Origin of the sequence: Actinoplanes sp. NPDC049118 (assembly GCF_040648555.1) — a bacterium.
Taxonomy (GTDB): Bacteria; Actinomycetota; Actinomycetes; order Mycobacteriales; family Micromonosporaceae; genus Actinoplanes.
The window spans coordinates 57,096-167,875 of sequence record NZ_JBEZDY010000008.1 but is presented as its reverse complement, the minus strand read 5'-3'; the positions used below and the strand labels follow the sequence as shown (position 1 = coordinate 167,875).

Below are 110,780 nucleotides of genomic sequence, written 5' to 3'. Positions count from 1 at the left end.
CCGGCGCCACCCGGTTCGCGTCCTCGGTGCCGTACGTCGGTGCGGCCCGCGGCTCCGACGTCAACGCCGCGCAGGACTCGACCCTGGCCGGCGCGAGCGTGGCCCCGGTGTTCACCGCCGCGGCCGGCCGGATCCGGGCGACGACGAGCCGAAGGCAGACCGGCACCGGCTTCGCCGCGCTGTTCCTCGCCAAGCTGGCCGGCACGCCCGGCTCCGATACGACCCTCGCCACGTACACCGCCGCCGGGCTGATCACTCGGTGGGAGTTGCGGCTGGAGTCGAGCGGGACGGTGATCCGGGTCCGAGGTTACGAGGCCGACGGCACGCTGACGGTCAACAGCACCACCGGCGTCGGCGGCGTGACCAGCTGGAATTCCTGGGTTGCGTGGCAGCTGGAGGCGGAACGCTCCGGCGGGACGGTCAGCTGGGCGATGAACTACCACGCCGTCGGCGATACGGCCACCTACACCGTGAACTCCACGTACGCCAGCTCGGTGACGCCGCGGGTGTACGGCGTCGACCTTGGCGGCAGCGACTGCAACGGCGCCGCCTGGTCGCACCTGTGGATCGGCGAGAACACTCTGCCGTTCGTCGACGCCACGTTCTACGCCGTGTCGGACGGCTACCGGGGTGAGCTGGCCGCCGACCGGATCGAGCGGCTGTGCCTCGAGGGCAACGTGCCGTGCGTCATCGACAGCGCCGCCATCCCGTCCGCCGCCGACGACTCCGCGGCCATGGGCCCGCAACGACCGGGGTCGCTGCTCAACGCGATCGAGGAAGCGGCTGCGGCCGACTACGGAATCCTGTACGAGTACGGCAACGGCCTGCGGTACCGGCCGCTGACGGCACGCTACGAACAGCCAGTCGACCTCGAGCTGTCCGTGCCGGCCGGTGAGATCGACCAGCCGCCGGACCCGGCCGACGACGACCAGAAGGTCCGCAACGACTGGACCGTGGCCCGCTACGACGGCAGCAGTGCCCGGGTCTTCGATCAGGAGCACATCGACGCCGAAGGCCTGTGGGACGACACGGCCACGATCAACGTCGAGACCGACGACGTCCTGCCGGATCAGGCCGGCTGGCGCACGTACCTGGGCACCCGGCCGGACCCGCGCTGGCCGCAGATCACGATCAACTTCGCCCGGAGCCCGCACCTGCTGCCAGCGTGGCGCATCGCCCCGTTCGCGCCCCGGATCCAGGTCACGACCGGCCTCGACCAGGTGGCCGGCTCCGACCCGGACGTGATCGCGGAGGGCTTCGAGGCCACGCTGTGGCCCGACGGCTGGACGATCGCGTTCAACTGCTCCCCGGCCGGGCCGTACGACATCCCGCTGATGGACGACTCGGGCTGGGTCCTCGACTCCGAAACCAGCGCCCTGGACGCCGGCATCGACGACAACGACACGGCGATCGTCGTCGACTACGGCGACGACCCGTACTCGGCCTGGCACGACGGTGACGAGCCGATGGCCATCGAGATCGGCGGCGAGGTGATGACCCTGACCGCGGTGTCCGCCCTGTTCAGCACCTCCAAGCAGACCTTGACCGTCACCCGCTCGGTGAACGGCATCGTCAAGTCCCACGCGGCCGGGGCCCTGGTCCGGCTGGCCGAACCCGTCTATCTGGCGCTGTAGAAGGGCGAGGCATGGCTGTCGACGACACCGCGATCTCCGGGCGCCGGATGACCGGCGCCAGGTTCCGCGACGCGGTCCCGAACGGGGTCATCGCTCGAGGCCGGCGCACCACGGCGACCGGCAACATAACGACCACCGAAACTGGCGTGTTGCGCCTCGACGGCATCCCGGTCCTGGCGGGCAGGCTGTACCGAATCTCCACCTCCAACATCAACATGGACACGACGGTGTCGAACGACATCGCCGTGTGCCGTATCCGCATCTCGACCTCCGGTACCGCGACCACATCCAGCACGCAGATCGCCAACATCCGGCAGACCATCGATGACGCCACAAACAGCAACATCGTCCCGCTGAACACGTTCTACGCACCGAGCTCCGACGCCACCCTGTCGGTCCTGCTCTCGGCGCTGCGGCAGGCGGGAACCGGCAACCTGGTCGTCTTCTGCTCCGGCACCGACATCCTCGACTTGGTCGTTTCCGACGAGGGTGTCGCGCCGGCCGACTCCGGCGTCGTCATCTAAGGCCGGGAGGTCACCTTGCCGTTCCCCGCAGGGCTCACGCTCGTCTCCGTGCACGGCCGGTTCGACGCCCTCCCGTCGGGCGGCGCGTCCGGCCGCCTGCGCTTCGAGTGCCCGTACACGCTGCTCGGCCCGACCGACAACAGCATCGTGGCCCCGTTCACCCGCTCCGCCAACCTCGACGAGGACGGCGAGTTCAGCGTCCAGCTGCCCGCGACGAACGATCCCGGCTGGACGCCGGTCGACTGGGCGTACGCGGTGCGGGCCACGATCGGCGGCGTCACGATCACGGGCACGCTGCAGCTCGACTACCAGACCGCCAGCGTCGAGCTCGCCGACCTGCTCCAGGTCGACGGCGCCGCGGTGGCCGGTACCACCTACGCCACCCTGGCCCAGCTGAATGCGCTCGGCATCGACGACATCGCCGACCTGCAGACCCAGCTCGACGGTAAGCAGCCCGCCGGCACCTACCTGACCCCGGACGACATCGACAACCTGGTCAGCTACGAGACCCTCACCGAGGAGCTCGCCGCCAAGCTCGACGCCGACGGCGGCGAGGTCGTCGACTCGACCCTGACCGTCCGCAAGGGCGACAACAGCTCCGGCCTGCGTTTCCGGTCCACCGGCGGCGCCGTCGACGTCGACAAGATGGCCGGCGACGTCGTCATCTCCAGCTTCGCCGGCCCGGTCTTCGGCGGCGCCCAGACCGCCCTGATCCGGCTCCGTAGCGCGGGCAGCACCCTCGCGGGCCTGACGGAGTTCGGCAGCACCGTCTACCTGGCCGAGCAGAGCATCAACGCGGCAACTGGGGTGGCCTACCTCGGCGCGAAGAACTCGGCGACGAACCTCGGGTGGTGCGGCTACCTCGCCATCGCCGGCGCGCCCACGTCGGGAACCTGGGCGGTCAACGACGTGGTCGTCACCCTCACGGGCATCTACCGGTGCACGGTTGCCGGCACGCCCGGCACCTGGCAGAACTACTCCACCGACGCGGGTGTCATCAAGGCCAGCGACCACGGCTTCGCCGGCTGGACCTTCGAGCCGACCGGCGTGCAGGCGGGCACGATCCTGCCCACGGCCGGGCTCTCGTACGTGGTCCGCTTCCGCGCTTTGGCCAGCCTGATCACCAACATCCACTTCCACTTCACCGTGGCCGGGTCCGGCCTGACCGCCGGGCAGTGCTTCGCGAGCCTGCACACCGACGCCGGTGTGCAGCTGGGCATCACGGCCGACCAGGCGTCGAACTGGGCCACGGGCGGGTTCAGGACGTGCGCGCTGACGGCGGCTCAGGCAGTCACTCCGGGCGACTGGTACAAGGTCCGCTGGTGGTACAACGGCACCACCGCGCCGACGCTGTCCCGGGGCGTGAACTCCTCTTCCGCGATCACCAATGCCGGGCTCAGCGCGCCCAACTTCCGGTTCGCGACCGCGGACTCCGGGCTGACCACGGCCGGGTCGGCGCCCAGCACGATCGGCACGATGACCGGCGGCGCGACCGCCTGGTGGGTGGGGGTTTCCTGATGGCACGACTGACCTGGCTCGCCGACGAGCTCCGCAAGGCCGGTCTCCGCGTCGTCGAGGTCGACGGCTGGAAGACCCGCGGCAGCACGGACTTCGACCCGATCGGCGTCACCTGGCACGCCACCGCCGGTTCGCGGACCTCGACCGCGCAGGGCGAGGTGAACGTCATCCTGCACGGCTCGGCGACGGCGCCGCCACCGATCGCGCAGATCATGGCCTACCGCGACGGCACCCTCTACCTCTGCGCCGCCGGCCGGTGCAACCACAACAAGGTCGGCTGGGCCGGCCCGAACAAAGGCCTCGGGAACACGCGCCTGCTCGGCATCGAGATGGCCAACGACAACCGCGGGGAGCCGTGGCCGGCCGCCCAGCTCGACGCCGTGCGCCGGGCCACCGCCGTCATCATGCGGCGGCTCGGCGCCGACCCGATGAAGCGCCTGGCCGCGCACTACGAGCACCAGCCGTACGAAGGGCGGCCGCCGGGGGAGGGGTCGACGAAGTCGGACCCGTACGGAGTCGTGATGACGAAGGAGCGGCCGAGGGTCGCGGCGATCATGGAAGGGGACGACGTGACGAAGAGCGAACTGCACGCCTGGCTGACGGAGTGGGCGAGGAGCGCGGCCGGCCGCGAGGCCCTGGCCGTGGCCGTACTCACCCACGACCCCGGCCTCGACGCCGACGGCGACGTGAAGCCGGGCGGCGTGGCCAACCCGGACCCGGTCGGCGCGAAGACCAACCCGACGTTCGGCCCGAACTACGCCCTGAACCGGGCGGTGGTCGGCACGGCCCTCGGCTACCAGGTCAGGGACCGGGTCGACGCGGTCACCGACATCGTCCGGGTCATCGCCGCGAACGTCGCCGCCGACGACGCGGACCTGCCCACGATCCTCGCCCGGCTCGACGAGTCCCGCGCAAGCATCGTCGGTGACGTCCTCGAGGGGATCACCGCGGCGGGGCGGTCGAACGACGACATCGCGGCCGCGCTCCGCGCCGCGCTCGGCGACCGAGCGGCGGCGGTCGGCCAGCTCCTCGCGGCATGACCTCGCCGGACGGCGGCGGGGTGGTCATCACCCTGGGCGACATCTACCGGCAGCTGATCGCGCTCACCACTCGGGTCGACTCGGCCCTGGCCAAGCAGGACCGCGACCAGCAGGTGCTGGCGGAACACGAGCTGGAGTTGAGACCACTGGCCGGGGCGGCGGAGAAGCTGGTCGATCACGAGACCCGGCTGCGGTCGCTGGAGCGGTCGCGTTGGCCGCTGGCGTCGTTGGCCGCTCTGATCCCCCTGGCGGCCCTGGTGGTGACGATCCTCGTCGCGATCTACGGCCCGGCGAAGTAGTCGGGTGCTTACTCGGATCGCCGAGGTGACCCGACAGGTATCGGCACCAGCACCGGCTCCTCCTGGCCGTCCCAGCACACCGGCAGTTCCCGGAGCTGCTGACCGGCCGCCCACCTGACCGTCACGCGGAAGCCGATAGACCCGTGACGCGGAACCTCGTCTGACCCATCGGTGACCCGCACGTCGATGTCCCCGCTGTCGGGCAGGGCAAAGCGAACCCCGGTTGCAGTTCCGATGCCGAAGTTCCGCAGGCGAAAGCCAGGAGCGTCGTTCTCGATGACCCAGTCAACCTCTGGGGGCGGCGCCGGGATCGACTTCTCGGCGGCGATGGCCTGGCGGCGGCCGTAGAGCACGGCGACGGTCGCGATGGCCACCGCCAAGCCGGACATCATCAAGGCAGACAGGGCGATGTGGTCGGTCGGCGTCACGGGTGCAAGGTAGCCGTGACCACCTAACGGGTGATTCGAGACTGCTCACCGTGAGGTGCCTCCGCCGCTGCGGTGCACATGCTCGTCGTCGATCGCCACGTCTCCGCAGCCGTCGGCCCGGCACCGCCAGTACCGCGTCGGTAGCCCGCACTCCGCGGTCGGGCAGCCCCCGTACGTCGGAACCAACTCGCCCCTGTGCCCGGCCGGACACGCCTCGGGTGCGACCTCGGCCCAGACGGTCTTGCCGCGCCGCTTCACCTCGATCAGCCGCACCATCCGTCATCACCTCCGACAGGAGCCATCATGCAGGTCTACGGGAAATCCATCGTCGCCGCGCTGTACGCGGTCGCCGTCGTCGCCGTGCCGCAGCTCTCCGGCGACGGCCGCGTCGACCCGTCCGAGGCTGTCGCCATCGGCATCGCCGTGTGCACCGCGCTACTGACTTACATCGTCCCGCTGGTGCCGTCGGCGCCGTGGGTCAAGACCGCGATCGGTGCTGTGCTGGCCGGGCTGCAGGTGGCCACCACGATCATCGTCGGCGGGGTCGACAGCAACGACGCGTTGCTGATCGCGTTCGCGGTGCTGTCGTTCCTCGGCATCGCCGTTGCCCCGGCCGAGTCGCCCAGGACGGCCGTGGCCGTCGGTTGGGGCTCCGACTCGCGGGTCTGATACGACGCAACTGCCGCGACCCTAGCGGCACCCTCTGACACAACGGCGCCCCCACCCATCGCGGGTGGGGGCGCTTCGTCGTGCCCAGGACCAGCAGCCGGTCCGGGTGGCTTACCGGATCCCTGCATCGGCGTGGTCGGGAACGAGTTCGCCCTCGATCATCGGCGCGGATTCCAGGCTGTGGCCCCACCCGCCGCCGGCCAGGTGGTAGGCCCACTGGTTCGACTGGCCGGGGTTCTTCCACAGCGGGCGGGCGATGCGCCTGCTGCACGGCCGGCACCACCACATCGTCTGCACTCTCACGGCCATGGTCAGTCCTCGCTTTCGTCGAGCAGGTCCAAGGCGTCGTCGAAGTCGTCACGCGGCGGCTCCGGCGGCGGGGACTCCCCCGTGCGGGCGATGTGCGCGGCGGCCCGAAACCGGCGGCCGCCGGCCTCGATGATGCGGCCGTACCACGGGTTGTCGTCCGCGGTCTCGCGTCCGGGGAACACGGTCTCGCGCAGTTTTGCGTCGGGGGCCGACTTGGGCTCGGGCCGTGCAGCGATCGGGCGCGGTCGGCGCTGACCTGCGGTGATGGGTTTGGGGGTGGGCTGTACCGGTGGGGGAGGGGAGGGGTTCTTGATCTTGCGGTGTACGACTACGAACAGCCAGAAGATCGCGCAGGCGGCGACGAGGGCGACGGGTCCGCCCCATCCGCGCTGCGCCTCTTCGGCGGCGGCGATCAGCATGGTCATGCTCCGAACAGCCATTCGGGGAGCGGGGCGAACAGCCCCGTGAGGAAGACGACGGAGCCCTCGGTCAGGCCGCCGATGAACCCGGCCGGCAGGTCGGCCAGCATGCCGAGCAGGATCGCCGCGGCCCAGAGCTTCCAGTTGATCCGCATCATCGGCGACTGCGGGAAGTTCAGCGTCGCGAACCGGCCCAGCTTTTTCGAGGCCTTCATGGGCAGCAGGCACCCGACCGTGTAGAGGAACAGCAGCCCGACGGCGGCGCCGACGACCGCGTTGATGGACGCGCCGGCCAGGTATGACCCGGACACCGGCGGGCTGCTCAGCAGCATCTCGATGCCGCGGGTGGCCATGCCGACCGTCCACCTGTCCAGTGGGGAGCCGTTGAAGCCCTCGCGGATCGCGGCGACACCCATCAGGAACGCCAGCCGGTCGCGCAGGCTGTTCGGCCCCACGGACATGTAGTCGATGACCAGGGCCAGCAGGAGCAGGACAGCCACTGCCGTCGCCGACATGACGTGGGGAAGGTCGGCGACGGTCTTCGCCGGATCCGTGTCGGGTTTCGCGAGGGCCGCGTAGGTGGTGGACAGCATCAGAAGACGTCCCGCACCTTCTCGCCGGTCCTGACGTCCCACACCTCGAGGCGCGGGCTGGCCATCGGGTCGTTCTCCAGAATGCGGGCGGCGCGCGTGAGGGTCGTCAGCTGTCGGTCCAGGATGCTCGCCGTGGCGGGCGAGTCCAGGTCCAGATCGAGGACGACGGGGCGCTTGGTGAGTACCTCGTAGGTGCCGTCGAAGACGCGCAGCCGGTACGGCCGCAGCGGGTCGCTGGGCATGTCGGAGCCTTCCGTCAGGGGGTCTTGGCGAGCTGGGGGACGTGTCCGTTGGCGGGTCGCGGCGGGCGGTACCGCTCGACGGTCTTGACGGACACGTCGAGCCGTTCGGCCAGCTGGGCGTTGGTGGCCTTGGGTGTCTGTCGGTGCGCCGCGGCAACCCGCTTTCGGTTCGACAGTGTCGGCTTGGCTGTCGGCGTGGTGTCGGTTTCCGTGGCGGGCGGCTCCGGTTGTGGGCCGATCGGCCGGGCGTACTGGAGCACCGGACTGACCGCGGGCCCGACGGTGTTGTCCGGTCCGGTGACCGTGGTGTCGGTGTCGGGTGTCTGTCCGGACAGCTCGACCAGACAGATCGACGCGACAACGATCAGGCCGTCGACCGACAGCGGCAGCAGGTACGGGCTGGCGCCGGTCTCGCCGTACCGCGACGCGACATCCGCCATGTGCCAGTACGACACCCACGCGGCGATGCCGGCGATCGTCGCTGTCGCCACGAGCCTGGCGGCCGCCAGCGCGCGGCTGTGGACCGGGATACGGGCGATGATCTCGACGGTGATCAGCAGCGCCAGCGGCGGCCACGCGGCGATGGTCTGGCTGATCGGGTTGTCGCGGGCGTGCAGGACGTTCGCCGCGATGGACGCGGCGACCCCCAGCACGAGCACGGCGCGGATCGCCGAGCGTTTGCGAGCGACGTTCACAGGAAGCCTTCCAGGGTCGAACTGGGGGAGCGGGAGTCCCCGCTCCCCGGGGCGCCGGTTAGTCCTCGACCGCGGACACGTGCTCCTCGCTGCCGTCGCTGCGGCCGAGCCAGACGCGGGTGACGTCCGGGGCCAAGCTGGCGGCGGTCTCGGCCAGCTCGTCGGCGTCGGGGTATTCGCTGAGTTCCGCGCAGGGGCGGTAGACCCAGCGGTGCCCGTTGATCTCGACGTCGACGTACCAGTCGGACCAGCGCGGTCCGGTGTCCGTGTCGTTGAAGTTGCCGAGGTCGCTGACGTTCTCGCCCCAGATGCGGAACTCGTGCTCGCCGTTGCCGAACGTCACGTACCTCGCGCGGCGTGACTCGAGGAGCGGGAACGCGAGGGCTTCCGCCTCCTCGATGTCCCACGTCTCCGCGCCGCCGGCTCGGAACCGACTGGTGCCGCGCGACTCCGTGTCGATCTGGATCCCATACCCGTCCATCTGTGCCGCCTCACGTTGGGCTTGTTAATGTCCTACGTCAGACACTAACCTGCAACCACGATAGTGTGTCAAGCGGGACAGGAGTGATAACGTGACCACCGTGCCGAGGCCGATCACCAAGCTGACCGATGACCAGCAGAAACTGCTGGCCGAGGCAGTCAAAGCGGCCAAGAAGTCGGACCAGTCACAGGCGCGCGCCGACGCCGACAAGGAAGCGGCGTGGGAAGCGATCCTGACTGCGCGTGCCGGCGGCGTCCCGGACGATCGGCTGTGCGACGAGACCGGCTTCAACCGGTCCACCCTGAACAGGCGATTCGGTACCCGCAGCAAGGAGTCGTAGGACCGGCGCCCGGTCACCCATGAGGTTTGGTAACCGTCATTCCCTCATCGCGCTCGCCGCGGGTACCGTCGATCGCGGCGGCCGGACTTGCGGCCGGCCGCCGCCCCTGACCGCAAGCAGGGACGTGACCCGTGGATGAGCCCGCCCCGACCTTCGGCGATCTGCTACGCCAGCTGCGCCTCGCGCGTGGACTATCGCTGCGCGCGTTCCAGCCGCTCGCCAACCACTCGAAGAGCCTCATCGGCGACTGGGAGACCGGCCGCAAGGTGCCGCCCGTCGAGACCGCCGAGCGCCTCGACCACCTGCTCGGCGCCAGCGGGCGGCTCACTGCCGCCGCGGCCACCACCCGACCGACGACCCCGTCGGATCGCATCGCGTCCGAAGTCGTGCGGCACTTCGCCCACCAAGGGCCCGTGGGCGAGGAGATCCGGCGGCGCAGCGCGGTCGCCGCCCAGCTCGACGTGCTCGCGATCCGCGGCCTCGGGATCATCGGACTGAACGACTCGCTGCTTCGGCCCGCCCTCGCCAGCCGACGTGACGCGCTGAAGGCGCGGGTGCTGCTGCTCGACCCGGACTGTGAGGCGGCCGCCGAGCGCGCCGGCGAGATCGGCGAGACCCCGGCCGCGTTCGCCGCGGGCATCAAGTTCACCCTGGCCCGCCTGGAAGAGCTGGCCGCGGCCGCCGACGGTCTCGACCTGTGCGTGTCGCTGTACCGCAGCCGGCCGATCTGGCGGACCATCCGCGTCGACGACCTCCTGTGGGTGTCGAGCTTCGCCCCAGGCTGGGAGGGACACGAGTCGACGATCTACGAGATCCCGAGAACCCCGCGCGGCAGCTTCTGGTCCGGCTACTGCCGCCAGTTCGACGACATGCACGCCCACGCCCGCCGCGTCATCTGAGGAGACCCCTGTGATCGAAGCCGAACTGAAGGCCCGGCTCGCCGACCCGGACGCGGTCCGCTCAGCCCTCGCAGGCCGCGCCGAGGTCGAGAAGGCGATCTACCGCGACACCTACTACGACACCCCCGACGGGGCCCTCGACCGCGCCGGGCGGGAGCTGCGCCTGCGCACCGTAGAGACGCCCGACCTCGTCCGGCATCTGCTGACCTTCAAGGACCCGGCCGTCGACGAGGCGTCCGGCTCGAAGCCGGAGCACGAGACCACCGTCGCAGCGCCTACCGCGGTCGCCCACATGCTCGACGCCCTCGGCTATGGGGCGAGCATCGCGTTCACGAAGGACTGCGAGAACTACCGGTTCAGCGACGGCGGCCGGGAGTTCCTGGCCACGGTGGTGCGGGTGCCGGAGATCGAGGGCACCTTCCTCGAGGTGGAGACGATGGCCGAGGAGCACGACGTCGACCAGGCGCTCGCCGCCGTCCGCGACCTGCTCGGCGAGCTGGGCGTCGCACCGGCCGAGTTGACCACCGAGCTGTACTCGGACGCCGTCCGCGCCGCGCGCGCCTGACCCTTCCGGGTTGTCCGCGGTTCTGTCCGCGTCCGCAATTCGTGGCGCGGACGGGCACCGGACGCCCGTCCGCCCACCTTCCGTGATCAGGCGGCGACGATCGTGGTTGGAGGCGGCGGGTTGCCGGCCGCGAGAAGTCGCAGCCCGTCGCCTTCCCGACTGGAGGAGGGGCGCGATGCGCAGTCAGCACCAGGCCGAGAGGGCTCTCGCGATCGGCGACCGCGTCAAGGTCCAGACCTCGGTCGACGATCCCATCGAGATCGACGTCCACCGCCACGCTGTGATCCTCGATGTCGAGGATGCACCCGGTGGTCCGCGGTACGTCGTCGGTCACCCGCCCGCTGGCCGCCGGTTCGGGCCGTACCCGGCGGCCCGCCTGACGCGGGGCTGGTGACCAGCCGGTGATGAAGCCTCCGGAGCGCGGCGCCACGGTCACGGTGATGCGCAACGACGCCCCCTACCTCGAGTTGCGCGTCACCAGCACGGAGCCGGGCAGCCACGAGGGCTGGCACACGATCCGCGGCAGCGTGCGGCGCGGTTCGTACTGGGAGCCCCGAGCCGTCTACGCCGAGCTGCAGGACGACGGCAGCGTGCGGATGCTGTCGACCGGCGAGCGGCTCGGCTCGTCGTCTGCCCCGGGCAGCGGTGCTACGGCAGCTCAGGGCCCGAGGACGGCGACTACCGCTACTCGCACGGCCGGTAAGGCGCCAGATCGGGCGTAGGCGCGGGTCAGTCGACCGTGGCCGAGTTGAGCTCCCACCGGCCGCCGTCGGGGTGCACGATGCAGGTGAACCGTGACCGGATCAACGCGCCGAATCCGTTCTCCGCGTCGACCGAGCCGGTCACGGTGTACGTCTCACCGACGGCAGAGGTGTCCACGCTGGCGATCGCCACGCCGGAGAACCTCGCCGTCGCCGGCGACTTCAGCCGCGCCGGGATGAACTCCTCGACACACGCGGCCTTGGCGCCAGCCGCCTGATCCTGCGGGCTCGACTGCGAGTCGTCGTCCGTGGCGGCGACGATGCCGAAGATTGCCAGGCCGGCCGTGATGACGACCAAGATGACGCCGGGCCCACGGGTCCACCAGTCGAGCCGTGACCTCGAGGGCTGCGGCGCGGCCGCCTGGGCTGCAGCCCAGGCGGCTGGCGGGGGCACGTACGGCGCCGCGGGCGGCTGCTGGGGGTGGTTGCCGGGGACGGTGGGTGGCTGCTGATCGGGATGGGTCATCGCCGGTCCTTCGCGTGTGGGGTGCCGCCCCGCAGTGTGGACTCTGAATGATGATCTAGCAACGGATTGTGATCGTCCTATCCGGACGGGTGATGCATGTCTGCCGCCTCACCCGTAACTCGGGCACCGGAGGTCCCGGAAGTCCTCCGGAACGTGGTCAGGAAGGTTAACGGGAGATTAACTCGTGTTTCTCGCGGCCGATCTTTCCCAGTGCAATGAAGGGGGATCGTCTTGACCATCGCTGTCGTCTACGTCCCGCCCGACCACCTCGACACCGTCACCGCCGAATGCCTAGACCGCTGCGCCGCGCGCGGCTACGTGGTCACCGATGTCGCCGCCGACTGGCCCTCCGCCCTCCCCGCCCAAGCCGCTGGCCTTGTCGTCGTTGCAGGCCCCGATCCCATTGACCCAGCGGCCCACGCGTCGCGCTATACGAATGACCAGGTGCGAGAGATCATCGAGGGCGACGGAGTGGCGCCGGCGGGGCTGGATCCCGCGACGATCGCGGCAATCCGTCGGATCCAAAGGCGATTGCGCGGCGATCGATTCTGATGGCCGTCACGCTGAGTGCAAGATCAAGGGTGTAGTAGGGGGTGTACTGCACCCCGCTGAAAGGGGTTGCATGGGATGCGAATCCGCAGGTCATGCAACCCCATGCACCAACGACCGACGGACTCGTAATGCGTAGGTCGACGGTTCGATTCCGTCAGGCGGCTCCATGCGAAGCCCCAGGTCACACGGCCTGGGGCTTCGACCCTTTGCAAGATCAAGAACCGGTGACGGTTCGTGTTGGGGGCACTTCGGGGCGGCGCCCTCACGAGAAAATCGAAGTCTGGCCTCTTGGTTGGCCGCAGCCTGACCGTTCGGGAGCGGGTGACCGTGCGGTCAACGTACTGAAATTTGCCGCCGTTGGATGCCCGCTGATTGCTCATTCGCGCGTAGAAAGTGCGCGGCCTTCGCTAGGGAATGGGGAGCCAAACCACGGCCGTTGTAGGGCACTGCTCACCGCCGGCGCGACCCGGCGACCCGGAACACCTCAAGGGACAAGGCGTTAGGCCGAACTGTCCCTCGGATCAATCGCGGCAGCCGTCGGCGGTGGTTCGAAAACGGACAGACTTCGGAGGTCTCATGCTGAGCAACGTTGTGCGCGGCCCAATCATCGCAGGACTCGTCACCGGAGCGCTAACCCGGACGTAAAGGCCCTACCCCACCGGGGTGGGGCCTTTGCTGTCTCAGAGGGCGTAGCGAGGACTGGGGTCCTGCCGCTCGGCCGGCTCAGCTACGACGAAAGCACCCGCGCATACGCCGCCCGGCGCACGGCCGAGGGCAAGACCACGCGAGAACTTCATTGCGATCAACGTCGACGGCCGACCTCCCTGGGTTCAATCGGAACGCCGGATCTTGCGCATGAGCATTGCCCAGACCCCGTATCCGGAACCGACATCGCTGGTGATCGCGCCTGCGGTAGAGCCCATGAGCAGGGCCTTCGCGCAGTCCGGACAGACCTCCCGGCCGGTGATCGTCTTCTCGAACGGCTCACGGACACGGCGTCGGCAGTCAGGGCAGTCGCGGCCTGACAATCCCATCCATGCCTCCTGTGATCGGGCGGCCGATAGCACGGCCATGACGCACGTGCGGAAAACAGAATCATCGGCACCGGAGACGCGGACTTGACTCATTGGGGCATCGGCTTAGGCGACCATATTCGCCCTCGACGACATGGATGGCGAGACCGGCCGTCGCTGTTCCGGGCGGGCGAAGTCACTTTCGATGCGCCCCACCATGATCATGAGGAGTGGATGCATGGGCGCTGCAGTAACGGACGACCAGTCTCGAAGAGAGATGCCAGCAGCGGTTGGTGCTCCGGGCGAGGGCCGCGCGTTCGTCTATGCGGCCCCGGAGAGCCCGTCGGCGATCAGGTTCGACAAGCCGCGCCGGGCGGCGTCGGCCGCTGGCTGAACCGCATTCGGGTGCTTGAAGGGGACTGGCCGCCCGGCGTTTCTGCTGCCTCGCGGGCGAAATGCGAGGTGATCGGGGAACCGCCGCATACGCTGCGAACGCGATATCTAACGGCTAGTGATGTCGCGTCGCGCTGTTCCGCCACTGGAGAGAGACACCGTCAATGCAGGATCTGTACGCGCGGCGCCTGATGGGCGCGCTGGCGGTGGCCGGCGTTCTCCTCGCCACCGTGGTCGGCCCGGCCCGGGCCGGCGGGGTCCACCAGGGCGACCCGATCTCGGGGGCCTTCCCGGACGTCGAGGTACCCGTCGGCGGCACCGCCATCGACCCGCTGGGACCGAACCTGTGGTCCACGACGGGCCCGACGAAGCTGACCGGGGCGAAGGTCACCTATGACCTGAGTGGGGTCTCCGGGGTTCGGCTCACCCCGAGCAAGGACGGCGGCGGCGAGTGCGTCAAACCGTCACCGACCCGGGTCGTCTGCACCGATCCGCGTGAACTCTCCTTCGAGGGAGAGACGATCGAGGGGTACCTGCCCGTGGTGGTGAAAGCCACCAAGGCCGCCAAGCCCGGGGACACCGGAACGGTGACCATCACGTTCTCCGCCAAGGGACTGACGCCGATCACCGGAACCAGCGAGGTCCGCGTCGTTCGCGGCTCCGAACTGGCGCTCACCGGCCCGACGGGCGGGTTGATCGGTGGGATCGGCCTGCTGTTGACCGGCGCCGGTGTGCTGGGCGTGCTCGTCGCGCGGCGTCGCCGCGCCCGCTTCATCGCCTAGCGGAGCCGACAGCGCGGAAGAGGATCGACGGTCTTTCCGCAAGCCCCACCGGGCGGCAGGAAGGTGCTTGTTCGCAATCTGCAAGGTAGCACCTTGAGGGGTAGCGATCAGCCTGGTGTACATGCTGAACTGTTTCTCGGCAGAACGGGCGAAGTGCGGAGGGGGAACGAACGGCACCCGGCGGCAACCGGGTGCCGTGCTGTCTCCGGGCTTCCCGTCCTGACGGGCGAGGCGGGGAATTCTCTCAGGGCCGACGCGACCCCTCTCCCCTCCTCATCACGGAGTTCCGGAAGGGGATACCGCCGTGCGCATCTACTACCGAGGCCCGGACGCTTTTCTCACCGACGAACACTTCATCTGGAACGGGTCCGAGCGGGCCGACTTCGTCATCCGCGACCTTCGTGAGGTCGGCCGGATCCGCAGCGTCGCCGCCGGGCTGAGCACCAACACCGTTCTCGTCGTCACCACCGCTCTGGCCTTCTTCGTCGCCGGCTGGCTGATGGTGGCGCCCGCGGCGGCCTATCCATTGAGTCTGGTCGTGGTCGCCGCGTCGGTGGCCACATTGGCCGTACGTCAGCGACGCAAGGTGTCGCTCTGGCAGGTGCAGGCCACCTATCGGGGTTCCCGGGTCACGATTTACGCGTCGTCCGATGAGCGAGTGTTCAACCAGGTCACGCGCGCCCTCAGTCGTGCCATCGAGGACGCTCGTTCCTCCTCGGCGCCATATCGCCTGGCCGCATAGTGGATCACTTAGCGCCTCCAACGGGTGACTCATCACTTTTCGATGAACCTTCCACCCGGGCAGAGTCGTTCTGGTAAGACAGTGAGTACGATGACGCGCGACCTCGCTGGTTGCCATGCTGCAGTCAGCGAGGTGGCACGTTACAGACTCGATCTTGAAGGAAAAATGACTGAGGGTGTCGTCTCGCCCAATGTGGCGCGCAGGCGAGTACGCCTCGCGTTGCGAGAGGCTCGCGAGACGGCCGGTCACACCCAGCTCCAGGTTGCCGAGGAGATGGAGTGGTCGCTCAGCAAGGTGATCCGGATCGAGAACGGCGATGTCACGATCGCCCCCAACGATCTCCGGGCGCTGCTGACGTACCTCGGCATCAAGGACAAGGCCACCGTCGCGGCGATGCTGACCGACGCCAAGATCTCTCGGACCCGCTCCACCAAGCCGTGGTGGCAGGATTCGAAGTACCGCACCTTCCTGAGCGACTCGCTTCGTAAGCTCATCGAATATGAGGCCGAGGCGCTCGCAATCCGTTACTACAACGTGCACTTCCTGCCCGGCCCGCTACAGACTCCCGCCTACGCGGAGTCGCTGTTGTCGATGTGGGCGGAGGAGATGCCGGACGGGCAGATCGACGCACGCCTTGAGGCACGCAGACTCCGCCACGAGGCCCTCCTCTCACGGGTCGGCAAGTTCGACCTGTTCCTGTTGCTCGATCAATCCGTCCTGCTCAGGCCCATCGGCGGTAATGTGATCTTCGCCGACCAGCTCAGGCTGCTGCACGAGTTGGCCACGGCGGGGCAGGCCCGGATACGGATGATCCCGTTCGACCCCGTGACGCCCCTCACCAACAACGCCAGCTTCGACCTGGTCACGCTCAGCGATGACGACGGCGGGCTGTTGCTCTACCGGGAAAATGGCCTAAGCGACGAACTCGTGGAGGACAAAGAGTCGACAGCGCGTCACCGCGCTCGCTTCGACAAGGTTTGGAACGCCGTCACCGATGAGGCCGCAACCATGGAATTCATCGCCGGTCGCATCCGTGCACTCGAAGCGAACCACAGCAGTCGCCCAGGGTACGCGTAACACCGTTTACCCCGGAGCGAGTGCTTGCGGGGATCAATGCTGGAAGGCTATGTAAATGATCAACCTTTCTCACGAGCCCGCGTGGCGTAAGAGCAGCCGATGCGGAAACACGACCTGCGTCGAGGTCGCGAAGGTCGGAGATGAGTACCTGATCAGGGACTCGAAGAACCCGGATGCGGCACCGCTGAACTTCACGGCGGACGAATGGATCGCGTTCGAGGCGGGCGTGAAAGCCGGCGAGTTCCGCTTTCAGTGACGCGCGGGGACCTCCGCGCGTGAGCTGTTGTGCCAAATCGCGCGCGGAGTTGCCCTGATATATATGCATATAAATCTATGTTCCGGTGCGACACCGACTAGCTTCCGAGTTTCACTCATGTCTACTTATGCCCACAGTCGACGCTTTCCCTTACCTTTATTGCGGGGAACCGTCACCGAGGAGCAAGGGTATGACTATGTCGACGGAACAACAGCCGCAGTGGCGACACAGCAGCTACTGCGGCACCAACGCCTGCGTAGAGGTCGCGCAAATCCCGGGCAGCGTTCTGCTCAGGGACTCGAAGAACCCCGACGTTGCTCCGTTCGTCTTCAGCACGGCGGAGTGGACCGCCTTCATGAAGGGTGTGCAGGCCGGCGAGTTCTCGCAGTAGCGACAGAACCGGTGAACGATCCCGGTCGCCGATCTCGCCAATACCGGCTGTGCCGCGGGCCGAGCGCGGCATACTTCGCTGGTGGGCGACACCGACCCGCGGCCGGACCGCTACACCATCCGGGTCACTGACCCGGGACGGTTCTACGTACTGCACGAGGCTGCCGAGACCCTGCTGGACGAGTTGACCGAGCGGTACGTGGTCGGCCGGCGGGAGAGCAAGGAGCCGGCCGGGCCGGAGCCCGGCGCCGAGCTCGTGCGTACCGTTCGGCTGATCCCTCGCAGTCCCGCCGCCGGGCCGCTTTCGATCGCCTTCACCGACTTCCCCGGGGTCGTATTGCGGCTCGGGCGGTGGTTCTTCGAACCGCTGCCGGAGTGCGGTTGCGACGACTGCGACGAGGATCCGGACGAGCTGGTGGCCGGCCTGCGCCTCCGGGTGGCCGCACACGTCGAGGGCGGCCTCTGGGAGCGGGTGCGACGGGGCCTGACCTGCTCGTGGCTGGAGACGAGGCTCATCGGGCCGGGCCTGCGTACCAGCCGGCGTGCCCCGATCGAATCGGCCGAGGCCCGTGCCGCCCGCCGGGAGGGCTTCGCCGCGCCGGTCCAGTGGGCGCCGTGGCCGCGCCGCGCACCCTGAGCGGGGCCGCCCCAGGCGGCGGAGACCCCGCTATCGGGTACGGCCGCCGAGGAGCTTGATCGCGGCGTGGATCGCGGGGCGCCGCAGAACCTCGGCCATCGACAGGTCGCCGTGGCAGAACGACTCGAAGGCGCGCCAGCCCAGCGGCGTCGCCATCGCGGCGTGCACGAGTGCCCGGCGTCTGCCGAAGACCTGGAGCAGCCGCCGCCCGGCCACCATCTCCGGCACCAGCTCCCGAGTGATCGACTGATCGTATTCGGCCAGGTCCGACGTGGTGCGGGCGCGGGCCGCGACCTGGCCGGCCCAGGTTCCCGAGCGCAGCGCGTAGCTGATGCCCTCGCGGGTCCACGGCTCCAGCAGGCCCGCGGCGTCGCCGACCACCAGGACCCGGCCTTTGCGCAGCGGCGCGTCCGCGCGCCGGCAGCGAGTCAGGTGCCCGGAGTCGCGGACCACGCGGCGGTCCGCGAGGCCCAGCCGGGCGACGAGGTCCGACAGGTACCGCCTCGTCTCGGCGCCCCTGCCCTTCTCCATGATCACGCCGACGGTGAGCTCGTCGTCCTTGGGAAAGACCCAGCCGTACGAGCCGGGCACCGGGCCCCAGTCGAGCAGCACCCGGCCGCGGTAGGCGGCGCGGTCGGCCTCGGTCGCGGCCAGTTCGACCTCCAGGCCGAGATCCTGCTGCTCGAAGGTGACGCCGACGTGCCGCGAGCTGACCGCGGCCGAACCGTCGGCGCCGATGACGGCCCGCGCGGTGATCGTCCCGGAGTCGGCGAGGGTCACCGTTGCCGCGTCGGCGCCCTGGGCGATCGCGCGGACCTGTGCGTTCTGCCGTACGTGCGCACCGGCGGTGACGGCCGCCTTGTACCAGGCGAAGTCGAAGTCGTCGCGGCGTACCATCGTCAGCAGCGGGCGCCGCCCCGATCGCCGGGTGAAGCCCCGGCGCCCGCGGTCGGTGAAGGTGACGGCCGAGACGGTGTCCCGGGCCGGCACGGTGATCAGGGGATTCGCGACCGCGAGGGACGCGCCGAGCAGGCCCCCGCCGCAGGTCTTGTAGCGCGGATGCTCCGCGCGCTCCAGCACGATCGTCCGCGCACCCGCCGAAGCCGCCGCGTGGGCTGCCGAAAGGCCGCCCGGACCGGCGCCGATCACGGCGACGTCCCACTCCGCTACCACGACGGGAGTCTATACATTCGTGGGCTATGTACATCCGTACACATCATGTGTACCGTTGTACATATGGGTGACCCGACCATGCGCGAGCGGATGCTCGCCGGCGAGCTGTACCTCGCCGATGACCCGGAGCTGGCACGCGACCTCCACCGCGCGCAGGCGTTGAGCCATCGGTTCAACTCGCAGGACCCGACCGACGGCGCCGCCGGGCGGGCGCTGCTGACCGAGCTGCTCGGCGCGTTCGGCGCGGACAGCCACATCCGGCCGCCGTTGCGCTGCGACTACGGCTACCAGACGTTCATCGGCGCGCGCACGTTCGCGAACTTCGGGCTGGTCTGCCTGGACGTCGCCACCGTGACCATCGGCGACGACGTCAACATCGGGCCCAACGTGCAGTTGCTGACGCCGACGCATCCGGTGGCGGCGGGGCCGCGCCGGGACAAGTGGGAGGCCGCCCTGCCGATCGCCATCGGCGACAACGTGTGGCTGGGCGGTGGCGTCATCGTGCTGCCCGGCGTCACCATCGGCGAGAACACGGTCGTGGGCGCCGGTTCGGTCGTCACCCGCGACTTGCCGGCGAACGTCGTCGCGGTGGGCAACCCGGCCCGGGCGGTCCGGCAGGTCGAACCGTGACCGCCTCCGCACGCCCCGGTGCCGCGCCGGCCCGGTCGCCGCGGCGCTACGACCCCGATCGCAAGGCCCGGATCGTCGACGCGGCGATCGACGTCATCGCCGAGCACGGCGTCACCGGCACCACGCACCGCAGGATCGCGGCCGCTGCGGACGTACCTCTTGGGTCGCTGACCTATCACTTCGACGGCCTGGACGATCTGTTCGCGCAGGCCTTCCGGAGGCATGCGGAGCGCATGTCGCGGTCCTACGAGGCCGCGTTCACCGCGGTCGGCGACCGCGAGCAGCTGATCGACGCGGTCACCGACCTGATCCACGGCGATGCCGATGCCGACCCGCGCGACTGGACCGTGGCCTACGAGCTGTACCTCGCCGCCCTGCGGGATCCGGCGCTGCGCGACGTCACCGAGTCCTGGATGCGCACGAGCCGCGCGGTGCTCGAGCGCTTCATGGATGCCACCACCGCGCGGGGCGTCGACGCCCTCATCGAGGGCCTCGTCATGCACAAGACCCTGTCCACCACCCCCGGGCCGACCCGTGCCGAGACCCGCGAGATCGTCGCCCGCCAACTGGGAGCCGCAGCATGACCGCCACCACCGTCCTCGCCGGACCCGACGCCGGCGTCCGCGGCGCGACGCGCGCGGTCTACGTCGCCTTCATCGGCTCCGGCTTCACAATGGCGTCGTGGGCCACCCGCATCCCGCAGGTCCGCGACGAGCTGGGGCTCAACCCGTCGCGGCTCGGCCTGGTGCTGCTGGCGATCGCCGCCGGGTCGATCGTGTCGCTGGTGCTCGCCGGGCATATCGTCGCCCGGTTCGGGTCGCGGGGGACGGTCACCGCGATGGCCGCCCTCCTGCTGGTCGCGCTGAGCGCGGTCGGCATCGGATATCCGTACGGCGTGGTGCCGGTGGTCGTGGGGCTGTTCTTCTTCGGCTTCGCGAACGGCGCCTGGGACGTCGCGATGAACGTGCAGGGCGCGGTGGTCGAGCGGCGCCTCGGCAAGGCGATCATGCCGCGGTTCCACGCCGGCTACAGCGTGGGTACGGTGGCGGGCGCCCTGGCCGGCGCCGCGGCCGTTGCGTTGCACCTGCCGGTCACGGCCCACCTCGTCGGCTCGGCGATCCTGGTCGGGGTGGTCGTCATGCTGGCCGTCCGCGACTTCGCGGCGGACGAGGCGCACCCGCCGGCCGAGGGCGACGAGGGCGGCGGTGGCGGGCTGCGGCGCACGCTCGCGACCTGGCGGGAGCCGAGGACGCTGCTGATCGGCGCCTTCGTGCTGGCCTTCGCCTTCGCCGAGGGCGCCGGCATCGACTGGATCAGCATCGCCGTGATCGACGGGTACGGCGCTCCGGCCACGGTCGGCACGCTGGCGTTCGCCATGTTCCTCACCGCGATGACGGTGGGCCGCTGGTTCGGTCCGGCGCTGCTCGACAGGTACGGCCGCGTGGTCGTCGTCCGGGCGCTCGCGGTGATCAGCCTGGTCGGGCTGATGCTCTTCGTCTTCGGGCCGAACACGGCGACGGCCTTCGCGGGAGCGCTGCTCTGGGGACTCGGCGCGTCGCTCGGCTTCCCCGTCGGCATGAGTGCCGCCGCCGATGATCCGGCCAAGGCCCCGGCCCGGGTCAGCGTGGTCGCGTCGATCGGGTACTGCGCCTTCCTCGGTGGCCCGCCGCTGATCGGTTTCCTGGGCGACCACCTGACCGTGCTGAGGGCGCTGACCGCGGTGGCCGTGCTGCTCGCGGTGGCCACCGCGGTCGCCGGCACCCTGCGTCCGCCGCCCGCGGCGACGTCAGAGCTCCCGGAGAAGGAGAAGGCTCCTGTGTAGCGATCTTGCTATGCGGCGGCGAAGTCGTCCCAGACCGAGGGCGGGCGGGCATCCTCTATCGCGCGGCGCAGGGCCCGGCTCACCTGGTTGAACACCCGCTCGTCCGCCGAGGCGTACAGCCAGACGTCCGTGCCCCGGTAGGTCGCCCGCAGCTCCCATCGCTGGGGGCGCAGCCGCCAGAACACGGCGCCCGCCGCCGTCGCCGGCATGCCGAGCGCGACCAGCGCCAGGGCCAGCAGCGGGGACGCCATCCACAGCGGCCAGGCCGCCACGGCGATGATCAGCAGGCCGCCGGTCACGCGGGCGGCGCTCGGGCGGAAGTCGTCCGCGTCCGTGTGCGTGATGCAGACGTTCCTCAGTTCCCGGACTGCGAACTTCGTCCTCGGCGCGCCGTTGCCCACGAAGATGTCGCTGGTCACCACGGCGTCGGGCCCACGGTAGTAGGTGCGCATGGCGAACTCCCTTCCAGTACTCCTTGCGAGGAGGGGGAAGGCAAGCCACCATTGGCGCAGAGAGAATTCCCCGCCTCGCTCGTGCTTCACGGAGCTTTGGTAATTCCCGGAGCTTTCGGTACCACACAGGCGCGTTCCTGGAGGCGACAACGGCACCCGGTTGCCGCCGGGTGCCGTTGCATGTCCTGCGACTCCGCCTCCTGTTACCCACATCAAGTAGAACACGGCTATCAGGCTGACCGCTACACATCAAGTTGCCATATCGCAGATTGCGTACAAGCCGTGTAGCGGGATCAACCCGTCGCCGGGTCGATCGCGCCCTGGATGACCTGCGTAAACATGATCCGTCGCGGGGTCGTCGGTGCGCCAGGAATTTTGCGGCCGGGACGGCATCGGGCCGGAAAATCGGTGGACACGTGGCGGCGCCGGCGGAGGTGCCGAACTCGGCGGAACACCCGCTTTGTCCGTCGCGGGACCGCCCGCAGGACGAGAATGCGGACGTGAATGACCTGCGCCGCACGGGGCGGCACCCGTTAGTGCATCGACCGGTGTAACTGTCGACACATTAAGTTTCGTCGGCACGGCGGCCGGGTAGGCCCAATCGTTGACCCGAGTAGAAGTGCAGGCAGGGGAGGCCGCGGCCCGGTATGGACAGTCGACTCAGAATCGCGAACCAGGCCGTCCAGCCGGTACTGGTGATGTTTCCGCTCGGCCTGTTCGCCATGGCCGTGCTCTTCGATCTCGGCGATCTTCTCGGCGGCCCCGAAATCCTCGGCGCGCTCGCCTACTGGAACATTGTCGCCGGCCTGGTCGGCGGTGTGCTCGCCGCGCTGGCCGCCGCCGTCGATCTGATCTTCGTGCCCAACGGCACCCCGGAGAAGCGCATCGGGGTGCTGCAGAGCCTGGCCAACATGGGCGTGCTGATCCTCTTCGCGGTCATCCTCATGCTGCGGATGCGGACCCCCGACCGGGTGATCGGCGGTGGCCTGCTCCTGGTCGAGCTGCTCGCCCTGGCCGGTGCGGTCCTCGGCGCCTGGTACGGCGGCAAGATGGTCAGCCGGCGAACCCCCGCGTACACCCGCGCCGGAGCCGCGAGCCGCGGTTACCGAACCCGGTGACGAAACGGGTTACTTCAGGACCATCCGGCCGGTCGCCTCGAACGACGCGAGGTCGGCCAGGGTCTCGTCGATGATCATCGACCTCGGTCCGGGCAACGCGTCCAGCGGGAAGAAGCCGGCGTCCACCGACTCGTCGGTCACCTTGCACAGGTCTCCCTCCCAGGTGTGGATCCGGAAGGACATCAGGATCTGCTGGTAGGAGTGGCCCCACTGGTTGGTGTAGGTGTAGGCGCTGTAGAAGGCGAACGGGGTCAGCGAGGTCGCGCGCAGCCCGGTCTCCTCCCAGACCTCGCGGATCGCGCACTCCTCCATGCTCTCGCCGAGCTCCATCGCGCCCGCCGGGATGGCCCAGCGGTGATTGTCCGAGCGCTGGATCAGCAGCAGGCGGTTCTGCTCGTCGAGGAGCACGCCGCGGGCCCCCACGAACAGGATCGTGTCGGCATCACCGACGCTCGTGCGAACCCGACCCAGATAAGACTCAGCCCACGTCAATGCCACGCGACCAGCCTAGGCCAGACCAGGACGGCCGCGGTCAGGCGGACTTCCTGGCCGCCTTCTTGGCCGGGGCCTTCTCGGCGGCGGACTTCGTGGCCTTGGCCGGCGCCGCCTTCTTGGCGGCCGCCTTCTTCGCCGGCGCGGCCTTGCGCGCCGTCGTGGACTTCGCCGGGGTACGGGACGAGGTGGATTTCGCCGTTGCTATGGGTGTGGCCTCGACGGCCTTGGCCCGCTCCTCCGGCGTCTCGCCCCGGGCCTTCTTGGCGCGTTCGACGCTCGCCTTGAGCGCGGCCATCAGGTCGACCGCGGCGGCGGGCGCCTCCTCGGCCTCCTCGGGCGCGACGATCTCGCGGCCCTCGACCTTCGCGTCGATGACCTCCTGGAGCGCGGCCCGGTAGTTGTCGGTGAACTCCTCGGCCTTGAAGCTGCCGGCCATCGAGTCGATGAGCGAGCTGGCCATGGCCAGCTCGGCCGGGCGGGTCTCGATCTCCTCGTCTAGGAAGCCGAAGTCCGGCGTGCGGACCTCGTCCGGCCAGAGCATGGTGTTGAGCACCAGGACGTCGTCGTGCACCCGCAGCGTCGCCAGCTGCTCCCGCTGGCGCAGGGCGATCTTTACGATGGCGACCCGGTCCGACTCGGCCAGCGCATCCCGGAGCAGCACGTACGGCTTGGCCGCCTGGCCCTCGGGCTCGAGGTAGTACGCCTTGGCGAAGAGCAGCGGATCGATCTGCTCGGCCGGCACGAACTGCAGCACGTCGATCGCCCGCGAGGTGGTCAGCGGCAGCTCGGCGAAGTCCTCGTCGGTCAGGATGACCATCTCGCCGCCGCCGAGGTCGTAGCCCTTGGCGATGTCGTCGTAGGTCACCTCCTCGCCGTCGATCGAGCAGGTCCGCTTGTACTTGATCCGGCCGCCGTCGGTGCGGTGCACCTGATGGAACCGGATGTCCTTCTCCTCGGTCGCGGAGAAGAGCTTGACGGCGATCGACACCAGGCCGAACGAGACCGCGCCCTTCCAGATCGCTCGCATTTCGTCTCCAAACCACCCGTGAGCAGTGCCTCGATCCAGGATTGCATTAGTGAGAGGCCCGCGTAAGGTGTTCGATCCTGCCTATGGTGATCGGGTGCCGGGTGCACCGCTCTCGCCGATGCTCGCCACCGCGGGCCCGCTTCCGCGCGGCCCGGGCTGGAGTTACGAGTTCAAATGGGACGGTGTACGTGTCCTTTCGTCCTTTTCCGGCGGCCCGCCACGGCTCTGGGCGCGCTCCGGCGCCGCGGTGACGCTTGCCTATCCCGAGGTCGCCGCGCTCTCCCTGCCCCCCGATTCGCTGCTCGACGGCGAGGTGGTCGTGCTTGACGCGGGCGGGCGGCCGTCGTTCACCGCCCTCGCCGAGCGGATGCACGTCCGGGATCCGGCCCGGGCGGCCAAGCTGGCGGTGACCCTCCCGGTCACCTACATGATCTTCGACCTGCTCCGGTACGGCGGGGAGTCGCTGCTCGCACTCCCGTACGCCGAGCGGCGCACCCGCCTCGAGGAGCTCGATCTGGGGGCGGGGCACTGGATGGTGCCGCCGGCGTTCACCGACGGGCCCGCGACCGAGGCCGCCGCCCGGGAGAACCACCTCGAGGGCGTCATGGCGAAGCGGCTCGACACGCCGTACGTGCCGGGTGCCCGGTCGGCGGACTGGATCAAGGTCAAGTTCGACCGCACCGGCGACTACGTCATCGGCGGGTGGCGACCCGGTGCGCGCAAGCTCGGGGGTCTGCTGGTCGGCCTGCCCGGTCCGGACGGGCGGCTGCGGTTCCGGGGCCGGGTCGGCGGCGGGATCGGGGCGGCCGCCGAGCGGCAACTGCTGGCGGCGCTGGGGCCGCTGGGGGTACCGGAGTCGCCGTTCGCGCCCGGGGCGGTACCCCGGGAGGACGCCCGCGGCGCACACTGGGTCAGCCCCGATCTGGTGGTCGAGGTCCGCTACGGCAACCGGACCCCCGACCGCCGGCTGCGGTTCCCACGTTTCCTGCGGCTGCGCCCGGACAAATCCCCGGACGAGTGCGTGGAGGAGGACGACGATGGCGAGTGAGCCGGCCCGGGGCGCAAGGCCGAACGCCAAGGCGGGCGTGCGGCTGCCCGTCCAGATCGAGGGACGCGACCTCGAGCTGTCCAATCTCGACAAGATGATGTATCCGGCGGCCGGCTTCACCAAGGGCGAGGTCGTCGACTACTACACCCGGGTGTCGCCGGTGCTGCTGCCGCACCTGAAGGGCCGGGCGCTGACCCGGATCCGTTACCCCAACGGCGTCGACGGCGCGCACTTCTTCGAGAAGAACGCGCCCGGCGGTACGCCGTCCTGGGTGCGGCTGGAGACGCTGCCGGTGCCGGGCTCCACCAAGGCCCGCGAGACCATCGACTTCGTGGTCGTCGACGAGCTGGCCACGCTCGTGTGGGTGGCGAATCTCGCGTCGCTCGAACTGCACACGCCACAGTGGCGTATCGGCGCGGACCCCGATCTCATGGTGGTCGACCTGGACCCGGGCGCGCCCGCGGGGCTCAAGGAGTGTTGCGGCGTCGCCATGCTCGTGCGCGACCGGCTGGCCGAGGACGGCGTCACCGCGTACCCGAAGACCTCCGGTAAGAAAGGAATGCAGCTGTGCTGCCCGATCTCCGGCGAGCAGGACGCCGAGGTCGTCTCCGGTTATGCCAGGACGGTCGCCGAGGAGCTGGCGGCCATGGTTCCCGGCTCGATCACCGCGAAGATGGCGCGGGCGATCCGGCCGGGGAAGGTCTTCATCGACTGGAGCCAGAACGCCGCGGCGAAGACGACCGTGGCGCCCTATTCGCTGCGGGCGTTGCCGTCGCCGTCCGCCTCGGCGCCGCTCACCTGGGACGAGGTCGAGGCCTTCGCGACCGGCGAGGCCGAGGCCCGGCAGCTCGGTGCGGCCGAGGTGCTCGATCGCGTCGCCGAGCATGGTGACCTGCTGGAAGGCCTTCTCGACCGGGGTCCTCGGCTGCCCTGAGATTCACGTTGTTGAGCTACCTTGCGTCGCCAGGTACTGTGTGGCGCATGGCAGATGTCGCGCAGCTCACGACCAGCCTGCGGCGCGGGACACTCGAGTTCTGCGTGCTGGCCATGGTCGAGCACGAGGACCGTTACGGCACGGAGATCGTCCGGCGCTTCGGCGAGGAGCGGAACCTCACCGCCTCCGAGGGCACGATCTACCCGCTGCTCTCCCGGTTGCGCCGGGTTGGTTGGCTGGACAGCAAGTGGAGCGAGTCGCCCTCCGGGCCGCCGCGCCGCTACTACGCGCTAACCGACAGTGGCCGGTCCGCGCTCGATCACTTCCGCACGGAGTGGGTTTCCTTTCGACAGACCGTCGACCGTCTCGTAGGGACCGGTGTGGCATGAGCATCAACAAGACCGACGACGCCGTCGCCGAGTACCTTCGCGAGCTGGAGCGGCGGCTCAGCGGCCTGCCCCTGCTGCAACGCCGCGAGCTGCTCGCCGACCTCGAGGCGCACATCACCAGCGAGCGCATCGAGCGCGCGGTCGTCTCGGAGGGCGAGGTGCTGGAGATCCTCGAGCGGCTGGGCAGCCCGGAGGTCGTCGCGGCGGCCGCCTACGAGGAGGCCGGCCTGCCACAGCCCGCCGACGCCGACGCCGGCGCCGCCGCGGGCCGGCGCCTGCCGCCCGTCCCGCCGCCGCCGGACGAGCCGCCGTTCCGCGACCTCGGCGCGCCGCCACCGTTCACCGGGCCGCCATTCGCGGGGCCGCCGCCCAACGCCTGGCCGCCGCTGTCCCCGCCGCCGTTCATGGGTCATCCGCCGAAGCGGAGCACCGGGACCGGGACGCGGGTCGCCGTCGCGGTGGCGATCATCACCGCCGTCTTCATCGCGCTCGGCTGCATGGTCGGACTGCTCACCTTCAGCCGCGGCGTCGACGCGGAACCGATGCCGGGCGTCCCCCCGGAGCCGGTGGCCACCGCGCCGGCGCTGCCCGGAAACTGATCCCTCAGTCGATCTGGGGCAGGGGTGGGCCGAGGACGTCGTCCGCGTCGACGATCGTGTAGGCGTACCCCTGCTCGGCCAGGAAGCGCTGGCGGTGCGCCGCGTACTCGGTGTCGATGGTGTCGCGCGAGACGACCGTGTAGAAGTGCGCCTGGCGGCCGTCGGCCTTCGGGCGCAACACCCGGCCCAGCCGCTGGGCCTCCTCCTGGCGCGAACCGAACGTGCCCGACACCTGGATCGCCACGGCCGCCTCGGGCAGGTCGATACTGAAGTTGCCGACCTTCGAGATCACCAGCGTGCGCAGCTCACCCGAACGGAACGCGTCGAAGAGCCGCTCGCGCTCCTTGTTCGTCGTCGAGCCCTGCACGATCGGGGCGTCCAGGTATTCGCCCAGCTGGTGCAGCTGGTCGATGTAGCCGCCGATCACCAGCACCTGCTCGCCCGGGTGCTTGCGCACCAGCGCCCGGATCACGGGCAGCTTGGTGCGTGCGGTGGCCGCCACCCGGTAGCGCTCCTCGGCCTCGGTCACGGCGTAGGTCATGCGCTCGGCGTCCGTCAGCGTCACCCGGACCTCGGTGCACTCGGCCGGCGCGATCCAGCCCTGCGCCTCGATGTCCTTCCACGGCGCGTCGTAGCGCTTCGGCCCGATCAGCGAGAACACGTCGCCCTCGCGGCCGTCCTCGCGTACCAGGGTCGCGGTCAGGCCGAGCCGGCGGCGGGCCTGCAGGTCCGCGGTGAAGCGGAAGATCGGGGCCGGCAGCAGGTGCACCTCGTCGTAGATGACCAGACCCCAGTCGCGGGCGCCGAACAGGTCCAGGTGGGTGAAGGCGCCGCCGCGCCGCGACGTGAGCACCTGGTACGTCGCGATGGTGACCGGGCGGATCTCCTTGCGCTCGCCCGAGTACTCGCCGATCTCGTCCTCGGTCAGCGAGGTCCGGGCGACCAGTTCGCGCTTCCACTGCCGGCCGGCGACCGTGTTCGTCACCAGGATCAGGGTGGTGGCCGAGGCGGTCGCCATCGCCGCCGCGCCGACAAGCGTCTTGCCCGCGCCGCAGGGCAGCACGACCACCCCGGAACCGCCGGCCCAGAAGCAGTCGACGGCCTCCTGCTGGTACGACCGCAGTTTCCAGCCGTCCTCGGCCAGGCTGATCGCGTGCGCCTCGCCGTCCACGTACCCGGCCAGGTCCTCGGCCGGCCAGCCGAGCTTGAGCAGCGCCTGCTTGAGCCGGCCGCGCTCCGAGGCGTGCACCGCGATCGTCTCGTCGTCGATGCGGGAGCCGAGCATGCCGGCCAGCTTCTTGCTCTTGGCGACCTCGATCAGCACGATCTTGTCGAGCCCGCGCAGGACCAGCCCGTGCGACGGGTCGTTGACCAGTTGCAGCCGGCCGTAGCGGTCCATGGTCTCGGCGACGTCGACCAGCAGCGCGTGCGGCACCGGGTAGCGCGAGTATTTGATCAGGGAGTCGACGACGCTCTCGGCGTCGTGCCCCGCGGCGCGCGCGTTCCAGAGACCCAGCGGGGTCAGGCGGTAGGTGTGCACGTGCTCGGGGGAGCGCTCCAACTCCGCGAACGGGGCGATCGCCATGCGGCAGGCCTTCGCGTCCGGATGGTCGACTTCCAGCAGCAGGGTCTTGTCGGATTGCACGATCAGGGGTCCGCCGGTCACCAGGTGCCCTTCGACGAGCGAGAGAAGACCCTCCAGTGTGACACGGCGCTCGGCGTACTGAAGAAGGTTGATCCCGTGTGCAACGCTTCGCACAGGCTCGGGGTTTGTTGGAGTGGTACCACGCGGACGGGAGCGGATCGCGCGCGGTAGGGCAACGGGGGCGCGCGGTCCCGACCGTCACTCCTCGACGACGGCGGCCGTGATCCTGTGCAGGGCGAAGGTGTGCAACGTTTCGGTCCGTTCGTCCTCGGCGCGTAGATAGCCCGCGCTCATCGACACCGGCCGGACCAGCCGGGACAGCGTCGCGCCGTGCGTATCCACGTAGCCGACCCAGACCTGGACCTTGTCGCGCACGGCCTGCTGCAGCACCGCCATGGCCTGGGTGTGCGCCTGCACGGACGTCAGGCCCGGCACGCTCTGGCCGTTGGCCGCACGGACCGTGACCGGGGTACGGCGGGCCGCGCGGGTCGCGATGTCCCCGCGCCGGATCTGCTCGACCACCCCGGCCAGGCGAGGCCCGGCCAGCATCGGCGGCCCGGCCTGTTCGCCCAGCCGGGACGAGATGGGGGTACGGGTGGGAGCGCGCCGGACCTTGGGCCGGGCGAGCACGGCCGACCCGCCGGCGTCCTCGGCCACCGGCGCGAAGCCGGCGTCCCGCAGCGCGCCGAGCAGCCGCACCAGCTGCAGCGGGCTGCACAGCACCGTCGGGGCGAGCCGGCGCAGCGCCAGCGTGCCCAGCCGCTTGTCGGCCAGCACCTCGGCGATCAGCGCCTCGTCGTCGCTGCGCAGGTAGGACCCGGCCGATCCGGCGCGCAGCCCGCCGTGCCGCCGCGCCGAGTCGTCGATCAGATAGGTAAGCGCCTGCGGCACCGGCGTCCGGGACCGGCGCTGGAAGAGCGCGTGCAGGTCACCAGCGCTGTAGCCGACGTCGAGGGCCCGCCGCACGCTGGCCGCGGTCACCCGGTGGACGCTGGCCCCGCCCGCGGACTCGGGCTCGGCGACGACGTCCAACTCCGCGGCCAGCTCCGGCTCGGGCGGGCCGGGCACGACCACGGACAGGTCCGCCTGCACCAGCACGTGGTCGACCGGTGCGGGCAGCAGCGCGTCGAGGGCGCGTACCGCCTCGGAGACGCCGGGGATCCGCTCGCCGCCCGCTCCGGCGCCCAGCGGGTCCCGGTCGTCGGCACGGGCCTCGGCCTGCAGGAGCCGGCCGTACGAGGTGATCGCACCCAGCCCGGTGATGCCCAGCGTGGCGGCGCCGGCCAGCGCGTCGCGGTGCACCGTCTCCCGGCCCCGGGCCCGGCGCGGTGCCTGCCAGGAGAGCATTTCGAGGACCTCGTCGGCCTTCGGCGCGGCGCCGTGCGCGAGCTCGGCCAGCGCGGCCAGGGCCTCGCGGCGGGCCTGCGGGGACCCGGCGCGCTCGGCGTCCGGCGCGAGCGTGTTGATCGGCCGGTCGCGGTCGTCGCGCTGCCCGATCAGGCCGGTCTGGCGGGTCATCGCGAGCCACGAGTTGGCCAGCGCCTCCCAGCGCCGGGCGATGCTCAGGGCCCGCCACAGGTCGTAGGCGCCGGTGGGCAGGAATATCTCGTCCGCCGCGCCGATGGCCCGGCCGCCACGGCCGGTGCCCGCCACGTCGGACTCGCCGAGCAGGCCGGCCGCGTAGGCCACCTCGATCAGCAGTGCGGCCGTCGGCTCGTCCAGGTTCGCGGCGCGGGCGAGGCGCTTGAGGTCGCGTACGCCGAGGCCGCCGGTCTTGAGCACCGCGGCCGGCTCAGCCGACAGCGCCTCCAGCAGGGCCTCGACGTGCCGGACGGCCTCCATCGCCTGCCCGGTACCGGCCGAGTCCACGGACTTCGGGTCGCGCGCCGCGCCGTCGGGGGCCGGCGGCGCCGGGCGCAGCGGGCCCAGCGGACCCGAGTCGCGGCGCAGCAGCATCCCGATCTCGCGCGGCAGCTCCACCAGCTCACCGTCGGACCGCGGCGCCCGGCCGGCCTCGGAGACCGGCACCAGGATGCGGTTGTCGATCAGCCATTGCACCGGCTCGGCGATCGTTCCGCCCGAGCTCAGCGTCCCGACCGGCGGGCCGGCGGCGAGCCGTTCGAGCACCGCCCGGGCGCCCGGCGGTGCGGACAGCACGGTCCGGCGCAGCTTCGCCCGGTCCGCGCACAGGGCGGCCGTCTGCGCGTCGAGGTAGTCGGCCGGGCGGCCCAGGCCCGCGGGGTACGGCGAACTCACCTCGTCGACGGCGCCGACGACCTGGAGTGCCTCTTCCGGGCCGTGTAGCAGGAAGCGAGCGCGGAGGCGGCCGACGGCGGTACGGACGTGCTCCGGGTCCGCGGCGCCGGCCGTCAGCTCGAGGACCGCGGTGGTCGAGGTCAGCGCGGTCTCGGCCGAGCGGCTCAGCCGGGCGGCATCGAGCACCGCGAGCGTGAACTCGTCCAGGGCATCGAGGCAGCGGGCGACCGAGCCCCGGGACTGGGCGCGTACGGCCAGCGCGGAGACGTCGGACGGCACGGGCACGACGAGATCCGGGCGCAGTTGGATCAGCGCCCCGAGGGCGTCATCGGTGAGCGACCGGAGTTGGTCGGCGAATGCGGTGGCCATCGTTATCAACGCTAGCCGCCATGGGACCATGGTGAGGGGTCCGGGGCGTGGCCGGATCCTTCAAAGATCTTGGAAAGGGAGTTACCTGTGGCGCGTTCACACGAGAAGGCCCGGGGCGCGGCGGCCGGCAAGGGTCCGGTCTCGGCGAAGGAGGGGCACCTGCCCGTCTCCGAGCTCATCGCCGACCGCCCGGCCGCGCCGTCGCCGTTCGGCGACGACCAGACCTTTCCGCTGCCGGTGGAGCGCTTGACGTACCGGCCCTCGATCACGCTGTGAGGCCGGCGGTCGGGTTCGACCTGGACATGACCCTGATCGACTCCCGCCCGGGCATCCGCGAGGTCTACCGGGCCCTCACGGCGAAGACCGGGGTGTGGGTCGACGCCGACGTGGCGGTCACCCGGCTGGGCCCGCCCCTGCGTACGGAGCTGGGCGAGTGGTTCCCGCCCGGCGAGGTCGAGGACGCGGTCACCACCTTCCGGGCGCTGTACCCGGACCATGCGATCGCACCGACCGTCCCGACGCCCGGGGCGCTCGAGGCGCTGGCGGCCGTCCGCGAGCAGGGCCTGCGGGTGGTGGTGGTCACCTCCAAGCTGGGCCGGCTGGCCGCCCTGCACCTGGAGCATCTCGGCATGACCGTCGACGAGCTCGCGGGTGACCTCTTCGCGGAGGGCAAGGCGGCGGCGCTGGCCGAGCACGGCGTCCGGTGGTACGTGGGCGACCACGTCGCCGACATGGTCGCGGCGCGCACGGCCGGCATCCCGGGCATCGGGGTGGCAACGGGCCCGTGCGACTCCGACCAGTTGCGCGGCGCCGGCGCCTCGCACCTGATGTCCGACTTGACGGCATTTCCGGCGCTGTTGCGAAAGATTGCGGTTGGGTGTGGCACGGCCGCTGGATAACCTTGCCGTGAGCAATTGAGTCCAATGAGTGAAGTTGAGGTCAGCGGTGCCCACGGGTCGAGTGAAGTGGTACGACGCGGCGAAGGGTTTCGGGTTCGTCACCAGTGACGAGGGTGGGGACGTGTTCCTGCCCAAGGGCGCCCTGCCCACCGGGACCGCCGACCTGAAGGCCGGTCAGCGGCTGGAGTTCGGCGTGGTGGACAGCCGCAAGGGCGCGCAGGCGATGGGCGTGAAGGTCCTCGACGCGCCGCCGTCCATGGTCGAGCTGCGCCGGCGGCCGGCCGACGAGCTGCACGGCATGGTGGAAGACATGATCAAGGTGATCGAGGCGAAGATCCAGCCGGACCTGCGCCGCGGTCGCTACCCCGACAAGCGCACGGCGCAGAAGATCGCGCAGCTGGTCCACGCGGTCGCCCGCGAGCTCGAGGTCTAGGGCTCCAGCGGCTTGACCGCAGGCGTGATTCCCGCCGCCGCCGCACGTCCGAGCAGGGCGTCGGCGGCGGCGTAGCCTTCCGCGCCCAGCTCGAGGGTGAACTCGTTGACGTAGAGCCCGATGTGCTGCGCGACCACGTCGGGCTCCATCTCCTGGGCGTTGGCCAGCACGAATTCGCGGCTCGCGGCGGGGTTGGCCCACGCCATGCTCACCGACTTGCGGATCCACTCCGTCGCCTCGGCCGGGTCGACCGCGCCCTTGCGCGCCAGGATCGCGCCCAGCGGGATCGGCAGGCCGGTGTCGCCCTCCCACCACTCGCCGAGATCGACGAGCGCGGTCAGGCCGTGGCGCTGGTAGGTGAAGCGGGCCTCGTGGATGACCAGGCCGGCGTCGTAACGCCCCGCTGCCACCCCCGGCATGATCTGGTGGAACGGCACGACCTCGATGCGGGCCGGCGGGTGCTTCGCCGACCAGAGGCGGAACAGCAGGTATGCCGTCGTGCGGTCGCCGGGCACGGCCACGGTCGCGCCGGTCAGGTCGCCGTCGGCGTGGCTGCCGTCGCCACGGGTCACCACCAGCGGGCCGCAGCCACGGCCCAGCGCGCCGCCGCAGGGCAGCAGGTCGTAGTCGTCGAGGAGCCAGGGCAGGGCGGCATAGCTGACCTTGACCAGGTCGAACCCGCCGCCAACGGCCGCGGTGTTTGTCACGTCCACGTCCGCGAACGTCAGCCGCACCGGTTCGGCGCCGGGGACGAGGCCGTGCACGAGAGCGTGGAAGACGAACGTGTCATTGGGGCAGGGCGAAACCGCCAGAGAGAGCGCCACGCCCCTCACCGTAACGACGCGGGCGCCGCGACACCCGCAACGAATCGTGTCTGTATCGCCACACCTCGCCTGCCGCAACACGGCCGTCCACAGGGTTATCCACAGGCCGCCCGGGCGGCCGCGGTGAGCGCGGAGAACGCCTCGCCGAGGCGCCAGGCGGCCCGGTCGCGCGGGCCGATCGGGTTGGAGATCGTGCGCAGTTCGGCGAAGGGGACCGCGGCGGTCTGCGCGGCGCTGGCCACGCCGTAGCCCTCCATCGCCTCGGCGACGGCGTCCGGGTGGCGGGCCAGCAGGGCCGCCGCGGTGCCGGCCGTGCCGGTGACCGTGGCGAGCGTGAGGATGTCGCCGACGATTGCGTGGGGCAGGGCCTCGGACAGGGCCTTGAGCAGGGTCGGGTCGGCGTCCACGACGCTGGTGCCGAAGCCCAGGTCCGCCACCGGGATGAAGCCGTCCGGTGATTCCGCGCCCAGATCGGCGGCGATCGTGCGGGCGGCGAGGACGGTCGCGCCGACCTGCGCGCGGCCCGGGAAACCACCGGCGATGCCGGCGCTGACGACACCCCGGTACGGCCGCCCCGCTGCCTCGGCGAGCGCCAGGAGCCGCGCCGTGCCGGCGGCCGCCGCGGCCGGGCCCACGCCGACGGCCGCAACCTCGGCGGTGGCCGGGTCGGCGCCGGCCCGCACGGCATCCGCCTCGGCGGCGACGGCGGTGACGATCAGCAGGCGCGAGGGCGCCGGTGTCACTGGCCGGCCTCGTCGGGACGGGAGCCGTTGCCGTTGGCCGCCGACGACGGCCGGTAGATGTGGAATCCGGGCGGGGCCGCGTCGTCCTTCGGGGACCGGGGCTGCCCGGCCGGGGTCCGGCCCGGACCGGTCGTTGCGGCCCGGGCGGGGCTGGGCTCCGCGGCGGGTGCCGGCTCCGGCGGTGCCGGCGGCGGGGTGGCCGCCCGCCTGCCCGCGCCGGACCGGGAGAAGAAGCGGCGCTTCGGCGTCGTGGCGCCGCCCTCGGCGGCGGGCGGCTCCGATCCGGACACGGGCAGGTCCGCGGGCGGTGCGGCCGGCCCGCCCGGGGACGACCTCGGCCGCGGCGTTCTGGCCGCCCCGGCCGGCGCCGGAGACGTCGGCACCGCCGCGGCGCCGGACTCCGGTCCGTCCTCCGGCGCCGGCTCGTCGATCGTCGCGTCCGGACGGCCGTGCAGGCGTTCGGAGTGCAGGCGGCCCGCCATGATCGTGCCGCGCACCGCCGCGGCCACCGCGAAGGCCGCCGCGATCGAGACGCCGAGGCGGCCGTTCAGCGGGATGATGCCGACCGCGCCGCCGATCACCCAGGCGATCATCAGCACGGTCTCGGAGTGCGCGAAGGCGCTGGCCCGCAGGCGCTCCGGCACCCGCTCCTGGATGCTGGCGTCGACCGTCAGCTTCGAGATGCCGCTGAAGATCGCGGCCACCAGCGACAGGAGCGCCACCATCGGCAGGGTGAAGAAGATCGCGGCCAGGACGGCAACGCCCGCGGTGATGGTCAGGCCGCTCGACTGGAGCGCCAGCGGGCGGCGGATGCGCAGCCGGGTGCCGACCGCGGTCGCCAGGAAGGTGCCGACCGCCAGCGCGCCACCGACCAGCGCCACCGCGCCCTGGCTGCCGACGTCGCGGCCGAAGAACGAGGTGTCGAGCGCTCCCGCCTTGACCGCGAACGCGAAGTAGAGCAGCAGGAAGCCGTACAGGCAGCGGAAGCTGGCGCTGCCGACCAGGGTGGCGATCACCAGCCGGCCGGAGAGCGGGCGGTCGTTGCCGCGGCGCAGGCGCAGCATCGTGCGGAACGGCCGGGGCACGGCCTCCGGCGGATCGGAGTCGGCCCGCGGCGGCAGCCGCAGCGAGATCACCATGCCGATCAGGAAGATCAACGACGCGACCCGCAGCGACCACTGCGGACCGAACCAGAACGCGGCCAGCCCGATCGGCGCGACGACCGCGCCCGCGAACGTGCCGTAGACGCTCGCGCGGGCACCGACCTGGGACAGGCCGATGCCCTCGGGCAGCAGCCGGGGCACGGCCGCCGAGCGGGCCACGCCGTATGCCCGGGAGAGCGCCAGGACGCCGAAGGCCGCCGGATAGAGGCCCCAGCCCAGCAGGTTGTCCGAGATCACGTACGCCAGGAAGGCTCGGCCCAGCATGGTCGCCGCGAGGGCGTACCGGCGGCCGTGCCGGAAATGGTCGAGTAGCGGCCCCGCGACCGGTGCCAGCAGGGCGAACGGCACCATGGTGATCAACAGGTAGAGCGCAACCTTGCTGCGCGCCTCGCCCAGCGGCACGTTGAAGAAGATCGTGCCGGCCAGGCCGATCGCGATGAGCGTGTCGCCGGCGCAGGAGAGTGCGTGCAGGTCGAAGAGCCGGACCATGCCGACCTCGTTGGCCGCGCCGCGGGCCCGGGCGTCGCCGACCCGGCGGGTCGCCCAGGCGCTGCCGCGCACGGAACCTCGCACCAGCATCCGGAGCGCCTTGACGCCGGTGCCGACGGTACGTCCGACGGTGGGAAGCAACGGCATCGCCCCATCCTGTCTCATCGAGGCGACTTCCGTCCCCTCACGGGGCGGAGATCTGGGGGAGTCGCTGCGCCGCCGCCGCATGCGTGGGGGACAATGGCGACGTGACGACCAGGACCGCAGTGCGCGCCGCCCGACTCGACCAGGTCTGTGCCGATGCCGTCGGAATCGCGCGCGGCGCCATCACCGAAGTGGAGCCGGGCGACATCGGCGACCACCTCGAGGCGGTGGCCGAGGGCGACCGGGTCGTGACCCACTTCTTCGAGAGCCACCTGGCCGGCTACAAGGGCTGGCGCTGGGCGGTCACGGTGACCCGGGTGCCGCGCTCCCGGCACGTCACCATCTGCGAGACCGTGCTGCTGCCCGGGCCGGATGCGCTGCTCGCGCCCGGCTGGCTGCCGTGGAACGAGCGGGTCCAGCCCGGCGACCTGGGCGTCGGCGACCTCATGGCGACCGCTCCGGACGACGAACGGCTGGCGCCCGGCTACGTGCTCAGCGACGACTCCGCGGTGGAGGACGTCTCCTGGGAGCTCGGCCTCGGCCGGTCCCGGGTGCTGTCCCGCGAGGGCCGGTCCGAGACCGCGCAGCGGTGGTACGACGGCGATGCCGGCCCCGAGGCGCCGATCTCGACGGCCGCGCCGCGCAACGCCCGCTGTGGCACCTGCGGCTTCTACCTGCCGCTGGCCGGTTCGATGCGCACCATGTTCGGCGTCTGCGGCAACCTCTACGCCCCCGACGACGCCAAGGCCGTCAGCGCCGACCACGGCTGCGGCGCGCACTCCGAGGCGCTGGTCGGCGCGACGGAGCAGCCGGTCGAGGAGCTTCCGACGATCTACGACGACAGCGAGGTCGAGGCGGTGGCGGTCAGCCGCGCGCACGGCTCGGTCGAGGCCGGCGAGCCCGCGGAGCCCTACGGCCACAGCTAGGGCGGGTCCTAGGCGGTCTCCGCCACCTTGAACTCGGGGTGGGTCAGTGCGCGGCGCCGGCGCCGGTTGGCGTCGTGGCGCAGCATCGTGAGCAGGCCGGGGATCCCGCACAGCAGGCCCGCCAGGCAGGTCCAGAGCCAGCTGTCCGGCGCGTCCAGGAGCAGCAGGACCACCCCGGCGACCGCGAAGGCGGCTATGCCGGCGAGCGCGAACGGCACCATCGGCGGATCCAGCGGCTCGGGCCGCGGCTTGGTGCCCGTCACCGCCTCGAGGCCGTGCGGGTGCCGCTCGTGCGGTGCGGGGGACTTCTCGGCCACGAGCATCAGACTACGTCCGTGGAGATCGTCCGTGTGAGCTCGTGACGGTTGTAACAGTTCTGATCTTTTGCCGAGGTCAGGGTTCTGCTTTGATGCGCCCATCGACCCCTGTTGGTCCTGCGGAAGGGCGCGAATGTCCACTGCTGCTGCCGGAACGGATGCTGACTCCTCCGGGCGTACCCCCAAGAACGCTTTTGATCGATTCTTTGAGATCTCGGCCCGCGGCTCGACCGTCGGCCGGGAGCTACGGGGTGGTTTCGCCACCTTCTTCACGATGGCCTACATCGTGGTGCTCAACCCCCTGATCCTCGGTGCGGGAGTGGACGCGGTCGGCGGCAAGCTGCCCATCGCGGCGCTCGCGGCCGGCACGGCGCTGGTGGCCGGCGTGATGACGATCCTGATGGGTGTCGTCGCCCGGTTCCCGCTGGCGCTGGCGGCCGGCCTCGGCGTGAACGCGGTGGTGGCGTACGAGATCGCCCCGGAGATGACCTGGGCCGACGCGATGGGCCTGGTGGTCATCGAGGGCGTCATCATCGCCGTCCTGGTGCTGACCGGGCTGCGCACCGCGGTCTTCCAGGCCGTGCCGACGCAGCTCAAGACGGCGATCGGTGTCGGCATCGGACTGTTCCTCATGATCATCGGCCTGGTCGACGCGGGCTTCGTGCGGCGCATCCCCGACGCCGCCGGCACGACCGTTCCGGTCGAGCTGGGCATCGGCGGCAAGCTGACCGGCTGGCCCGCGCTGGTCTTCGTCCTCGGCCTGCTGCTGACGCTGGTGCTCTTCGTGCGCAAGGTCAAGGGCGCGATCCTGATCGGCATCCTGTCCACCACCGTGCTGGCGATCATCGTGGAGGCGATCGCGAAGGTGGGCCCGTCGTTCGTCGACGGCAAGCCGAACCCGAGCGGCTGGTCGCTGAACGTGCCGGCGCTGCCGGACAAGATCGTGGACAGTCCGGACCTGTCGCTGCTCGGCCAGTTCAACGTGTTCGACTCGTGGGGCCGGGCCGGCGTGCTCGTCGTCATCATGTTCGTCTTCACGCTGCTGATCACCGACTTCTTCGACACGATGGGCACCATGGTCGCCGTCGGTCAGGAGGGCGGCCTGCTGGACGACGAGGGCATGCCGCCGCGCACCCGGGAGATCCTGCTGGTCGACTCGATCGCGGCGGCCGCCGGCGGCGCGGCCAGCGTCTCGAGCAACACGTCGTACATCGAGAGCGCCTCAGGTGTGGCCGAGGGCGCGCGCACCGGCGTGGCAAACCTGGTCACCGGCGTGCTCTTCCTGCTCGCGATGTTCCTGGCGCCGCTGGTCGTGATCGTGCCGTTCGAGGCGGCGTCGGTGGCGCTGGTGGTGGTCGGGTTCCTGATGATGACGGCGGTCCGGCAGATCGACTGGACCGACTACGAGATCGCGATCCCGGCGTTCCTGGCGATCACGATCATGCCGTTCACCTACTCGATCTCCAACGGCATCGGCGCGGGCGTCATCTCGTACGTGGTGATCAAGCTCGCCCTCGGCAAGGCGCGCGAGGTGCACCCGCTGCTGTACGGCGTAGCCGCGCTCTTCGTCCTGTACTTCCTCCGTGGGCCGTTGGAGTCCCTTATCTGACGTCGTGCGACCGTGGTCGCCGGGTGCGTTACCGTGCCCGGTGACTACGGTCATAGGCGTAGGCGATGTCGTTAGCCAAGCTCATTAGCTAAGCTAAGAAACGTGATGGAGCGGTCGGTGGCGGAGCGGGTAACAGCCGAGCAACTGGCCATTTCGCTGCGCGAATCGATCACCCGGCTCAATCGGCGGCTTCGGCAGGCCCGCGCGGTCGGTGATCTCACGTTCAGCCAGCTCTCGGCGCTGACCAGCCTCCAACTGGCCGGCGCGATGACACCGCGGGAACTGGCCGACGTCGAACGGGTCCAGCCGCCGACGATGACCAAGATCGTCGGGAAGCTGGAGGATCTGGGACTGGTCGCGCGTACGCCCCACCCGACCGATCGTCGTCAGGTCATCCTGGCCGCGACCGAGCAGGGCCGGGTCGTCTACGCCCAGTTCGAGAAGGCGCGCAACGAGTGGCTCGCGCTGCAACTGGCCGAGCTCACCCCGGACGAACGCGACACGCTCGAGCGGGCCGCGCAGATCCTGCAGCAGGTCGCCCGCAACTGAGCGTCCCCGCCCAAGGTCGTTCCGTCACACCTCGATGACGCGTACGACCCCAGGAGGAGGCGCAACCCGAGTGCGGGCAGTGCTGAGTACGACATTCCGGTCCCTGCAGGTCCGTAACTACCGGCTGTTCGCCACCGGTCAGCTGGTGAAGCTCGTCGGTGTGTGGATGATGTTCACCGCGCAGGACTGGCTCGTGCTCGACCTCTCCGGCAACTCGCCGGGCGCGCTCGGCATCGTCACCGCGCTGCAGTTCCTCCCCGTCCTGCTGCTGACGCTGTGGAGCGGCAAGCTGGCCGACCGCTTCGACAAGCGCAAGCTGCTGGTGATGGCGAACACCGCCTTCGCCGTCACCGCGATCCTCTTCGCGATCCTGGTGGCCAGCGGCATCGTCGTGCTCTGGCACGTGTTCCTCTTCGCCCTGCTGCTCGGCGTGGCGAACGCGTTCGAGACCCCGGTACGGCAGGCGTTCGTCTCGGAACTCGTCGAGCTGCCGCTGCTGCCGAACGCGCTCGCCCTGTCCGCGGCGACGTTCAACACGGCGCGGATCGGCGGCCCGGCGCTGGCCGGTGTGGCGCTGGCGCTGTTCCAGACCGGTCCGGTGTTCCTGATCGCCACGGTGCTCTCGATCGCTCCGATCTTCAGCTACCTCAGCATGCGCCCGCTCGACCTGCACCGCTCCATGGCCCGGCCGTCCGCGGGGGACACCCGGATCGTCGACGGTCTCAAGTACGTCTGGAAGCGGCACGACCTGCTGCTTCCCATCGTGCTGATGGCCGCGATCGGCATGATCGGCTTCAACTTCCCGGTCACCCTGGCCGCGCTGGCAAAGATCAACTTCCATGCCGGCCCCTCGTCGTTCGGGCTGCTGACCACGGCCCTGGCGGCGGGCGCGCTGGGTGGCGCGCTGGCGGGCAGCGGTCGCAGGAGCCGCCCCGGCGTGTACGTGGTCCTGGGCGCGGCGCTGGCCTTCGGCGCCTTCGAGGTGGCGGTCGGCTTCGCACCGAACTTCATCGTGGCGATGATCCTGCTGGTGCCGACGGGGTTCTTCTCGATCTACCTGGCGCAGGCGGCGAACCACCGGGTCCAGATGGGCGTGCACTCCGCGTACCGGGGCCGGGTGATGTCCCTCTACGTCCTGGTCTTCCTCGGCACGACGCCGATCGGGGCGTCGCTGGCGGGCTGGTGGGGCGAGCACTTCGGGGTGCCGTCGAGCATCTGGACGGCCGGGGTGTTCTCCCTAGTGGCCGCGGCGACGGCGCTGGTGTGGCAGCTGCGCACCAGCGGCGACCGGCTGTCGCTGCGTGGCGGGTCGCGGCCGGGCCTGACCCTGGTTCGGACCGCGGAGGACGAGCCCGTCGTCGAGCCGGTGCCGCCTGCCCCGGTCGAGCCGGCGCGCACCATCGCCGCCTGACGTCAGCGGGTGACCTCGCAGCTCCCGGTGTGTGCCACCGCCTCGGCGGTCGCCGCGGCCGGGTCGCCGGCGCGGATGGCCTCCAGCAGCCGGGCGTGGTCCAGGTAGTCCTCGGGGCGCAGCTCGGCGCCGACGTGCTCCCGCAGCGAGTCGCGGATGACCTGGCCCAGGTCCGCGTACAGCTCGACCAGGACCTCGTTGTGCGAGGCCGCGACGACCGCCAGGTGGAAGGCCGAGTCGGCGTCGACGAAGGCGTCGCGGTCGCCGGACGCCCAGGCCCGCTCCCGCCGCGCCAGCAGCCGGTCGAGCAGCCGCAGGTCCTCGTCGGTGCGGCGGCGGGCCGCGAAGCCGGACGCGGCGGCCTCCAGCGTGCCGCGCAGCTCGGTGACGTGCCCGGGGTCCGCGGTGGCGAAGCGGCGCTGCATCACCCCGGCCAGCTCGCTTGTCGCGACCACCCAGGTGCCCGAGCCCTGGCGGATGTCGAGCAGGCCGTTGTGCGCGAGCGCCCGGACGGCCTCCCGGACCGTGTTGCGGGCGACCCCCAGCTGGGTCACCAGCTCGGGCTCCGTGGGGATCCGGGAGCCGACCGGCCACGCGCCCGAGGTGATCTGGTGGCGTAGGCGGGCGATCACCTGGTCGGAGAGAGACGCGCCACGGGGGACTGGACCCAGATTCATCCCATGATTCTATGATGGGGTCATGGCGATCACCAGTAGCGACTCGCGCACGAGCGGACGGATCCGGTTCCTCGCGGTCGCCGGCCTGGTGCTGGCCGCGTTCAACCTGCGACCGGCCGTCACCAGCCTCGGGCCGGTGCTGGAGGAGGTCCGTGCCGGCCTCGGCATGAGCGCCGCGGTGGCCGGGCTGCTCACGTCGGTGCCCGCGGTGTGCTTCGCGCTTGTCGGTTTCGCCGCGCCGCGGCTCGCCCGGCGCTGGGGTACCGGCGGCGCGATCGCCCTCGGGACCGTTGCGCTTGTGGTGGGCCTCGCCGTGCGGCCGTTCGCCGGGGGTACGGCCTCGTTCATCGCGCTGACCGCGCTGGCGCTCGCGGGCATAGCCCTCGCGAACGTCCTGCTTCCGGTCGTGGTGAAGCAGCGCTTCCCGGATCGGGTGGGCGCGATGACCGGGCTCTACTCGGTGGCGCTCAACCTCGGCGCCTCCACGGCGGCGGCGGTGACCGTGCCGTTGACCGGGGCGTTCGGCGGCGACTGGCGGCTCGGGATCGGCGTGTGGGCGCTGGTCGCGGCCGCCGCCCTGCCCGCCTGGGCGCTGCTGGCCCGTGACCGCGGCTCGTCGGAGGCGCCCGCCGGCACGCGGGGCGATGCACCCGGCCCGGGCTCGGGCATCGGGGTCGCCGGCGCCGGGCCGCGGGGCGACGCGCCCAGCTCGGGCATCGCGGTCGCCGGCGCCGGGTCGCCGCTGACGCGAAGTCCCATCGCCTGGGCGCTGGCCGTCTACTTCGGGCTGCAATCGACCGCCGCGTACGTGATCATGGGTTGGCTGCCGCAGGTCTTCCGCGACGCCGGCCTCCCGGCGGACACCGCGGGCCTGCTCTTCTCCGTGACCGCCCTGCTGGGCGTGCCGCTCTCCTTCGCGCTCTCCGCGGCTGCCGGCCGCCTGCGCACGCAGAGCGGGGTCGCCGTCGTGATCGGACTCTTCGGCCTCGCCGGCTACGCCGGGCTCTGGGTCGATCCGGCCGCCGCACCCTGGCTGTTCGCGGTGCTGCTCGGCGTCGCCAACTGCTCGTTCCCTCTGGTCCTGACCATGATCGCGCTGCGCGGCCGCAACGCGGCCACAGTGGTCCGGCTCTCCGCCTTCGCGCAGAGCACCGGCTACCTGCTCGCCATACCCGGTCCGATCGTGGTCGGCGCGCTCTACGAGCGCAACGGCAGTTGGGAGGTGCCGCTCGCCGTCATGGCGCTGTTGATGGTGCCGCAGATGATCGCCGGTTACCTCGCCGGACGCGACCGCCAGATTGGCTGACGCCGGCGGGCGGCAATCTCTGGCAGACCGCCTCCTCCGAACGGCTCTCTCCGCGCGCCAGGGCGAGGCCTTAGCGTCAAGCCGTGGCAATTACGCACATAGTCGGGCTGGTGGCGGCGCTGCTGGCGCTGCTGTGTCTGCCATGTGCCGTGGCGATCGTCGTCTGTGCGGACGAGTTGGTCGCCCGTCGCACGTGGACCCGGAACGGCCGGCGGGAGGTCCGTGCCCTGCGCAGCCTCGAACGCGAGCTGGCCGCCGGGGACCCGGAGATCCGGCCGTCCGACCACGAGCAGAGCATCGACGAGTTGGTCGCCGAGCTCCGGCGGCTGGACCGGCAACGGTGCCGGGCGCCCACCACCGACTCCGCTGCATGGCTGGCCGCCGTCATGCGCGCCTACGACCACCGGCTCGCACTGGCCAGCCGATGCCTGGGCGTGGAGGAGTACCTCGACCAGCTCGAGGGGATGGACCGCGAGATCGAGCGGGTGCGCATCGAGGGGCTGCTGCACGCGGCCGGCCTGCGGCTACGAGCACGCTGACACGCGCCGGCGGGAAGCCGAGGATGCGCGGATCGGCGGCCGCCTCTACAGTTCCCGGCGTGCGACTCTTTGTGGCGGTCTTTCCGCCGGACGACGTACGCCGGGATCTACATAGGCGACTGACCGTCGCGCCGGACAGCGGCGGCCGTCCATCCGGTGTGGCCGACGGCTACGGCCGGCCGTTCGCGGCGCCGGGCGACGACCGTCCGGTGTCGCCTGGCCTGCCGCGCCGCCACCGGGGGGAGGTACGGCTGACCGCCATCGACAAGTGGCATGTGACGCTGGCCTTCCTCGGCGAGGTTCCCGCCGAACGGCTCCCCGACGTCGAACGTGCCCTCGACGCGGTCACGGTGCCGAAGGGCCTCGAGCTTCGCCTGCGCGGCGGCGGTCAGTTCGGCCGGGACAGGTCGACGGTGCTGTGGGCCGCCGTCGACGGAGAACTGGGCCCGCTGCACGCGCAGGTGCACGAGAGGCTGGAGGCCGCCGGGCTGCCGCACGATGATCGTGCCTTCACCCCGCACCTCACGGTCGCCTACACGCAGGACGCCGCGGTTCGCCGAGCGCTCGTCGGCTATCGCGGCCCGTCCTGGACGCTGCACGAGATAGCCCTCGTCCGCAGCGATCCGAACGAGGGCTACACGCAGCTGAGGACCTGGTAGCTACGAGCTTTCGCGGGCCGCCGGTCCGCCACCGAACAGGACGTCGTCCCAGCTCGGGAGGCGCTTGCGCGGCTTCGCGGTCTCCTCGGACTCCGACTGGTCGCCGCCGGTCGCCTGGCCGACCGTGCGCCGCGGCCGCAGCACCGCCAGGCTCGGCACCGCCGGAACCTCTTTCGGCAGGTCGGCGTCGTCGTCGAAGGCGGAACCCGGCCCGCCGCTGAGCAGCGCGGCAGCACCGCCGGCCACCGGCCGGCGGGCCTCGTGTGCGGCGGCCGGCTCCAGGCCACGGCCCGAACCCTGGCCGAGCGGGCGGTCCAGCGACGCCAGCAGCGCGTCCCGCCCGGCCCGGATCGGGTCGCGGGTCGGCCGCGGCGAGTCTGCCGCCGGCAGGCCCCGGCCGGCCCGGCCGGACTCGGTGATGCGCGACGGGCCCGGCAGGCCGTGGCCGCCGCGCTCGTGCGGGGTGCGCTCGGGGACCGGCTCCTGGCCGAGGATCTGCGTCGGCCGCTCGGCGCAGAGGTACTGCGCCATGTCGTCGTGCGGAGACACGACCTGGCGGCCCTTGTCGAGGTCCCACATCGCCTGGGCGGTCGCCTTGCCGGACGGCCACGTGGCGACGATGCGCCAGGTGCCGTCCTCGCGGCGGAACGCGTCCCAGGAGATCTTCTCTGTGTCTATTCCGTGCTGGGCGAGCCGGCAGTCGACGACCTCGGCCAGCGGTGCGCCGGAGTCGGAGGTCTTGAGGCGGGTGCGGCGCGCGTGCTGGGCCAGCATGGCCCGCTCCTGCAGCACCGGGCCCGCGTAGCGCAGCACGCGGTCGACCGGGACGCCGGCCACGCGGGCGACGTCCTCGGCGGACTCGCCGGAGCGGATCCTCGCCTGGATGTCGCGAGGGGACAGCGACGCCATCACCTCGGCATTGGCCACCGCGACGGCCGTGCCGATCGGGTGGGGAGCGCCGTCGGTGTGCAGCGCGCCGCTGATCCGGTCGTCGATCGGGAGCGCCAGGAGCCTGCCGACCTCGTCGGCGAGCACCAGGGCCTGACCGTCCTCGGAGAGGGCCACGAAGCGTACCGGCCGCATGCGTTGCCTCCGTCCCGTCGCTGGCCTGTGCTCCCGAGAGTCAGCCACCCGGGCGCGTTTCGGAACACGGTACGCGCCTCGGTCACCCGATGGTGGTAAGCCACGCCGTCAAAGTCATTGACCTGCGAAGATGATCTTCGCAGTGGAAGTCACCGCCCCGCAGGCGTTGCGCCCCGGGTGCCGCCGCCCTAGAAAGGCGGCATGACCGTCGAGCTGCGCCCGATCACCGAGGAGAACTTCCAGGCCGTCACCAAGCTGGAGGTCCTGCCCGAGCAGAGCGACTTCGTCGCGCCCAACGTACGCGGCATCGCCGAGACCTACGTGTATCCCGACGCCGAGCCGCGGGCGGTCTACGCCGGCGAGGAACTGGTCGGCTTCGTGCTCTTCCACCCCGTCGACAAGGACCGGCCCGCCGAGGGCCACTGCATCGTGCGCCTGATGATCGGCCGCCAGTTCCAGGGCCGTGGGCTCGGCCGCCAGGCGCTCGAGGCCGCCGTCGAGTGGATCGTGCGGGAACGCGGGGTCGGCCGGGTCCGGCTCAGCGTGGTGCCGTCGAACTCCGTGGCCCGCGGCCTGTACACATCCGCGGGCTTCGTCGAGACGGGCGAACTGGATCACGACGAGATAGTCATGGTCCGGAACGTCTAGCCGTTGACCGCGCGGCGCGCGGCGTACTCAGTGGTGCGGTGCGACGGGTACTGGATCAGGTTGTCCGGCTCCTCATCCACCGTGCTGCTCCAGCGCCGGCCGGTCTCCAGCGGCTCCTCCTCGTACGCGGGCCGGGTGCGGAACTGCCGGCCGTAGTCGAGCATGCCGTCGATGAGCCGGTCCACGTCGCGCGCGGGCCGTACGACGAGGCGCATGAACTGGCTGGTCATGCCGAGCTTGTTGCCGCACTCGCGGGTGTAGACGCCGTGGTTGGCGACCAGGTAGTCGCGCAGGGCCACGCCGGACCACTCGGTCGGCAGCTTGACCAGGATGAAGTTGCCCTGCGACGGGAAGACGGTCAGCGCCGGGATGCGGGCCAGCTCGCCGGCCATCGTGCGGCGGTCCCGGCAGAGCAGGCGCAGGCTGTCCTCGTACTCGTCGTCGTGCTCCTGGATCATGTAGACGACCTTCTCGGCGAGCGAGTTGAGGTTCCACTTCGGCAGCGCCTTGCCGATCTTGCCGGCGATCGCGGGGTTGGCCATCAGGTAGCCGAAGCGGATCCCGTGCAGGCCGAAGTTCTTGCCCAGGCTCTTGAGGACGACCGCGTTCGGCCGGATGACCGCGTCGGGCCCGACCGACGGATACTGCTCCGCGTCGGAGAAGTCGATGAACGACTCGTCGATGACGACCAGGTCGAGGTCGCCCAGCGCGTCCATGAAGCGGATGACGTCCCGGCGGGCCAGGTAGCCGCCGTCCGGGTTGTTGACGTTGCAGACTACGGCGACCCGGGAGCCGCGGTCGCGGATGAACCGGACGTAGTCGTCGAGGTTGAGCCGGAAGCCGTCGCGCTCCTGCAACGGGAACATGTCGACCCGCTTGCCGGTCTCCAGCGGCTGGTCGGTCCACCGGCCGAACGTCGGGATCGGGATCGCGATGCTCTCCTTGATCAGGAGATGGTCGATCCAGGTGATCAGCTCGGTGGAGCCGTTGGCCATTGCAACGGTCTGCGGGTGCAGGCCCAGCACGCTGGCCAGCTTGTTGGTGATGCTGCCGGAGTCGCTCGGGTAGTACTTAAGGATGTTTTTCAGGTCCCGGGACAGCTCGTCGAACATCTCCGGGGTGGGGAAGTACGGGTTGCACGGGATGCAGAAGTCAACGATCTCCGCGCCCTCGTTCATGCTTCGGGAAAGATCGAAGTAAGAGGCGCTGTGCGCCCCCTTGTGCAGGATCGAGGTGTCGATTCCCGTCCGAGCCATCGTTCCTCCCGAGTCCTCCGACAATGCCGCCCGTCAGTACGGGCGGCATCGCGGGATCGTTCAGAACTTATGAATGACGTAATCAATGCAGCGCGTCAGCGCCTCGACGTCGGCCGGGTCCACGGTCGGGTAGAGCGCGACGCGCAGCTGGTTACGACCCAGCTTGCGGTAGGGCTCGGTGTCCACGATGCCGTTGGCGCGGAGCACCTTGGCGAGCGCCGCCGCGTCCACGCTCTCGGCGAAGTCGATCGTCGCCACCGCGTTCGACCGCAGGGCCGGGTCGGTCACGAACGGTGCCGCCACCGCGGAGCGGTCCGCCCAGCCGTAGATCGCCTCGGCGCTCTCCCGGCTGCGCTTCGCCGCCCAGCCCAGGCCGCCCTGCGCGTTCATCCAGTCGACCTGCTCGGCGGCTAGGAACACCGTCGCCAGGGCCGGCGTGTTGTAGGTCTGCTCGAGGCGGGACTGCTCGATCGCCGTGACGAGGTCGAGGAACTGCGGGATGTAGCGGCCCGAGGCCTTGACCTCGTGGGCGCGCTCGATGGCGGCCGGCGACATCAGCGCGATCCACAGGCCGCCGTCCGAACCGAACGCCTTCTGCGGCGCGAGGTAGTAGACGTCGGTCTCGGCCAGGTCGACCTCGAGGCTGCCGCCGCCCGAGGTCGCGTCGGTCAGCAGCAGGGCACCCGGGTCGGCGCCCGCGACCCGCCGCACCGGCACGGCGACGCCGGTCGACGTCTCGTTGTGCACGCTCGCGTAGGCGTCGACGCCGGCCTCGGCCGTCAGGTAGGCCGCGCTGCCGCCCGGCGCCTTGTGCACGGTCGGCTCGGCGAGGAACGGCGCGTCCCGGACCGCCTTGACGAACTTGGCGCCGAACTCGCCGAACTCGGCGAACTGGGCCTTGTCGCGGATCAGCCCGAACGCCGCCGTCTCCCAGAACGCGCTGGTGCCGCCGTTCGAGATGATCACCTCGTAGCCGTCCGGCGCGGAGAAGAACTCGGCGATGCCGGCGCGCAGCCGCGCGACCTGGTCCTTCACCGTCTTCTGCCGGTGCGACGTGCCCATGAGGGTCCGGGACACCCGGGACAACGCGTCGACGCCCTCCGGGCGGACCTTGCTCGGGCCGGAGCCGAACCGCCCGTCGACGGGCTTGAGGTCGTCGGGAATCCGGATCGGGTCAGCCACGGGGGGTCCTTCCAGCGGGTGGATCAGCCGTTACAGATTATGCGGGACCGCGTCCCAGCCCTCCACTTCCTGGGGCTTGCGTGGTTCCGGTCCCACGTAGAGAGCGCTCGGGCGCACGATGCGACCGAGCTTCTTCTGCTCCAGGATGTGCGCGCTCCAGCCCGCCACCCTGGCGCAGGTGAACATCGAGGTGAACATGTGCGACGGCACCTCGGCGAAGTCGAGCACGACGGCGGACCAGAACTCGACATTGGTCATCAGCACCCGGTCGGGCTTGCGCGCCTGCAGCTCGGCGAGCGCGGCCCGCTCCAGCGCCTCGGCCACCTCGAAGCGCGGCGCGCCGAGCTCCTTGGCCGTGCGCCGCAGCACGCGGGCGCGCGGGTCCTCAGCGCGGTAGACACGGTGGCCGAAGCCCATCAGCCGCTCGCCGCGGTCGAGCACGCCCTTGACGTAGCCCTCCGCGTCGCCGCTGCGCTCGACGCCCTCGATCATGTGCAGCACCCGGGACGGGGCGCCGCCGTGCAGCGGGCCGGAGAGGGCGCCGATGCCGGAGGAGATGCAGGCCGCGGCGTCCGCGCCGGTGGAGGCGACGATGCGGGAGGTGAACGTGGACGCGTTGAGGCCGTGCTCGGCCGCCGAGATGAAGTAGGCGTCCACCGCCTTGACGTGCCGGGGGTCTGGCTCGCCGCGCCAGCGCTTCATGAACCGCTCGACGATCGTCTGCGCCTTGTCGATGTCCTTCTGCGGCACGGCCGGCAGGCCCAGCCCGCGGGCGGCCTGCGCCACGAACGACAGCGCCGTGACCGAGACCCGGGCCAGGTCGGCGCGGGTCTGCTCCTCGTCGATGTCGAGCAGCTGGCCGAGCCCCCAGTACGGCGCCAGCATGGCGACGGCCGACTGCACGTCGACGCGGATGTCGCCGGAGTGCACCGGCACCGGGAACGGCTCGGCCGGCGGCAGCCCGGGGCCGAAACGACCGTCGACGAGCAGCGCCCAGACGTTACCGAAGGACACCTGGCCGATCAGATCCTCGATGTCGACGCCTCGGTAACGCAGCGAACCGCCGGCCTTGTCCGGCTCGGCGATCTGGGTCTCGAATGCGATGACGCCTTCGAGACCCGGCTTGAAATCGGACACGTCACGCCTCCAGAGGACCCGGCCGGACGAAAGCCGTGGGTGTTTCATCTTGCCCGCTGAGTGACCGGCAGGTCGACCCGCGGAGATGTGCTGTCTGCGACACCCATCCTCGCCGACCTGACGCGCCGCCGTCCGGGACTTAGGTTCGTTGGGTCAATGAACCTTTTTCAGCCTGGCATCGGCTGAAAGAGGTTCAATCCTTGCGGAGGAGAGCGTGTGATCCCGGAATCGCCCTCGCCCGCCGGCATGCGGCGCGACTACACCGAGCGCAGCGGGCTGCTCGAGACCGACCTGGCGGCGGACTGGCTCGGCCAGTTCACCCGCTGGTTCAACGAGGCGCAGGCCGCGGGCCTGCCCGAGCCCAACGCGATGATCGTCGCGACCGCCGACGCCGGGGCGCGGCCGAGCGCGCGCACGGTGCTGCTCAAGGAGTACGACGAGCGCGGCTTCGTCTTCTTCACCAACTACCGCTCGCGCAAGGGCGTCGAGGCGCTGTCGAACCCCGTCGCCAGCCTGGTCTTCCCCTGGTTCGGAATGCAGCGCCAGGTGCTTGTCACCGGCGCCGTCGAGCGGGTGGACCGGGCCGAGACCGAGGCCTACTTCGCCACCCGGCCGCGTGGCTCGCAACTCGGCGCCTGGGCCAGCCCGCAGAGCCAGGTGCTGCCGGACCGGGCCGCGGTCGAGGCCGGGCTGGCCGCGGCGATCGAGCGCTTCGGCGCCGAGGGCGAGGTTCCCGCGCCGCCGCACTGGGGCGGGTTGCGGATCGTCCCGGAGACGGTCGAGTTCTGGCAGGGCCGCAGCAGCCGGCTGCACGACCGGCTGCGCTACCGGCGTACGGAAGAGGGCTTCGTGGTGGAACGGCTCGCGCCGTGAGTCAGGAGCCGGTGGAGGCGGCGGCGAAGGTCGCCGAGGAGGCGGCCGGCGGCGGGCACCGGAGCTGGGTCATCGACGTCCGGCCGCTGCGCGGCGCCGCCTACCGGCGGATGTGGATCGGCAACGGCGTCGCGTTCTTCGGCTTCCAGTTCACCGCCGTCGCCGTGCCGGTGGAGATGTACGCGATCACGGACTCGTCAGCCTGGGTCGGCCTGCTCGGCGTCGCGAGCCTCGTACCCTTGTTGATCTTCGGCCTGTGGGGCGGCGCCGCGGCGGACGTGGTCGACCGGCGAAAGCTGCTGCTGGCCAGCTCCACGCTGGCCTGGCTGTCGACCGTCGGCCTGCTCGCACAGGCCGTCGCCGGGCTGCACAGCCCGGCGGTGCTGCTCGCGCTGACCGCCGTGCAGTCGGCCGGCTTCGCGATGAGCTCGCCGGCCCGGCAGGCGATCATCCCGCGGATCGTGCCGGGCGACCTGGTGCCGGCGGCGAACACGCTCGCGTACACGACGACCACGGCGGGCGGCGTCCTCGGGCCGCTGGCCGCGGGCCTGATCTTCGGCGCCTGGTCGACGGACACCGGCGTCACGATCGCGTACGCGGTGGACGTCCTGCTCTTCACCGTCTCGTTCTGGGCCACCTTCCGGCTGCCGGCGATCCCGCCCGTGCACGACGACGGCGCCGCCGAGCGGCCGACGGCCGGCCTGCGCGGCATCGCCGACGGGCTGCGCTTCCTGGTCACCCAGCCGGTCCTGCTGCTGTCGTTCGCGGTGGACATCGTGGCGATGGTGCTGGCCATGCCCCGGGCGCTGTTCCCGGAGATCGCTGAGGACCGCTTCGGCGGCGGCTCGGCGGTGGGCTGGCTCTTCGCCGCGATCGCGATCGGCTCGCTGGTCGGCGGGCTGACGTCGGGCTGGATCGGCCGGGTCCGGCGCCAGGGTGCCGCCCTGGTGATCGCCGTCGTCGGCTGGGGCATCGCGGTCGGCCTGGCCGGCCTCGCGCACTCGCTGTGGCTGATGGTGCTGCTGCTCGCGGTCGGCGGCGCCGCGGACCTGGTCAGCGCGGTGTACCGGCAGTCGATCCTGCAGACCTTCGCGCCGGACCGGATGCGCGGCCGGCTGCAGGGCGTCTTCACCGTTGTGGTGGCCGGCGGTCCCCGCCTCGGCGACCTGCGGGCGGGCGCGACCGCCGACATCGCCGGCCCGACCTTCTCGTGGGCGGGCGGCGGGTTCGCAGCCGCGGGTGTCGCGGTGGTGCTGGCCGCGGCCTTCCCCGCCCTGCTTCGATACCGTCCTCCCGTCGACGCCGAGGTCACCCGATAATGTCAGGGCAATGACCGACGGTATTCCTGTGCCTCACGGCGCCGGGAAGCAGAGCGAGGCGGTGGCGTGAGAAACGTCGTGGCGGCGAAGTCCGGTTTGCAGTGGACCATCGAGGCCGATGGACACCGAGCGGTGATCGCGGAGGTCGGCGGCGTGCTGCGCGGCTACTCCGTGGGCGAGCAGGAGGTCGTGGACGGCTTCGGGCCGGACGAGATCTCGCCCGCCTCGGCCGGCCAGATCCTGGCGCCGTGGCCCAATCGGATCCGCGACGGGCATTACACGTTCGAGGGCACGGCGCACCAGCTGGCGCTGACCGAGCCGGCCCGGCACAACGCGATTCACGGGCTGGCGAACTGGGCACGCTGGCGGCTGGCCGAACAGGCGGACGACACCGTGACGGTCGAGCTCGACCTGCCGCCGCAGATGGGTTACCCCTGGTCGCTGACGCTGCGCACGCGGTGGAGCGTCTCCGCGGACGGGCTGCGCTCCGATCAGGAGGTCGTCAACACCAGCGACGCCAACGCGCCGTGGGGCTTCTCCGTGCATCCGTACCTGCGGCTGTCGGGCGTCGCGGTGGAGGACATCCTGCTGCAGGTGCCCGGACGCAGCCGGGTGCTGACCGACGCCCGGCTGCTGCCGATCGGCGCGGTCAAGGTCGCCGGCAGCGACTACGACTACACCGAGCCGCGCCGCATCGGCGAGGCCGTGCTGGACACGACGTTCGGCGACCTGACCTACGCGGCCGACGGCGGCTCCTCGGTGCGCATCGCCGCGCCGACGGGCGAGCAGTCCGTGACGGTCTGGGGCGACGAGAACTTCCGCTGGTGGCAGATCTTCACCGGGGACACCCTGCACGGCGAGCGCTTCCGCCGGTCGGTGGCGATCGAGCCGATGACGTGCCCGCCGGACGCGTACCGCTCGGGCCGGGACCTGATCGTGCTCGAGCCGGGTCAGACCTGGCGCGCCTCCTGGGGCGTACGGCCCGCGGTCGCCTGATCGTGGAGTTCGACGAGGTTCTCCGCCGCCGCCGGATGGTCCGCACCTACGACCCGGACCGTCCGGTGCCACCGGAGATCGTCGACAAGCTGATCAAGCACGCCCTGCGCGCGCCCTCGGCGGGCTTCTCGCAGGGCTGGGGCTTCCTGGTGCTGCGGGACCGGGCCGACCGTGATCTCTACTGGTCGGTGACGGCCGACCGGGACGACCCCGCGGCGGGCTCGTGGCTGGACCGGATGCGGACCGCGCCGCTGATCATCGTGGCGCTGTCCAACAAGTCGGCATACCTGGACCGGTACGCCCAGGCGGACAAGGGCTGGACCGACCGGGACGAAAAGCGCTGGCCGGTGCCGTACTGGGACATCGACACCGGCTTCGCCGCCCTGCTCATCCACCTGACCGCGGTGAACGAGGAGCTGGCTTCGCTGTTCTTCGGGGTGCCCGCCCAGCGGGTCGGTGCATTCCGGGAGGCTTTCGGCGTTCCGGAGGAATTCACTCCGGTCGGGGTTCTCACGATCGGCTACCCCGCCGCGGATAAGAGGTCACCGTCACTGCGCCGGGGGCATCGCCCGGTGGACGAGGTGGTGCATCATGGCCGGTGGGCCGCGACGGGTACGCCCTCCGCGAGTGACATCTGACGACGGGTGACGACGCCGGAGGCGTGGACCGGTCGCCAGGCGGGCGGCTCGCTAGGCTGGCAGGCGAATCGGCCTGCCCGGTGGGCATCCGGCGGGCATGACGTGCGTGAGGACCGAGGGGAGCGTGCCGTAGTGATCTTCAAAGCGGTACGGGACGGAGCGCCTTACCCCGACCATCACACGACGCTCAAGAAATGGGCGGAGATCCCTCCGCGCCCCATCCGGCTGGCCGACCTGATCACCACCAAGCGCGAGCTCGCGCTGGACAAGCTGCTCGCCGAGGACTCGACGTTCTACGGCGACCTCTTCCCGCACGTGGTGGAGTGGCATGGTGGCCTCTACCTGGAGGACGGGCTGCACCGCGCGCTGCGCGCAGCGCTGCAGCAGCGCAACCAGATCCACGCCAGGGTCCTCGTCATCGACAACTGATCGCTGGTCCTGTCCGGCCGGCAGGGCCTAGGGTCGATCCATGGCCGCTGTCTCCCCGCTCGACCTTCTCGACCTGGACGCCCTGCTGACCGACGAGGAACGCGACGTCCGCGCGCTGGTCCGCCGCGTCGTCGACGACCGGGTCCGCCCCGACGTCGCCGACTGGTACGAGCGCGGCGAGGTGCCCGTCCGCGAGCTCGCCCTCGAGTTCGGCAAGCTCGGGCTGCTCGGCATGCACCTGACCGGCTACGGCTGCGCCGGCGCGTCCGCGGTCGCATACGGGCTGGCCTGCCTCGAGCTGGAGGCCGCCGACTCGGGCGTGCGCTCGCTGGTCTCCGTGCAGGGCTCGCTGGCGATGTACGCCATCTGGAAGTACGGCAGCGAGGAGCAGAAGCAGCGCTGGCTGCCCGGCATGGCCGCGGGCGAGCTGATCGGCTGCTTCGGGCTGACCGAGCCCGACCACGGCTCCGACCCGGGGAACATGGCGACCCGGGCCCGCCGCGACGGCGACGACTGGATCCTGACCGGCGGCAAGATGTGGATCACCAACGCCCCGGTCGCCGACGTCGCCGTGATCTGGGCCCGCGCCGAGGAGGGCGTCGTCGGCTTCGCCGTGCCGACCGCCACCGAGGGCTTCACCGCCCGGGAGGTCAGGCTCAAGCTCTCGCTGCGCGCGTCGTCCACCGGCGAGATCACCCTCGATGACGTCCGGGTGCCCGAGTCGGCCCGGCTACCGGAGGCGCGCGGCCTGAAGGCCCCGCTCTCGTGTCTCACCGAGGCCCGTTTCGGCATCATCTGGGGAGCGCTGGGCGCGGCCCGCGACTGCCTGGACACCGCCATCTCGTACGCGACCAGCCGCGAGCAGTTCGGCCGCCCGATCGCCGGCTTCCAGCTGACCCAGGCGAAGCTCGCGGATATGGCGCTGGAGCTGCAGAAGGGCTACCTGCTGGCGGTGCACCTCGGGCGCCGGTGCGACTCGGTGGGGCTGCGCCCGGAGCAGGTCAGCGTCGGCAAGCTCAACAACGTGCGCGAGGCCATCAAGATCGCTCGCGAGTGCCGCACGATCCTCGGCGCGAACGGCATCAGCGGCGAGTATCCGGTGCTCCGGCACGCCAACAACCTCGAAAGTGTGCTCACTTACGAGGGAACTTCGGAGATCCATCAGCTGGTGGTGGGCCAGCGATTGACCGGTCTCAACGCCTTCGGGGGCTGACCGCGCTGCGAGTGTCGTACCCCTTCCGTACCGTGGGTGTCAGAAGGAGGGGGTGAGCACCGATGGCCAACTCGAGCGAGATCGACGAACCCACCCGGGAGTATCCAGAGGTCGGCGATCAGCCCGCGCCTGGCACCGTGGATCCGGTTCCCGCCGCGGAGCCCCGGCCCGGCATGGGCGGATTCGCCCGCGTTCTCGTGTTCACCGGCGTCGTCTTCGCGCTGATCGTGGCGATGTGCCTCGGTCTGCGCGCGGTCAACGTCCTGCCCGGCTTCGACAACCCGTTCTCCGACCGGACCACCGACCGCAGCCAGCCGGTGCTGCTGCAGTCGATGCGCGATCTGAGCCGCTACGTCGCGGCCGACGGCACCTTCCAGGTCATCGTCGACCTGCAGGAGAACCGGGAGAACGTCCCCGACTTCCTGCTCAGCAAGCGCACGCTCTTCGTCGGCTCCGGCACGGTCGAGGAGTATGTCGACTTCGGCTCGCTCGCCGAGGGTGCGGTCAAGGTCAACAACAACGACAAGTCGGTCACGATCGAGCTGCCCCCGCCGCAGCAGGGTCAGGCCGCCCTCGACATGCAGCGCAGCTACGTCGTCGCCGAGGAGCGCGGCCTGCTCAATCGCATCGGCGATGCCTTCCGCAGCGATCCCGGCCAGCAGCAGCGGGTCTACCAGCTGGCACAGCAGCGCATCACGGAGGCGGCCCGCGGCAGCGGGCTGGATCAGCGTGCCCGGGACAACACCCGGAAGATGCTGCAGGGCCTACTCACCAGCCTTGGCTACACCTCGGTGACCGTCACGTTCGCCAGCCCCTGATCCACGGGCCGGAAAAGGCCCGGCGCCCCGTCCGATGAGGAAGGGGCGCCGGATCGCGGCTCACTCGTTAGGCATCATGATCCAGAGGATCAGGTAGATCAGGAACTGCGGGCCGGGCAGCAGGCAGGACACGACGAAGATCAAGCGCACAACCCCGGAGGACACGCCGAATCGGCGTGCCAGGCCGGAACAGACACCGGCGATCCATCGGTCGCCGCGGGGCCGGGACAGTCGGCGGGTCACGTCACTCACTCCATTCGGTGGCGGCTGCGACCGTGCGCCGCAACCACGTCCAACGGTATGGGCCCGCCGTCGCGCCGCCCTCGATCCCGAGGTGGAGAAGCGCCCTCGCGTTCCCGTAAGGGCTACCCGTACCCCGTGTGAAACCACTGTTAGCATCGGGGCAATTCCGCCCCCGGACGCGTCGTCACCATGGGCGGCTCTGGGAGGGATGTCTCGGTGACGCTCGCCGTGCTGTGCGGGAGCACCGGCAACGACCTCGACCCGGGTGCGGCCCGCCGGCTCGCCGATGAGCTCACCGCGGCCCTGGCCGCGGCCGGGGCCACCGCGGTCGTGCCGGTGGAGGGACTCGACGTCGCGGGGCAGCTGCGCGAGATCGCCAGGATCGCCGCGGACGCGTCGGAACCGGTGCTGTTGTGCGCCGACAATCTCGTGGCCCACCCGAGCCTGCTCTGGACCCTGGCCACCGAGCCGGCCGGCCGCAGCACCGCCCTGGTGATCGCGGAGGCGGGCGGCGACCTGCGCGAGGAGCGCGGACGCCTGGTCGCGGCGGCGGACGGCACGACCCGCTTCCTGGGCGCGATCAGCATCGCCCCGGCCGACCTGCCGATCCTCGCCGCGGCCGCCGCACGCGCGGCCGACCGGGCGCCGGTCGCGCCGGGTGCGGACGGCCACGAGCCGGCCGGGACCGCCTCCGCCCAGGCTTCCCCGGGCGCGGCCGGGAACGCCTCCGCCCAGGCTTCGCCGCGCGCGGCCGGGAATGCCGCCGCCGAGGCTGGTTCCGGCGGCCACCCGCGCGGTGCTCCGGTCGAAGCCACGACCACCGCGGCGGCCGCCGGCCCGGCCGGTGCCGCCCGGCGGGACGCGGTCGACGTGCTGCTGCCGGCGCTGATCGAGGGCGGACTCGTGCCCATCGCCACCCGGGTGCGGCTGTTGCACGCCGAGCGGGTGCACACCACTGCCGAGCTGACCGCCGCCCGCGCCGCGGTCGCCGCCGTCGACGAGGACTCCGCCCTGCTGCGGCTCGCGGTCAAGGAGAAGGACGACTTCTTCACGACCTACGCAGTCAGCACCTGGTCGCCGATGGTCACCAAGTGGTGTGCCCGGCTCGGCCTCAGCCCGAGCGGCGTCACCGCGCTGTCGGTCGTGTTCGCGGTGGCCGCCGCGCTCGCCTTCTGGCAGGCCTCGCGGCCCGCGATGATCGCCGGCGGCGTCCTGCTCTACCTGGGTTTCGTGCTCGACTGCGTGGACGGGCAGCTGGCCCGCTACACGCGTCGCTTCGGTGCCTTCGGCGGCTGGCTCGACACGATGGCCGACCGCGCCAAGGAGTACGCGGTCTACGCCGGCCTGGCCGCCGGCGCCGAGCGGACCGGGCTGCCGTACGCCTGGCCGCTGGCGATCACCGCGATCCTGCTGCAGACGGTCCGGCACATGACCGACACCTGGTACGGGGCGCTGCACGACGAGGCCGCCGCCCGGCAGTCCGCCGGCACCGCGGGCAACACCGCCGCCGGCGGCGGGGTGGGTGCGCGACTCAGCCGGGCGTCCAACCGGGTGCAGGCGGACACCGGCTCGGCCGCGTACTGGCTGAAGCGGATCGTGGTCTTCCCGATCGGGGAGCGGTGGGCGCTCATCGCCGTGCTGGCGGCGTTCGGCAACGGGCGGGTCGCCCTGGCGGCGGTGGTGATCTGGGGACTGCTCGCCGCGGCGTACACGTTGGGCCTGCGCTCCCTGCGTTCGATCTCGATGCGCGTCGGGGTGCTCGACACGGTCGACACCTCCCGGCACCGCGACGACGGCCTGCTGGTCCGCGCCGTCCTGAGCGCGGCGAAGGCCGGCGCACCGCTGGTCGCGACCCTCGTCGCGGCGCTCGCGGCGCTGGTGCTGGTGGTGGGCCTGCTGGCGGGCTGGGTGCCGACCGGAACCCCCGAGGGCCGGTGGGTGAGCGGCGGGCTTCAGGTGGAGCTCATCCGGGCGACCGGCGGTGCCGCGGTCTGGCTCGTGGTGGTCGCGGTGCTGGTGCTCGGCGCCGGGCTGCCGGCCCGGTCCCGGCACGACGGGCCGCTCGACTGGCTGATCCCCGCGGGGCTACGGGCGGCCGAGTACCTGATCGTGGTCGCCGTCGGACTGATCTGCTCGGTGCCGCCCCCAGTTGTTTACCTGTTGTTGTTCGTGCTGGCACTCCGTCACTATGACCTGACCGCCCGGATGGAGAAAGGTGCGCCGGGCGCGTCCGCAGCGAGGGCGTGGCTCGGCTGGGACGGCCGGGTCGTACTGCTCGTGCTGTGTGCGCTGGGCGGGGTCGCCACGATCGGTGAGTTGCTGCTAGCCGTCGTCGTGGGCGGTTCCTTCCTGGCGGGGGCGGTCGGAGACTGGAGATCCGGAGGTTCGTAGTGCCCCTGCTCAGCGTCGTGTTGCCGGTGTACAAGGTGCAGGGTTACCTGCGTCAGTGCCTGGACTCGCTGCTGGCGCAGGCCTTCACGGACTTCGAGGTGGTCGCCGTCGACGACTGCTCACCGGACAACAGCGGCGCCATCCTCGCCGAGTACGCGGAGCGTGACCCGCGGGTCCGGGTCGTCTCGCTCGAGACGAACGCGGGCCTGGGCGGGGCGCGCAACGCCGGCCTCGACCAGGCGATCGGCGACTACGTCTGGTTCGTCGACGGCGACGACTGGCTGGCGCAGGGCGCGCTCACCGCGGTGGCCGGCCGGCTGGCCGACACCGACCCGGACGTGCTGGTCGTGGGCTTCGACCGGGTGTTCTGGGACGGCCGGGTGGCGGTCGCCGGCGCCGGTGCGCTACTCGCCACCGCGCCGCGGACGTTCACGGTCATCGAGTGGCCGCAGGTGCTGAACGTGCTGCACGTGGCCTGGAACAAGATCGTGCGCCGGGATCTGCTGGTCAAGCTCGGCTTCCGCTTCGAGGCGGGTTGGTACGAGGACGTCTCGTACACCTTCCCGATCCTGGCGGCGGCCGAACGGATCAGCGCGCTCGGCCGCACCTGCGTGCACTACCGGCAGCGCAGGACCGGGGCGATCACCCGTACGGTCGGTGACCGGCACTTCGAGATCTTCAAGCACTGGGAGCACGCGCTCGCGCTGGTGGAGGAGTACGCCGAGCGGCCCGAGGCGCTGCGGCCGCTGCTCTTCCAGCGGATGATGTGGCACTACGTGGTCGTGCTGCGCAATCCCGAGCGGATACCGCCGGCCTCACGCCGGAGCTTCTTCGACCGGATCGTCGCGGACTTCCACCGGTACCGGCCGGCGCAGGGTTACCGTCCGCCGCCGGGGCCGATGGGCCTGCGGCTCCGGTTCGTCGAGCGGGGATCCTTCCGGTCGTTCCGGGCGCTGAACCGGGCCGTCGACGTGGTCAAGGCCGTGAACCGGCGGCGGCGGGTGCCGTTGCTGAAGGCGCGGGGGGTCGCCAAGCGGGTGCGGCAGGCCGCGTACCGCGGCTACTACCGGCTCCACCTGCGACTGCCGGTGGACGACCGGCTCGCGCTGTACGCCGCGTACTGGTATCGCGGGGTGACCTGCAACCCGGCGGCGATCTCGCGCAAGGCCGCCGAGCTGGCCCCGGACGTGCGCAACGTCTGGGTCGTGGGCCGGGCCCGCGCCCGTTCCGTCCCGCCGGGCACCGACTATGTGATCGCGGGTTCGCTGCCTTACTACCGCGCGCTGGCCCGGGCCCGCTGGCTGGTCAACAACGTGAACTGGCCGAACTGGGTGGTCAAGCGGGCCGGCGCCACGCACCTGATGACCCACCACGGCACGCCGCTGAAGATGATGGGCCTGGACCAGGTGGATCACCCGGCGGCGGCCAAGGACCCGGACTTCCACGCCCAGATGCGCCGCGCGGACCGCTGGGACTTCAGCATCTCGGCGAACGCGCACACGACGGTCGCCTGGGAGCGGGCGTACCCCTGCCGGTACGAGACCCTCGAGGTCGGCTATCCGCGCAACGACCGGCTGGCGTCCGCGTCGCCGGCCGAGACGGCGGCCGTACGGGCGAAGCTCGGCATCGCACCGTCCGAAAGGGTCGTCCTCTACGCGCCGACGCACCGCGAGTGGCTGCCGCTGGGGCAGCAGGTGCTTGACGTGGAGGCGTTCGCCGACCGGCTGGGACCGGACAGCGTGCTGCTGGTCCGCGCGCACTACTTCTACGTGGCGCCGGACGAGGACGCCCAGTCGCGGCGCGGGCGGGTCGTCGACGTGTCGGCGTACCCGGTGGTCGAGGACCTCTACCTGGCCGCCGACGTGATGATCACCGACTACTCGTCGGCGATGTTCGACTTCGCCGTGCTGGACCGGCCGCTGGTGATCTTCGCGCCGGACTGGGAGGCGTACCGGGAGCTGCGCGGCACCTACTTCGACCTGATGGAACAGCCGCCGGGAGCGGTCGCGACGACGTTCGCGGAACTGGTCGGCGTCTTCGCCGACGGCGCTTACGCGACCGGGGAGGCGGCCGGCCGGCGGGCCCGTTTCCGGGAGCGGTTCTGCTACCTCGACGACGGCCGGGCCGCCGAGCGGGTCGTGCGCCGGGTGTTGCTGGCCGAACCCGCCCCGTAAATCTTCGTGGCGCGGCTACCGGGCCGCCCACCTCCCGCGGATGCCCGTTCGTGCCGCCACCTGCACAGACGGTGCAGTTAGTTGATCTTGCGACGGCCGTGAATGGGTAACCATCCGGTGACTGTGGGCAAATGGCACGTTCACCCGATGGCAGGCATCGATGTGTGTAGTCACGCTAAGCCATCGTCGCAGCTCAAACGCAGGAGGTTGACGGTGTCCACCGTCGCGCTCAAGGACGTCACCAAGGTCTGGCCGCACGGTAGCGTCGCGGTCGACCGGGTCAGCCTGGACGTCGAGGACGGCGAGTTCCTGGTTCTGCTCGGGCCGTCCGGGTGCGGTAAGTCGACAATCCTGCGCATGATCGCCGGGCTCGAGGACCCCACCGCCGGCGCCATCCTGCTCAACGGCGAACCGGTCATGGACCTGGCGCCGCGGGACCGCCGGATCGCCATGGTCTTCCAGGACTTCGCCCTGTACCCGCACATGACCGTCGGCGAGAACATCGGCTTCCCGCTGAAGCTCTCCGGCGTCGAGGCCATGCCGCGCGGCGAGCGGATCGGCGACGTGGCCAGCGCGCTCGGCATCGGCGACGTGCTCTCCCGCAAGCCCGGGCAGCTCTCCGGCGGCCAGCGCCAGCGGGTCGCGATGGGCCGGGCCATCGTGCGCCGACCGGGCCTCTTCCTGATGGACGAACCCCTCTCCAACCTGGACAGCGGCCTGCGCGCCGAGCTGCGTGCGGAGATCACCGGGCTCACCCGCGAACTCGGCGTCACCACCATGTATGTCACCCACGATCAGGCCGAGGCGCTGACCATGGCCGACCGGGTGGCGATCATGCGCAAGGGCGTGCTCCAGGACATCGGCACCCCCACCGAGGTCTACGGCCGCCCGGCGACCCTCTACGTCGCCGCCTTCCTCGGCGCGCCACGGATGAACCTGCTCGAGGCCTCGGTGTACGTGCACCTCGATCGCTACATCGCGCTCAACCTCGGCGAGCAGGCGCTCTACCTGCCGTGGAACGACATCCGGTCGCGGGCGATCGCGCACTACCACGGCGAGCGCATCGTGGTCGGCATGCGGGCCGAGGCGCTGACTCCGGTCGCGCCCGACACCCCGGGCGACGTCCTGCAGGGGCGCATCCGCTACCTCGAGCACCACGGCCACGAGTCGCTGGCGTTCCTGGACATCGGTGCGACCGCCATCGTCGTCGACGAGCTCGCCGGCGTGGTCGCCGAGTCCCCCAGTGAGACCGGCGCCTTCAGGCGGATCGGGGGAGCGCTGCAGCGGCTCGCCGGCCGCGGCGACAAGGCGGTCCTCGAGCGCGACGATCCGGAGAAGACCTCCGTGCTCAGCGACCCCGGCCGGCACCACCGGCGCCCGGCCGAGCTGGCCGTGCGGCTGGCGCCGTACCCGGCCGTCTCGCCGGGGCATCCGCTCGCGATCAGCGTACGGATGGACGCCCTGCACTTCTTCGACGAGCGCGGCGATCGCATCGACGTCGGTTGGCGCTGAAAAGTCTGACATCGCTGCTCACTCGCCTGTTGACGGCATGGCATATCGTTCCGCCCACGTCGGTGCGATGGCGTATCGACGTCGTCGAGGTGAAGGGTGGGCGGACGTGGCGAACGCATCCGGACTACTGGTGATCGAGCGAATACTGCGCGACCGGCAGGGCATCTGGCAGCAGGTGGTGGAGGATCGATCCCTCGCCAGGCTGACCGGCCAGATGCTGATGAGCTCGGTGATCGCACTGGCCTGTTACGGCGCGGTGCTCGGTTCCTTCAACGGCGTGCTGATGGCGCTGACCTCGGCGGCGAAGCTGCCGCTGCTGTTCCTGGTCACCCTCGCCATCTGCCTGCCGACGCTGTACCTGTTCAACCTGGTCTTCGGTGCGCGACTCTCGGTACGGCAGTCGCTGGCGCTGGTCATGGTGGCGTTGACGGTGACCGCGATGCTCGCGGTGGCCTTCGCGCCGATCGCGCTCTTCTTCCTGATCACCGCGCCGGACTACGGCTTCTTCAAGCTGCTCAACGTTTCCATCCTGGCGCTGTCGGCGCTGGTCGGCCTGCGGTTCCTGACCGGCGGCATGCGGGTACTGAACGAGCACGGCCTGCTCTCGCCGGCGAAGCCGGCCGTCGAGCAGCAGCAGGAGGCGCCCGCCGGGGCGCCGGCCGTCCCCGCGGCGCCCGCGGCGGTCCCGGCCAACGGCAGCGGCGGTACCGCCACGCTGACGGCACCGGCACCGGCACCCGTGCAGGCTCCCGCGCAGGCGGTGGTGCCGCCCGGCTACATGCTGACGCCCATCGGCGGGCACCAGCACCAGCGTCCGGGCCGGCCGGCGCCGAAGCCGGCCCAGCCGACGCCGCCCAGCATGACGCTGCTCTACATCTGGATCCTGCTCTTCGGCTTCGTCGGCACCCAGCTGGCGTGGACGCTGCGCCCGTTCTTCGGCAGCCCGGGGATGAAGTTCAGCCTGTACCGCGACATCGACGGCAACTTCTACGCCGAGATCTTCCGGACCCTGTCCAACCTCTTCTGATCCGTTTTCACGGGATCTGTCGGCTGCCACGGAGGCGGTACACAGCGTAGGCTGCTCGGCGGTGGAGGAAACTGTCGACCACGACGTGCTGCGTCCGGCTCCGGGCAGGGAGTCGCCGGACGGCGCACCGGTGCGCAAAGATCCCGATCGATCGAATCCCGGCCAATCGGACGGCGTGCGGTTCACGCTGCTGGACCGCACGTTCGGCCGTGACGAGATCACCGTGGTCCGCCACGAGGTCACGGCGCGGCTGGACCGCGGAGCGCTCAGCGATCGCCTGCACGGCTTCGTGCTGGCGATCAACGAGGTCATCACCAACGCCGTCCTGCACGCCGGCGGTCACGGCCGGATCGTGCTGTGGGGCACCGCCGGGTCGTTGTGGTGCACGGTCACCGACTCCGGACCCGGGATCCCGGAGCGGTTCCGCCATCCGCCTGAGGCGCCGGAGGCATTCGAGGTGGGCGGCCGGGGCATCTGGCTGGCGCACCAACTGTGCGACGAAGTCACGATGGCCACCGGTCCGATTGGGACTACTATCGGACTCCGAATAAACGCGCCCGGTTGTATTACCATGTCTGACCTGGTCAACGGCGCCTAGGCGGGCGGTTGAACACGGCATGAAACGCCGTGGAAATGTCGTCCTGCGCATAGAGGCGTGTTGGCCATCCGGGGCGACTACATTGGTCCAGTGCTCGGACTACCTCCTCAAGTGACGGCCTGCCTTTTCGACCTCGACGGTGTGCTCACACAGACCGCCCTGGTGCATAACGCGGCGTGGAAACAGACCTTCGACGGGTTTCTCCAGGTGTGGTCATCCCGGAACGGGCAGCCGTTCGTGCCGTTCGACTCCGGCGCCGACTACCACCAGTACGTCGACGGTCGGCCGCGCGCCGACGGGGTTCGCACCTTTCTCGCCTCGCGGGGCATCACCCTGCCCGAAGGCGCGCCCGACGACGGTCCCGACGAGGAGACCGTCAACGGCATCGGAAACCGCAAGAACGAGCTCGTCCTGCAGAAGATCCAGGAAGGCGCGGTGCAGGTCTACGCCGGATCCGTCGACTACCTGCACGCCGTCCGGGACGCGGGCCTGCGTCGCGCCGTCGTGTCGGCCAGCGCCAACTGCGCGGACGTGCTGAACGCGGCCGGCATCGCGGACCTGCTCGAGGTGCGTGTGGACGGCGTCACGGCCCGCACGGAACACCTGCCGGGCAAGCCGGCACCGGACACCTTCCTGTACGCCGCCAAGCTGCTCGGGGTGGAACCGGAGAACTGCGCCGTGTTCGAGGACGCCCTGGCCGGAGTGGCCGCCGGCAAGGCCGGCGGGTTCGGCATCGTGATCGGCGTGGACCGGGTCGGCCAGGCCGACGCGCTGCGCGCACACGGCGCTGACCTCGTCGTGCAGGACCTCGCCGAGCTCCTGAAGTAACCCCACACTCTTTCTCCTTTTCAGTGCGAGAGGCACCACCGTGATCCGTGAACGGGCCTACCCCGTCGATCCCTGGCACATCAGGGAGACCCGGCTGGACCTGGACCTGCTGGCTCAGTCCGAGTCCGTCTTCGCCCTGGCCAACGGCCACATCGGCATCCGCGGGAACCTGGACGAGGGTGAGCCGCACGGCCTGCCCGGCACCTACCTGAACTCGTTCTACGAGCTGCGGCCGCTGCCGTACGCCGAGGCGGGCTACGGGTTCCCCGAGTCGGGCCAGACGATGGTCAACGTCACCAACGCCAAGCTCATGCGGCTCCTCGTGGACGACGAGCCGTTCGACGTGCGGTACGGCGAGCTGCGCTCCCACGAGCGCACGCTGGACCTGCGCGCGGGCACCCTCGAGCGGATAGTGGAGTGGGTCTCGCCCTCCGGCCAGGCGATCCGGGTGCGCACCGTCCGGCTGGTGTCGTTCACGCAGCGCTCGGTCGTCGCGTTCCTCTACGAGGTCGAGCCGCTGGACCACCCCGCCCGGCTGATCCTGCAGTCCGAGCTGGTGGCCAACGAGCAGCTCCCGCCGACCAGCAAGGACCCCCGCGTCGCCGCGGTTCTGGATCACCCGCTGCAGGCCGAGGAGCTGCTGGAGCAGCGCACCGGTGGCCTGCTCGTGCACCGGACGAAGGCCAGCGACCTGCGGATGGCCGCGGCGATGGAGCACCTGGTCGAGGCGCCGGGCAAGCACGCCGTCACCACCGAGGGGCACCCGGACTGGCTGCGCACCACGGTGGCCTGCAAGCTCGAGCCGGGGCAGAAGCTGCGCGTCGTCAAGCTGGCCGCGTACGGCTGGTCGAGCAACCGGTCGCTGCCGGCGGTGCGCGACCAGGTCGGCGCCGCCCTCGCCAGCGCCCGGCTGGACGGCTGGGAGGGCCTCGTCGAGGCGCAGCGCGACTATCTCGACGCCTTCTGGGACCACTCCGACGTCAAGGTCGAGGGTGACCCGGAGGTGCAGCAGGCGGTGCGCTTCGGCCTCTTCCACATGCTGCAGGCCGGTGCCCGCGCCGAGCAGCGGCCGATCGGCTCCAAGGGCCTCACCGGCCCCGGCTACGACGGTCACACGTTCTGGGACGCCGAGACGTTCGTGCTGCCGGCCCTGACCTACACCCAGCCGTCCGCGGCCGCGGACGTGCTGCGCTGGCGGCACTCCACGTTGGATCTGGCCCGGGAGCGCGCGCAGACCCTCGGCCTGCAGGGCGCGGCCTTCCCGTGGCGCACCATCCGCGGGCAGGAGTGCTCGGCGTACTGGCCGGCCGGCACGGCCGGCTTCCATATCGGCGCCGACATCGCCGACGCCGTGCGCCGCTACGTCTCGGCCACCGGCGACTACGACTTCGAGCGCGAGGTCGGCCTCGAACTGCTGGTGGAGACCGCCCGGCTGTGGCGTTCACTTGGCCACCACGACCGGCACGGCCGCTTCCACATCGACGGCGTCACGGGCCCCGACGAGTACACGGCCGTGGTGGACGACAACATCTACACCAACCTGATGGCGCAGCAGAACATGTTCGCCGCGGCGGACGCGGCCAAGCGGCATCCCGACCTCGCCCGCAGGCTGGGCGTGGACGGCGAGGAGTCGGCGTCGTGGCGGGACGCGGCGGCATCCGTGCACATCCCGTACGACCGGGAGCTCGGGGTGCACCAGCAGTCGGAGGGCTTCACCCGGCTGCAGGAGTGGGACTTCGAGAACACCCCGCCGGAGGCGTACCCGCTGCTGCTGAACTACCCGTACTTCGACCTGTACCGCAAGCAGGTGGTCAAGCAGGCCGACCTGGTCATGGCGATGTACGTGCGCGGCGACGCCTTCACGCCGGAGGAGAAGGCCCGCAACTTCGCCTACTACGACTCGCGTACCGTGCGGGACTCGTCGCTGTCGGCGTGCATCCAGGCCGTCATGGCGGCGGAGGTTGGTCACCTCGAGCTGGCACACGACTACCTGGGCGAGGCCGCCCTGATGGACCTGCACGACCTGCATCAGAACGCCCGCGACGGCGTGCACGTGGCGTCGCTGGCCGGCTCCTGGATCGCACTGGTGGCGGGACTGGGCGGCATGCGGGACTCGGGCGGACAGCTGTCGTTCGCGCCGCGCCTGCCGAGCCGGATCAACGCCCTGGAGTTCTCGCTGCTCTGGCGCGGCCTGCGGCTGCGGGTGGAGGTGACGGCCGACGAGGTCACCTACTCGTTGCGCAACGGCGGCGGCTCGGCCCGGTTGGACCTCCTGCACCACGGCAAGGAGGTCACGATCACCCAGGTGAAGCCGGTCGTGCTCGGCATCCCGCCGGCGCCGCCGACCGACCTGCCGCCGACCCAGCCGGCCGGTCGTGCCCCGGTCCGCCGGGCCACCGGCAGCTGACCGACCCCGGCAACGAGAAAGCCCCCGTCCTCTCGCAGGGCGGGGGCTTTCTCATGGCTGGAGGATCAGAGCATCGACACGTGTACGTGGTCCGTGTGGTCGCTCGGGCCGGAGTACGACTTCCAGCCGGTCGCGGGGAACCAGATCTGCCTGTTCCAGATGACGTACAGGATGCCGAGCCGGTCGGCGTTGCGGACCAGGAACGCCATCAGGTTGTTGCCGTACTCCCGGGTGTCCCGGTTGTGCCAGGGCGCGAAGCCGCTTTTCTGCAGCGACCAGTCGCAGGCCCGGCCCTTCGGATGCTCGAACGGGCCCCCGTTGCGGTGGCAGCCGACGAACCGCTTGAAGTTCGCCTTCTTCACTTCCTTGTACATGTGGAAGGTCCGCGGGGTGACGCAGCCGCCGGTCGTCGGGTCGTTCACGCTGCACGACTCGGCGCCGAAGTCGCCGTCGGAGTTGCGCGGCGCCGCGGCGGCCACGGGCGAGTTGGCGAGCACGAAACCGCCGGTCACCGTGGTGCCGCCGACCTTCGCCAGGGCGTTCTCCGCCGACTCCTTCTGCTTCTTCATCAGGGCGAGGTTGCGCTGCTGGGCCTTGACCTCCTGGTCGAGGCGGGCCTTGGCCGCGCTGACCTGGTCGATGGCCTGGTAGAGCTCGTGCAGCTTGCCGTCGTTGAGGGCGCTGATCTCCTCGAGCGAGACCGCCTTCTTGAGGAAGCCCCGCGGGCCTTTGGCGTTCAGCAGGAAGCCCATGGTGGAGATGCCACCCCTGCGGTACTGCTGTGCCGCGACCGCGCCGACCTCGGGAAGCAGGGCGTCCCGGCGGGACTCGGCGTTCTTGACCTGGAGGGCCAGGCCGAGCTGCGTCTTGGTCGATTTCGCTACCGCCGACTTCGCCGCGACGAAACGCCGACCCGTGGAGTCGAGAACGTCGTTGAGAAGCGGATCGTCGTCGCCGTCATCGGCTGTCGACGACTTCTTGTCGTCGGGGTCGGCGCTGGCCGGAGCGGCGGGCACGAGAAGCATCGTGACCGCGACGAGCGGTGCCAGGGCGAGGACCAGCCACCGGCGGGGTCTTGCCGTCATTCAGAATCCTTCCGCGTGGCCGCCGACCGGGTTAGCTGACGGGTTCGGGACGGAAGCGATCCCTACCACGGTTAAGTGGATTCACCCCACTACTACGTGTGGTTCCCCGGCTCGCCTCGCGGCGATTAGGCGGTGGGCTGCCGGCACCTTGGGGGCGGTGCCTTCCTTGGCAGCAACCGGCGGCCAGCTTACCTGACATCGGGCCGTCTGCCAGTCTCCGCGAGGGCCAGAAAAGCGTTACCCCACAACGACTTTCCGTTACCTTTCGATGGAATGGCACGGGCCGTTAACCCATGGTGAGACATCGGTGTGAGTCGTTGCATTCCTTTCACGCCAGAATTACGCCGAGTGCTCGCATTGTTGCCCAGAGTGCGACACCTGTCGATTCTTAGCATCGATGGGTAGTGTTCGTCACGGTCTCAGAGCAGACCGCCGCCTAATCGCCGCAAGGCGAGCCGGGGAACCAACCGAGTAATGGGGTGAATCGGGTCCGCGCCGTAAGCGTGGACCGGTAGGGATCGCTTCCGTCCCGAACCCGTCAGCTAACCCGGTCGGCGGCCGACGGAAGGAAAGCACGTGAGGCTCAACCCTGTCCGCCGGCGATTAGCGACCGTGCTCGCGGCGCTCGTCGCCACCTCGGGGCTGGCGCTCGTCGCCCCGTCCCCCGCCTCCGCCGCCCCTCGTCCGCTCGCCGCGCCGGGTGATTCCGGCGACGACGGCGAGGGTGGCTCCAAGTCCCTGGTCCAGCAGCTCGAGGCGGCGTCCCGGGGCTTCGTCGAGGCCAAGGAGGCCCTGGTCCGCTCCAAGAAGCGCCAGCAGCAGTTGATCGACAAGCTCAAGGAGATCGACACCGAGCTCGGCCCCAGGCAGGCGGCGCTGGACGACATCGTCCAGCAGTCGTATCGCGTCGGGCGGCTCGGGCCGATGACCGCCCTGCTCACCGCCGACTCCACCGGCAGCATGCTGGACCGCGCGGAGATCCTCGAGACGGTCGCCGTCAAGCAGGACCGCGCGGTGCGTGACCTCAAGGACTCCCGGAGCCGGCAGGAGCGGGCGAAGACCGCGATCGACGCCGAGATCCGCGACCAGCAGCGCCAGCTCGACATCATGGCCAAGCGCAAGGCGCAGGCGGAGGGCGCGCTCAAGGCGGCCAACGCGGCGAACGGCGTCGACGAATCGTCGAGCGGCGCCGAGTCCAGCGGTGGGGGTTCCAGCGGCGGCGGCAGCAGCCTGAAGGCCGCGGCCGCGCCGCGCAACTCCGACGGCTCGCTGCCGAACCAGTCCTGCAGCGTCAACGACCCGACGACGTCCGGCTGCATCACGGGGCGCACCCTGCACGCGATGAAGGAGGCGCAGAAGGACGGCTTCACCCGCTTCGTCTCGTGCTTCCGCGAGCAGAACAGCGGCGAGCACCCACAGGGCAAGGCCTGCGACTTCGCCGCCGACAAGAAAGGCTTCGGCGGCGTCGCGACCGGCAGCAGCAGGACATACGGCGACAGGCTGTCGAACTACTTCATCAACAACGCCGGCGGGCTCGGCGTGCTCTACGTGATCTGGTTCAAGCGGATCTGGCTGCCCAGCAGCGGCTGGAAGGCGTACTCCCGGGGCAACGGCGACCCCTCGAGTGATCACACCAACCACGTGCATCTGTCGATGCGCTAGCCGGCAGGGGTGCGGGGCCTACCGCTTGACGTAGGCCTCGTACTCCTTCAGCACGTCCTCGGTCCGGCCGTCCGCCCGGATCTGCCCCGACTCGAGCCAGATGCTGCGCTCGCAGGTGTCCCGGATCGACTGCTCGCTGTGGCTGACCAGGAAGACCGTGCCGGCCTCGGCGCGCAGGTCGCGGACCCGCTGCTCGCTGCGCCGGCGGAACTTCGCGTCGCCGGTGGCCAGCGCCTCGTCGATCAGCAGCACGTCGTGCTTCTTCGCCGCCGCGATGGAGAACCGCAGCCGCGCCGACATGCCGGACGAGTAGGTGCGCATCGGCAGCGAGCTGAAGTCGCCGCGCTCGTTGATCCCGGAGAACTCGATGATGTCCTTCACCTGGGACTTCACCTGCGCCGGAGACATGCCCATCGCCAGGCAGCCAAGCACGACGTTCCGCTCGCCCGGCAGGTCGTTCATCAGGGCCGCGTTGACGCCGAGCAGCGACGGCTGCCCGGCCGCGTAGATCGCGCCCCGCTCGACCGGGAGCAGCCCGGCGATCGCCCGCAGCAGGGTCGACTTGCCGGAGCCGTTGGTGCCGATCAGGCCGACGGCCTCGCCCTTGTAGGCGACGAAGCTGACGCCCTTGATCGCGTGCACCTCGCGCAGCGTGGCCGGCTTGGCGCCGGTGACGATCCGCTTGAAGCTCGACAGCGGGCTGCCCGTTCCGGGCGTCGCGGACTGGTGTACCCGGTAGACCACGTGTGCGTCGTCGACGATGACCGTCGGTTCGCGCCGGTCGGTGCTGGAGCCGTCAGCCACGGCCGTACCCCTTCTCTCCGCGCCAGAAGTAGACATAACCACCGAGCCCGACCAGGAGCGTCCAGGCGATCGCCTGGGCCCACAGCAGCGGGGCCGACGCCGACAGCGGGACGTCCTCCATCAGCGCGTGCCGCATGAGGTCGATGAAGATCAGCATCGGGTTCGCCTCGACCACGGCCAGCTTCCAGCCGCTCAGGTGGTCGGAGAAGAGCGTGACCGGGTAGAGCACGGCGGAGCCGTAAAGCCAGATCCGCATGATGAACGGCACCAGCTGCTTGAAGTCGGCGACCTTGGAGCCCAGCCGGGCCGTCGCCATCGCGAGGCCGCCGTTGAAGATCGTCTGGAGCAGGAAGATCGGGAGGATCAGCAGCCACTGCCAGGTGATCGGCTCGCCGGAGACCAGCACGATGGCCATGAGCACGACCATCGAGGCCATCATGTTGCGAATCTCGACCATGGTGATGGCGAGCGGCAGGCTGGCCCGGGGGAAGTGCAGGGCCCGGATCAGGCCCATGTTGGCGCTGATCGCCTGGATGCCGCCCTGCACCACGGATTGGGTGAATCCGAAGATGAAGACGCCGGTGCACAGGTAGGCGATGAAGTTGTCGACGCCTCTCTGTGCGTCCAGGACCACGCCGAAGATCACGTAGTAGACGGCCGCGTTGATCAGCGGTGTCAGCACCTGCCAGAAGACGCCGAGCTTGGTGCGGCCCAGCGTCGAGGAGACCTTGGCGTTCGCGTACGACGCGATGAAGTGCCGGTAGGACCAGAGTTGCCGCGAATAGTCCGGCAGGCTGGGCAGCTTGCCGGCGGCGCTCAGGCCGTGCCTGCGGGCCAGCTCCTTGAGCGTGAGGCCGGTTTCGGAATCGGCGACCGCCGTAGGGGGCATGGGGTGGCGCTCCGATCTGGTCGGTCCGATAGGGGCCGAGGACCTGGTTGATTCGTCCGGGGACACAGGTACAAGTGTGCGCGATGAAACGGCGTCGTATCGACGCTGACCCGAAAGTATCCGAACGAGCGCCGGAACGCAACCGTTGCGTCCTCGCGTATAGTGAGACCGTGGCAACAGCGAAACGTGCACCCGCCGGAGCGGCGGTGCTCCGCGGGGACATCACCGCGGCCATCCGGAATGCGGTAATGAACGAGCTGGCCGAGGTCGGCTACGGGCGGCTCTCCATCGAGGCAGTGGCCCGCCGTGCCGGTGTCGGCAAGACGGCGATCTACCGCCGGTGGAGCAACAAGCTCGAAATGGTACTCGAGATAGTGTCCGCGGTGGCGGAGCGTAGCGTGCCGATGCCCGACACCGGAAGCTTCGCGGGCGATCTGCGACTGCTGATGTTCATCGTCAGCAAGGCCCTGGGGCACCGCATCGCGTCGCAGATCATCCCCGACCTGATGGCCGAGGCGGCGCGCAACCCGAAGATCGCCGAGACGCTGCAGGGTGCGCTGCGCACCCATCAGCAGGCCGTCGGCGAGAAGATCGTCGGCCAGGCCGTCACCCGCGGGGAACTGCCCGCGGGCACCGACGCCGACCTGGCGGTCGATCTGATGCTCGGTCCGCTGTACTGGCGGCTGGCGGTCTCCCGCACCCCGATCGACGACGACTACCTGGAGAAGCTCAGCGCCGCGGTCATCGCCGCGCTCAAGGCCGGCCGGCCGGGCTAGGGGGCCGCGTTCAGCAGGTCGAGCGCGCTGTGCTGGCAGGAGTGGTTCGTGCCCGTGTACGGGCCGGCCCAGTGGCTGCCGTACGCGTCGAAGCCGGTCCGGCTCCTGGCGTACGCGGAATCGGCCTGACGCCGCAGGTAGGCGTCGTAGGGGCGGCCGACCGCGGCGTTCAGCACGCCGAGCCCGCGGACGAACGCGCCCTTGAACGAGACGCCGTCGCCGGCGCACTGGTCGGGCTCGTTGGGTTCGCGCAGGATGCCGCCGCTGTTGAGGTACGTGCTCGTGGTGGCCGCGTCGCCGACCCGGCGGGCGACCGCCAGCGCATTCGCATCCCCGGTCAGCCTGTTGAGCTGGACCAGCGCGTTGATCAGTACGCCCTGGTTGTAGGTCCAGGTGACGTCGCCGTTGTTTCGGCAGGTGCCGAGGTTGACGCCGTCGTTTACCAGGTTCGAGCTGTTGATCATTCCGGTGCTCTGGAACCAGGCCCAGCCGGCCTGTGCGCGCCCGCGGTAGACGCCGTCGCCGCCGATGCGCTGCGACAGGGCCGCGTTGAGCTGGATGTAGAGGCTGTTGGCGATGGCGTTCTTCACGGTCCGGTCGGTGCGCCAGTAGATGCCGCCGCCGCAGCGGGTGTCCCAGTAGCCGAACATGTGGTCCGCGTCGGCCCGGGCGGTGTTCAGGTAGCGGCTGTCGCCGGTGCGGTCGTACGCGGCCACCCAGGCGAGTCCCCACCAGCCGGTGTCGTCGAGGTACTCGTTGCGGAACTGCCCCTGCCGGGCGTTGATCTGCTTGTCGTACGTCGCGGCGATCGCGTAGTCGTAGCTGTGCATGCCGCTGATCCGGCTGTTGTCGATCAGGGCGGTGAGCGCGTTGGCGCCGGTCCACCAGCCGTTGGTGTCGAACAGGCCGGTGCCCTGGTCGAAGCGCATCATCAGCGCGGTGGCCGCGGCCGTGCGCCGGTCCCAGGCGTTCCAGTTGCTCCGGGCCCAGCCGGTGCAGGTGAGCTCGGGGCGGTCGCCGGCCTTGCCGCAGGCGCGCAGCACGCCGACGCGGCGGGCGCCCCAGTCGTCGACGTTGAACATGCCGGTGCGCCAGCCGCCGGCGCCGGCGGGAACCGTCGTGTCGCCGATCCGGCTGTCGCCCTGCCAGGTGCGGCCGCCGTCGAAGGAGCGGTCCAGCCACACCTGGTCGCCGGGCTGTCCGTTCTCGACGGTCGCCCAGATCATCGCGTCGGCGTCGTTGACGTGGACTTTGAACGAGCGGCCGTACAGGACGCCGCTGGTCGCCACCCGGTCGCCGGGGGAGAGCACGGGGTCGCGGCCGTCGCAGTACCGGTTGCAGACGGTGGCCGCCTGAGCGGCCGAAACGGCCTGGAGCTGGAGCAGGACGGTGGCGGTCGCCGTGGCGGCCGCCAGCCACTTGGTACGCATGGGGACACCTCCGTGCCGGGGGATGCACCTGGGGTATCAGTTAATAAAGTACACATATTGTTAACAGTCAATGGCTCGCGGAGGAATTCGCGAGCGGCGCACATGATCGATTGGCTCGCCGGGTCCTACCCGGCCCGGCCGCGCGCCGGCGGCGCGGGTGGTCTTCCACGCCTCCCCTAAGCCATTCATGATCGGGGCCGAAGGTTGGTGCATGCGGTTCATGAAGGTCCTGCTCCCGCTGCTGGCCTTGCCGGTCGCGCTGGGCGGGTGCGGCCTGCTCGGGATGGGCTCGGCGACGCCGGAGGCGTCCGCGACCCCGACACCCGGCGACACCTGGCTCGTCGTGGCCAGCGGCAGCCCCACGCCGAGCCCGAACCCGTCGTTCTCCGGATCGCGGCCGCCCGCGCTACCGCCCGTGTCGTTCCTGCCGGTCGACCCGGCGTGCGCGAAGGACAACAGCATGGTCCGGGAGGGCCAGGCGCTGATTCCGCTCAAGGTGGTGCCCGGCCCCGGCCGGCTGACCGTGACCTGGCCGCGGCAGTACCAATCCGACTACCGGGTCACGGCCGTCAAGCAGCCGCTGGTCTCCGGTCACCAGCCGGAGTACTCCTGGCAGAGCGTCCCGCCCGGCACCGGCTGCACGATCACCGCCACGATCACCGGGCTCAAGAAGGGCACGCCGTACATCGTGTGGCTGGACGCTCCCAACACCGGCTACGAGCGGGACGGCACGCGGCGTCCGTACAGCGGCCGTTCGGGCGTGGTCTTCCCCGGGTGAAGCTAGGCCGCGGTGGTGTTGCGGCCGCTCCACTTGGCCGCGTAGAGGCGGCCGTCGGCCGCCCGGAACAGGGCGTCGCCCGTCATGCCGGGTGACCAGGCGGCGACGCCGACGCTCACCGTCAGCCGGGCCTCCGGCAGGACCTTCGCCACCGCCACCGCGGAACGGATGCGCTCGGCCACCTCGCGCCCGGCCGTGCGGTCGCCGCGCAGGAAGATCACGAACTCGTCGCCCGCGTAGCGGACCGCCTCGTCGCCCGCGCGGCAGTGCGCCCGCAGGATCGTCGCCACCTCGCGCAGGGCGCGGTCGCCCGCGCTGTGCGAGTACGCGTCGTTCACCGCCTTGAAGTGGTCCAGGTCGATGAGGAGCAGGGTCAGCGGCCCGCGGTCCACCCGGCCGTCCACCTCGGCGATCAGCAGGTCGAACCTGCGCCGGTTACCCAGGCCGGTCAGCGGATCCAGCATGACCTCCCGTTCGGCCCGGGCGTGTGCCGCCTCGATCTCCTCGCGCTGGCCCGCCTGGCGCAGCATCGCCAGTCGCTGGAGTCTCAGCCGCCACAGCTCGCGCACCTGACCCTCGACCGTCTCGAACAGATCCCGGCTGGGCTGCCCGTCGTCGAGTTCGAGCGCCGTCAAGGCGAGTTCGAAACGGATGATCGGCCGTTCGTCCGGGCGGCAGCCGTACTCGCTCAGGTCGCGGGCGGCGATGAACTCGCGGCGCGACTCGTGCAGCAGCCCGTGCGCGCGCAGGCTGATGCCCAGCGCCAGGTGCGCCATCCGGGCGTACTGGTAGGTCTCGCCGGTGCGCAGCGGCATGACCGCCTCCCGGGCCAGCCGCTCCGCCTCCGCCGTGTCGCCCAGCTTGGCCAGCGCGAGGGCGTGCGCCGCCATGATGTGGGTGTCCGGCCGGTGCTCCAGCCGGCGGCGGGTGATCTCCGCGCTGCGACGCAGCCGGCTGCGTGCCTCCTCGGTCCGGCCGACGTGCGCCAGGCGGAGCCCCCAGTAGAGCAGCGTCACCGCGTGGACCAGGTCGAACGACGACGCCGGGCGGTTCGGTGCGTCGTCCTTGCACAGCTGGTCGTAGGCCGCGGCGGCGGTCTCGTACATCTCCGCGACGGTTGCCGCCTCGGCGTACGAGCACATCGCCGAGCGGTGCCGGTCGCCGCCGGCCGGACCCGAGCTCAGCAGGACCCCGGCCCGGGCGAGGTTGCGCATGCAGTCGACGTAGTGCCCGCGCAGCAGGTGCAGCTGGGCCAGGTCGCAGAGGGTCTTGGCCTCGTTCAGCAGGGATCCCGCGGCGTGCAGGAGTTCCTCGCCGAGGAGCGTGGCCTCGCCGATCCGGCCCATCGCGAGCAGGGCGTACATCTTTCCCTGGGTGAGGAAGCGGGCCGTCTTCGCGTCGCCGACGACCCGGGCGATGACCAGGTACGCGTCGGCCGCCGCGATCGCCTGCTGGGCCTGGCCGTGCTCGGTCATCCGGTGTACCCGCTGGGCCAGCAGGTGCAGCGGGCCGTACGCGGTGACCGGCACCGGCAGCCGGCCGTGCGGTGAGATCCAGTCCGCCATCACCCAAGTATCAGCCGTTCACTGCCCAAGTAAATGTGCACGACCGATCGGCCTGGCTACGCCGGCCGGCATCTGTCCAGTTTGCTACACACAGGGCGACGCATCGCGTGCGTATGGTTACTTATGGCGTACGCCGGTTCGGGTCGGCGCAGGGCCGCCACCTGGGCCCTCGCGGTCGAGGTCCTGCTCGCGGGCGTCGCCATCGGTACCGGAGTCGTGCGCCACGATTCGCTGGGCCCCGACTACGTCGACATCGAGGACGTCGCCGCCCGCCCGCCCGACGTCGGAGCCGGCTCGTTCACCTGGGACTGCGGGCGCAACGAGATCGGGCATCGCAACGCCGCCAACGTCGTCGTGACGCCGGACCGGCCCGGGCCCGCGCATCACCTGCACGACTACATCGGGAACCTGTCCGTCGATGTCGGATCGACCGTACGCACGCTGGCCGGAGGCGGCACCACCTGCGGTAACGGCGACGAGTCCACTTACTACTGGCCGGTGCTGCGCATCGTCGGCCCCGATGACGGCCCGCACGGCGGCGCGGTGCAGGTGCCCGTCTCGCTCACCCTCACGTACCACGGCAACGCGCGCGGCCCGGTGGTCGAGATGCCGTGGCTGCTGCGGGGGGCCGCCGGCGACGCGTACGCCGTCACGAACGGCGGGGCCCGGGCCGTGCCGGTCTGGAGTTGTTCGGGTAGTCCGGACCGGTGGGCGACGCGTTACGTGATCTGCCCAGGCTCCGAGCGGGTGCTGCGGGTCTTCGACTTCCCCAGCTGCTGGGACGGCCGCCGGGCCGACAGCGGCGACCACCGCCAGCACCTGGTCTTCCCGGCGCCGGGCGGTGGCTGCCCGATCTCGACCTTCGCGGTGCCCCGGCTGCGGATCGTCGCCGCGTACGCCATCGCGAAGGGCACCCGGTACCGGATCGACTCGTTCGAAGGGCAGCGGCACAGTCCGCTCACCGATCACGCGTTCTTCGTCAATCTGATGCCGAGTGCCCTGATGCGCGAGATCGTGCGCTGCCTGAACGCCGGGCTGCGATGCTAGCCGTGCTGGCCGGCTCGCTCAGTACCCGTCGCCGGTCGGGGCGTCGTTGCCGCCCGTGCCCCCGGCGGACTCGGGCAGGGCGCCGGTCTTGCCGCCCTTCGGGTTGATCGCGAACCAGGTGCCCTTGACGCCCTGGCCCAGGATGTCGCCGGCCTTCGCGTCCTTCGCGAAGTAGTAGACCGGCCAGCCGTTGATCGTGACCTGGCAGTGGCCGTCGGCGCGCTCGACGTACCCGATGATCTTGGGGTCGATGCCCTTGGGATAGATCTTGCCGGGCGACTTGATCAGGAGCGGCGGCCAGGCCTTGGCGCAGTCGCCGTTGCAGGTCGCCTTCGGCGGCTTCGCGGAGTCCTCGTCGAAGCGGTACAGCGTGCGGCCGGCGCCGTCGGTGACGTAGGTGCCGATCACCTTGTTCTCGGCCGTCTCCAGCTCGACGGTCTTGCTGCCCTTGCGGACGTCGCTGGGCGGAGTGATCTTCTTGTCCGATTCGCCGCTGAAGATCTTCACCCACTTCTGGGTCTTCGCGACCGTCGGCTCGGGGATCGGCTGCGCCGGCGGGTCGGGCGTCTCCTCGGCCGCGAGCTGCTCGGTGTCGACCGCCGGCGCGGGCGGGGCGGTCGGGTCGGCCGTGGGATCGGCGGGCGCGTCATCCTCGGCGGCCACGTAGCTCACCGCGGTCGATACGCCGGTGCCCGTACACGCGGTGAGGCCAAGAGCGCTGGTCAGTGCCACTGCGGCTATGGCGATACGGCTGCGCTTCATGATTCCCCCTGAAAGTGAGCAAGTACGCCACCCACACGTGGACCGCTCCGATCCGGTTCACCCGTAAATTTGTCTGAACCGTTTATGACGCAGCCACGTGTGACTGGAGTCAGACCGACGAAACGGGGGTCGAGGGTGGCCGGGCCAGCGCTCCGTCCGGCCAGCCTCGGCATGAAATCCGCCGTCACCGGGGGGAAGAGATGCCGGGGTTGAGACTCCAACGTCGCCGGGAGGTGGCCGATGAAGCACTGGTCAGGTCCTTGTTCCAGGAACACGGGGCGGCGATGCTCGCATATGCGACGCAGCTGACCCGGGACCGGGCCGCAGCCGAGGACGTGGTCCAGGAGGCGCTCGTGCGTGCCTGGCGACATCCCGACAGCCTGGTGAACGGCAAGGGTTCGGTACGCGGCTGGCTGCTCACGGTGGTCCGCAACATCGTCACCGACCAGGTCCGCGCCCGGAAGGCCCGGGCGACCGAGGTCCGGGAGAGCCCGATCGAGGCCGCGGTGGAGGGCGACCACGCCGAGCAGGTGGTCAACTCCATGGTGGTCGTGGACGCGCTCAGCCGGCTCTCTGCCGAGCACCGCGAGGTCCTGGAGCAGGTCTACCTGCTCGGCAGCACGGTCGCGGAAGCGGCCAAGACGCTGGGCATCCCGCCCGGGACGGTCAAGTCGCGTTCCTTCTACGCCCTTCGGGCACTACGCGAGCTCCGGTCGCTGAATGTAGCCGGAACGGAACGGTCTGCCTCATGAAGACTAATCACGAGGACCTCGCCGGCTACCTGACGAAGTCACTGGACGCGGAGCAGCTGCGGGAGTTCGAGGAGCACCTCGCCGGCTGCGCCGAGTGCCGGGCCGAGGCGGAATCCCTGCAGGAGTGGACGATGGCACTCGAGGCCGTGCCCGAGGCGATGCTGCTTGACGGGCCGCCCGAGGGCGGTGACCTGCTGTTGCAGCGCACGCTGCGGCAGATCCGTGGCGAGTCCGCCGGGAGGCGGCATCGGCGGACCGCGCTGGTAGGCGCGGCCGCGGCCGTCGTGGTCGCCGCCGCGATCGCCTCGGGTGTCGTGGTCGGCCGGACGACCGCGGGCCCGGGGACACCGGAGGCGCTGCCGACGCGCACGGTGGTGCCGACGACCATTCCCGGCACGAAGACCGCGACCGCCCTCGACCCGGACACCGGGGCGCGGATCACCGTTGCGGTGGCGCCGGCGCCCGGCTGGGTGCGGATCAAGGCCGCGGTCGTCGGCATCCCGGCCGGCGAGCGGTGCCGGCTCGAGGTCGTCGCCGCGGACGGCAAGTCGGTCCTGGCGGGCAGCTGGGTGGTCTCCGAGAAGGGCGCGGACGAGGGCACCACCCTTGACGGCAGCGCGCTCGTGCCGCCGGACCAGGTCGCGTCGGTCCGGGTCGTCACCGAGACCGGCAAGCAGTACACCAGCGTCGACGTCTGAGCCCGGGGCCGGTCCGCCAGGACCGGCCCCGGGTGCGTCACGAACCTTCGCCGTCCGTCACGTACCGGGCCAGGCCGTCGACCAGCATGTCCAGGCCGAACTCGAAGCGTTCGTCGCCCGAGCCCGACGTCAGGGTCTTGGCGTGGGCGCGGATGTTCGGGAAGCGGTCCGCCGGCAGGTCGCCGTAGAAGTCGGCGAGCTGGGTGACGAAGCCCTCGAAGTACTCCCGGGTGTCCTGGCCCTCCCGCAGGTTCTGCATGTGCAGCGAGTTCTCGTAGGCGTCGGCGACGATGTACAGGAACAGCCGGTCCAGTGACCAGGCCGCCACCTGCGGCGGCACCCCGCCGGCCAGCATGATCGTCAGCATCCCCTCGGACAGCCGCAGCGCGTTCGGGCCGCTCGGCACGGTGGCGAGCGCGGCCCGGGCGATGTTGTTGTACCTCGTCATCACCGCGTGGCTGTGTCGGGCCATCTCCTTGATCTGCTCCCGCCAGCGGACCGGCTCCGGCTCGGGCACCTCGACCTCGGCGCAGATCCGGTCGAACATCAGCTGAAGCAGCTCGTCCTTGTTGGCCACGTGCGCGTAGAGGCTGGACGCGCCGGTGTCGAAGACGGCGGCGATCCGGCGCATGCTCACCGCCTCGATGCCCTCGACCATGACTATCCGCAGGCCCGCGTCGACGATCTGGTCCTGGGTCAGCGGGGCCTTGGCGGCGCGGGGGCGCTTGGCGACGGCGCGGCGCCAGGGGGGAAGTGGGATTTCGCTCATCGGCGTACAGCGTACTTGACGCGAACGGTGTTCGTCGGTAGAACGGTGTTCGTTACATCAGAACACCGTTCCGGGGGAGGAACTGATGCAAGCCGTGCTGGAGAAGGCGTCCGAGACGCCGTACCGATGGCGGTGGGTCGCGCTCTTCGTGATCCTCGCCGTCGAGGTCATGGACCTGCTCGACTCGCTGGTGACCACGATCGCCGGTCCGGTGATCCGCGCGGAGCTGGGCGGCTCGCTGAGCCTGATCCAGTGGCTCGGCGCGGTCTACACGCTGTCCATGGCGATCGGCCTGCTCACCGGCGGGCGGCTCGGCGACATCTACGGCCGGCGCCGGATGTTCATCATCGGCGCCGTCGGCTTCACCCTCGCCTCGCTGCTCTGCGCCCTGGCCTGGGCGCCGGGGGTGCTGATCGGCGCCCGCGCGGTGCAGGGCCTGTTCGGCGCGCTGATGCTGCCGCAGGGCCTCGGCATGATCAAGCAGATGTTCTCGCCGTCGGAGCAGGCCAAGGCGTTCGGCGCCTTCGGGCCGGTCATGGGCCTCGGCGCGGTCGGCGGCCCGATCCTGGCCGGCTGGCTGGTCGACGCGGACTACTTCGGCACCGGCTGGCGCATGATCTTCCTCATCAACCTGCCGCTCGGCATCTTCGCCGTGGTCGGCGCCGTCCGGTTCCTGCCCGAGTTCCGCAGCGAGCGCACGCCCCGGCTCGACCTCGTCGGGGTGGCGCTGGCGGCGGTCGGCGCGTTTCTGCTGCTCTATCCGCTCGTGCAGGGCCGCGAGCTGGACTGGCCGGCCTGGGTCCTCGTCATGCTGGCGCTGGGCGTGATGGTCTTCGGCATCTTCGGGGTGTACGAGTCACGTCGCGAGCGCCGCGGCCTCGACCCGCTGGTGACGCCCAGCCTGTTCCGAAAGCGGGCCTTCACCGGCGGTCTGCTGCTCGGCCTGTTCTTCTTCGCCGCGCTGATCGGCACCGGCCTGGTCTTCACGCTCTACCTGCAGGTCGGCCTCGGCTACTCGCCGCTCAAGGCGGGCCTGACCACGCTGCCGCAGGCGATCGGCACGGTGGCCGGCTTCGTCGCGGCCGGCGCCGGGCTCAGCGAGCGTCTCGGCCGCAAGCTGCTGCTGATCGGCACGGTCATCATGGGCCTCGGCACGATCGGCGTCGCCGTGACCGTGCAGGTGGCGGGCGCGGACATCACGCCGTGGCACCTGATTCCGGCGCTCGTGCCCCTGGGCGTGGGCATGGGCCTGGCGATGGCACCGTTCTTCAACATCGTCCTCGCCGGCGTGGACGACGAGGAGACCGGCTCGGCGTCCGGCGCGCTCACCTCGGTGCAGCAGCTCGGCGGCGCGTTCGGCATCGCCGTGCTGGGCACGATCTTCTTCGGGATGCTGCCCGGCGCGGTCGGCGATCACGTGGACCCGGCGGGTCTGCGCCCGGCCCTGACCGCGGCGGCCGTGCCGGCGGAGGCACAGCCGGCGGTGGTCGCCGGAATCCGAACCTGCCTCGAGGACCGCGCGGCGCAGGACGACCCGTCCGCACAGCCGGAGTCGTGCCGGACGGCCGAGGAGAGCGGTGCCTCGCCCGCCGTCGGCGCGTACGCGCTCCAGGCCGTGCACGCCGGCTTCCGGGACGCCACCGTCGGCGCCCTGAACGTCGCCCTGCTGATGCTGGTGGCCGCGTTCGGGCTCGCGTTCCTGCTGCCGCGGCAGGCGCGCCCGGACGCCGAGGGCCACTGACGGACAGCGTCGTGGTGGCGGCGCTTGATGGTGTTCGCCATCAAGCGCCGCCGCCACGACGCGGGCTCAGACGGTCGGGAGGCCCGCCGCCTGCCAGGCCTTGAAGCCGCCCTCGAGATCCGTGGCCCGCAGCAGCCCGAGATCCTGCAGCGCCGCCGCGGCCAGGCTGCTCGTGTAGCCCTCCTGGCAGGTCACGATCACCTCGAGGTCGTAGCGGGTGAACGACAGCCGCGCGTCGCTGCGCGGGTCCAGGCGCCACTCGAGGACGTTGCGCTCGATGACGATCGCGCCGGGGATCTCGCCGTGCTCGGCGCGCTGGGCCGCCGGGCGGATGTCCACCAGCACCGCGCCGCGGCCGACGGCCCGGTACGTCTCGTGCGGGCCCAGCCGCACGATCCGGGCGCGGGCGCCGGCCAGCAGCTCGTCGATGCCCCGCGAACCGTGCGGCGGGGCGGCGAAGACCGGTGCGGTGCGCAGCAGCGGGGTGTTCACCACTGTGCCCCCGCCCGCTCGACGGCGACGACGTCCAGGCCGGCGTCGCCGATCCGGTAGCGGGTCATGGTGCTCAGCGCGGGCCCGTACGCGTGGATGCTGATCGCCGGGCGGTTCGAGCGGTTGGTGATCCGGTGGATGTGCCGGGTGCCGAAGCGGCGGCCGGCACCCTCACCCAGTTCCCGGGAGGTGATCCGCGGCAGCCCGCCGGGGCCGGTGTCGACCGTGTCCTCGGTCAGGGCGCCGGAGTAGACGTGGAACGCCCCGGCCGAGCCGCCGTGGTCGTGCAGGTCGGTGCCCTGCCCGGGCAGCCAGGTCAGCAGCCACACCTCGTGGTCGGGCTCCTGCGCCAGCCGGTGGTACCAGCGCTCGAACGCGTTGAAGCGGGGCGCGACCGGCCAGGCATCCGGGTCGGCGGCGTATCGGGTGGCGGTGGCGAGATGGTCGAGGCGGATGTCGACGGCGGTCACTGCTGCTCCTCGCTTTGTATATATAGCCTATCAGTTCTATAGGTTTACCCCCACAGTACGGCCGGTGCCGGACGACGCGCGGGGAGAACCGGGAAACCGGCGATCAAGGCCGGCGGAAGTACCCGAAGGGGGCGCGGAAAGCGCAGATCAGCGCGGACAGCGCGCGCTGGCGCAGCGCGCCAGGTCGATCACCCGGCGGGCCGTGAGGAGGAGACCCTGCCGCTGCATGATCCCATCGTCGCCGCGAGCCGGGGGCAAATCAAACCTGTACCAGAATGCGGGAATGAAGATCGTAGGGCCGGCGCGGCTCACCACCAACCGCGGCGCTTGGCCCAGGTGAGCAGCAAAGTGGACATGATCGCCATAACCGTCAGCACCGCCAGCAACTGGGGTACCCGCGTGTGATCATTGACGATGATGTTCATGCCGTATACGGACGAGAGCGCCGTGATCGGTAGCGTCACGACCGCGATCACCGCGAGGCGTTCCGCGGCAATGGTCATTTTTGTCTCCGCTCGCGCGCGATAGAACTCGATCACGCCTTGCAGATATTCGCGCTCGCCGTCGGCCAGGGCGCGGATTCGCGTCAATTGATCGGCGACGTCGGTCACCAGTGGAAGATCATTTTCCGACACCCGTTTTCCCAGTGTCGCGATTCGGCCGTAGACCTCGGCGCCGAGGGCGCCCATCGTGCGGACGGCGAGCAGCCCGTGCCGCGCCTGGAACAGTTCCTCCAGGAATTCCTCCGGGTTGCCCATGTGGCCGCCGGTCACCCGCTGCTCCAATTGCCAGACCTCGCGGGTCACGTCCTCGATGAGCACCTCAAGGGTGTGCACCAGCGCCGTGGTGATCGAATATGACAACTCGTACGGCGTGCCCGGGCGCAGCCGTCCGGCCTCGATGCGGCGCCGCACCGCCGCGGTCTCGCGGAGCGCGACCCCGGGGTCGACCGAGGGATTGAGTGGTCCGTGCACGGTCACGACGTATTTATCGCCGATGATCTGATCGAGCTCGATGTAGTGGACATGGCCGGAAGGTCCGCGTTCCGGTCCGTGCAGTATCAGCAGTTGCTGATGCGGGTAGACGCGGACGCGTGGGACCCGGTTGCGTTGCAGGCAATCGCGTACGGCGAGCGGATGGCAGTCGAGAACGTCGGTGAGGAGCATGATCGCTTCCTGGCTGCACTCGGGAATGTCCACCCAGATCAGCGCCGCGTCGCGTGCGAGTAAAGCCTCGACTGCGGACACAGGGTGCGTTTCGACGCCCTTGTCCGTCAGCAGCAGAACCTCGATGCCGCCCATGTGAGTCACGCTAGACCCGAAAGAGCCTCACAGTGGTTAGCCTCTTTCAGAACAGTGAGCGAAAATATTCCCCACAGCTACGGCGCGAACACGCACCGTCGACCACTTTGGTCAATGAACCACCGGATCGGCCCACGGACTCAGCCGTTCAGGCGGAAAGGCCGCTCGACCCGCGCGGACGGTATTCAGAACGTTATATGGTCCGTCTGCCGCTGAGAGCCGGTGTTGGGGCTTCCCCCGCCCACCGCCGCAGAGCCCCCGATGAACGAGGACGGACACGTGTCGAACTCAAGCCGCGGTTTGCTCGCCGCCGGCCTAGCCGCAGCCGTAGTCGGTGCCACGGGGGCCGTCTGGACCCTGAACGCGAGCGCCGCAGAGACACCCGAGGCGGAGATCCCGGCCTCGACAACGGCTGTGGCCGCCGAGGACCCGGCTCTCGTACCACCGGCTCCAGTACCGCCGGCGCTCCTGCCCTGGGGCGAGCGCCCCCACAAACTCAAGCTTGGCAAGCCCGGCGCGAGCAGCGCCGCCCTCGCGGCCGCCGGTGCGGACGCCGCGGCCGCGGACACGAGCGGCTCGCGGGTGCCGGTGCCCGGGTTCGCGCCGAAGGGCCGCACCGGCAAGAGGGTGCTCAAGTCGATGAGGACGACGCTCGTGCCGCCGGCCCCGCCGGGCTCGGCCAAGGCTGCCGAGGACAGGGTAGTCAAATTCCACTACGCCGACGGTCGTCAGGTTGCGGAGGCCGACGGCAGCTGGGCGAACCTGCCCGTCCACAGGCCGAAGCTGGCCGGCGACGACTACCACACGCTCGTGGAGTTGGCGGTGCAGTCCGCCGACGAAAAGCAGAAAGTCGAGGTGGGCTGGCACATCGACCGCTCGGTCAACGGGGACGATGACCCGCACCTCTTCGTCTTCTACTGGAAAGACGACAAGCCCACCTGCTACAACGCCTGCGGCTTCACGCCGTACGAGAAGGCGTCGATCGCGCCGGGCGCCACGCTGCCGTTCATCGAGCCCCTGCCCGGCGAGCCGCCGGTCGGCGTGCCGAAGCGCTTCGGCATCCAGCACTCCGGCGGGGCCTGGTGGGTCGCGTACGACTCGGAGTGGATCGGCTTCTTCCCCGACCGCAACTGGGACGGCAAGTACACCAAGGCCGGCCTCATCCAGTGGTTCGGCGAGGTAGCGTCCCCCCGCTCGAGGCCCTGCTCCCAGATGGGCAACGGACTGCCGGCCAACGACATATACGCCGCCCGCGTCGGCAGCATCAGCCTCACCAACGGGCCGGACGTCAAAGTCACGTTCCCGCAGCGCCCCAACCCTGACTACACCAAGGAGCTCGTGCCTCCGAGTGAACGGACGTTCCGCTACGGCGGCCCGGGATCGAAAGCAGCGGACTGCTCCTGATCGCCTACCTCACGAAGACGCCCGATCCCCGTCGTGGGATCGGGCGTCTTTTGCGGCGGCCTGATCGAACCAGCCGCCCGCCACCGGGGTACAACGAGGCGGTGGGCAGGGAGGGGACAGCGGATGAGCCGACGGGGAAGTCCCGACGAGGAGCAGATGACCGCGCTCTACACCGAGCACTACGCGGTGCTGCTCAGCTTCATCGCCCGCTACGTGCGGGACCGGCACAAGGCCGAGGACCTCGTGCAGGAGACGCTGCTGCGCGCGTGGCGGCACATCGACCACCTCGAGCCCGATCCCGTACGCACCCGCTCCTACCTGCTGACCATCGCCCGCAACGTGGTCACCAACGCGTGGCGGGCCGAGCAGCGCCGGCCGCACCTGGTGGCGGACGAGGCCGCCGTCGAGTCGGTGCCGTCCGCCGACAACGTCGATCAGCTCGTCGAGGGCTGGCTGGTCGCCGAGGCGCTGGAGCGGCTCTCCGAGGATCACCGGGCCGTGGTGCAGGCGATGTACTACGAGGGGCAGACCGTGGCCGACGCGGCGCGCAGACTCTCGGTGCCCGAGGGCACGGTCAAGTCGCGCGCCTACTACGCGGTGCGGGCGCTGCGGCAGGCGTTCGAGGAGATGGGGGTGCTGCGATGAGCACCGACCACGACGAGTCGCGCCGGCTGCTCGGCGGCTACCTGCTCGGAGGGCTGGACGCCGCCGACACCGATCGCCTGGACGCACACCTGCTGCGCTGTGATGAGTGCCGGGACACGTTGGACCGGCTCGCGCCCGTACCGGAGCTGCTGCGGTCGCTGGAGAACGCGGCGCCGATCGCCGTGGCGGCCGGCACCCGGCCCAGCCCCGCGCGGATCGAGAGCCTGCTTGTCAAGCTGCGCGCCGAACGGTCGCGGGGGCGCCGCCGCGTCCTCGGCCGCCGGCTGATGGCCGCCGCGGCCGTCGTGCTGGTCGTGGCCGGCGCGGTCGGCTTCATCGTCACCTGGAACCCGGAGCGCACGCCCGCCCCAACGCCGACGGCGGCGCCGAGCCAGCCGCTGCTCACCGCCGACTTCGAGCCGGCGGCCGGCAGCGGGCTGACCGGCCGGGCCGTGCTGACCGGCAAGACCTGGGGCGTCTCCATCGACCTGAGCGTGTCGAAGCTGCCGGGACGCGGCCCGTTCGTCTGCCGGGTCAGCGACGCCGACGGCCTGGTCGAGCAGGCCGCGGTCTGGGGGCCGACGCCGAGCGGGAACGCGCGCGTGACCGGCGCGAGCTCGATTCAGCTGCGCAACGTCCACGCCGTCGCGGTGGCGGACCGGGACGGCCACCTGCTGGGGACCGCGCGGGTGAACTGAGGGTCAGCGCCGGCCGGTGGGGCCGTAGAGCCGCTCGCGCTGAGCCTGCGGGAGCGAGCAGGCCGCGGTCCCGCCCGGCAGCAGGTGGCGGTGCCCCGACACCCAGCGGTACGCCGGCCACGCCAGCAGGCCGACCGGCCGCAGCTGCAGGGCCCGGCCCGGCACCTCCCACAGCCGTCCCGCGTCGCGGAGCAGCAGCGCGATCGCGTCCGGTCCAGAGGCGACCGAGCCGTCGGTGCCGACCCACTGCACCGCCTCCTCGACCTGCTCCAGGCTCAGGCCGAGGCGGTCGAGGTCGGCGAACTGCCACGGCACGACGGTCGCGCGCGACGGGACGCGGCGCTCGATGAATCGCGCGCACGTCGTGCAGAACGCGCAGTCACCGTCGTACACGAATGTCGCCTTTTCCATGCGCCCATCCTGTCAGGTCACGCGCCGCAGCTTCACCAGGTAGGTCTGTGCCACGACCACGACGGCGAGGAAGGCACCGCTGATCACCTGCTGGTAGCTGCTCGGCACGTTGCCGACCTGATTGATCATGTTCTGGATCACGCCGAGCAGCAGGACGCCCGCGATCGTGCCGGCGATCGTGCCGGCACCACCGGTCAGCAGCGTGCCGCCGATGACGACCGCCGCGATCGCGTCGAGCTCCATGCCCGTGCCGAGCACCGTGACGCCGGAGCCGAGCTTCGCCGCGTTGATCGCGCCCGCCAGGCCCGCCAGCAGGCCGGACATCACGTAGACCCAGACCTTGGTGCGGCGCACCGCGATGCCCATCAGGCTGGCCGCGTCCTCGCTGCCGCCGACCGCGTAGACGGCGTGGCCGAACCGGGTACGCGACAGCAGCACCATGCCGAGGGCGAAGACGGCCGCGACCAGCCAGACCGGATAGCCGATGCCGAGGAACGAGCCGGTGCCGAAAGCGCGGAACGCGTCGTCCTCGACCAGGTAGGTCGTCGAGCCCTCGTCGCTGATCGCCCGCATCAGGCCGCGGGCGCCGAGCAGCGCGGCCAGCGTCACGATGAACGGCGCCATCCGCGTGTACGCGATCAGGGCTCCGTTGAGGACCCCGATGAGCCCGCACACCGCGAGCGGCGCGAGGAATGCGGGAAGCAGCCCCCACTGCGACGCGTACGCGGAGACGACCCCGCCGAGCACGTAGAGCGAGCCGACCGACAGGTCGATGCCGCCGGTGATGATCACGAAGGTCATGCCCAGCGCGATCAGCGCGGGCGGCGCCGCCGCGATCAGAATGGTGGCCGCGTTGTCGAAGCTGCGAAAGTTCGGGAACGCCACCGACGCGATGACGACGACCACGACGAGCACCGCGAGCGCGCCCTGGCGCTGGATCAGGCCGACGATCCGGTCGGTGCGTTCCGCCCGGCGCTCGTCGGCGGCGACGGTGGCGGCGACCTCGTGATCCGAGACGGTCTGGGTCACCGGGTCTTCCTCTCTCGGGCGACGTAGACGGCGACGAGGATGATGACGGCCTGCACCATCTCGGTCGTCGACGGCTGCAGGTTGTGTTTGATCATCGTGGCGACGACGAGCTGCATGAGCAGCGCGCCCGCGACCGTGCCGAGCACGCGGACCCGGCCCCCGGTCAGCGGCGTGCCGCCGACCACGACCGCGGTGATCGCGGAGAGCTCGATGAGCAGGCCGACCGCGGAGGCGTCGCTGGACTGGATGCGGGCGACGGCGAGCAGGCCCGCGATCGAGGCGAGCACCGAACAGATCACGTAGACGGTGATCAGCACCCGCTTCACCGGTACCCCGGCCAGCTCGGTCGCCGGCCGGTTGCCGCCGATCGCCAGCAGCCGCCGGCCGAAGACGGTGCGCCGGACCACGAACCCGACGATCAGCACCAGCAGGGCGGCGATCCAGACCAGCACCGGAATGCCGAGGAGGTCGCCCGAGCCGAGGTAGATCAGGTCCTCGTTGCGGACGTCCTTGAGCTGGCCGCCGGAGATGACCAGCGCGAGGCCGCGGCCGCCGACGAAGAGCGCGAGGGTCGCGACGATGGGTTGCAGCCCGACCCGGGCGACCAGGGTTCCGTTGATCAGGCCGACCAGCACGCCCGCGATGAGCGAGACGATGACCGCCGCGATGACGCCGTAGCCGAGGTAGAGCGGGATCAGCGCGGCGGCCAGCGCCATGACCGCGCCGACCGAGAGGTCGATGCCCTCGGTGCCGATCACCAGGGCCATGCCGAGCGCCACGATCACGATCGGCGCCACCTGGATCAACTGGATCCGCAGGTTGCTCCAGGCCAGGAAGTTCGGCGTGAACAGCACGTTGAAGAGGACCAGGAGCGCGATCGCCACGTAGACGCCGTACGCCGGCAGCCAGGCCTTGACACGTGCCAGGTCGATGGCCGGCCGGGTGGCCGTCGCCGTCGCCTCACTCATTGTTCTCCTCCAGCTCCGCCGCCGCGGCGATCGTCTCGAGCAGGGCCTCGGTGGTCACCTGATCGCCGGACAGCTCGCCGACGACGGCGCCGTCGCGCAGCACCACCACCCGGTCGGCGCCCTCGACCAGCTCCTCCGCGTCGGAGGAGACCAGCACGACGCCGAGCCCCTCGGCCGCCAGCTCGTCGATGAGCGACTGCACCTCGGCCTTGGCGCCGACGTCGATGCCGCGGGTCGGCTCGTCGAGCAGCAGCACCTTGGGCCGGGTGGCGAGCAGGCGGGCGAGCAGCACCTTCTGCTGGTTGCCGCCGGAGAGGTCGCCGACGCGCTGGTCCGGGCTGGACGCCTTGATCCGCAACCGGGTCATGTAGGTGCGCACGACGTCGTCGATCCGGCGATCGGAGACCAGGCCGAACCGCGACAGCCGGGGCAGGATGGCGAGCGCGATGTTCTCGCGCACCGACAGGCCGGCGACGAGCCCCTCGGCCTTGCGGTCCTCGGGCTGCACCGCGATGCCGGCCTTGACCGCCTGCACTGTGGTGGGCCGCTTGAGGTCCCGGCCGTCGACCTCGACGGTGCCGCCGTCGATCGGGTAGGCGCCGCCGATCGCCTTGATGGTCTCGCTGCGGCCGGCGCCGAGCAGGCCGCCGAGGCCGACGACCTCGCCGGGGCGCACGGAGAAGCTGATGTCGTGGAGCCTGCGCCGGCTGTTCAGGTCGGTGACCTCGAGTACGGGCGAGGCGTCCGGCGCGGTGGCGTGCCCGCCCGCGAAGCCGGTGAAGCCCTCCCGGCGTACCGCGGACATGTCGCGGCCCAGCATGAGCGAGACCAGCTTGATGCGTTCCAGGTCGGCGAGGCGGCCGGTGTGCACGATCTTGCCGTCGCGCAGGATCGTGACGGCGTCGCAGATCTGGTAGAGCTCGTCGAGCCGGTGGCTGACGTAGACGATGCCGATGCCCTGCGCGTGCAGGTCGCGGATGACGCCGAAGAGCGTCGCCACCTCGCGCGGCTCCAGCGAGGAGGTGGGCTCGTCCATGATGACGACCTTCGCGTCGATCATCACGGCCCGGGCCAGCGCGACCATCTGCTGTGCGCCGAGCGCGAGCGTGCCGAGCTGGCGCCGGACGTCGGTGGTGACGCCGTACCGCAGGAGGATCTCGCTCGCCTCGCGGTGCATCCGGCCCTCGTCGAGCAGGCCCAGCGCGTTGCGGGGCTCGCGGCCGAGGAAGAGGTTGTGCGCCACGCTCATCAGCGGGATGAGGTTGACCTCCTGGTAGATCGTGGAGATCCCGGCCCGCTGCGCGTCCATCGGCGTGTCGAACCGGGCGGGCTCGTCGCGGTAGCGCAGCTCGCCGGCGTCCGGCTGGTAGACGCCGGTCAGGACCTTGATCAATGTGGACTTGCCGGCGCCGTTCTCACCGACCAGGGCGTGCACCTCGCCCGCCTGGAGAGTGAAGGTGACGTCGTCCAGGGCGCGGACGCCCGGGAACACTTTGGAGACATCGACGACCTCTAGCAGCGCCATGAACGCATTCACTCACTTCTCAACATAATCCGTCAAGACTTCGCACATAGAGGGGGCCGGGCGACTCGTGGCCGCCCGGCCACGAGTCGCCCGGCCCGGCGGCTCGTGGCCGCCCGGCCCCTCGTTCTCCCGCGTCAGCCCAGGGGCGCCGCGTTGTTCCAGGTCGCATCGGCGTTGAAGCTGCCCGGGTTGTCCCAGGTGTTTCCGCCGCCGTTGGTGGCGATGTAGACGGCCTCCGCGTAGTGCCGCCAGTAGTAGCCGGGGTAGTTGATGGATTCGAGCGACACGTTGCCGCTGCCGCCGTTCAGCGCCGGCTGCGCGCAGAAGGTGGCGTCCTGCTGGAACGTCGTGGTGCCGTCGTTCGTGGCGATCTGCAGGCGGTAGCCGGCGTGCCGCAGGAAGCGGCCCGGGAAGTTGACCGACTCGAACGTGTAGCAGGTGCCGTCGGCCAGTCCGGTCCGCACGGTGAAGGTGGCGTCCTGCCGGTCGGCGAGGGCGCCGGCCGAGGTGATCACGTCGGTCCGGGCCAGCGAGTCGCGGTGCCGCAGGTAGCGGGTGTCGTAGCCGGCCGTGGTGACCCGGAACGACCGCTTCTGCCCGACGGCCAGGTCGGTGCCGCTGCGCCACAACGGGTTGACGACATTCCAGGTCGCGTCGTCATTGAACGACCCGCCGGTGTTCTGGTCCATCCAGACCTCGGAGTTGCGGTGGCGCAGGTAGTAACCGGCCATGTTGGATGACTCCAGCGAGGTGCCGCCGCCGGACAGGCCCGGCCGTGCGCAGAACGTGGCGTCGGCGTTGAACGTGCCGCCGTTGTTCGCCTCCCGGTACACCCGGTACGCCCGGTGCCGCAGGTACTGGCCCGGGAAGTTGCGGGACTCGAACGAGTAGCAGGCGCCGTTGGACAGGCCGGGCCGCACCCAGTAGGTCGCGTCCTGCTTGTCGCCGGTCGGGCTCGACGCGTTGATCACCGAGGTGGCCGCCGCGCCGCCCGCGTGCCGCAGGTAGCGGTCGGTGTAGCCCGGGGTGGTGACCCGCAGCGAGGCCAGCTTGCCGGTCGGCAGCGTGGTGCCGGTCGCCGCGCCGAGCACCCGCAGGTTGACGGCCCGGACTCCTGCGAAGTTCATCTTCTGGATCTGCCGGTCGTAGGTGTAGAAGCCGTTCAGCTCCTCCTCGACGTCCGTCGGCTCGGTGTAGACGGAACCGGAGAGCCCGTTCGCCGCGATCAGGTCGACCAGCTTGCTGGTGATCTGCACGTAGCGGTTGGTCAGCGCGTTGCTGTCCGGCAGCCACTCGTACGCGAACTTGCCGCTGGTCGGCCACTCGTGCCCGGGGACGCGCAGGCCGAGGCCGCCGTACTCGCCGTTGACCGCGATCCGGGTCGCCGTCGGTGCGCGGGTGATGCCCGGGCCGACGTACATGTGGTCGTCGATCACGTCGCCGTTGCCCGGGTCCGGGTCGGAGTCGCAGCAGTTCGAGCCCGAGTTGTGGTTGACCAGCCGGGTGGCGTCCCAGCTCTTCACCAGGTCCGCGATGCGGCCGGCGTCGTACTCGCCCCAGCCCTCGTTGAACGGCACCCACTGGACGATCGACGTGATGCCCTTGTGCTCGTCGATCATCTCCTTGAGCTCCTTCTCGAACCGGGTGCGCCCGGCCGTCGAGGGCTCCCGGCCGCTGGCCAGCGCCGGCATGTCCTGCCAGACCATCAGGCCGAGACGGTCCGCCCAGTAGAACCAGCGGTCGCTCTCCACCTTGATGTGCTTGCGGACCATGTTGAAGCCGAGCGCCTTCTGCTGCTCCAGGTCGAAACGCAGGGCGGTGTCGGTCGGCGCCGTGTAGATCCCGTCGGGCCAGTAGCCCTGGTCGAGGGTGCCGAGCTGGAAGACGAACTTGCCGTTCAGCGTCGGGCGCAGCGTGCCGCCGAGCATGGCCTTGCCGAGCGAGCGCATGCCGAAGTAGCCGCCGACCGTGTCGCCGCCGCCGGTGCCGGTCAGGCTCACGCGCAGGTCGTAGAGGAACGGGTCGTCCGGCGTCCAGAGGTGTGCGTTCGGCACCGGCACGCGGATGGACGAGCCGACGCTGCCCGAGGCGGTGCCGACCACCGCGCCGCCGGAGAGGACCTGGGCGGTGACGCCCTGGCCGCTGATGCCGGCGCCCTGCACGACCAGGTCGAGCGCGCCGGCCGCGACGTTCGGGGTGGTGTCGAGCCGGGTGATCCGGGCGGGGTTGGTCGGCTCGAGCCAGACCGTCTGCCAGATGCCGGACGACGTGGTGTACCAGATGCCGCCGCGGTTGGTGCGCTGCTTGCCGACCGGGATGTCCTGGCCGTTGGACGGGTCCCAGACGCCGACGATGACCTCGTTGGCGCCGGCGCGCAGCGCGCCGGTCACGTCGTAGGAGAACTTGTCGTAGCCGCCCTCGTGCGTGCCGAGCAGGGTGCCGTTGACCCAGACCTTCGACTGCCAGTCGACGGCGCCGAAGTTGAGCTGCACGTTGCGGCCGCTCCAGCCGGCCGGAACCGTGAACGTCCTGCGGTAGTACATGTAGTCCTCGTGCCGCATGATCCCGGAGAGAGCGCTCTCGATGGGGTACGGAACAAGCACCTCTTCGCCCAGCGTCTGGTTCACCGGCGGGGTGTTGATGTTGGACGCGCCGGCGAACTGCCAGATCCCGTTGAGGCTCTGCCAGTCGGGGCGGGTGAGCTGGGGCCGGGGGTACTCGGGGAGCGGATTGGTCGTGGAGACCTGGTTGCTCCACGGGGTGGCCAGCGGGGGAGTCTTCGGTACGAAGGCCGCCGCGGGGGCGGCGGTGACGATCAGGGTGCCGGCTGACGCGGTGAGGGCCGCTGCGGTCACGGCGAGGAAGCGTCGCAAAGACCTGGGTTGATGTTCAGTCACGTGCTCTCTCCTTCGAGGGAGTGTGCTGCTCGGGGATGGATTGCCGGTTGCGGTGGTTACCAGCTTGGAACACATATTGACGTAACTGAACACGCGGAACAATGGAGGTTTGTCTATGTCCGCAGATGCCGCGCGGCGGCGCCGGACGGGGGTCCGACGCCGCCGCGCGGGCCACGCTCGCGATCAGTAGGCGCTGTTCAGGTCCGCCTTGGCGTTGCTCTCGTCGTACTCGCGGTCGGAGATGATGATGTCCTCGGGGATCGGCTCACCGTTGAAGAACTTGGCGGCCGTGGAGAACGCGAGGGGGCCGAAGCGCGGGTTGGACTCGATGACGGCGTAGATCCAGCCGTCCACGATGGCCTGTACCGCGCCCTTGGTGCCGTCGATCGAGACGATCTTCACCTCGCCGGGCTTCTTGCCGGCACCCTTGAGCGCCACCTCGGCGCCGAGCGCCATCTCGTCGTTCTCCGCGTAGATGCCGTTGATGTCCGGGTTGGACTGCAGCAGCTGCTCGGAGACCTTTTGGCCCTCCTCGCGGGAGAACTGGCCGGTCTGCTCGAACACGATCTTGACGTCCGGGGCGACCTTGGCGATCTGGTCCTTGAAGCCCTTGGTGCGCAGCGTCGTGACGTTGTTGCCCGGCGCGCCGAGCAGGATCGCCACCGAGCCCTTGTTGCCGAGCGCCGCGGCCATCTTGTCGGCCGCGCGCTTGCCCTGCTCCTCGAAGTTCGACCCGATGAAGGTCAGGTAGTCGGTGCAGGACGACGCGTTGATCTTGCGGTCGATGGTGACGATCGGGATCTTCTTCGCCGAAGCCTTGGCGAAGACCGAGTCCCAGCCGTCCGAGTTCAGCGGGGCGATGATGAGCAGCTGCACGCCGGAGTCGATCATCTGCTCGACGTCGCTGATCTGCTTGTTGAACTGCGAGGCGGCGTTGGTGGTCTGCAGGTTGCCGCTCGGGATGCCCAGCTTCGCCGCCTCGTCCTTGATGGACTGCGTCTCGGCGATGCGGAACGGGTTCGCCTCCTTCTCCGACTGCGAGAAGCCGACCTTGGCGGTCTTCGGGTCGATCTTCGTGCCGCCGAACTGATCCAGCGTGCAGGTCTTCGCGCCGGGTGCGGCCGACTGTGCGACCTGAGCAGCCGCTGATGCGGGCGTTCCACCGCCCGCCGAGTCGCCGTCTTCGGACTTCGCACACGCGCTCGCGCTGGCGAGGAGAAGGGCCGCGCCGAGGGAAAGAACCGCCGGCCTCCAGCGGCCGGACATAGCGCTCATGACATTGGCTCCTTAGTGGTGACTGCGGCGTCGTCGGGTGAGGCATCGACGCTTTACCATCCCGAAACACATTCACGCACTATCAAACTTTTCCTGTCAAGGTCACGGTCATAACCAATCAGAAACGAACGCGACGCTCTGTCGTGAGTCGACTCCGGGCTAGCGGAGCAGCAGGTCAGCGGCCTAGAGGCGGAGAGACCTGCGGTTTTCGCCCGTCGACGGAAGCCGACGGGAAAGCTTGTTACCGATCACAATTGAACGGCGCGGTCCGATCTGGAGCGTGCGGTTCGGAGGATCAACCACTGCGGACGGTCGTGGGTGCCGCGACCCGGATCGGGTCGATGCCGAACTCGGCCAGCCGGCGGCGCAGCCTGCGCAGATCCCAGCGGGCCCCGAGCACGGTGTACACCTCCGCCGCCTCGCCGCCGCAGAGCGCCGCCTCCTGCGGTCGCCGCCGCGCGGCCAGCAACACGGCCGCGTCCTCGCAGGCGGCGGCCAGCTCCGGCACGCGCCCCACGGTCCGGTAGTGCGCGACGACCTCCAATACCGGCTCCGGGTCGCCCGAGAGCAGCGCCTGACAGCGGGCCGAGGCGGCCCAGGCGCGGGCGGGCCGAACCTCCTTCGCCGCCTCGTCCGCGCAGATCCTCGCCGCCCGCCGGGCCACATCCTCCCGGCCGATCTCGCACGCGATCCGGATCGCGTCCGGCAGCCACTGGTGGCGCAGCATCATCGGGGCGTACTCGGGGGTGAGCAACGGGGAGAGGATGTCGAGCGCATCGGCCGGGCGGCCGCGTTGCTCGGCGCCGAGGGCGCGGGCGACCAGCAGGAAGTCGCAGCTCTCCCGCTCGGCGTCGCTCGCCGGTACCGCGTCCGCGGCGTCCAGGTGCGCGGCGGCCAGATCGGCGTCGTCGCGATGCCCCGCGATCAGCGCCGCCACCCCGTGCAGCAGCATCGTCACCGCGCCGGGCTCCCGCATGCCCAGAAAGGTGAGGCCGGGCGCGTCGTCGGTGACCGCGCTGACCTCGGCCGTCGCGTCGTCCCACCGGCCCAGCCAGTGGTACTGCACCGCGGAGGCGACCTGCAGACTGGCCGGCAGCCGGTGCCGGATGGCGAACAGCGCCGCCTCGCGCAGGGTCCGCTCGGCCTCCTCGAGGCGGTCGAGATTCTGCAGCGTGAACATGCGGTTGTCCAGCAGGTCGAAGTACATCCCGGCGAAGGTCGGGTGGTCGTGCATGATGTCCAGCGCGCGGTCCACGTACTCCAGGGCACGTTCGTGGTCGCGCCGGATCGAGTTGGTCAGCCACGTCGTCTGCAGCGCGAACGCAGCCTCGTACGGCTGGTTCGCCGCCACCGCCTCCTCGTGCACCCGCTGCGCGTTGCGGTCGGCGCGGTCGAGGTCGCTCAGGTCGCCGCGGCGGAAGTTGGCCAGCAGCACCCGGTGCCGGGTCCGCCAGAGCTCCGGCACCTCCCGGTCGTCGACCGCGCCGGTGAGCAGGCCGATGGCGCCCGCCGCGTCGCCGCGCCGGAACCGCATCGCCGAGAGCAGCTGGCGCATCTCCGCCCGGTCCGCCGGATCGGTGGCGCTGCCGAGCGCCTCGATCGCCTCGTCCATCGGGTAGCGGTCCTGGCGGAACTCCAGCTTGACCAGCGCGACCAGCAGCGTCTCCCGCTGTCGCGGCGCGGGCAGGTCGGTGGCCAGCGCCTGGCGCAGCAGCTCCGCGGCGATCCGGGGGGTCCGCTTCACCACCTCGGCATGGTTCTCGACCAGCCACCGCACCACCCAGGCATCGATCACCGGGGTCTCGGCGGCGAGTTGCTCCGCGACCCGGGTCACCGGGCTGCCGCCGCGGGCGAGCGCCTCGGCCGTGTGCCGGTGCAGCGTCGAGCGGAGGGCCGCGGGCACGCTCTCGTGCAGCGCCTGCCGCAGGAACGGGTGCCGGAAGGCCAGGTCGCTGCCGGAGTCCACCACGATGTTCGCGGCGAGCGCCTCCTCCAGGTTGACCATCAGGTCGAACGGCGACCGCCCGGTCACGGCGACCACGTCGTCCACGGCGAACTCGGTGCCCAGCAGCGCCGCCAGCCGCAGCACCTCCTGGGTGTCTTCGGTGAGGAAGTCCAGCGTGCCCCGGACCACGGCGAGCAGCGACCCCGGCGCCTCGACCGGCACCGCCGCGTCGATCTCGGCCCGGCCGTCGCTGATCCGCACGACGCCGCGGCGCAGCAGCGCGGTGGCAAGCTCCCGGGCGCAGAGCGGATTGCCGCCGGAGCGGGGCACGATCCCGCGCAGGTGCGGACCGATCCGGGCGCCGACGAGGGCGGCGACCAGCTCCTCGATGTCGCCGGGCGGCAGCCCCCGCAGCATCAGCGTGTGCCCCTGCCGGGACCGGACGCCCCGCCGCAGCTGAGCCAGCGCACGCCCGTTCGGCTCGGGCCGGGCCGCGGCCACCAGCAGCAGCGGCAGCCGCCGGGTCGCCGCGACCAGCCGGTCCCAGAGCAGCACGCTGGCGTCGTCCGCCCACTGCAGATCGTCGACGACCAGCACGAGCGGCGCGACGGCACAGGTCGCCCGAACGTACGCCAGCACCCGGTCCGCCGCCGGCGCGGCGCCGGCCTCCTCCGGCTCGCCGGCGTGCAGTTCTGCCGCGAGCGCGGCCCGCCGCGGATCCGCGGAGTCCGGCTCGATCCCGAGCGCACGAGTGATCACCTGTAGCGGAACGTGCCGGTCCAGCTCGTCCGCGACGCCCCAGGCGAGCTGGCAGCCGTCGTCGCCCGCGGCCGCGAACGCCGCGGTGAGCAGCTCGGTCTTGCCGATGCCGGGCTCGCCCTCGATCCACACGGCGGCGCCCGTGCCGTCCGCGACGGCGCGGGTCAGCTCGCGCAGCCGCCGCAGCTCGGCGTCGCGGCCGACCAGCGCCCGACCGGCGAGGCCGTCCCGGATGGCCCGGGCCACCGGGGTCGGCACGATCGGGTCTACCGGCCGGGGGCCGAGGCCGTCGGCCGGCTCGACCGAGCCGGCCAGGACGCGCCGATGCAGCTCACGCAGGGCCGGGCCGGGCTCGACGCCGAGCTCGGCGACAAGCGTGCGCCGGGCCGAGCGGAATACCTCGAGCGCCTCGGCGTGCCGCCCGGCGCGGTGCAGGGCCAGCATCAGCAGCTCGTGCAGCGGCTCGTGCAACGGGTGATCACGGGCCAGGCCGGCCAGCTCCGCCACCAGGCCGTCGTCGCCGAGCTCCATCACGATCCGAGCCCGCCGCTCGACCGCCGCCAGCCGGCGTTCCGCCAGGTGCGCCCGCTCCACCTCGAGCCGGTGGCCGGAGAGCCCGCCGTACGCCTCGCCGTGCCACAGCGCCAGTGCCTCGTCGAGCCGCGCCGCCGCGCCGGCCAGATCGCCGGTCCCGTGCAGCTCCGCCGCCTGCGCGCACAGGACGGCGAACCGGTCGCTGTCCAGCGCGCCTGGGGAGAGCCGGAGCAGATAGCCCGACGGGCCCGAGGCCAGCAGCTCGCCGGCGCCGCGGTGGTTGCGGTCCGGATCGAGGCTGCGGCGCAGCCCGGAGATGTAGGTGTACACGCTGCCGGTCGCGGTGGCCGGTGCCGCCGCACCCCACACCGCCTCGATCAGTTCGTCGCGGCTCACCAGCCGGTTGGCGTTCGCCGTCAGCGCGGCGAAGAGCGCGCGCTGCCGGCCGGGCCCGAGGTTGAGCTCGCGCTCGCCGATCCAGGCCCGGACCGGCCCGAGTACCGAGATCCGGAGCCCGCCGCCTGCAGAGGCCGACACGTGCCCTCCGTTTCCGCGGTTCGGGGATCCCATGCTGGTGGAGACCGCTCGGCCGTCAGCCGATAACGGAAATCGGGTCGGCGGAGCCGGCCGTCCGGCGCATGCGCGGCACGGCCGGTTCGCCCGGCGGCCGGTTCGGGGGCAGGCGGCTGAGGAGCGCCCGGAACCGATCGAGCCAGGGACCAGGTGCCCGGCGGGCGCTGAGCACGAGGCGGGCCACGTCGGCGGCGGCCGCGTGGTCGCCGCGGCGGTCGTGGGTCGCGGCCACGATCCAGCGCATCTCCGCCTCCAGCGCGGGGTCGGTGGCCCGGGCGGCCGCCCAGCCCGCCTCGGCCACCGCGCCGCGGCCCTGAAGGAACAGCAGCCGGGCCAGCCAGGCGGTCAGCTCGAGGCGGGTGCCGTGGTCCAGGTTGTACTGCGAGTGGGCCCGCTGCAGCACCGCGATGGTCGGCTTCGGCGCGCTCGCCCACAGCTCCTCGACGTGGCCGGCGAGCCACCGGCCGGCCCAGGGGTCCAGCGGGGCCGGCCCGGCCAGCAGCTGCCCGAGCACCCGATCCGGTGCGCCGCCGGCGGCGGCGACCTTCTCCGCGAACGAGCGGTGCAGCATGACGCGCAGGGCCGTCGGGGTGCCCTCGTGCAGGGTACGGGCGACGATCCGGTGCCGGAACACCAGCTGGGGGCCGGGGCCGAGCACCCCCGCGGCGTGTGCGGGTGCCAGCACACGCCGGATCTCGTCCGCCGGCCGGCCGGTCGCCGCGGCGACCTCGGGCACCGTGCACCCGGCCCGCCGGCCAACGGGCGCGCCCAGGAACGCGACGGCCCGCAGGATCTGCCGGGTCTCCTCCGCGAACGGGCCGAGGTGGGCGTTGACCGCGGCCGTCACCTCCGCGGGCGGCGGATCGCCGGGCTCGCGCCGCGGGGCGGCCGCGAGATGCCGCAGGTAGCAGGGGTTTCCGCCGGCGTCGCCGAGCAGCCGCCGCAGGATCCGGGGCTCCGGCGGCCGGGGAGCCGTCCTCCAGACCAGTGCGGCCGCGTCGGCCGGTGCCAGTCCGGACAGCACCACCTCGCCCGGGTGCACGGCCCGCAGCTCCGCCAGCCGCCGGTCGTCGGCGGCCGGCCCGCCGGCGCCGACGAGCAGCAGCGGCAGCTCGCCGGTCAGCGCGTGCAGCTCCGTCCAGACCCGCAGGGTGGCGTCGTCCGCCAGCTCCAGGTCGTCGATGACCAGGATCAGCGGCCCCTCGGCGGCGGCGCGCCGGATCACCGCGGCGGCCCGGTCCACAATGCCCGGCGCGGGGCCGCCGAGCGCGTCCGCGGCCACCGCGAAGAGCTCCCTGACCGGTTCCCGGCTCCCGTCGCCGGCCATGGCGGACTCGAAACACTCGAGCAGCACCCCCAGCGGCATCCGCCGGGCCAGCTCGTCGCCGGCACCCCAGCCGATCCGGCAGCCGGGCGGCGCCGCGTCGCGGAGCGCCGTGGCGAGCAGGGCCGACTTGCCCATGCCGGGTGCGCCCTTGAGCCAGACGCTGCCGCCGCGGCCCGCGGCCACCTCGGTGACCGCGTCGAGCAGCAGCCGCAGCTCGGCCGTCCGGCCGACGAACACGGCGGCCGGTGCCGGGCCGGCGCCGCCGGGGCCGCCATCCAGTACCCGGCTGCGCACGGCGCGCAGTGCCGCGCCGGGCTCGGTGCCCGTCTCGTCCCGCAGCAGGTCCCGCAGCCGGTCGTGCACCTCCAGCGCCTCGGCCCGGCGGCCGCGGGCGTGCAGGGCGGACATCAGCATCGCGTGCAGGTTCTCCTGCAACGGGTACGCCGTCGCGAGCGTCCGCAGCGCGCTGATCGCCTCGTCGTGGCGGCCGAGCTCGATCAGGAGCGTGGCGCGCCGTTCCGCGGTGGCCAGCCGCAGCTCGGTGAGGCGCAGCCGCTGTGCCTCCGCGTACCGGCCCGGCATGCCGGTCAGCGCCTCGCCCCGCCACAGCCCCAGGGCCGCCTCCAGCGCGGCCAGCTCGGCCCGGCGGTCGTCGGCGGCGCGGTGCCGGCGGCTGCGCTCCCGCAGCGCCTCGAAGCGGTGGACGTCCACGGCCGCGCCCGGCACGTGCAGGCAGTAGCCGCCCGCGCCGGAGGTGAGCGTCCGCCCGGCGGCCCAGCGGTCGCGGCCGGGCTCGAGGACCCGGCGCAGCGCGGACACGTAGGTGTAGACGTTGCCGGTCGCGCTCGCCGGCGGGTCGTCGCCCCAGACCGCCGCGACCAGCTGCTCGCGGGAGACCGGGCGGTTGGCGTGCAGGGCGAGCACGGTGAAGACGGCCGTGCACCGGGCGGAGCCCAGCGCGACCTCGGTCCCGTCCCGCCAGGCGCGGACCGGGCCGAGCAGGCGGAGGTCCATGCCCTCGTGCTCTGCCGCCATCGCTGTCCCAACATCGTCGTGGGTGGATCGCCGCCGGCCGACGTCCCCGTCGGGTGCGGCGTGCTATCGCACCGCGCGAACCACCATAGCGCCGCCACAACACCTGCGTGCGCGGCGCTGGACAGATTCCCAAACCGCTCCGGCCGCCGGCCGGGCATCGACCGTCACGGTTGCCCGGGACGCCGCGGGCAAAGTACGCCGGAGCCCGGGGCATCACCACGCGCATGCTCTTCCGCGCCCACGTGCGGGTCTGATGGACTCGCAGCCGTGCCGGGCGCTCGCCCGGTGCGCTGAGGAGGGGTCGATGAGCGGGGACTTCGCCGGTGACCTCTTCCTGACCCTGGCGGCCGAGGGCCGCCTGGTGCTCGACCCGGTCAGCGCCGACGAGGTCGTCGCCGGGCTGGAACGCACGCTCGCCCTGGTCCGGTCCCGGCTCCGGATCCTCCGGCTCTGGGAGCAACTGCCGGTCCAGCGCCTGGACGAACTGCCCGCCGAGCTGCGGCAGGACGTCGTGGACGCGGTCTTCGTCGACCAGCTGACCCCGGGCCGGCTCGAGCGCGCCGTCGTCGAGTTGCCGAAGTACATCGAGGCGCTGCGCAGCGCCGGCCGGCTGCCGCCGGTCGTGTAGGTGGCGTGAAGATTTTCTGAAGAACGCTTCCGGAGACTGGCCCCGCCGCTACGAAACCGGAGGCAGCCGTGGAACAGGTGCGAGTTGCTCTGCAGGCGTCGGACCCGCTCATCCAGGCGGGACTGGCCAGCTATCTTCAGTCGCGCCCGGAGCTGACGCTGCTGCGCGGCGCCGACCGCGCACAGGCCAAGGTCCTCGTCGTCTCCGCCGAGCGCCTGAGCGCCGACGTCGTCGCCATGCTGCGCCGCCACGCGGCCGAGGCGGGCGCGCCGGTCGTGCTCATCACCAACGAGATCACGGAGACGGAGCTGCTCACCGCCGTCGAGTGCCGGGTGGTCGCGATCCTGCCCCGGCCCGCCGTGACCGCCGATCGCCTGGCGCACAGCGTGCTCGCCGCGGCGGCCGGCGGCGGGGTCATGCCGCCGAACCTGGTCGGCGAGCTGCTCAAGCACATCGAACGCCTGCAGCGCGACGTGCTCACCCCGCACGGGCTGAACACCTCGGGCCTGACGCCCCGCGAGATCGACGTGCTGCGGCTGATGGCGGACGGCCTCGACACCAGCGAGATCGCCGGCGAACTCAGCTACTCCGAGCGCACCGTGAAGAACGTGATCTACGGGGTCACCCACCGGCTGAAGCTGCGCAACCGTTCACATGCGGTCGCGTACGCGTTGCGCTCCGGCATGATCTGAGGCGGCCGCCCGTTAGTGGGTCTCACCTAGCGTCACGGCTGTAACGTTGCCGCATGACGGCAGGGGGGATCAGGGACCGATTCCGCGCGCAGATGCGCCAGGAGGTCAAGGACGCGGCACTGCGGCAGCTCGCCGAGGGCGGCCCGCAGGCGTTGTCCATCAACGCGATCGCCAAGGAACTGGGCGTCTCCGGCCCCGCGCTCTACCGCTACTTCGCCGGCCGCGACGCGCTGCTGACCGAGCTCATCCTCGACGCGTACGCCGACCTGACCAGCGCCGTCTGCGCCGCACCGCGGCGGATGCCGGACCTGGCCGGTGCCTACCGGGCCTGGGCGATCGCCAACCCGCACCGCTACCGGCTGCTCTTCGGCGCGCCGCTGCCCGGCTACGACGCGCACGACGAGCGCCTGGTCGCCGCGGCGCGGGGTGCCATGGACGTGCTGTTCGCCTTCGTCGGTCCCGGGCCGGAGCCCGAGCCGCCGCTCGCCGAGGCGTTGCGCGCCTGGGCCGGCGGCGTCGACCCGGCGGTGGCGCTGCACGCGGTCACGGCGTGGAGCCGGCTGCACGGCTTCGTCAGCCTGGAGATCGAGGGCAACTTCACGTCGCTGGGGCTCGACCCCGGCCCGTTCTTCGCGGCCGAGGTCGACGCGCTCAATAGTGCGCGGTGATCCGCCGCGCCGGACCGTCGACGGTGATCCGCCCGCCGTACGGCAGCACCCACTGCGGGTCGGTGTGCCCGAAGTCCACCCCGAAGACGACCATCGCACCGGGGTTGTAGGCCGCCAGCGCCCGCAGCACGGCGGCGCGCTGCTCGTCGCGGTAGCGGACCCGCTCCGCCATCGGCCTCGGGTCGAAGAAGACGGTGCCCTTGGCGGTGGCGACCAGGATCGCCGGGAACTGCTCGAGCAGCCCGCGCTCGCCGAAGTTCCGCAGCATCTTGAACACCTCGTCGCCCGAGGGCATCTCCTCGGACGTCTCCAGCAGCAGCACGCACCCGGCGTAGTCCTCGACCGGGCGGACCCAGCGGTCGGCGGCCAGCGTCCAGTGCAGGATCTCGAGGCACCCGCCCCAGGCGGGCGCGGAGACCACCCGGTCGGCCTGGTGCCACACCCGCCCGGGGCTGGCGTACGGCACGGCCGAGCTGGTGAGCGCGGCCGGATCATCCCACGGGATCTCCTCGTCGCTGAACAGCTCGACGGGGCGGATCTCGACGTCGCCGCCGGTGAAGAGGGCGGCGCGCAGGGACTCGGCGGCGATCGGCTGCACGCCGGCGCCGCGGGCGAGGTGCATCATCGTGGACATGCCGTGATAGCCGGCGACGCCGTGGGTCCAGAGCCAGTTCAGCAGGTTGGTGTTGTCCGAGAAGCCGAGGAACGGCTTGGGGTCGGCGAGGAACGGCTTGGGATCGAGGTGCGGCAGCACGGTGATCTGGTCGTCGCCGCCGATGCTGGCGAGGACGGCCCGGATCGACGGGTCGGCGTAGGCGGCCATGAGATCCTCGGCGCGCGCCGCCGCCGTCGAGTGCCGCCGGGTGGTGGGGAACTCGACGGGTTCCAGGTGGAAGTCCTCGCGCAGGCGGAGCAGGGCCTGCTCGTGCAGCGCCGGGAAGTCGGCGGGCGCGGCGTAGGCGGGCGACACGACGGCGATCCGATCACCGGCGGTGAGCTTGGGCGGATCAGTGAACTCTGGACGCATGGGAGCATTCTCCGGTACAGCGACCCGGTGTCGTTTGTGTTTAGTCCCGGCCGGTGCGGCCCTGCGCCCAATGGGCCTTGCTAGCGCCGGCGCAGGCGTTGGAGCAGGGCGTCCGCGACGCGGGCGGTGCCGCGACCGTCGACGGCCGCCCAGGCCCGAGCGGCCAGCGCCGTCCGCTCGGCCGGGCTCGCCAGCAGCGCTCGGAGGGTGTCGACGGCCGCGGCCGACTCGGTCGGCGACGAGGTCAGCGCCGGCAGGTGCCCGAGGCCGGCCGCGAGACCGCGCGCCGTCGTCCGGCCGTACCCGATGATCTGGTTCTCGACGACCCAGAGCAGGGCGGCGGGCCGGCCGAGGCAGAGCAGTTCCCAGGTCGAGGTGCCGCTGGCGCTGATCGCCAGGTCGGCGTCGGCGAGCAGCTTTGGCAGGTCGTCCGTCGGCGCGATCACCTCGATCCGCTGTCCGGGCGCGGGTTCCAGCGCGAGCAGCTCGCGGCGCAGGCCGTCGTCGGCGGCCACGATCGTTGCCGCGCAGGCGGCCCCGGTCCGGATCAGCAACCGGGCGGCGACCGGCGCCGCGTGGTAGGCGTCGGTCGCGCCGAAGAAGGCCACGACCTCGGGGGTACGGCCCGAGCCGGCGCTGGGCGCGGTGGCCGGGCGGAGGTCGCGGACCGCCCGCCGCAGCAGCGCGTAGTCGAGCCCGGCCAGCCGGACCGCGCCCGGCGGCAGCGGCGGGTGCCGCAGTTCGGCGTCGAGGTTCTGGTCCACAAAGATGTCCGCGTCCTGGCCGCGCGGGTCCCCGTCGACGATCGCGACCACGGCCGGCCCGCTGGCCCGCACCGCGCGGGAGTGCGCCGCCGGCAGCTGGTACGAGTCGATCACCAGCGCGTCCAGGCCGAGCCGCTGGGTCGCCGCGACCAGCCCGACGGCGTCGAACGGCGCCGGATGCCACGGCAGGCCCCGGGCGGCCAGCTGACGTGACGCCCACTCCAGGCCGCCCAGGTCGCTGAGGAAGTGCACGGCCGCACCGCGTCCGGTCAGCTCCTCGGCGAGGGCGACGCAGCGCACGAGGTGCCCGGCGCCGGTGCGCGGCCCGGCGTCGCACCGGATTCCGACGGTGATCGTCACGCCTGTGTCAGCTCCTTCTGCCGTACGTGCGCGTTGAGCACGGTCAGCTCCGGCCGGCCGGCGAGCCAGCCGGCCAGGGTCCGTACGGGCACCGGCCGGTCGCCGAAGTGCGCGACGACGGCCTCGATGAGCCGCCAGTCGTCCTCGGTGTCGAGGGTGAGCCGCAGGTGGGACAGGTCCGGCTGCAACGTCAGGCCGAGCACGTTGTATTCGTGCGGGTGCGAGTAGACGTACGAGGTCACGTGCGTGCGGTGGTGCGCGGTGGCGAGCTTGTCGATCTCGCGCAGCACGTCGGTGCGCACGATCTCGACGTCGAGCCCGCGCGGCAGCGTGCGCGCGATGGACGTGCTCAGGTAGTCCAGCGACGGGGTCGCGGCGAAGACGTCGGCGGCCAGCATGATCAGCTCGGGGTCGAGCAGCGGGCAGTCGGCGGTGAAGCGCAGCACCGCGTCGGAGTCGTCCTCGCCGGCGTCCAGCACGCCGAGGAAGCGGCCGAGCACGTCGTCGACCGGGCCGCGGTGCACGCCGACGCCGATCGCCTCGCACTCGGCCACCACGGGGTCGTCGACCTCCTCGGTCGTGGTGGCGACGACCAGGTCGTCGAGCACGCCGCTGTCACGGGCGGCCCGGACCACCCGGTCCAGGACGGTACGGCCGCCGAGCCGCCGGAGCACCTTGCCGGGCAGCCGGGAGGAGCCCATCCGGGCCTGGACGATGCCGATTGTTCGCATGGGATTCAGTCCTTGAAGAGGGGTGAACGGCGTAGTGCTCTTACGGCCCTGCGGGCGGCCCGGGCGCCGAGCCGGGCGATGCGGTAGCCGACCTTGCCGCTGAACGCGTCGATCTGCAGGCGCGCCCGGCGCAGTTCGGCGTCGCGGTGGATCAGTTCCGTCTCGACGTAGGCGACGCGAACGGCCGCGTCGGCCAGTTGTTCCTCCAGCCGCCGCACCTGCTCCTCGTGCTCCCGGAGCGAGTCCGGCGCGGCCGGTGCGGGTCCGGTGGCGCCGACGGCGTCGGCGAGGCCGGCGGCGGCCAGCAGGATCGTGGTGAGCGACGGCACGTCGGCCGCCGCGGGCCACGGCTGCGCGTAGCCCCCGGCCAGCAGCGTGTGCGCGAACCGCCGCAGCGCGGCGCCCGGCTCGCCGGTGGCGCGGGCCGGGTCGAGCACCGTGTAGGTGTCGCCGTCGACGAGCACGCTGTCGAGGCCCGCCGCCGGCGCACGCTCGACCCATCCGGCCAGCAGCCGCCGGATCGCGGGCAGGTCGTGGCGCAGGCACGCGCCGATGAGCAGCTCCTCGAGGACCCGGCCCGCGGGCAGCTCGGCGGCCGGGCCGCCGCCGGTCAGCACCGGCGGGACGGCCAGGCCGGGGTCCGCGCCGCGGAACGCACAGACCAGCCAGGCCGGCGCGAACTCCGCGCCGACCCCGGCCCGGATCGCCGCCGCCGTGAGCCGCCGCGGGTCGCTGAGCACCGGCCGGCCGGCGAAGGCGGCGGCGACGGAAGCGACGGCGGCCGCGCTGAGCGCGCCGGAGGATTCCTCCCGCAGCGCCGCCGGGGTCGCGGCGAACTCCGGCGCGGCCGGCAGCGGCCAGGCGGCGCCGAGCCAGCCGACGGTCAGGCCCGCGGCCGCCAGCCGCGACTCGAGCCGCGCGGGGCTGCCGGGCTTCGTGCCGAACTCGCCGAGCGGGCACCAGGCGTCGGTGGTGTGCGCGAAGGTGACCGTGGCCCGGTCGACGAGGCGGTGTACCCCGAGCTCGTTCTCGACCGCCAGCAGCAGCGCGCCGCCGGGGCGCAGGACTCGGTGCAGCACCCGCACGCTCTCGGCCCAGTCGTACTGTGGGCCCTCGACGGAGCACAACCGCTCGACGCCGTCGAGCGCCACGACCGCGTCGTACCGCTCGGTGCCGGTGAGCTTGGCGAGGCTGCCGCAGAGCACCGTGACGCCGCGACCGCTCAGGGCGGCGGCGTCGGGCTGGGACCGGACCAGGCAGGTGACCTCGGCGAACGGGGTCAGGGCGTCGATCAGGGCGGTCGCGTGCGGCCCGGCGACCAGCACCCGGCCGCCGAGCGGCCGCAGCAGCCCGATCAGGTACGCCGCCAGCGCGCCGTCGACCGGCTCCCGGTCCGTGAAGTCGGCCATCTCGCCACCGATGAGCTCGTAGCTCATGCGCCGGCCCAGCCGAGGATGGCGCGCAGTTCGGCGGGCGAGGCCAGGTCACCCGCCCCGAGCTCGTACAGCGCGGACGCGGTGGCGTCGGCCGGGTCCGGGTGACTGCCGTGCAGCTCCGGCCACTGGCGACGGATCCGGTCGGCGGTGACCCGCACCTCCCCGTCGAGGTGCATCGGGTCGCCGTAGACGGCGGGCTCGCAGCCGACGGCGGCGCCGTAGAGGACGGCGCTGCTGAGCCTGTTCGACGCCACCCGGCGGTGGGCCCGCAGCTCGGCGAGCTGGTTGTGCAGGAACTTCGTGTCGGTGTCGAGCCAGCGCAGCCCGCGGTAGCCGTGGCAGATCACCCGGCCGGCCCGCTCGTAGCGGCGCCGGATCCGCTCGTCGCGGAACTCGTGCCAGTACAGGCAGAAGGTGATCGGGCCGTCCTCGGTCTCGAGGATCTCGTCGATCAGCCGCTGGTGGTCGCCGGCGACGTGCTGGCCCTCCCAGCCGTGGAACGGGTACCAGATCGTCCCGGCGCGCGGCGCCTCCGCGGGCGGGGAGGTCGAGAGGAGGTAGAGCCAGGGTGCGCCGATCACGGTCGCGTACCGGCGGCCCATCGACCAGGCGCGCCGCCGGGTCTGCTCCGACCAGACGAAGATCGGCCGCCCGGACACGTACGGCGTACCCGCGCCGAGCCCGTCCACCACGTTCCAGCCGTGCTGCACGTACCCGTCGATCCGCGGCGGATCGTCCGGGTCGAGCCCGCAGTAGCCGGCCAGCACGTGGGCGTGGCCGTAGAAGTGGTTGGCGTGGTGCACGGGCTCAGCTCTCCAGAATGGTGCGCAGGGCGTACACGACCCGGTCCTGGTCCGAGTCGCTGAGGTCGACGAACAACGGCAGCGACAGCTGCTCGGCGTAGAAGCGCTCGGCGACCGGGCACATGCCGCGCCGGTAGCCGAGGTCCTCGAAGGCCGGATGCCAGTACGCGGGGATGTAGTTGACCTGCACGCCGATCCCGGCCGCGCGCATCCGGTCGTAGACCTCGCGCCGCCGGCCGTCCTGGATCCGGACCGGGTATAGATGGCGCATCGGGTCGGCCCACGCCCGCCGGACCGGCAGCCGCAGCCCCGGCACCCCCGCCAGCAGGTCGTCGTAGCGCTCTGCGAGGGCCGTCCGGCGGGCCTTGAACGCGGCCAGCCGGCGCAGCTGGGAGCTGCCCAGCGCGCAGAGCACGTCCGGTAGCCGGTAGTTGAGGCCGAACTCCGGCACCTCCTGGTGCCAGCCGCCCTCGTCCGGGTGGCGCAGGCGTGCGCCGTCGCGCACCAGGCCGACGCCGCGGAAGGTGCGCGCCCGTTCGAGCAGCTCGGGCACGGTGGCGGCGACCGCACCGCCCTCGCCGGTCGTCAGGTTCTTAGTCGGGAAGAACGAGAAGGTGGTCAAGTCGGCGAGGGTGCCGACCGGCCGCCCCCGGTACGTCGATCCGATAGCGTGCGCCGCGTCGGCAATCAACGCCGCTCCCGCGCTATCCGCGACTTTGCGCAGCTGGTCGTACTCGGCCGGGTGCCCGGCGTAGTCGACCGCGGTGATGGCCCGGGTCCGCGACGTGACGGCGGCCTCGGCCGCCGCCGGATCCAGGTTGGCGGTGTCCTCCTCGACGTCCGCGAAGACCACGGTCGCGCCCAGCATGGCGGCGGTCGACGCCGTCGCCACGAACGTCATCGGCGTGGTGACGACCTCGTCGCCCGCGCCGATCCGCGCCGCCGCGTACGCCGTGTGCAGCGCGGCGGTGCCGTTGACGACCGCGACGCAGGGCGCGCCGGCGACGAGCCCGAGCTCGTTCTCGAAGTCGCCGACCCGCGGCCCGGTGGTGAGCCAGTCGCTGCGCAGGGCCGCCGCCACCGCCTCGACGTCGGCGTCGGTGACGTTCTGGCGCCCGTACGGCAGCATCACTTCTCCTCGAGCAGGGCGCTCATCTCGTCGACCTCGAGCCACAGGTCGTTGTTGTCCGACCGGTAGTTGAAGCCGTCCGGCACCCGCTCGCCGCCGTCCGGCGTCCGATAGCCCCAGCTCGCGACGACCGGCTGCACCACGTAGCGGTCCGGGAAGCGCAGCGTGCGGCGGCTGTCGTCGGCCGCGATCATCTCCTCGTGCAGCTTCTCGCCCGGCCGCATGCCCATCTCGTGCGTCGGCGCGTCCGGCGCGACGGCCTCGACCAGGTCGAGGATGCGCATGCTCGGAATGCGCGGCACGAACAGCTCGCCGCCCTGCATCACGTCGAACGAGTCGACGACGAACCGCACGGCCGCGTCGAGGGTGATCCAGAAGCGGGTCATCCGCTTGTCGGTGATCGGCAGGCTCCTGCCCTCGGCGTTCAGCCGGCGGAACAGCGGCACGACCGAGCCCCGGCTGCCCATCACGTTGCCGTACCGCACGACGGCGAACCGGGTCGGATGGGTCGCGGCGTAGTGGTTGCCCGCGATGAACAGCTTGTCGGCGACCAGCTTGGTGGCGCCGTACAGGTTGATCGGGCTGGACGCCTTGTCCGTGGAGAGCGCGACGACCCGCTGTACGCCGGCGTTGATCGCGGCGTCGATGACGTTCTGCGACCCGTTGATGTTCGTCGCCACGTACTCGGAGGGGTTGTACTCGGCGGTGTCGACCTGCTTCAGGGCGGCGGCGTGCACGACGTGGTCGACGCCGTGCATGGCGCGCTCGAGGCGCTCGCGGTCGCGTATGTCGCCGATGAAGAAGCGCAGCCGCGGATCGTCGCCGAACATCTGGCGGACCTCGTACTGCTTCAGCTCGTCGCGGGAGAACACGACGATGCGCTGCGGGTCCAGGTCTGCCAGCGCGTGGCCCAGGAAGGCCTTGCCGAACGAACCGGTCGCACCGGTGACCAGGATCGACGATCCACTCAACACACTCATTAATTGCTCCCGGAGATGGCGCGGGCATTGGCTCGAGGCGGAAGCATAACTGCGCGGCAAGTCATTTCCAGGGGCTGATCCAGATGCCAGACGCAATTCACGTCGAGTTCAGCTTCGATTTGTCGCGACGTTGCGACCGCTGGGGCAAGGTGGGTTCCTTCGCCCATCCGCACTTGGAGTAAACCAGTGATTGAGCTGCAGAGACTGCGTGAATCGTTCCGGACGTCGCTGGATCTGCCGCCGGATTCGCCCGTGGACGACCTGCACTACCAGGACAATGAGAAGTGGGACTCGCTGGCGCACATGTCGTTGGTCGCGTCGATCGAAGATGAATTCTCGGTAATGATCGACACGGACGACGTCATCAATATGTCC

At 71.2% G+C, this 110,780-nt stretch carries 115 protein-coding genes and 2 riboswitches (2 of these 117 cut by a window edge); of the genes, 65 read left to right on the top strand and 50 right to left on the bottom strand.

The genetic code is table 11. The features are described 5' to 3' along the window. The 5 genes in view from AB0B58_RS14615 to AB0B58_RS14595 are tightly spaced (at most 15 nt apart) and all read left to right on the top strand, a layout consistent with a single transcriptional unit that may run on beyond the window. Positions 1-1,634, top strand: the 3' portion of a protein-coding gene (locus AB0B58_RS14615; protein WP_360223199.1) for a hypothetical protein. It extends 1,123 nt beyond the left edge of the window; only the last 1,634 of its 2,757 coding nucleotides appear in the window; the start codon falls outside the window, past its left edge; it ends in the stop codon at positions 1,632-1,634. Between the two features lie 11 nt (positions 1,635-1,645). Continuing rightward, positions 1,646-2,158 carry a hypothetical protein gene (locus tag AB0B58_RS14610; RefSeq protein WP_360223196.1) on the top strand — a complete coding sequence of 171 codons (513 nt, stop codon included), beginning with the start codon at positions 1,646-1,648 and terminating at the stop codon, positions 2,156-2,158. Positions 2,159-2,173: 15 nt separating this feature from the next. Next, entirely contained in the window at positions 2,174-3,676 is a 1,503-nt protein-coding gene (locus AB0B58_RS14605; protein WP_360223193.1) for a hypothetical protein, read from the top strand. Continuing rightward, the gene (locus AB0B58_RS14600) at positions 3,676-4,716 is read left to right on the top strand and encodes an N-acetylmuramoyl-L-alanine amidase (RefSeq protein WP_360223190.1); all 1,041 of its coding nucleotides are present in this window, start codon (positions 3,676-3,678) and stop codon (positions 4,714-4,716) included. The genes AB0B58_RS14605 and AB0B58_RS14600 overlap by 1 nt, the downstream gene beginning before the upstream one ends. Then, complete coding sequence (locus AB0B58_RS14595) at positions 4,713-5,015, top strand: hypothetical protein (protein WP_360223187.1); 303 nt, start codon at positions 4,713-4,715, stop codon at positions 5,013-5,015. The genes AB0B58_RS14600 and AB0B58_RS14595 overlap by 4 nt, the downstream gene beginning before the upstream one ends. A gap of 8 nt (positions 5,016-5,023) precedes the next feature. On the opposite strand, the gene AB0B58_RS14590 is transcribed toward AB0B58_RS14595, so the two are convergent. After that, positions 5,024-5,443 carry a hypothetical protein gene (locus AB0B58_RS14590; protein WP_360223184.1) on the bottom strand — a complete coding sequence of 140 codons (420 nt, stop codon included), beginning with the start codon at positions 5,441-5,443 and terminating at the stop codon, positions 5,024-5,026. Positions 5,444-5,488: 45 nt separating this feature from the next. After that, the gene (locus tag AB0B58_RS14585) at positions 5,489-5,719 is read right to left on the bottom strand and encodes a hypothetical protein (RefSeq protein WP_360223181.1); all 231 of its coding nucleotides are present in this window, start codon (positions 5,717-5,719) and stop codon (positions 5,489-5,491) included. 27 nt (positions 5,720-5,746) lie between these two features. On the opposite strand from AB0B58_RS14585, the gene AB0B58_RS14580 reads away from it, so the two are divergent. Next, positions 5,747-6,112 (top strand): hypothetical protein, encoded by a 366-nt coding sequence (locus AB0B58_RS14580; RefSeq protein WP_360223178.1) that lies wholly within the window; start codon positions 5,747-5,749, stop codon positions 6,110-6,112. A gap of 111 nt (positions 6,113-6,223) precedes the next feature. Here AB0B58_RS14580 and AB0B58_RS14575 read toward each other — a convergent pair whose 3' ends face one another. The 6 genes from AB0B58_RS14575 to AB0B58_RS14550 are packed head-to-tail and all read right to left on the bottom strand — an operon-like array spanning position 6,224 to position 8,851. Continuing rightward, complete coding sequence (locus tag AB0B58_RS14575) at positions 6,224-6,421, bottom strand: hypothetical protein (RefSeq protein WP_360223175.1); 198 nt, start codon at positions 6,419-6,421, stop codon at positions 6,224-6,226. A gap of 2 nt (positions 6,422-6,423) precedes the next feature. Further along, positions 6,424-6,846, bottom strand: a complete 423-nt coding sequence (locus AB0B58_RS14570; protein ID WP_360223172.1) for a hypothetical protein — start codon at positions 6,844-6,846, stop codon at positions 6,424-6,426. After that, positions 6,843-7,433: a hypothetical protein gene (locus AB0B58_RS14565; protein WP_360223169.1), complete on the bottom strand. Its 591-nt coding sequence runs from the start codon at positions 7,431-7,433 to the stop codon at positions 6,843-6,845. Before AB0B58_RS14565 ends, AB0B58_RS14570 begins: the two co-directional genes overlap by 4 nt. Continuing rightward, positions 7,433-7,675, bottom strand: coding sequence for a hypothetical protein (locus tag AB0B58_RS14560; protein ID WP_360223166.1), 243 nt, complete (start codon positions 7,673-7,675; stop codon positions 7,433-7,435). Before AB0B58_RS14560 ends, AB0B58_RS14565 begins: the two co-directional genes overlap by 1 nt. Before the next feature lie 14 nt (positions 7,676-7,689). Beyond that, positions 7,690-8,370 (bottom strand): DUF2637 domain-containing protein, encoded by a 681-nt coding sequence (locus AB0B58_RS14555; protein WP_360223163.1) that lies wholly within the window; start codon positions 8,368-8,370, stop codon positions 7,690-7,692. Positions 8,371-8,428: 58 nt separating this feature from the next. Then, the gene (locus AB0B58_RS14550) at positions 8,429-8,851 is read right to left on the bottom strand and encodes a hypothetical protein (protein WP_360223160.1); all 423 of its coding nucleotides are present in this window, start codon (positions 8,849-8,851) and stop codon (positions 8,429-8,431) included. A gap of 91 nt (positions 8,852-8,942) precedes the next feature. On the opposite strand from AB0B58_RS14550, the gene AB0B58_RS14545 reads away from it, so the two are divergent. The 5 genes from AB0B58_RS14545 (at position 8,943) to AB0B58_RS14525 (ending at position 11,377) form a co-directional block, all read left to right on the top strand. Further along, positions 8,943-9,191, top strand: a complete 249-nt coding sequence (locus AB0B58_RS14545) for a hypothetical protein (RefSeq protein WP_360223157.1) — start codon at positions 8,943-8,945, stop codon at positions 9,189-9,191. Between the two features lie 131 nt (positions 9,192-9,322). Next, the gene (locus AB0B58_RS14540; protein ID WP_360223154.1) at positions 9,323-10,090 is read left to right on the top strand and encodes a helix-turn-helix transcriptional regulator; all 768 of its coding nucleotides are present in this window, start codon (positions 9,323-9,325) and stop codon (positions 10,088-10,090) included. 10 nt (positions 10,091-10,100) lie between these two features. Continuing rightward, entirely contained in the window at positions 10,101-10,655 is a 555-nt protein-coding gene (locus AB0B58_RS14535; protein WP_360223151.1) for a class IV adenylate cyclase, read from the top strand. Positions 10,656-10,830: 175 nt separating this feature from the next. After that, complete coding sequence (locus AB0B58_RS14530) at positions 10,831-11,049, top strand: hypothetical protein (protein WP_360223148.1); 219 nt, start codon at positions 10,831-10,833, stop codon at positions 11,047-11,049. A gap of 7 nt (positions 11,050-11,056) precedes the next feature. Continuing rightward, complete coding sequence (locus AB0B58_RS14525) at positions 11,057-11,377, top strand: hypothetical protein (RefSeq protein WP_360223145.1); 321 nt, start codon at positions 11,057-11,059, stop codon at positions 11,375-11,377. Between the two features lie 7 nt (positions 11,378-11,384). Here AB0B58_RS14525 and AB0B58_RS14520 read toward each other — a convergent pair whose 3' ends face one another. Then, positions 11,385-11,882, bottom strand: coding sequence for a hypothetical protein (locus tag AB0B58_RS14520; RefSeq protein ID WP_360223142.1), 498 nt, complete (start codon positions 11,880-11,882; stop codon positions 11,385-11,387). 231 nt (positions 11,883-12,113) lie between these two features. Between AB0B58_RS14520 and AB0B58_RS14515 the strand changes: the two genes are divergently transcribed. From AB0B58_RS14515 to AB0B58_RS14485, 7 genes are all read left to right on the top strand, one after another. Beyond that, complete coding sequence (locus AB0B58_RS14515; protein WP_360223139.1) at positions 12,114-12,434, top strand: hypothetical protein; 321 nt, start codon at positions 12,114-12,116, stop codon at positions 12,432-12,434. A 1,570-nt stretch (positions 12,435-14,004) separates the two neighbouring features. Continuing rightward, the gene (locus AB0B58_RS14510) at positions 14,005-14,622 is read left to right on the top strand and encodes a hypothetical protein (RefSeq protein ID WP_360223136.1); all 618 of its coding nucleotides are present in this window, start codon (positions 14,005-14,007) and stop codon (positions 14,620-14,622) included. 304 nt (positions 14,623-14,926) lie between these two features. Beyond that, complete coding sequence (locus AB0B58_RS14505; protein ID WP_360223133.1) at positions 14,927-15,364, top strand: DUF6232 family protein; 438 nt, start codon at positions 14,927-14,929, stop codon at positions 15,362-15,364. Positions 15,365-15,454: 90 nt separating this feature from the next. Continuing rightward, positions 15,455-16,441 carry a helix-turn-helix transcriptional regulator gene (locus tag AB0B58_RS14500; protein ID WP_360223130.1) on the top strand — a complete coding sequence of 329 codons (987 nt, stop codon included), beginning with the start codon at positions 15,455-15,457 and terminating at the stop codon, positions 16,439-16,441. A 55-nt stretch (positions 16,442-16,496) separates the two neighbouring features. Beyond that, on the top strand, positions 16,497-16,697 hold the full coding sequence (locus tag AB0B58_RS14495; RefSeq protein ID WP_360223127.1) for a DUF397 domain-containing protein: 201 nt from the start codon (positions 16,497-16,499) through the stop codon (positions 16,695-16,697). Between the two features lie 190 nt (positions 16,698-16,887). After that, positions 16,888-17,088, top strand: a complete 201-nt coding sequence (locus AB0B58_RS14490) for a DUF397 domain-containing protein (RefSeq protein WP_360223124.1) — start codon at positions 16,888-16,890, stop codon at positions 17,086-17,088. Between the two features lie 81 nt (positions 17,089-17,169). Further along, complete coding sequence (locus tag AB0B58_RS14485; RefSeq protein ID WP_360223121.1) at positions 17,170-17,724, top strand: DUF6226 family protein; 555 nt, start codon at positions 17,170-17,172, stop codon at positions 17,722-17,724. A 30-nt stretch (positions 17,725-17,754) separates the two neighbouring features. On the opposite strand, the gene AB0B58_RS14480 is transcribed toward AB0B58_RS14485, so the two are convergent. Further along, positions 17,755-18,897, bottom strand: a complete 1,143-nt coding sequence (locus AB0B58_RS14480) for a geranylgeranyl reductase family protein (RefSeq protein ID WP_360223118.1) — start codon at positions 18,895-18,897, stop codon at positions 17,755-17,757. A gap of 63 nt (positions 18,898-18,960) precedes the next feature. On the opposite strand from AB0B58_RS14480, the gene AB0B58_RS14475 reads away from it, so the two are divergent. Genes AB0B58_RS14475 through AB0B58_RS14465 form a run of 3 tightly spaced genes read left to right on the top strand, consistent with a single transcriptional unit; the run spans position 18,961 to position 21,349 of the window. Continuing rightward, positions 18,961-19,527, top strand: a complete 567-nt coding sequence (locus AB0B58_RS14475) for a sugar O-acetyltransferase (RefSeq protein ID WP_360223115.1) — start codon at positions 18,961-18,963, stop codon at positions 19,525-19,527. Further along, positions 19,524-20,111 (top strand): TetR family transcriptional regulator, encoded by a 588-nt coding sequence (locus AB0B58_RS14470; RefSeq protein ID WP_360223112.1) that lies wholly within the window; start codon positions 19,524-19,526, stop codon positions 20,109-20,111. The genes AB0B58_RS14475 and AB0B58_RS14470 overlap by 4 nt, the downstream gene beginning before the upstream one ends. Then, positions 20,108-21,349: an MFS transporter gene (locus AB0B58_RS14465; protein ID WP_360223109.1), complete on the top strand. Its 1,242-nt coding sequence runs from the start codon at positions 20,108-20,110 to the stop codon at positions 21,347-21,349. The genes AB0B58_RS14470 and AB0B58_RS14465 overlap by 4 nt, the downstream gene beginning before the upstream one ends. A gap of 8 nt (positions 21,350-21,357) precedes the next feature. Here the strand turns inward: AB0B58_RS14465 and AB0B58_RS14460 are convergent, their stop codons facing one another. Beyond that, complete coding sequence (locus AB0B58_RS14460; protein ID WP_360223106.1) at positions 21,358-21,801, bottom strand: DUF6232 family protein; 444 nt, start codon at positions 21,799-21,801, stop codon at positions 21,358-21,360. A gap of 647 nt (positions 21,802-22,448) precedes the next feature. Between AB0B58_RS14460 and AB0B58_RS14455 the strand changes: the two genes are divergently transcribed. Next, the gene (locus tag AB0B58_RS14455) at positions 22,449-22,919 is read left to right on the top strand and encodes a DUF2231 domain-containing protein (protein WP_360223103.1); all 471 of its coding nucleotides are present in this window, start codon (positions 22,449-22,451) and stop codon (positions 22,917-22,919) included. 9 nt (positions 22,920-22,928) lie between these two features. Here AB0B58_RS14455 and AB0B58_RS14450 read toward each other — a convergent pair whose 3' ends face one another. Together AB0B58_RS14450 and AB0B58_RS14445 are read right to left on the bottom strand one after the other, a co-directional pair. Continuing rightward, entirely contained in the window at positions 22,929-23,417 is a 489-nt protein-coding gene (locus tag AB0B58_RS14450) for an NUDIX domain-containing protein (protein ID WP_360223100.1), read from the bottom strand. A 34-nt stretch (positions 23,418-23,451) separates the two neighbouring features. Next, positions 23,452-24,441 carry a Ku protein gene (locus AB0B58_RS14445; protein WP_360223097.1) on the bottom strand — a complete coding sequence of 330 codons (990 nt, stop codon included), beginning with the start codon at positions 24,439-24,441 and terminating at the stop codon, positions 23,452-23,454. Between the two features lie 94 nt (positions 24,442-24,535). Between AB0B58_RS14445 and ligD (AB0B58_RS14440) the strand changes: the two genes are divergently transcribed. Genes ligD (AB0B58_RS14440) through AB0B58_RS14425 form a run of 4 tightly spaced genes read left to right on the top strand, consistent with a single transcriptional unit; the run spans position 24,536 to position 27,411 of the window. After that, on the top strand, positions 24,536-25,489 hold the full coding sequence (ligD, locus tag AB0B58_RS14440) for a non-homologous end-joining DNA ligase (RefSeq protein WP_360223094.1): 954 nt from the start codon (positions 24,536-24,538) through the stop codon (positions 25,487-25,489). Then, a complete protein-coding gene (ligD, locus tag AB0B58_RS14435) occupies positions 25,479-26,423 on the top strand; it encodes a non-homologous end-joining DNA ligase (RefSeq protein WP_360223091.1) in 945 nt (314 codons plus the stop codon). Before ligD (AB0B58_RS14440) ends, ligD (AB0B58_RS14435) begins: the two co-directional genes overlap by 11 nt. 47 nt (positions 26,424-26,470) lie before the next feature. Then, complete coding sequence (locus AB0B58_RS14430) at positions 26,471-26,812, top strand: PadR family transcriptional regulator (RefSeq protein WP_360223088.1); 342 nt, start codon at positions 26,471-26,473, stop codon at positions 26,810-26,812. Next, positions 26,809-27,411 (top strand): HAAS signaling domain-containing protein, encoded by a 603-nt coding sequence (locus AB0B58_RS14425; protein WP_360223085.1) that lies wholly within the window; start codon positions 26,809-26,811, stop codon positions 27,409-27,411. Before AB0B58_RS14430 ends, AB0B58_RS14425 begins: the two co-directional genes overlap by 4 nt. Before the next feature lie 4 nt (positions 27,412-27,415). Here AB0B58_RS14425 and AB0B58_RS14420 read toward each other — a convergent pair whose 3' ends face one another. Further along, a complete protein-coding gene (locus AB0B58_RS14420; RefSeq protein WP_360223082.1) occupies positions 27,416-29,077 on the bottom strand; it encodes a DNA repair helicase XPB in 1,662 nt (553 codons plus the stop codon). A gap of 177 nt (positions 29,078-29,254) precedes the next feature. Next, on the bottom strand, positions 29,255-31,681 hold the full coding sequence (locus AB0B58_RS14415) for a helicase-associated domain-containing protein (RefSeq protein WP_360223079.1): 2,427 nt from the start codon (positions 31,679-31,681) through the stop codon (positions 29,255-29,257). Positions 31,682-31,768: 87 nt separating this feature from the next. On the opposite strand from AB0B58_RS14415, the gene AB0B58_RS14410 reads away from it, so the two are divergent. From AB0B58_RS14410 to AB0B58_RS14400, 3 genes are read left to right on the top strand one after another with little or no spacing between them, the layout of a single operon-like run. Continuing rightward, entirely contained in the window at positions 31,769-31,957 is a 189-nt protein-coding gene (locus tag AB0B58_RS14410; RefSeq protein WP_360223690.1) for a hypothetical protein, read from the top strand. Further along, positions 31,954-32,580 carry an HAD family hydrolase gene (locus AB0B58_RS14405; protein ID WP_360223077.1) on the top strand — a complete coding sequence of 209 codons (627 nt, stop codon included), beginning with the start codon at positions 31,954-31,956 and terminating at the stop codon, positions 32,578-32,580. Before AB0B58_RS14410 ends, AB0B58_RS14405 begins: the two co-directional genes overlap by 4 nt. A gap of 46 nt (positions 32,581-32,626) precedes the next feature. Further along, positions 32,627-33,013 (top strand): cold-shock protein, encoded by a 387-nt coding sequence (locus AB0B58_RS14400; protein ID WP_184997984.1) that lies wholly within the window; start codon positions 32,627-32,629, stop codon positions 33,011-33,013. Here the strand turns inward: AB0B58_RS14400 and AB0B58_RS14395 are convergent. The 3 genes from AB0B58_RS14395 to AB0B58_RS14385 form a co-directional block, all read right to left on the bottom strand. Continuing rightward, a complete protein-coding gene (locus AB0B58_RS14395) occupies positions 33,010-33,837 on the bottom strand; it encodes a 1,4-dihydroxy-6-naphthoate synthase (RefSeq protein ID WP_360223073.1) in 828 nt (275 codons plus the stop codon). The genes AB0B58_RS14400 and AB0B58_RS14395 overlap by 4 nt on opposite strands. 95 nt (positions 33,838-33,932) lie before the next feature. Beyond that, entirely contained in the window at positions 33,933-34,580 is a 648-nt protein-coding gene (locus tag AB0B58_RS14390) for a futalosine hydrolase (protein ID WP_360223070.1), read from the bottom strand. After that, complete coding sequence (locus tag AB0B58_RS14385) at positions 34,577-36,379, bottom strand: MFS transporter (RefSeq protein ID WP_360223067.1); 1,803 nt, start codon at positions 36,377-36,379, stop codon at positions 34,577-34,579. Before AB0B58_RS14385 ends, AB0B58_RS14390 begins: the two co-directional genes overlap by 4 nt. Before the next feature lie 101 nt (positions 36,380-36,480). On the opposite strand from AB0B58_RS14385, the gene AB0B58_RS14380 reads away from it, so the two are divergent. Further along, positions 36,481-37,302, top strand: coding sequence for a DUF3027 domain-containing protein (locus AB0B58_RS14380; RefSeq protein WP_360223065.1), 822 nt, complete (start codon positions 36,481-36,483; stop codon positions 37,300-37,302). A gap of 8 nt (positions 37,303-37,310) precedes the next feature. On the opposite strand, the gene AB0B58_RS14375 is transcribed toward AB0B58_RS14380, so the two are convergent. Continuing rightward, entirely contained in the window at positions 37,311-37,523 is a 213-nt protein-coding gene (locus tag AB0B58_RS14375; protein ID WP_360223666.1) for a DUF2530 domain-containing protein, read from the bottom strand. Positions 37,524-37,752: 229 nt separating this feature from the next. On the opposite strand from AB0B58_RS14375, the gene AB0B58_RS14370 reads away from it, so the two are divergent. The 3 genes from AB0B58_RS14370 to AB0B58_RS14360 all read left to right on the top strand — a co-directional run bounded on the left by AB0B58_RS14370 (position 37,753) and on the right by AB0B58_RS14360 (position 41,188). After that, positions 37,753-39,228, top strand: a complete 1,476-nt coding sequence (locus tag AB0B58_RS14370; protein WP_360223063.1) for an NCS2 family permease — start codon at positions 37,753-37,755, stop codon at positions 39,226-39,228. 102 nt (positions 39,229-39,330) lie between these two features. Next, positions 39,331-39,777: a MarR family transcriptional regulator gene (locus tag AB0B58_RS14365; RefSeq protein ID WP_360223060.1), complete on the top strand. Its 447-nt coding sequence runs from the start codon at positions 39,331-39,333 to the stop codon at positions 39,775-39,777. Between the two features lie 70 nt (positions 39,778-39,847). Next, positions 39,848-41,188 carry an MFS transporter gene (locus AB0B58_RS14360; protein ID WP_360223057.1) on the top strand — a complete coding sequence of 447 codons (1,341 nt, stop codon included), beginning with the start codon at positions 39,848-39,850 and terminating at the stop codon, positions 41,186-41,188. A gap of 2 nt (positions 41,189-41,190) precedes the next feature. Here the strand turns inward: AB0B58_RS14360 and AB0B58_RS14355 are convergent, their stop codons facing one another. After that, positions 41,191-41,865: a FadR/GntR family transcriptional regulator gene (locus tag AB0B58_RS14355; protein ID WP_360223054.1), complete on the bottom strand. Its 675-nt coding sequence runs from the start codon at positions 41,863-41,865 to the stop codon at positions 41,191-41,193. 22 nt (positions 41,866-41,887) lie between these two features. Here AB0B58_RS14355 and AB0B58_RS14350 point away from each other — a divergent pair, with 22 nt between their 5' ends. The 3 genes from AB0B58_RS14350 (at position 41,888) to thpR (ending at position 44,369) form a co-directional block, all read left to right on the top strand. Beyond that, positions 41,888-43,171 carry an MFS transporter gene (locus AB0B58_RS14350; protein ID WP_360223051.1) on the top strand — a complete coding sequence of 428 codons (1,284 nt, stop codon included), beginning with the start codon at positions 41,888-41,890 and terminating at the stop codon, positions 43,169-43,171. A gap of 83 nt (positions 43,172-43,254) precedes the next feature. Continuing rightward, entirely contained in the window at positions 43,255-43,710 is a 456-nt protein-coding gene (locus AB0B58_RS14345; protein WP_360223048.1) for a hypothetical protein, read from the top strand. A gap of 59 nt (positions 43,711-43,769) precedes the next feature. After that, a complete protein-coding gene (gene thpR / locus AB0B58_RS14340) occupies positions 43,770-44,369 on the top strand; it encodes an RNA 2',3'-cyclic phosphodiesterase (RefSeq protein ID WP_360223045.1) in 600 nt (199 codons plus the stop codon). Here thpR and sepH read toward each other — a convergent pair whose 3' ends face one another. Next, positions 44,370-45,452, bottom strand: a complete 1,083-nt coding sequence (gene sepH / locus AB0B58_RS14335; RefSeq protein WP_360223042.1) for a septation protein SepH — start codon at positions 45,450-45,452, stop codon at positions 44,370-44,372. It abuts the gene before it with no gap. Positions 45,453-45,653: 201 nt separating this feature from the next. Between sepH and AB0B58_RS14330 the strand changes: the two genes are divergently transcribed. After that, entirely contained in the window at positions 45,654-46,100 is a 447-nt protein-coding gene (locus AB0B58_RS14330; RefSeq protein ID WP_360223039.1) for a GNAT family N-acetyltransferase, read from the top strand. Here AB0B58_RS14330 and AB0B58_RS14325 read toward each other — a convergent pair. The 3 genes from AB0B58_RS14325 to AB0B58_RS14315 are packed head-to-tail and all read right to left on the bottom strand — an operon-like array spanning position 46,097 to position 49,675. Beyond that, positions 46,097-47,356 (bottom strand): histidinol-phosphate transaminase, encoded by a 1,260-nt coding sequence (locus tag AB0B58_RS14325; RefSeq protein WP_360223036.1) that lies wholly within the window; start codon positions 47,354-47,356, stop codon positions 46,097-46,099. The two genes, AB0B58_RS14330 and AB0B58_RS14325, sit on opposite strands and share 4 nt — an antisense overlap. Positions 47,357-47,416: 60 nt before the next feature. Beyond that, positions 47,417-48,538 carry a phosphoserine transaminase gene (gene serC, locus AB0B58_RS14320; RefSeq protein ID WP_360223033.1) on the bottom strand — a complete coding sequence of 374 codons (1,122 nt, stop codon included), beginning with the start codon at positions 48,536-48,538 and terminating at the stop codon, positions 47,417-47,419. A gap of 30 nt (positions 48,539-48,568) precedes the next feature. Further along, positions 48,569-49,675, bottom strand: a complete 1,107-nt coding sequence (locus tag AB0B58_RS14315) for a citrate synthase 2 (RefSeq protein ID WP_360223030.1) — start codon at positions 49,673-49,675, stop codon at positions 48,569-48,571. A 216-nt stretch (positions 49,676-49,891) separates the two neighbouring features. On the opposite strand from AB0B58_RS14315, the gene pdxH reads away from it, so the two are divergent. The 7 genes from pdxH (at position 49,892) to AB0B58_RS14280 (ending at position 55,961) form a co-directional block, all read left to right on the top strand. Further along, complete coding sequence (gene pdxH / locus AB0B58_RS14310) at positions 49,892-50,548, top strand: pyridoxamine 5'-phosphate oxidase (RefSeq protein WP_360223027.1); 657 nt, start codon at positions 49,892-49,894, stop codon at positions 50,546-50,548. Between the two features lie 11 nt (positions 50,549-50,559). Next, positions 50,560-51,867: an MFS transporter gene (locus AB0B58_RS14305; RefSeq protein WP_360223664.1), complete on the top strand. Its 1,308-nt coding sequence runs from the start codon at positions 50,560-50,562 to the stop codon at positions 51,865-51,867. A 66-nt stretch (positions 51,868-51,933) separates the two neighbouring features. Then, positions 51,934-52,863: an aldose 1-epimerase family protein gene (locus tag AB0B58_RS14300; protein ID WP_360223024.1), complete on the top strand. Its 930-nt coding sequence runs from the start codon at positions 51,934-51,936 to the stop codon at positions 52,861-52,863. 2 nt (positions 52,864-52,865) lie between these two features. Next, positions 52,866-53,501, top strand: coding sequence for a nitroreductase family protein (locus AB0B58_RS14295; protein WP_360223021.1), 636 nt, complete (start codon positions 52,866-52,868; stop codon positions 53,499-53,501). Positions 53,502-53,633: 132 nt separating this feature from the next. Next, positions 53,634-53,930, top strand: a complete 297-nt coding sequence (locus tag AB0B58_RS14290; protein ID WP_360223018.1) for a type II toxin-antitoxin system VapB family antitoxin — start codon at positions 53,634-53,636, stop codon at positions 53,928-53,930. Positions 53,931-53,970: 40 nt separating this feature from the next. Continuing rightward, positions 53,971-55,143, top strand: coding sequence for an acyl-CoA dehydrogenase family protein (locus AB0B58_RS14285; RefSeq protein ID WP_360223015.1), 1,173 nt, complete (start codon positions 53,971-53,973; stop codon positions 55,141-55,143). Between the two features lie 62 nt (positions 55,144-55,205). Continuing rightward, positions 55,206-55,961, top strand: a complete 756-nt coding sequence (locus tag AB0B58_RS14280) for a DUF4230 domain-containing protein (RefSeq protein WP_360223012.1) — start codon at positions 55,206-55,208, stop codon at positions 55,959-55,961. Between the two features lie 60 nt (positions 55,962-56,021). On the opposite strand, the gene AB0B58_RS14275 is transcribed toward AB0B58_RS14280, so the two are convergent. Next, positions 56,022-56,204 (bottom strand): PspC domain-containing protein, encoded by a 183-nt coding sequence (locus tag AB0B58_RS14275; RefSeq protein WP_360223009.1) that lies wholly within the window; start codon positions 56,202-56,204, stop codon positions 56,022-56,024. Positions 56,205-56,420: 216 nt separating this feature from the next. On the opposite strand from AB0B58_RS14275, the gene AB0B58_RS14270 reads away from it, so the two are divergent. From AB0B58_RS14270 to AB0B58_RS14240, 7 genes are all read left to right on the top strand, one after another. Continuing rightward, positions 56,421-58,595, top strand: coding sequence for a DUF5941 domain-containing protein (locus AB0B58_RS14270; protein WP_360223007.1), 2,175 nt, complete (start codon positions 56,421-56,423; stop codon positions 58,593-58,595). Next, a complete protein-coding gene (locus AB0B58_RS14265; protein WP_360223004.1) occupies positions 58,595-60,769 on the top strand; it encodes a bifunctional glycosyltransferase family 2 protein/CDP-glycerol:glycerophosphate glycerophosphotransferase in 2,175 nt (724 codons plus the stop codon). Before AB0B58_RS14270 ends, AB0B58_RS14265 begins: the two co-directional genes overlap by 1 nt. 213 nt (positions 60,770-60,982) lie before the next feature. Beyond that, positions 60,983-62,281, top strand: coding sequence for an ABC transporter ATP-binding protein (locus AB0B58_RS14260; RefSeq protein ID WP_360223001.1), 1,299 nt, complete (start codon positions 60,983-60,985; stop codon positions 62,279-62,281). 106 nt (positions 62,282-62,387) lie between these two features. Next, a complete protein-coding gene (locus AB0B58_RS14255; protein WP_360222998.1) occupies positions 62,388-63,308 on the top strand; it encodes a hypothetical protein in 921 nt (306 codons plus the stop codon). A 61-nt stretch (positions 63,309-63,369) separates the two neighbouring features. Next, the gene (locus AB0B58_RS14250; RefSeq protein ID WP_360222995.1) at positions 63,370-63,906 is read left to right on the top strand and encodes an ATP-binding protein; all 537 of its coding nucleotides are present in this window, start codon (positions 63,370-63,372) and stop codon (positions 63,904-63,906) included. A 90-nt stretch (positions 63,907-63,996) separates the two neighbouring features. Next, entirely contained in the window at positions 63,997-64,734 is a 738-nt protein-coding gene (locus AB0B58_RS14245; RefSeq protein WP_360222992.1) for a beta-phosphoglucomutase family hydrolase, read from the top strand. A 40-nt stretch (positions 64,735-64,774) separates the two neighbouring features. Then, complete coding sequence (locus tag AB0B58_RS14240; protein ID WP_360222989.1) at positions 64,775-67,141, top strand: glycoside hydrolase family 65 protein; 2,367 nt, start codon at positions 64,775-64,777, stop codon at positions 67,139-67,141. Positions 67,142-67,206: 65 nt separating this feature from the next. Here the strand turns inward: AB0B58_RS14240 and AB0B58_RS14235 are convergent, their stop codons facing one another. Then, positions 67,207-68,226, bottom strand: coding sequence for a hypothetical protein (locus AB0B58_RS14235; RefSeq protein ID WP_360222986.1), 1,020 nt, complete (start codon positions 68,224-68,226; stop codon positions 67,207-67,209). Between the two features lie 3 nt (positions 68,227-68,229). Beyond that, a riboswitch (cyclic di-AMP (ydaO/yuaA leader) is annotated at positions 68,230-68,368 on the bottom strand. Between the two features lie 281 nt (positions 68,369-68,649). Then, a riboswitch (cyclic di-AMP (ydaO/yuaA leader) is annotated at positions 68,650-68,799 on the top strand. Positions 68,800-68,802: 3 nt separating this feature from the next. On the opposite strand from AB0B58_RS14235, the gene AB0B58_RS14230 reads away from it, so the two are divergent. Continuing rightward, positions 68,803-69,888, top strand: coding sequence for a hypothetical protein (locus AB0B58_RS14230; RefSeq protein ID WP_360222983.1), 1,086 nt, complete (start codon positions 68,803-68,805; stop codon positions 69,886-69,888). Between the two features lie 18 nt (positions 69,889-69,906). On the opposite strand, the gene AB0B58_RS14225 is transcribed toward AB0B58_RS14230, so the two are convergent. Both AB0B58_RS14225 and AB0B58_RS14220 read right to left on the bottom strand, forming a co-directional pair. Next, complete coding sequence (locus AB0B58_RS14225; protein WP_360222981.1) at positions 69,907-70,692, bottom strand: ABC transporter ATP-binding protein; 786 nt, start codon at positions 70,690-70,692, stop codon at positions 69,907-69,909. Continuing rightward, positions 70,685-71,581 (bottom strand): ABC transporter permease, encoded by an 897-nt coding sequence (locus tag AB0B58_RS14220; protein ID WP_360222978.1) that lies wholly within the window; start codon positions 71,579-71,581, stop codon positions 70,685-70,687. Before AB0B58_RS14220 ends, AB0B58_RS14225 begins: the two co-directional genes overlap by 8 nt. Positions 71,582-71,751: 170 nt before the next feature. On the opposite strand from AB0B58_RS14220, the gene AB0B58_RS14215 reads away from it, so the two are divergent. Then, complete coding sequence (locus tag AB0B58_RS14215; RefSeq protein ID WP_360222976.1) at positions 71,752-72,357, top strand: TetR/AcrR family transcriptional regulator; 606 nt, start codon at positions 71,752-71,754, stop codon at positions 72,355-72,357. Here the strand turns inward: AB0B58_RS14215 and AB0B58_RS14210 are convergent. After that, a complete protein-coding gene (locus tag AB0B58_RS14210) occupies positions 72,354-73,787 on the bottom strand; it encodes a glycoside hydrolase family 76 protein (protein ID WP_360222974.1) in 1,434 nt (477 codons plus the stop codon). The two genes, AB0B58_RS14215 and AB0B58_RS14210, sit on opposite strands and share 4 nt — an antisense overlap. Positions 73,788-73,998: 211 nt before the next feature. On the opposite strand from AB0B58_RS14210, the gene AB0B58_RS14205 reads away from it, so the two are divergent. Continuing rightward, positions 73,999-74,565: a hypothetical protein gene (locus tag AB0B58_RS14205; protein WP_360222971.1), complete on the top strand. Its 567-nt coding sequence runs from the start codon at positions 73,999-74,001 to the stop codon at positions 74,563-74,565. Positions 74,566-74,567: 2 nt separating this feature from the next. Here AB0B58_RS14205 and AB0B58_RS14200 read toward each other — a convergent pair whose 3' ends face one another. Continuing rightward, positions 74,568-76,130 (bottom strand): GGDEF domain-containing protein, encoded by a 1,563-nt coding sequence (locus AB0B58_RS14200; RefSeq protein WP_360222968.1) that lies wholly within the window; start codon positions 76,128-76,130, stop codon positions 74,568-74,570. 123 nt (positions 76,131-76,253) lie between these two features. On the opposite strand from AB0B58_RS14200, the gene AB0B58_RS14195 reads away from it, so the two are divergent. Continuing rightward, positions 76,254-77,177 carry a DUF1996 domain-containing protein gene (locus tag AB0B58_RS14195; RefSeq protein WP_360222965.1) on the top strand — a complete coding sequence of 308 codons (924 nt, stop codon included), beginning with the start codon at positions 76,254-76,256 and terminating at the stop codon, positions 77,175-77,177. Positions 77,178-77,195: 18 nt separating this feature from the next. On the opposite strand, the gene AB0B58_RS14190 is transcribed toward AB0B58_RS14195, so the two are convergent. Further along, complete coding sequence (locus AB0B58_RS14190) at positions 77,196-77,939, bottom strand: hypothetical protein (protein ID WP_360222962.1); 744 nt, start codon at positions 77,937-77,939, stop codon at positions 77,196-77,198. 200 nt (positions 77,940-78,139) lie between these two features. Here AB0B58_RS14190 and AB0B58_RS14185 point away from each other — a divergent pair, with 200 nt between their 5' ends. Further along, positions 78,140-78,691 carry a sigma-70 family RNA polymerase sigma factor gene (locus AB0B58_RS14185; protein ID WP_360222959.1) on the top strand — a complete coding sequence of 184 codons (552 nt, stop codon included), beginning with the start codon at positions 78,140-78,142 and terminating at the stop codon, positions 78,689-78,691. Continuing rightward, on the top strand, positions 78,688-79,389 hold the full coding sequence (locus tag AB0B58_RS14180; protein WP_360222956.1) for a zf-HC2 domain-containing protein: 702 nt from the start codon (positions 78,688-78,690) through the stop codon (positions 79,387-79,389). The genes AB0B58_RS14185 and AB0B58_RS14180 overlap by 4 nt, the downstream gene beginning before the upstream one ends. A gap of 37 nt (positions 79,390-79,426) precedes the next feature. On the opposite strand, the gene AB0B58_RS14175 is transcribed toward AB0B58_RS14180, so the two are convergent. Next, positions 79,427-80,158 carry a TetR/AcrR family transcriptional regulator gene (locus AB0B58_RS14175; protein WP_360222953.1) on the bottom strand — a complete coding sequence of 244 codons (732 nt, stop codon included), beginning with the start codon at positions 80,156-80,158 and terminating at the stop codon, positions 79,427-79,429. Positions 80,159-80,243: 85 nt separating this feature from the next. Between AB0B58_RS14175 and AB0B58_RS14170 the strand changes: the two genes are divergently transcribed. Continuing rightward, positions 80,244-81,899, top strand: coding sequence for an MFS transporter (locus AB0B58_RS14170; RefSeq protein WP_360222950.1), 1,656 nt, complete (start codon positions 80,244-80,246; stop codon positions 81,897-81,899). A gap of 66 nt (positions 81,900-81,965) precedes the next feature. Here AB0B58_RS14170 and AB0B58_RS14165 read toward each other — a convergent pair whose 3' ends face one another. The 3 genes from AB0B58_RS14165 to AB0B58_RS14155 all read right to left on the bottom strand — a co-directional run bounded on the left by AB0B58_RS14165 (position 81,966) and on the right by AB0B58_RS14155 (position 84,162). Next, on the bottom strand, positions 81,966-82,391 hold the full coding sequence (locus AB0B58_RS14165; RefSeq protein WP_360222947.1) for a rhodanese-like domain-containing protein: 426 nt from the start codon (positions 82,389-82,391) through the stop codon (positions 81,966-81,968). Next, the gene (locus tag AB0B58_RS14160; RefSeq protein ID WP_360222944.1) at positions 82,388-82,861 is read right to left on the bottom strand and encodes a cysteine dioxygenase family protein; all 474 of its coding nucleotides are present in this window, start codon (positions 82,859-82,861) and stop codon (positions 82,388-82,390) included. The genes AB0B58_RS14165 and AB0B58_RS14160 overlap by 4 nt, the downstream gene beginning before the upstream one ends. 308 nt (positions 82,862-83,169) lie before the next feature. Further along, on the bottom strand, positions 83,170-84,162 hold the full coding sequence (locus AB0B58_RS14155; protein ID WP_360222941.1) for a magnesium transporter CorA family protein: 993 nt from the start codon (positions 84,160-84,162) through the stop codon (positions 83,170-83,172). Positions 84,163-84,441: 279 nt separating this feature from the next. Here AB0B58_RS14155 and AB0B58_RS14150 point away from each other — a divergent pair, with 279 nt between their 5' ends. The 3 genes from AB0B58_RS14150 to AB0B58_RS14140 all read left to right on the top strand — a co-directional run bounded on the left by AB0B58_RS14150 (position 84,442) and on the right by AB0B58_RS14140 (position 86,909). Beyond that, positions 84,442-85,566, top strand: coding sequence for a neprosin family prolyl endopeptidase (locus AB0B58_RS14150; RefSeq protein WP_360222938.1), 1,125 nt, complete (start codon positions 84,442-84,444; stop codon positions 85,564-85,566). Positions 85,567-85,689: 123 nt separating this feature from the next. Further along, positions 85,690-86,211 (top strand): sigma-70 family RNA polymerase sigma factor, encoded by a 522-nt coding sequence (locus AB0B58_RS14145; protein ID WP_360222935.1) that lies wholly within the window; start codon positions 85,690-85,692, stop codon positions 86,209-86,211. Further along, on the top strand, positions 86,208-86,909 hold the full coding sequence (locus AB0B58_RS14140) for a zf-HC2 domain-containing protein (RefSeq protein WP_360222932.1): 702 nt from the start codon (positions 86,208-86,210) through the stop codon (positions 86,907-86,909). Before AB0B58_RS14145 ends, AB0B58_RS14140 begins: the two co-directional genes overlap by 4 nt. Positions 86,910-86,912: 3 nt before the next feature. Here AB0B58_RS14140 and AB0B58_RS14135 read toward each other — a convergent pair whose 3' ends face one another. The 8 genes from AB0B58_RS14135 to AB0B58_RS14100 all read right to left on the bottom strand — a co-directional run bounded on the left by AB0B58_RS14135 (position 86,913) and on the right by AB0B58_RS14100 (position 101,187). Further along, positions 86,913-87,320, bottom strand: coding sequence for a DCC1-like thiol-disulfide oxidoreductase family protein (locus AB0B58_RS14135; protein ID WP_360222929.1), 408 nt, complete (start codon positions 87,318-87,320; stop codon positions 86,913-86,915). A 12-nt stretch (positions 87,321-87,332) separates the two neighbouring features. Continuing rightward, a complete protein-coding gene (locus tag AB0B58_RS14130; RefSeq protein WP_360222926.1) occupies positions 87,333-88,349 on the bottom strand; it encodes an ABC transporter permease in 1,017 nt (338 codons plus the stop codon). Next, on the bottom strand, positions 88,346-89,317 hold the full coding sequence (locus AB0B58_RS14125) for an ABC transporter permease (RefSeq protein WP_360222923.1): 972 nt from the start codon (positions 89,315-89,317) through the stop codon (positions 88,346-88,348). Before AB0B58_RS14125 ends, AB0B58_RS14130 begins: the two co-directional genes overlap by 4 nt. Continuing rightward, positions 89,310-90,842 carry a sugar ABC transporter ATP-binding protein gene (locus AB0B58_RS14120; protein WP_360222920.1) on the bottom strand — a complete coding sequence of 511 codons (1,533 nt, stop codon included), beginning with the start codon at positions 90,840-90,842 and terminating at the stop codon, positions 89,310-89,312. The genes AB0B58_RS14125 and AB0B58_RS14120 overlap by 8 nt, the downstream gene beginning before the upstream one ends. A gap of 134 nt (positions 90,843-90,976) precedes the next feature. After that, the gene (locus tag AB0B58_RS14115; protein WP_360222917.1) at positions 90,977-93,697 is read right to left on the bottom strand and encodes an AbfB domain-containing protein; all 2,721 of its coding nucleotides are present in this window, start codon (positions 93,695-93,697) and stop codon (positions 90,977-90,979) included. 225 nt (positions 93,698-93,922) lie between these two features. Beyond that, positions 93,923-95,014: an ABC transporter substrate-binding protein gene (locus AB0B58_RS14110; RefSeq protein ID WP_360222914.1), complete on the bottom strand. Its 1,092-nt coding sequence runs from the start codon at positions 95,012-95,014 to the stop codon at positions 93,923-93,925. A 295-nt stretch (positions 95,015-95,309) separates the two neighbouring features. After that, positions 95,310-98,789, bottom strand: a complete 3,480-nt coding sequence (locus AB0B58_RS14105; protein WP_360222911.1) for a BTAD domain-containing putative transcriptional regulator — start codon at positions 98,787-98,789, stop codon at positions 95,310-95,312. A gap of 55 nt (positions 98,790-98,844) precedes the next feature. After that, positions 98,845-101,187 (bottom strand): BTAD domain-containing putative transcriptional regulator, encoded by a 2,343-nt coding sequence (locus tag AB0B58_RS14100; RefSeq protein ID WP_360222908.1) that lies wholly within the window; start codon positions 101,185-101,187, stop codon positions 98,845-98,847. 304 nt (positions 101,188-101,491) lie between these two features. On the opposite strand from AB0B58_RS14100, the gene AB0B58_RS14095 reads away from it, so the two are divergent. From AB0B58_RS14095 to AB0B58_RS14085, 3 genes are all read left to right on the top strand, one after another. Continuing rightward, entirely contained in the window at positions 101,492-101,815 is a 324-nt protein-coding gene (locus AB0B58_RS14095; RefSeq protein WP_360222905.1) for a hypothetical protein, read from the top strand. 68 nt (positions 101,816-101,883) lie between these two features. Next, positions 101,884-102,507 carry a response regulator transcription factor gene (locus AB0B58_RS14090; protein WP_360222902.1) on the top strand — a complete coding sequence of 208 codons (624 nt, stop codon included), beginning with the start codon at positions 101,884-101,886 and terminating at the stop codon, positions 102,505-102,507. A 53-nt stretch (positions 102,508-102,560) separates the two neighbouring features. Further along, entirely contained in the window at positions 102,561-103,175 is a 615-nt protein-coding gene (locus AB0B58_RS14085; protein WP_360222899.1) for a TetR/AcrR family transcriptional regulator, read from the top strand. Here AB0B58_RS14085 and AB0B58_RS14080 read toward each other — a convergent pair. From AB0B58_RS14080 to pseB, 7 genes are all read right to left on the bottom strand, one after another. Next, positions 103,159-104,202: a S66 peptidase family protein gene (locus tag AB0B58_RS14080; protein WP_360222896.1), complete on the bottom strand. Its 1,044-nt coding sequence runs from the start codon at positions 104,200-104,202 to the stop codon at positions 103,159-103,161. The genes AB0B58_RS14085 and AB0B58_RS14080 overlap by 17 nt on opposite strands. A gap of 80 nt (positions 104,203-104,282) precedes the next feature. After that, entirely contained in the window at positions 104,283-105,326 is a 1,044-nt protein-coding gene (locus tag AB0B58_RS14075; RefSeq protein WP_360222893.1) for a spore coat protein, read from the bottom strand. Then, positions 105,323-106,057, bottom strand: a complete 735-nt coding sequence (locus AB0B58_RS14070) for a cytidylyltransferase domain-containing protein (protein WP_360222890.1) — start codon at positions 106,055-106,057, stop codon at positions 105,323-105,325. Before AB0B58_RS14070 ends, AB0B58_RS14075 begins: the two co-directional genes overlap by 4 nt. 5 nt (positions 106,058-106,062) lie before the next feature. Beyond that, on the bottom strand, positions 106,063-107,493 hold the full coding sequence (locus tag AB0B58_RS14065; RefSeq protein WP_360222887.1) for a hypothetical protein: 1,431 nt from the start codon (positions 107,491-107,493) through the stop codon (positions 106,063-106,065). Next, a complete protein-coding gene (locus AB0B58_RS14060; protein ID WP_360222884.1) occupies positions 107,490-108,296 on the bottom strand; it encodes a hypothetical protein in 807 nt (268 codons plus the stop codon). Before AB0B58_RS14060 ends, AB0B58_RS14065 begins: the two co-directional genes overlap by 4 nt. Before the next feature lie 4 nt (positions 108,297-108,300). Then, entirely contained in the window at positions 108,301-109,425 is a 1,125-nt protein-coding gene (locus AB0B58_RS14055) for a DegT/DnrJ/EryC1/StrS family aminotransferase (RefSeq protein WP_360222881.1), read from the bottom strand. Further along, positions 109,425-110,399 (bottom strand): UDP-N-acetylglucosamine 4,6-dehydratase (inverting), encoded by a 975-nt coding sequence (gene pseB / locus AB0B58_RS14050; protein ID WP_360223662.1) that lies wholly within the window; start codon positions 110,397-110,399, stop codon positions 109,425-109,427. The genes AB0B58_RS14055 and pseB overlap by 1 nt, the downstream gene beginning before the upstream one ends. A 195-nt stretch (positions 110,400-110,594) precedes the next feature. Between pseB and AB0B58_RS14045 the strand changes: the two genes are divergently transcribed. After that, on the top strand, positions 110,595-110,780 hold the 5' portion of the coding sequence (locus AB0B58_RS14045) for an acyl carrier protein (protein WP_360223660.1). The gene runs 57 nt beyond the window's last position; only the first 186 of its 243 coding nucleotides appear in the window; its start codon is at positions 110,595-110,597; the stop codon falls past the right edge of the window.

Excerpts from the sequence above, each read along its gene's own strand:
- AB0B58_RS14205 (WP_360222971.1), top strand. The coding sequence starts at position 73,999 with ATGCGGTTCATGAAGGTCCTGCTCCCGCTGCTGGCCTTGCCGGTCGCG.
- AB0B58_RS14055 (WP_360222881.1), bottom strand. The coding sequence starts at position 109,425 with ATGCTGCCGTACGGGCGCCAGAACGTCACCGACGCCGACGTCGAGGCG.
- AB0B58_RS14600 (WP_360223190.1), top strand. The coding sequence starts at position 3,676 with ATGGCACGACTGACCTGGCTCGCCGACGAGCTCCGCAAGGCCGGTCTC.
- AB0B58_RS14415 (WP_360223079.1), bottom strand. The coding sequence starts at position 31,681 with ATGGCCACCGCATTCGCCGACCAACTCCGGTCGCTCACCGATGACGCC.
- sepH (WP_360223042.1), bottom strand. The coding sequence starts at position 45,452 with ATGCGGCCGGTACGCTTCGTGGCCCTCTCCGAGGACGGTCAGGCCCTG.
- AB0B58_RS14460 (WP_360223106.1), bottom strand. The coding sequence starts at position 21,801 with ATGCGCACCTACTACCGTGGGCCCGACGCCGTGGTGACCAGCGACATC.
- AB0B58_RS14325 (WP_360223036.1), bottom strand. The coding sequence starts at position 47,356 with ATGGCTCGGACGGGAATCGACACCTCGATCCTGCACAAGGGGGCGCAC.
- AB0B58_RS14510 (WP_360223136.1), top strand. The coding sequence starts at position 14,005 with ATGCAGGATCTGTACGCGCGGCGCCTGATGGGCGCGCTGGCGGTGGCC.
- AB0B58_RS14155 (WP_360222941.1), bottom strand. The coding sequence starts at position 84,162 with ATGGGCGGCATCGAGGTTCTGCTGCTGACGGACAAGGGCGTCGAAACG.
- AB0B58_RS14355 (WP_360223054.1), bottom strand. The coding sequence starts at position 41,865 with ATGAATCTGGGTCCAGTCCCCCGTGGCGCGTCTCTCTCCGACCAGGTG.
- AB0B58_RS14065 (WP_360222887.1), bottom strand. The coding sequence starts at position 107,493 with ATGAGCTACGAGCTCATCGGTGGCGAGATGGCCGACTTCACGGACCGG.
- AB0B58_RS14500 (WP_360223130.1), top strand. The coding sequence starts at position 15,455 with ATGACGCGCGACCTCGCTGGTTGCCATGCTGCAGTCAGCGAGGTGGCA.
- AB0B58_RS14220 (WP_360222978.1), bottom strand. The coding sequence starts at position 71,581 with ATGCCCCCTACGGCGGTCGCCGATTCCGAAACCGGCCTCACGCTCAAG.
- AB0B58_RS14490 (WP_360223124.1), top strand. The coding sequence starts at position 16,888 with ATGACTATGTCGACGGAACAACAGCCGCAGTGGCGACACAGCAGCTAC.
- AB0B58_RS14330 (WP_360223039.1), top strand. The coding sequence starts at position 45,654 with ATGACCGTCGAGCTGCGCCCGATCACCGAGGAGAACTTCCAGGCCGTC.
- AB0B58_RS14350 (WP_360223051.1), top strand. The coding sequence starts at position 41,888 with ATGGCGATCACCAGTAGCGACTCGCGCACGAGCGGACGGATCCGGTTC.
- AB0B58_RS14100 (WP_360222908.1), bottom strand. The coding sequence starts at position 101,187 with ATGGCGGCAGAGCACGAGGGCATGGACCTCCGCCTGCTCGGCCCGGTC.
- AB0B58_RS14180 (WP_360222956.1), top strand. The coding sequence starts at position 78,688 with ATGAAGACTAATCACGAGGACCTCGCCGGCTACCTGACGAAGTCACTG.
- AB0B58_RS14095 (WP_360222905.1), top strand. The coding sequence starts at position 101,492 with ATGAGCGGGGACTTCGCCGGTGACCTCTTCCTGACCCTGGCGGCCGAG.
- AB0B58_RS14455 (WP_360223103.1), top strand. The coding sequence starts at position 22,449 with ATGGACAGTCGACTCAGAATCGCGAACCAGGCCGTCCAGCCGGTACTG.
- AB0B58_RS14610 (WP_360223196.1), top strand. The coding sequence starts at position 1,646 with ATGGCTGTCGACGACACCGCGATCTCCGGGCGCCGGATGACCGGCGCC.
- AB0B58_RS14170 (WP_360222950.1), top strand. The coding sequence starts at position 80,244 with ATGCAAGCCGTGCTGGAGAAGGCGTCCGAGACGCCGTACCGATGGCGG.
- AB0B58_RS14125 (WP_360222923.1), bottom strand. The coding sequence starts at position 89,317 with ATGAGTGAGGCGACGGCGACGGCCACCCGGCCGGCCATCGACCTGGCA.
- AB0B58_RS14530 (WP_360223148.1), top strand. The coding sequence starts at position 10,831 with ATGCGCAGTCAGCACCAGGCCGAGAGGGCTCTCGCGATCGGCGACCGC.
- AB0B58_RS14430 (WP_360223088.1), top strand. The coding sequence starts at position 26,471 with ATGGCAGATGTCGCGCAGCTCACGACCAGCCTGCGGCGCGGGACACTC.
- AB0B58_RS14280 (WP_360223012.1), top strand. The coding sequence starts at position 55,206 with ATGGCCAACTCGAGCGAGATCGACGAACCCACCCGGGAGTATCCAGAG.
- AB0B58_RS14120 (WP_360222920.1), bottom strand. The coding sequence starts at position 90,842 with ATGGCGCTGCTAGAGGTCGTCGATGTCTCCAAAGTGTTCCCGGGCGTC.
- AB0B58_RS14110 (WP_360222914.1), bottom strand. The coding sequence starts at position 95,014 with ATGAGCGCTATGTCCGGCCGCTGGAGGCCGGCGGTTCTTTCCCTCGGC.
- AB0B58_RS14190 (WP_360222962.1), bottom strand. The coding sequence starts at position 77,939 with ATGAAGCGCAGCCGTATCGCCATAGCCGCAGTGGCACTGACCAGCGCT.
- AB0B58_RS14195 (WP_360222965.1), top strand. The coding sequence starts at position 76,254 with ATGGCGTACGCCGGTTCGGGTCGGCGCAGGGCCGCCACCTGGGCCCTC.
- AB0B58_RS14210 (WP_360222974.1), bottom strand. The coding sequence starts at position 73,787 with ATGCGTACCAAGTGGCTGGCGGCCGCCACGGCGACCGCCACCGTCCTG.
- AB0B58_RS14550 (WP_360223160.1), bottom strand. The coding sequence starts at position 8,851 with ATGGACGGGTATGGGATCCAGATCGACACGGAGTCGCGCGGCACCAGT.
- AB0B58_RS14145 (WP_360222935.1), top strand. The coding sequence starts at position 85,690 with ATGAGCCGACGGGGAAGTCCCGACGAGGAGCAGATGACCGCGCTCTAC.
- AB0B58_RS14495 (WP_360223127.1), top strand. The coding sequence starts at position 16,497 with ATGATCAACCTTTCTCACGAGCCCGCGTGGCGTAAGAGCAGCCGATGC.
- AB0B58_RS14085 (WP_360222899.1), top strand. The coding sequence starts at position 102,561 with ATGACGGCAGGGGGGATCAGGGACCGATTCCGCGCGCAGATGCGCCAG.
- AB0B58_RS14475 (WP_360223115.1), top strand. The coding sequence starts at position 18,961 with ATGGGTGACCCGACCATGCGCGAGCGGATGCTCGCCGGCGAGCTGTAC.
- AB0B58_RS14175 (WP_360222953.1), bottom strand. The coding sequence starts at position 80,158 with ATGAGCGAAATCCCACTTCCCCCCTGGCGCCGCGCCGTCGCCAAGCGC.
- AB0B58_RS14595 (WP_360223187.1), top strand. The coding sequence starts at position 4,713 with ATGACCTCGCCGGACGGCGGCGGGGTGGTCATCACCCTGGGCGACATC.
- AB0B58_RS14375 (WP_360223666.1), bottom strand. The coding sequence starts at position 37,523 with ATGGTGCCGTTCGCGCTCGCCGGCATAGCCGCCTTCGCGGTCGCCGGG.
- AB0B58_RS14575 (WP_360223175.1), bottom strand. The coding sequence starts at position 6,421 with ATGGCCGTGAGAGTGCAGACGATGTGGTGGTGCCGGCCGTGCAGCAGG.
- AB0B58_RS14200 (WP_360222968.1), bottom strand. The coding sequence starts at position 76,130 with ATGGCGGACTGGATCTCACCGCACGGCCGGCTGCCGGTGCCGGTCACC.
- AB0B58_RS14565 (WP_360223169.1), bottom strand. The coding sequence starts at position 7,433 with ATGCTGTCCACCACCTACGCGGCCCTCGCGAAACCCGACACGGATCCG.
- AB0B58_RS14385 (WP_360223067.1), bottom strand. The coding sequence starts at position 36,379 with ATGCCGTTGCTTCCCACCGTCGGACGTACCGTCGGCACCGGCGTCAAG.
- AB0B58_RS14135 (WP_360222929.1), bottom strand. The coding sequence starts at position 87,320 with ATGGAAAAGGCGACATTCGTGTACGACGGTGACTGCGCGTTCTGCACG.
- AB0B58_RS14580 (WP_360223178.1), top strand. The coding sequence starts at position 5,747 with ATGCAGGTCTACGGGAAATCCATCGTCGCCGCGCTGTACGCGGTCGCC.
- AB0B58_RS14445 (WP_360223097.1), bottom strand. The coding sequence starts at position 24,441 with ATGCGAGCGATCTGGAAGGGCGCGGTCTCGTTCGGCCTGGTGTCGATC.
- AB0B58_RS14080 (WP_360222896.1), bottom strand. The coding sequence starts at position 104,202 with ATGCGTCCAGAGTTCACTGATCCGCCCAAGCTCACCGCCGGTGATCGG.
- AB0B58_RS14185 (WP_360222959.1), top strand. The coding sequence starts at position 78,140 with ATGCCGGGGTTGAGACTCCAACGTCGCCGGGAGGTGGCCGATGAAGCA.
- ligD (WP_360223091.1), top strand. The coding sequence starts at position 25,479 with ATGGCGAGTGAGCCGGCCCGGGGCGCAAGGCCGAACGCCAAGGCGGGC.
- AB0B58_RS14235 (WP_360222986.1), bottom strand. The coding sequence starts at position 68,226 with ATGACGGCAAGACCCCGCCGGTGGCTGGTCCTCGCCCTGGCACCGCTC.
- AB0B58_RS14425 (WP_360223085.1), top strand. The coding sequence starts at position 26,809 with ATGAGCATCAACAAGACCGACGACGCCGTCGCCGAGTACCTTCGCGAG.
- AB0B58_RS14465 (WP_360223109.1), top strand. The coding sequence starts at position 20,108 with ATGACCGCCACCACCGTCCTCGCCGGACCCGACGCCGGCGTCCGCGGC.
- AB0B58_RS14585 (WP_360223181.1), bottom strand. The coding sequence starts at position 5,719 with ATGGTGCGGCTGATCGAGGTGAAGCGGCGCGGCAAGACCGTCTGGGCC.
- AB0B58_RS14285 (WP_360223015.1), top strand. The coding sequence starts at position 53,971 with ATGGCCGCTGTCTCCCCGCTCGACCTTCTCGACCTGGACGCCCTGCTG.
- AB0B58_RS14520 (WP_360223142.1), bottom strand. The coding sequence starts at position 11,882 with ATGACCCATCCCGATCAGCAGCCACCCACCGTCCCCGGCAACCACCCC.
- AB0B58_RS14560 (WP_360223166.1), bottom strand. The coding sequence starts at position 7,675 with ATGCCCAGCGACCCGCTGCGGCCGTACCGGCTGCGCGTCTTCGACGGC.
- AB0B58_RS14570 (WP_360223172.1), bottom strand. The coding sequence starts at position 6,846 with ATGACCATGCTGATCGCCGCCGCCGAAGAGGCGCAGCGCGGATGGGGC.
- AB0B58_RS14070 (WP_360222890.1), bottom strand. The coding sequence starts at position 106,057 with ATGCGAACAATCGGCATCGTCCAGGCCCGGATGGGCTCCTCCCGGCTG.
- AB0B58_RS14370 (WP_360223063.1), top strand. The coding sequence starts at position 37,753 with ATGTCCACTGCTGCTGCCGGAACGGATGCTGACTCCTCCGGGCGTACC.
- AB0B58_RS14140 (WP_360222932.1), top strand. The coding sequence starts at position 86,208 with ATGAGCACCGACCACGACGAGTCGCGCCGGCTGCTCGGCGGCTACCTG.